Here is a 112,253-nt window from a genome sequence, read left to right as displayed (position 1 = left end):
CCCTTGTTATCGCTCTCGTGGCGTCCGTCGATCGGATCAAGGGCGGTTTCCATCCACTCGTCGACCGCATCGTCCGAGAAGCCGCCGTCGATCTCGTCGACTGCTGCAGCACCGAGCAACCCAGCGGAGGCGGTGGCGTGTTCGGCGTCAGCGATCTTCCAGTACCGGCCGCGGTGCTCAACCAGTCCGCGCCGCTCGAGGCGCTTGAGTGTCGGCCCGACACTTCCTTGAGGCACGTCGACCGCATCAACGATCTCACGCTGGCGAAACGCCTTATCGGCGTTCTCGAGGAGGTGCCGATAGATCATTCCCTGCGTCGTGTCGGCCGCGAGGTCGATGACCGGGCTATCTTCGTTGATCGTCCGGAATTCGTCCTCTGTGATCGGCATTGTGTATCAGTTTGTATCGCACTGTATTAGTCCTTATCGGTGACTGCGACGCTGATACTGTGGTGGTCAGAATGTGCTGTGAGCAGGGTTGAGATACCGGAGGCTTTAGTCGTAAAATCCAGCGCTGACTCCCGTTCTGGCCGATTCCTTGGCAGAAGAATTACAACCGTGTTTCTGACTGCTGTCACCGACTCAGTCGCCGATCCAGTCAGCGAAACTCCCTTCCAGCAGCGTCTCGCGCTGGCGGCGCACGTACGCTCGTTGCATGGTTTCGATCGCCGTTTCCAGGTCTGCGCCGTCGTCGACCGCCGAACGAACCTGATCGTGCTTCCAGCGGGCCGGTGTCAGTTGCTGGCGCACACGTCGGCGCAACGGGTAGAGATACTTCGCAGCCTGCTCCTCGGTCAGACCACGACTCGTCAGTCCGTCCTCGGCGTGGGCCAGCAGGTCCTCGTAGAGCGCCAGCGTGTCCGTCGTCTCCTTGCCGTCGTTGGTGATCCAGACGATATCTGCCTCGAGGCCGCCGCGCATGGCCGCGTAGAAGTTCTCGCGGGCAGTCTGCCAGTCGAGTTCGTGGACAGGGTGTTCGAGCCGAACCAGGCTCTCGAGGAGGCCGGCGAACGCCGCGAGGAACGAGACGGAGTCCCGGACGGTCGGCTGGGCGGGAATCGGCCGGAACTCGATGCGCGCGTTCGCAGCCGAGCGCGTCGGCCCGCCGAACACGGGCCGAACCCACCGCCAGTAGGTGCCGTGCTTGCGCCGGAAGTGGGGGAACTGGTCGTCGAATCGCTCGCCCGCCTCGACGGGCATCGGAACCATCGTATCGTCGGTGGCGATGCGATCGACGGCCTCCTCGACGGAGTCGAGATCCTGCGGGAACCGAACCTTCCCCTCGCCCGTGTTCGGGTCGTTCAGCACGGTTTCGAAGACGCTGATCCGGTGCTCCATCCAGCCGTCCGCGAGCACGTCCTCGGCCGTCGCGTCGTCGTAGAGGTCGGCGGGGAAGAACGGCGAGTTCACCCCGAGCGCGAGCAATGGGGCGGCGGTCCGGACGGCGTAGTTGAAGTACGTCGGCAGATCGGGCGCGTGGGCCACCTGATAGTGGGGCTGAATCGACGTGATCAGACTCTCGGGCATGACCGTATCGGCCTGCAAGGAGACGTTCGGTGCCTCGATTCGCATGCCGGCCACGTCGGCCTGGTCCGTGTTGGCCATCGCGTGATAGCGCGCCGAGTCGCTCATGTTCGTCGCGACGCGAACGGACCGCTCGCCGCCCTCCGCAGCCTCGTCCTCGACAGTGCGCTCGACGCTGTCGGTAAGGTACGTCGTCGCGTCCTCGCCCTCCGGCGGAATCGTCCAGAGCCCGTCGCTGACCAGTCGCATGCGCTCTGATTCGGTCACCTTCAGCGCCGTCTGCAGGCGCGCTTTGACCTCCGACTCCTGGGCCGCCAGCCCGTGGCCGTTCAGCGGCTGCGGACTCGTCGTCATCTCCGCATTGTGCAGGCCGAGTTCCTTCTCGAAACCGATCAACTCGAGTAGCCGCCGCGGCACTCGCCGCAGCGTGGCGTCGTCGTCCTTGATCGCGTAGAACTCGTACTCGAGTCCGACGATGGCCTGTGGGTTGTCGAAGACGCCGTCTTCGATCGCGTCCTTGATGACTTCGGCGTCGGCCTCGGCGTGCTCGCGGTAGCCGTCGGCGTCGACCGACAACACGTCTGTGACCCGCGCTGCGAGGTCCCCTGATGGCATACGTCGGTGTGGGTGCGCGACTGGTTTAAATGCACATCCTCGAAGTGATGGGAAGAGCCGAATTCCGTCTGCCTGCTCGTCGGTTGAGGGGTAGTCGACAGTGTCACGTCACCCGGTCTCAGAACCGTTTTAGCCTCCCCGGCGATAGACACCGCCGATGGAGTTCGCCACGTTCGCCGACCGCGCCGCCACGATCGAGGCTGAATCTGCGGATCTCGAGATCGTTACCCACGTCCGCGACCTGCTCGCCGAGGCCGGCGACGACCTCCCGATCGTCGCCCGGTTCGTCCAGGGCCGGGTCTTTCCCGCCTGGGACTCGACCACGCTCGATATCGGGCCGAACACCTGCTACGAGGCCATCGCCCGCGCGGCGGGAACGAACGTCGACGCAAACGACGTGGAGGAGCGCCTCGCCGAGCGCGGCGAAATCGGTGCGGTGGCGGCGAGCTACGACTTCGGCGGCCAGCAGGGGTTGGGTGCGTTCATAGGCGGCGGTGGCAGTGGCGCTGGCGACGACAATGACGACCGAGACGACCACAACAACGGCGGCAACGGCAACAACGGCACTGGCGACCTCACCGTCAGCGAAATAAACGACACCCTCACCGACCTCGCGGCCGCCGAAGGCTCGGGCAGCCAGGACCGGAAGGTCGACCTCCTCTTCGGGCTGTTCAACCGCTGCTCGAGCGACGAAGCGCGCTACCTCGCCCGCCTCGTCCTCTCGGAGATGCGCATCGGCGTCGGCGAGGGCACCGTTCGGGACGCCATCGCCGAAGCTTTCGACGTTCCCCAGGAGACGGTCGAACGCGCACTACAGGTCTCGAACGACTACGGCCAGGTCGCCGAAACCGCCCGCGAGGACGGTGTCAGCGGACTCGACGAAATCGAACTCGAGATCGGCCGCCCAGTCCAGGCCATGCTCGCACAGGCGGGGACGGTTACGGATGCACTCGAGGAGTGGGACGAGGCTGCGGTCGAGTGGAAGTACGACGGGGCGCGAATTCAGTTGCACTACGATCCAGCAGGCCCCGGCAACCCAGACGGCGACAGCAACGGCGAGACGCACGTTTTCTCCCGGAACATGGAGGAGGTCACCGACGCACTCCCGGAGGTCGTCGAGTTCGCCGACGAACACCTCGATGGCCCCGCGATCCTGGACGGCGAGGTCGTCGCGATCGACGACGATGGCAGCCCCCTCCCGTTCCAGGAGGTGCTCAAGCGCTTCCGGCGCAAGCACGACGTGGCGAAGGCCCGCGAAAACGTCTCTGTTCGCCCGGTTTTCTTCGACTGTCTGCACGCCGACGGCGACGACCTCCTCGAGGAGCCACTGGTCGAACGACACGACCAACTCGAGTCGGTGCTCGCGCAGGACTCGGACTCCGAGCAAGCGCCAACGGACATTGAGGGCTTCTCACTGCTATGGGTCACCGACGACCCCGACGAAATCGAGGCCGTCGACGCGGATGCACTCGAGGCGGGCCACGAGGGAATCATGCTCAAGAACCCCGATTCGGCGTACTCGCCGGGCCGGCGCGGAAAGAACTGGCAGAAGCGTAAACCGGACGTGGAGACGCTCGACTGCGTCGTCACCGGCGCGGAGTGGGGCGAGGGCCGTCGAGCGACGTTCCTCGGGACGTTCGAACTCTCGGTTCGTGACGGCGACGACCTGGAGACGGTCGGCAAGGTCGCGACGGGGATCACGGACGAGAAGCTCGAAGAGTTGACGGAGTTGCTGGAGCCACACATCGTCGCGGAGGATGGAACGGCAGTCGAACTCGAGCCGGCCGTCGTTTTCGAGGTCGGCTACGAGGAGATCCAGACGTCGCCGACGTACTCGTCGGGCTATGCGCTTCGATTCCCCCGATTCCTGGGTGTGCGATACGACAAGGATACTGCGGGAGCGGAGACGCTCGAGCGGCTCGAGACGCTCAGAGACGAGTGACGTCTGGGTGGCGCTACCGCCGAAGCGCCAGCGACGCGAGACCGGCGACGAGTAGCGCGCCAAAGAAGAAAATGATACCCGGTTCTCCCGCATCGAAGACGAGCCAGGTGAGTAGCCCCTGCGTTTCGTTTACGCTGCTCGTGTGACTCGCCGGATCGATCCCGGTCGAATCGGTTCCGGTCGGTGAGAACAGGCTGTAGACGCCCCACTGAACGAACAGCGCGCCAGCACCGAGAACCGCGAGTCCGGCGACGACTTCGGAGAGCGACCGCTCGAGTTGCGAGCGTGTCTCTTCCTCCCCGACGAAGACGAGCGGATCGCTCGCCGGACCGTAGACGACCATCTCGTTCCCCTTCTCCGAGTACCGCTGACCGACGGGTTCGATGAGCGCCGCCGACTCGAGAACCGAGATGTGATGCGAGACGTTCTGAACGGAGGTGTCGACGCTAGCCGCCAACTCTGATGCCGTCGCCGGTTCCTCGAACAGGCTGCGGTACACGTTTCGACGCGTCTCACTCGAGAACACATCGAAGAGTTCGTCGGCCTCGTCGTCGTCCACGTCGACAATTCTGAGGGAGGCGTCCGCAGTTGCCGATGTGGAAGGGAGAATATTCGTTAGTGTCGACATTAGTTCTCGAGTCGGGCCTACACCAGGACATAGCTTACTATACGTTAAACGGCGATTTGAGCGATACACTCTCACGGTCCGAACGGGATGAATGTTACCTGGCGTCTTCCTCGTTCTCGACTGCAACTGTCGCCTCGAATGTGTCATCGACGGCCGCGACGGCTGCACGGGGATCGACTTGCCCACGCCCACTCTCCGTATCAACGCCGTCGGTCGGCTCGGCGGTCGATGCGAGCGTCCGGCGCACGTCTTCCGGACTGAGTTCGGGGCCTGCATCGACGACGAGCGCTGCGACCCCGCCGACGTACGCGGCAGAAGCAGATGTTCCGTCAAAGGTGGGATCAGCGCCCGTTGGATGGCTGTCCGGGGCGACGACATCAACACCGAGTCGTCCGTCGGTAGTCGGACCGCGGGAACTGTACGGTGCGACCTCGTCTGCCCCCTCATTGATCGCACCCACAGAGAGCACATCGGGCGCGGCGGCAGGTGCAGCGATACTGCCACTCGACCGCCCGTCCGCTAGCGAATGCGTTGACGACGTGACCCGAATGCGGGTATTAGTAGTAATTTCTGTGTCCGCTCCCGGGCCGCGAACTGCAAGCCCGTAGGTATCGTCATCGAGTTGTGCCGTCAATCGTTCGCCCGGAACATCGCCGTACTCGCGGGGCAAGGACTGGGCAACGCGTGTCGTGCTCCCGTCGTCTTCGAGTCGGTAGAGTTCGAGCTGATATGTTTCGTCTGGATCGTCCCAGGAGAGGTGGAACTCTGCGTGCCCGTTTGGTCCCCGTACCTCGTTGAGCGGTCCACCCTCAAAGCCGCGCGCGCCGCTTTCGTCGGGTGAGTACGTCCCCGTCCAGTGACCGGTCCCGAGATTGCCCGCTGGTGCGACGACGACACTCTGCTCGGTTGCCGCAGCCGTCGCCCGCGCGAGTTTCGAGCTCCCATCGCCGAGTGTCCCCGCGTCCGCGACCGGCGCGACGATCACGTCGACGTCGCGATCGACCAGCCACTCGAGTCCGTCCTCGTAGTCCTCAGGGGTTTCGAACGTGGCCAGATGCAGATCAGCGTCCGGCGCGATGCGAGCGATCGTCGCAGCGACTGCGGTGCCGTGACTCCCACCGCTGCTGTCGTCGACGGCGATATCGTCTCCGAATCCGGCCGCGGCGACAACCCGATCCTCGAGTAGCGGGTACTCGCGATCGAAGCCGGTCACGTCGAGGACGCCGACAGACACGTTCTCCCCGGTCGTTCCGGCGGTGTGAATCGGTTCGATCGTTTCGTCGACATCGATCGTTCCCGCAGTGGGTCCGTTCGAGGTGGGCGCTCCGTCGCCGACGGCGAGAGCGAGATAGCCGAGACCGCCGGCGAACGCGGAGACGAGGAGGAGTACACACAGGACAACCACTACTTCAGTTCGATCCATCAATGATGTCGGTAGAGTGTAAGCCATCGACTACTAGCAACCAGCCGACCGGACGAGAGGCAAGTGAAGATCGTCATCCAGTGGCTCGTTTGGTCTTCGTTGACCGTATTTTCTGTCAGCCACTATTTAATGTCACGGTACCAAATTGTCGGCCAAAACAGGGCCAGAAACGAGGAGGCGTACTCACGACTACATCTTGCGTGCTTGAGACGCGAGTTACGTCTCTCGAAGCGATCCTGAACGGCCGATACCGAGCATGACGCTAATACCGACGACCGAAAGCACCGTCCCAACAGCAAGGAGGCCAAGTCCCCAGGTGGAGACGCCAGCAAACAGTGCGTCGTCCGCATCGGTGCCGTCGGCGAGTTCGGTTTCGTCGTGCTCGACGGATCCGTTCTCGTCAGCCCCGTCGGTTGCACCCGGTTCGACGATGGTTCCCGAAACCGATGCGTTCACTGCGGGGTCGGCGGCCGATTCCGCATCGACGGTGAACGCTGTGTCAGGCTCGACGTAATCGAAGTCGACGCTCAGTTCGAACGTTCCGTGCTCGTCAACCTCGACTTCCTCTTGAATGAAGAATGTCCCGCTGGAGACCAGCTGTACATCGATGTGTTCGCCAGCGTCGAGGTCAGACTCACCGGTGATTTGCTGATCGAAAGCCGCCTCGAGTTCGAGTTCGTCACCGTCGTGAACGATGACGATGCCGTTGCTTTCGGTCTGGCTATCGTCCTCATCCCCAGCGTCATCGTCGTCGTCGCTATCGTCGTCGCGAGGATCGACACCGTCGACCCAGAACGTCGTTGAGACTCTCGTCAGGTTGTTGTGTTCAGCCGTCACATCGATCCGGTTCGTCTCTGGAAGCGTCGTCAGATCGACTGTCGTCTCGAACTGACCGTCCTCGTCGACGACGACCTCCTCTTCGAGCAGGAAGGATTCGTCATCGCTCGTCTCGAAGCGGATCTCGAACGAGTCACCCGAGTCGAACCCAGTCGTTCCCGCGATCGTGTGTGACGGGTCATCGTCCAGTTCCGACCAGTCCAACTCGAGTCCGTCGTGGAACTCAATGCTTGGCGCTACGGTGAGAGTATCCATGACAATTGATGAATCAGTCATGATATGTACAGAGTAGTCACCGCCGGGAAGTTCGTCACCGACATCGTTCGAATGAACGGTAACGTCGTGTACCTCACCATCGGTTACCGTGAAGTACTCGTCTGGGTCGTCAGCACCGACGGCTCCAGTATCGAGTTCGATCGTGACATCGTCGTCGTCACCCTCGAGTGTCGCTTCGAGAGAGAAGCTGTTGTCGGGTGAACTGATTTGGAAGTCGAACTGGCCACCACTGGTGTTGACAACCTCGAACTCGACAGTTTCCGGTGGCTCGACTTCTGACGGCAGGTCGTCGAAGTCGATGTGGCCGTTGTTGTCGGTGCTTGTCGATGTACCGTCGGCCGCAACGGGGGCCGCAAGCACGACGGTACTGAGCGCGACGGCGAGCGCCGCGAGCACCGCGAGGCGGGAATAATTCGCCCGAAGGGCGTTCGATACCATCTGGAGGGAATCGTCAGGCATCACCAGCACAGAAGCACCCACTGATAGTGAAAGTCAGGATAACTACAATGTCGTTTTAACGTATGCAGCTGGTGCCTTGGTTCCAACTGAACGACACGGAAAGATGACCCTCACGTCCGAAAACATACAATCGTTCTTTGAGCTAGCTGAGGGAATTTATACACGACCGTTGTAGGTGTGCGTATGACTCAGTACACCCGACGCGACGCCCTCGTCGCGACGGGAACCGTAAGTACACTCGCCGTCGCCGGCTGTCTGAGCGACGATGACGCAGATGAGCCGAACGGTTCCACCGGCACCCAGGCAGACGGAACAAACGTTAATTCGCACGTCGAGACGGTCGAAACGTTTCAACTCGGTGGATCACTTTCCCGACCGGAGTGGATCCAGATTGACGACCGAACCGGACTCGTCTCCGTCGCCGAGTCCCCACAGGATATCGCGTGGTTAGTCGATGATCCGGAACGCGTCGATGGGCTTAGAGCATGGCTGTCGGAAACTGACTTCGACGACGCGGTCGTGCTGTGCGCTCAGACCGTTGGACCGAACACCTGCGTCAACGAACTCGCCGTTTCGGATGTCGCAGTTACTGACGATGTGCTGGAGAACGAGTCCGAGCCCCAGACAGCCATCACCGCCAGCATCCACGCAGTCGACACGAGCGAGGAGCGCGAGGCCTGTGGTGAGATGATCACCTATCCTGCCGCGCTCGTTCGGATCACCGGCGACGACCTCCCCTCGGTGGCTACCGTCGCGATCACGGACGGCTGGGGCGAAACGAGCGAGGTCGACACTACCAGCGGACTGCTCGACTCGGCTGAGTTACCCGGCTTCGTCCAGCCGACTCACGATCCGCAGCCAGCCGGTGTACTCGAGTGCCCCGACGATGAGGTTGACCGGCATCCGAGCAGTGACGACGATGATGTCGTATGGGGTGACAGCGACGACGAGTCCGGTGTCCCGCAACTCGCGCTGCGGGTCGAGAATCCGCAGTTCGATGTGGGTGATGATAGTGGGGGTAGTGTGGGTCGTGGTGGTAATGATAGGGAAGCTGAGGGTGACGACGCCGCAGCCGCACTCGAGTTCGAACGCGGTGACGAGGTTCACGTTCGGCTCTGGAACGTTTCCTCCGAGACGGTGATGACGGGGAACGCAGCGAAGTACAATTTCGAGAAGTTGACGAACGATGGCTGGCAGGATGTTCGTGTCGGATCCGACGACGTGGCGTTCACGTATACCGACGAAGGGGTGTTGCATCCGCCGGGAGAGGCGTTCGAGTGGACGTTCGAACTCACTGAAGACGGGATTCTCGAGGGCTACATCCACGAAGACCGACTGACAGTCTGTCCCGAACTCAGCGCTGGCCGGTATCGATTTTCCTACTGGGGGACTGCCGGACGGAGGACGATCGCGGTCGGGTTCGATCTCGTCGAGTGAACAGGTGCTGGCTCCCATGACGGACGACCAGCGACGAACAGCGCCCCGCACTACGATATGGCGACGGTAGGTGAGCACGCTTAAGAGCCACGGCGAACAGGCTTCGCGTATGCAACCGCGCGATCTGTCCGATCACGTCGCCTACGAGGCGGGTCGGGGCATCGAGGAAGTCGCCCGCGAACTCGGGCGCGACCCCTCGGAATTTGTCAAACTCGCCTCGAACGAGAACCCGCACGGACCCTCGCCGGCCGCCGTCGAGACTATCCGCGAGGCCGCCTCGAGTGTCAGTTCGTATCCGAAATCCACACACACAGACCTTACCGAAGCCGTCGCCAACCACTGGGATGTCTCACCCGCACAGGTCTGGCTGGCAAACGGCGGTGACGGGGCGCTTGATTACCTCTCACGGGCCGTCATCGAACCCGGCGACGAGGTGCTCGTTCCGACGCCCGGCTTCGCCTACTACGGCATGAGCGCCCGCTTTCACCACGGCGAGGTCAGCGAGTACAGCCTCAACCGCGAGGATGGATTCGCCCAGACCGCAGCAGCCGTCCTCGAGGACTACGGCGGTGAACGGATCGTCTATCTCACCAGCCCGCATAACCCGTCGGGGTCGACGATCGATCTCGCCGAAATCGAGCGGCTCGCCGAGGAAACCGACGAGGAAACGCTCGTCGTTGTCGACGAGGCCTACGGCGAGTTCGCCGATGTCGACAGCGCCATCGCGCTCATCGAGGGCCGGGACGGCTTCGACGCGCGCGACGATATCGCCGTCTTGCGAACGTTCTCGAAGGCCTACGGCCTCGCCGGGCTCCGACTCGGCTACGCCGTAGTCCCCGACGAGTGGGCGGGCGCCTACACGCGCGTGAACACCCCGTTTGCCGCGAGCGAACTCGCCTGCCGAGCCGGGCTGGCCGCCTTCGGCGACGACGAACACGTCGAGCGTACCGTCGAGACGGCACGCAAGTCCCGCACGGCCATGCGCGAGGAGATTGACGCGCACGTCTGGGAGAGCGAGGGGAACTTCGCTCTCGCAGCTGTGGGCGACGCCTCGGCGGTAGCAGACGCGATGCAGGAACGCGGGGTCATCGTCCGCGACTGTACGAGCTTCGGGCTGCCAGGCTGCATCCGCATCACCTGCGGCACCGAGGCTGAAACCGAGCGGGCGATCGAGACGCTCAACGAGGTGCTCGCGGACCTCGGCCTGGACCCCGATTCCGGTTCCAATCCCGAGTCTGATTCCGATTCCGCAGCCGCCCGCGAACGCGAGGTGTCCGACACGTGAGAATCGCCGTCACCGGAACCCCTGGAACGGGGAAGACGACCGTGACAGAACTGCTGGCTGATCGGCTCGCCGGGGAGGCTGAAATCGACAGTGAAGATGGGACCGAGGACGGCGGAGTCAGCGACCTCGGTGAGGTTGAAGTCGTCCACCTCAACGACGTACTCGCCGAGGAGGGGCTCTACACCGAGGTCGACCCCGACCGCGAGAGCAAGGTCGCCGACCTGGACGGGCTATCCGAGTGGCTCGACGACCGCGACGCCGACACTCTCGTCGTCGACTCCCACCTCGCCCACCACTTCGACGCCGACCGCGTCGCCGTCCTCCGGTGTGCCCCCGACGACCTTGCGGATCGACTCCGCGAACGCGGCGAAACCGAAGGGAAAGCGGCTGAGAACGCCGAGAGCGAGGCCCTCGACGTAATCCTCTCGGAAGCCGTCGACCAGCACGGACTCGAGTCCGTCTACGAAATCGATACGACCGACCGCGAGCCGGCGGCCGTCGCGGACGAACTCGCAGCCGTCGTCGCGGGCGAGCGCGAGCCGAGCGCTGGCGAGGTCGACTTCATGGGGTACCTCACATGACACTCGACAAGTTCAGACCGTACATCTCGCGCTTTCTGGACCCGTTCGTCAAAGGGTTCGATCGCGTCGGGATGACGCCCGACGGCGTGAGTGTTGTCGCGTTCGGGATGGCGATCCTGGCTGCTGCGGCGTTCTTCCTCGGCGGGCGAGCAGCGCCCGTCTGGTACGCCGCTGCCGCCGCACTAGTCTTCCTGAACGGCTGGCTCGACATCGTTGACGGCGCGCTCGCGCGTGAACAGGAGGTTGCATCGGCGGGCGGCGACCTGCTCGACCACGTGCTCGATCGATACGCCGACATCATCATCATCGCCGGACTGGCGGCCGGCATCGGCGATTATCTGCTCGGCTTCCTCGCTGTCACGGGCGTCGTGATGACCTCCTATCTCGGGACGCAAGCCCAGGCCGTTGGCCTCGACCGAGTGTACGGCGGTCTCGTCGGTCGAGCGGACCGGCTGGCCATCATCGGCGTCGTCGGCTTCCTCGCCTACCCAGTCTCGGGCGAAGTCGCCGGCCTGACGCTGATCGGCTGGCTGCTGGTCTTCCTCGCCGTCGTCGGCCACCTGACGGCGCTCCAGCGCTTTTTCTACTCCTGGACGGCACTCGAGTAGCACGACTCGAGTACCCGGCATCGGGCTGTGGGTGCGACTGTCTTCGGCGCAGCAACGCGCCGCATGGTTTATGACTCGCCGCGATATAGGTTCGTCCATGGTTCAGTGCGAGATGTGTGGCGCCGAGACGTCGTCTCCGAAGACCATCAAGGTCGAGGGCGCGAAGTTAGACGTGTGTTCGAACTGTACCGACTTCGGTACCGAAGTCAGACAGACTTCGAGTTCGAGCACGTCCACCAAGTACTCGACCGGCTCCTCGTCCTCGAGTTCCGGCGGCCAGTCGGCCGGCTCGGGCGGGACGAGTGGCTCGTCGTCGAGTTCTAGCTCCAGTTCGAGTTCCCAACGTCGGTCAGACATGTTCGACGATATGGACCAGCTCGCACCCGATTACGACGATCTCGTGCGATCCGCACGCGAAGACAAGGGTCTCAGCCAGTCCGATCTGGCCAACGAGCTCAACGAGAAGTCGAGTCTCATCCGGAAGATCGAGCGCGGTGATACGCTGCCGAGCGACCGCGTCCAGACGAAACTCGAGCGCTTCCTCGAGATCAACCTGAACGCAGAAGGAAGCTCGGGCGACGACTCCGAGTGGTCCGGCGGCTCCTCGTCGGGCAGTTACACACTCGGTGACGTCGTCAAGCGCAAGGACTGAGCGCAGTTCGTGTCGACGTGAGCTGATAGCAACGGGAGACGTACCCAATTGCGATGCGGGCGCGTTGTCTATGCCACTCGAGTGCGAGCCGCTGTCTGCCCCCGTATCCCACGTGGCGGTCGTGGCGCGACGTGGCGTGCTGACTCGCAAGCTATTTCTTCCGCGGGACGGGCCTCTCTCCTATAGCGATGTTCGTCCTCGTCAACCTGAAGACGTATCCGTGTGATCCAGTCGCCGTCGCGGAGGCCGTCCGCGATGTCAACGAGACCACCGACGCGCGCCTCGCCGTCGCGCCGCAGGCAGCACACCTCGAGCGCGTCGCCGACACCGGCGCAGAGACCTGGGCACAGCACGTCGATCCGATCGAACACGGGAGCAACACCGGCCACACGCTCGCCGAGTCGGTCGCCGACGCGGGTGCCGTCGGGACCCTGATCAATCACTCCGAACAGCGCCTGAAGCTCGCCGATATCGACGGCTCGGTGCAGGCAGCGGAGCGTGCCGGGCTCGAGACGGTCATCTGTGCGAACAACCCGGCTCAGATCGGCGCGGCCGCGGCCCTCGGGCCGGATGCCGTCGCCGTCGAACCGCCGGAACTCATCGGGACGGGAACGCCGGTCAGCCAGGCCGACCCGGATATCGTCGAGGACGCGGTAGAAGCAGCTGAGAGTGTCGACGACGACGTGGCCGTACTCTGCGGTGCGGGTATCAGCACCGGTGACGACGTGGTCGCTGCCGGTGACCTCGGCTCCGAGGGTGTCCTGCTCGCAAGCGGCGTCGCGAAGGCCGACGATCCGATGGCTGCACTCGAGGATCTGGTCGACCCGCTCTGAGCGGGCTTTCGCTCGGTCGTTCCCGCGGTTTTCCACCACGGGTGTCCACAATGCCGGCACAGTACACACCCGACCAAACACCTTTTCTCACAACACGACAACACGTCTCGTATGAGTGACGAGCGGCCCGTGGCTGTCGCACTCGAGAACCGGCTCATGAGCCACGGCATCTACGTGACGGCGTTCGAACAGGGGGACAGAGATGGGGATGGGAATGGGAATGAGGATGGGAACGGAGACGCGAACGTGGACGAAAACCAAAACGGACACGAGACAACCGGCGACGAGCAGCCCGCTCCGATCGTACTCGAGTACGAAACCGTCTCGGAGGCGCCGGGTGTGACGAGCAACGAGGTCGGTGCGGTGCTTCGGTCGCTGCTGGCGGTCGCCGAGGAGCGCGAGTGGCAGCCGGGACGACTCGAGGCCACGTCGCTGACGACCGATGGAGACCGACGGGGAAGCTGGCACGTCGAAGCTGCGTGGTTCGAGGGGCTCTCAAACGAGCTCTCGCAGGTGGAGTTCTCACAGCGGGTGCTGGAGACGATTTCGCAGGCATAGCGTCTGGAACGGCCGCTGTGTGCACCTGTCGAGAGTAGGTACCTTAATAATAGCTCACGAACCATCATCTCGACGAGAGAGTATGTCCGGAGAACAGGTCTTCGTCTCGCACGCACCAGGTGATCTCGAACTCGTTCAGGACCTGTTCTCGACGGTGAAGAACTTCCCCTTTGGCGTCCACATCGTGCTCGAGGAGGTCGAATCGGGCGGGTCACGGGCGCGTCTCGAGGGACGGCTGGCGAACAGCGACGTTGTTGTCGCGGTGCTCACCGAGCGAGCGACGACGAGCCAGTGGATCAATCAGGAGGTCGGCTACGCGCTCGCGAAGGGCATTCCCGTGTTACCGCTGTACGACGACGAGCGCCGCCGTGGCGGCTTCATTAGCGACGTCGAGGGCGTCGTCATCGACCGCGAGAACCCCTCGGTGACGATTTTCAACCTGCTGTGCCGACTGCGAAGCGAACTCGCCCCGCTTGGTGCGCTTTCGGTGCCGAACTGGTACGTCCGGTTCCCGTGTACCGTGCCGAACTGCGATCAGCCGGTGACACTCGAGATCGAGCGCAATCAGACGAAGCTCTGGAAGCTCCACCAGCACGGCCAGGCACTGTCGGCGGACTGTCGAAACTGTGGCTCGCGCTATTATTTCGATCCGGGAACGATCGGGTATCTTCGTCGGGAGGACGACAGTGCTGAGACGAGCGCGCGCTGATCGCTTGCCCACAGCGACACTACCCAGCGAGGCTTTAGTTTGGGACGCCATACGCCGGGTACTCGAGTCGGTATGCACGTCTTACGCTGGTCCGGTGACACCGCTTGATCTCGCCTGCGTGGTGAAGGGGTCCGATAACAAAGCCGCTCCCGTTCGTTCGAAGGGACGTGCGAGGACGCCCTCGCACGGAGACGCTTCGTCCGTTGGGACGACATGCGGCAACTCGGCGATGCCAGTCGCCGGGTTCCTCCTCCCCTGTCACTTCGTGTGATTGTTTTGCGCAGTCGCTTCATGGACGTGACCAGCCACCCTCGTCACTAAAATCGGGACATCAATAGGGACACAGCCCTGAGCAGCGCGTATGGACACTGCAGTGCAGGCGGATGAGCACACGTCAGCCTTCGATCGCGAAACGCTGCTCGTCGGCACCGTCGACATCGCGCTGTTGACAGCGTTAATTCTGTACGGTCAGTTCTCTCACGGGCTGGTCGACGGCGTTCCTGCCTTGCTCGAGGCGCTGGCACCGTTCCTGCTCGGTTGGATCGCGATGGCGGCACTGTCGGGGCTGTACACCCGCAACAGCACGGCGTCGGTGATCGGAACGGTGCGACTGACGGCGCTGACCTGGATCGCAGCGGCCAATATCGGACTCTCGCTTCGCGTCTCCCCGTACCTCGACGGGGCTGCTGCCTGGCCGTTCGGCCTCGTCATCACCGGCTTCGGGCTGGTTGCCCTCGTCGGCTGGCGTATCGGGTACACCACAATCGCCCGGCGGTAACGCTTCGGCTACCCACCATATCTGTCTCCAGACATATCACCATCTAAAAAGACGATAGTGGGGCTGACAGCGGTATCATATTCTGGATGGTCTCCCGCAATTACAAAATGACTACTGTCAACATTTGACATAGTGTTTCCCTCGTGCGGTTTTTCGACTCAAGTCCGCGGTTCGACGTTCCATCGGTGAATCTCTCTCCCATCCCATGATTATTCTTATCCAAATCAACCCATCGATAAGCAACTCATAAGTTATGGCTATCCACCACCCAAAATACGGATTAGAAATGAGTCCAATATCAGGCGATTATGGGAAACACTTATATACACATTTCACGTACTATTGGATAGATTATGACTGGATATTACGACATTGTTCTTGGCCTTATCCCAGTCGCACTGCTTGGAATCACCGCAGCCCTGACGTTCGTTGGCGTCTCGCTGACCGCAGCCGTCCCGATCGGCGCGTTCACCGCGATGGGGATCATCGGCCATGCGATGTTCGTCAATACACCCGCTGACGCCTCCGACGAGGCCCGTTCCGCCAAGCCACCGCTCAACGCGGACTAGTCGTTTCACTCCAGTCACTTTCTCTCCCCTCTCCCCACCTCCTTCTCCCTCTCTCCCTTCCGTTCTCTCCTCGAGTTACAGTCGCTCTCGACCACCGCCGTTGTCCCACACTGTGAGTCGTCAGTCTCACCCGTAGCTAGCCACAGGTGGCAACAGCGGACGGACAACGGCTACTACTCCCTCCGAACGGACGTTCTGGCAAAGACGAGACGCTGCTCCCAAGGAAGCCGTTACGCGGTCGGTCGAACCTTGAACCCGTACCGTGTCACACCCTCCTGCGTGTAGATCCGCCGAATCGTCGTCTCGATTTCGTCGTCCACTGCGAAGGCGTCGGGTGCGGCGTCGGTCCCCATCGCCGGGAGGCTCACGGTCTCATCCCCGGCCTCCGTCCCCGCACTGTCCGCAACCGGGAGTTCGACGATCGCCGCCGCGTAATCTCCTGCCTGTGACTGCTGTGGGGCGAACTCCGGCGGCGCACCGCCCTGTGAAATCGTCGTCACAGCCTCGATCCGACCCCTGTTCGCGAGGGTGACTGTCTCGTACTCGACGAGCGATCCACAGTCATCACACGCACCCTCCGGCGGGAACGCGAGCGCACCACACTCGGGACAGCGCCCCGCCTCGAGTCGGTACCGCTGTGGAATCGACCGCCGCCACGACGGAACGCTGACGTACGCACCGCCTCCAGATGGTGGTCCCGCGGTGACGACACCGCGCTGGCGGAGGTACTCGGCGTACGAGAGCGTCTGTTCGTCGTCTTCACCGTTCGTATCTGTGTTCGCGTCCAGATCGATCTGTGTCGGAACGCTCCCATCGGACTCGAGTACCAGCGCGTCAGCACCGGCCCCACTACCGAACGAGACTGCCAGAATCGATTCGTGACCGTCCGCAAGCGCGCTGGCGAGCGAGACCGGGACGCTCGCAGCACCGAGGTCGCCAAGCTTGTGAACGGTTGCAGCGGCCTGGATCTCGTCGGTGCCGACACCAGCTGCGCCGGCGGCACGGTAGGGGAGTTTCCCGTTCGGTGCCTGGATAGCGGCGGCCGCTGGCTCGAGGTCGTCGCTGGAGTCGGACTCGAGTGCAGCCACAGCGCCGCCGATGGTTTCGGTGAACGCCTGGCGGTCGTACTGGGTGACGCCGAGGCCCTGAGTCTCTTCCTCACCGGTGTTCCGGAAGCGGGTGCCGGGGTAGGGGAGGGAGTACTCGGCGCGGTCGGCGATGTCGGCTGGACCGCTTGCTTCGAGGACGAACGCAGCGCCAGCCGCGCCGGCGGCGTGGTCGAGTTCGCTGTCCGGTTCGCCACGCGGTGCGTCGGCAGCGACGACGAGTCCCGTCGTGGTCTCATCGGTGTCGACGGCGTCAATGCCGGCCCAGAGCGCGCGTGTACCGGCTCGGGTGCTGCCGGTGAAGACGTGACGGGTGGTCGCCTCGTTGACGGCGAGCATCGCGCCCAGACGGGCTGTCAGATCCTCCTCTGCGACCGGTGGGCGAGAGGATGCGAAGCCGAGCCAGTCGATGGCGTCGCCTGTGAGATCCGCTGCCTCGAGTGCGCGCGTCGCGGCCTCGTAGCCCATCGTGAGCGCGTCCTCGTCGGCTGCGGGGACGGCCTTCTCGGAGATACCAGACGCCTGGAAGTGACCCCAGGCATCTGCGAAGGCTTCGGCCGTGATCCGGAACCGTGGTGCGTACGCGCCGACTGCGGTGATGGCGGCCATCAGGCGCTCACCTCCGTTTCCTTCTCAAATACGTGAATCACGGATGCACCGCCGCTACCGCCGACGTTGTGGGTGAGCCCACGAGTGGGGTTCTCGACCTGTCGCTCGCCGGCCTTGCCCGAGAGCTGTTTGAACGCTTCGACGACCTGGCCGGCACCGGTTGCGCCGATCGGGTGGCCCTTCGACTTGAGGCCGCCCGACGTGTTGACCGGGAGCTCACCGCCGAGTTCGGTCGCACCGGACTCGATGAACTGACCTGCCTCACCCTTCTCACAGAAGCCGAGATCCTCGTAGGCCAGCAGTTCGGCGATCGCAAAGCAGTCGTGAACCTCCGCGAAGTCCAGGTCCTCGGGGCTGATGTCGGCCATCTCGTAGGCCGTCTCGGCGGCGTGCTGGCTCGCTGGGACGCCCGTGTAGGAGTCACGCTGGAACAGTCCGACGCTGTCGCTGCCGGCACCGACGCCGGCGACGCGGATCGGATCGTCCGTATAGTCGTCGACGACGTCCTCGCTGACGATTAGCGCGCAGGCCGCGCCGTCAGAAGTTGGACAGCAGTGATAGAGATTGAGCGGATCCGCGACGACGGGTGCCGACTGGGCGTCCTCGAGTGAACACTCGAATCCCAACTGGGCGTGCGGGTTCTTCGCGCCATTGGCGTGGTTCTTCACGGCGACGCGTGAGAGCTGTTCGCGCGTGGTGCCGTACTCCTCCATGTGGGCGCTTGCCATCTGAGCGTAGACGCCCGAGAAGGTGGTGCCGGAGAGGCGCTCCCACTCGGTTTCACCGGAAACGCCGAGCCAGTACTTCGTCGCGTCCGAGCTCATGTCCGTCATAATCTCGAAGCCGCCCGCGAGAGCGACGTCGGCCATGCCGGACTTGACCGCCTGGACGGCCTGGCGGGTTGCAAACCCACTCGCTGCGCAAGCGTTTTCGACGCGCGTGCACGGTACGCCATCGAGCCCGACGTGTTCGGTTACTGCCGGCCCCGAGAGGCCGAGCTGGCGACCACCGACGCCGAGCGTGCCGATGAAGGCTTCGTCGACGTCGTCCGTCTCGAGTCCGTTCGGAACACTCTCGACTGCGTCTTCGAACGCCGTTCGGAACAACGACCGGTAGCTCTCGGATGGAAACGCCCCGTAGGCCGACTGTCCCGCACCGACGAGGTAGACATCTCGCATACTCGTGAACGGAGTGCCCGGTATGAAATAGATTTCGTCAACGATTCGCATGGTGACAGTACTGACACGTCTCGCGGCGATTTCCCGGTGGCTGTCGCGGTGCTCGGGACGGGGCGTGTCGGCCTGCACCGGTGAACTGTGGCTGTCGATTCGACCGTCTGTACGCCCACTGTACCGATCCGTACCGACACCGTACGGACTTTCTCGTTGTTCTCTTGTGACGTACCGATACCGTACGGCACCATACTAGCACCATATCAGCACCATATCAGCATATACCAGCCCCATACCACAGCTCACCGACACCACCCGACTCGAGTACCCCCAGTCAACGAGCCATTGGGTCGCGAGACGGTCACGGATGGGTCTCCGTACCGTCACTGGGTTCAAACGGCTGTTTCTCGTACTGAGTGACGACATGTCACGCGCGGCCGATCTCGTCTCGGTTCTCGAGTCCGCCTCCTCGCTCGTCGTCGTCTGTCACGACAATCCGGACCCCGACTGCCTGGCCAGCGCGCTCGCACTCGAGACGATTGCTGACGAACACGACGTTGCAGAGGTGGTGATCACGTACGGCGGCGAGATTTCACACCAGCAGAATCGAGCGTTCGTCAACATGCTCGCCCTCACTGTCGTTCCACTCGAGGACGTAGCGTTTGAGGAGTTCGACTGTCTCGCGTTCGTCGATCACACGAGCGGGCAGAACACGTCGCTCGATGCGGCCCTCGAACCGGATATTGTCGTCGACCACCACCCTAACGGCGGTGGTGACGCCGAGTTCGCCGATATTCGGACCGAGTACGGTGCGACGGCGACCATCTTCGTCGAGTATCTCGAGGAGCTAGCTGTCGAGTTGACGAGTCGACTCGCCTCGGCACTGTTGTTTGCACTCCACCGCGAGCGCCTGGACTTCGTTCGCGAGCCGACGCGACGGGAGTACGAGGCTGCGCTCGCGGTCTATCCCGACGCCGAACTCGAGGTGCTCGAACAGCTCTACGGAAGCGCGTTCTCGCCGGGAACGCTCGACGCGATCGGCCGGGCGATCGATACCCGTGAGCGTCGGGGTTCCTCGCTGGTCGCGAACGTCGGGAAAACTGGCGAGACGGACGCACTACCACAGGCGGCGGACTACCTGCTCAATCTCGAGGGAGTCGATACGGTACTCGTCTACGGCATCGTCGGTGACGCGATCCGAATCAGTGGCCGGTCGATCGACCCGCGGATCAACATGGGTGAGACACTCGACGACGGGTTCGGCGACCTGGGATCGGCGGGCGGCCATCACGATATGGCGGGCGGCTACATCGAACTCGGTATTTTTGCAGACGACGCAGGCGACGCCGAACAGCTTCTGGACTTCGTCAGTGGCCGGATCTCGAGTCGTTTCTTCGAGGCGCTGAATCTGGACGACTGACGGCAAGCGGCGGCGGACTCGGTCGGCCAGATGACTGGACCTCATGCATCCGTTGTAAGGCCCTCATGCGGCCTGTTGTACGGTCCTCAGGCGGTCGGTTGTAGTTCTTTGCCGGTGATCGTTGCCCCGTGGGAGCGACGGAGCGACGGAGCAACGGAGCAATCACCGGTAAAACGCACCAACGGCCCGTCTCAGTCGATATCGATCCGATGGGACTCGCTGTCCGGCTCACGCTTTGGCAGCCGGATCGTCAGAATCCCGTTGTTGATCGTCGCGTCGACACCGTCTGGATCGACGGCGGCCGGAAGCGTGACCTTGCGGCTAAACGACTGAACCTCGCGTTCCCGGCGGATGTAGACGCCACGATCCTCCTCGCCATCGTGGCCCTCAGCGCGCTCGCGTTCGCCCTCGATGGTGAGTAACTCACCAGCCAGTCGAATGTCGAGGTCGTCGGCTTCGTAGCCGGGCACGTCGACGGTGACGACGAACTCGTCGTCCTCGTCTGCGATGTCGAGGCTGGTCGACCCGCTTCCGACATTCGTCGAAAGATCGAGCCGCCGCTGGCTTTGGTCCTCAATACTCTGTTCCCAGGATCGGGCGGCTGTCTCGAGCTGGCGGTTGAGTTTGTCGAGCAGTTCCTCGATGCCGTCGAAGGGACTCGATCTGTCTGCCATAGTCACCATATCGTACGCTATCGACGCCGAAAAAGGCCACTTCAGGTCTGTCTGACCGTCAGTGACGACAACGTGTTGTGACATGATAGCTTCAGTCATGGAGGGAAGACGGGGGGGACTCGAGTTCGGAGTCGATACAGTACCAGCGACTGCACCACCAATAGCCACAGTAACAGGACAGCAGCGATCACACAGACCGGTACCGGCGACAGCATCGCCTACCGAAACGGCAAAAGGCGACACGGTCCCGGCAGCACCCTCGGGTGGTGGGGGAGTTTTGAGGCTGCTCGGCGTAGGACCGTCTCCATGACGCGCGCACTATTCGTCGTTAGCGAGGAAGGCTACTGGGGAGAAGAATGCGTCGAGCCACTCGAGACGCTCTCGGATGCGGGCGTCGAGATCACGGTCGCGACGCCGTCGGGCGGGCCACCGGAACTCGACGAGACGTCGGTAGATCCGGACGAGGTCGGCGAGGAGACCGCCGAGCACGTCCGCGAGGTTCACGAGAACGACGAGCGGCTCAACGACCCGATTCCGACGGCCGAGGCCGACGCGAGCGAGTACGACACCGTCGTCTTCCCCGGTGGCCACGGCACCGAGTGGGACGTCAATCAGGACAGCGACGCACGCCGACTCCTTCGGGACGCGGTCGAGGGCGAGGGGAAGGCGCTGGTCGTCTGTCACGCCGTCGGCCTGCTCGCGTTCGCCCGTGACAGCGACGGCGGCTTCATCGTCGGGGGCCGCGACGTGACCGGCTTCCCGAACGAGTGGGAAGAGGAGATCGTCGACGAGAACGACGTCATGCCGACCGGGCGCAAGCTACCCTACTGGGTCGAAGACGAGGTCGAGGCCGCCGGTGGCAACTGGGACGCCGAACTCGATCAGGACACGAGCGTCACCGTGGATGGCGATCTCCTCACCGCTCGTGGACCCGAGTCCTCGAGTGCGGCGGCGGAGACGCTGCTCGACGAGCTTGGAGTGTCGGCAACGGAAGCGGAAGAGTAAGCAGAAGAGGAAGAGAAAGTGGAAGAGAACAGCAACCGTTCGTTTTGGTGGCTACGCTGTGTTATCGCCGGAGCATGTCGATCGCTCGTTCGATGGTTCGGACGAACGAAAGCGTCGGCGTTCCGGGCAGGTAGACGGGGACATCCCCGTCGTCGGTCGGGACGTTCGTAATCGGATCTCTGCGTTCCATACGAGTAGTACGCACCGCACGTATTTACGCATTCGGAACTATTCTTTCTCTATCCAAAAGTAACAATCGTTATTGAGTAACTAGGGCACGGTATTCTCTCACCAGGCACCGGATCTCACACACCGGTATCGTCGTTTGATCCGGTTTACGCCGGAAATTCGGCTAGACCACGAGAATAGTACGTTCTGATCACACTCACATCGTCAATGAGAAGGTGCTTGAGGGCGGATCTGCTCACAGCTACTGATGAGGCGTCGGAGTGCGCTCGCCGCGGTGACAACGCTCGCAGGCACAGCCATCGCAGGTGTCGTGAGTCGCCCCGGCGGCAACGATCGACTGCTTGCAGCGGCGCGGGAAGGCAGCGACGACGTCACGACTGAGACGACACAACTGCTTCCCGAGACCGTCCACGAGACGACGCTGTACGAACTCACGGCACCCGACCCGGGGCCGACGGTGATGGTCTTCGGTGGCATCCACGGCGACGAACGCAACGGTATCGAGGCCGCCCACGACGCCACTGAATGGGGGCCGGATGCTGGCCAACTCGTCGTCGTCCCCGAAACCGACCGCGTCGCGGTCGAAAACGACGAACGCGGCGGAATCGACGGCGACCTGAACCGCCACTTCCCGGCCGGCGAGGAGCCAACCAGCGACCTCGCACGCGGCATCTGGGACGCCGTCGAACGGTACGATCCCGACGTCGTTCTCGACCTCCACCGCTCGCTGGGAATCTACGGTTTCCACCGGGAGTACGTCGGCCAGGCGCTCTTTCACTCCGCAGACGCCCACGCCCACGGCCGCGCCATCGCCGACGCGCTCACCGCGGACGCCATCCCCTGGTACCTGCCGTTCCACCGCTTTACCCCGCAGGAGAGCACCGCCGGCGGCCCGCTCCTCTTTCAGAAGGCCGCCGCCGAACTCGACGCGACCGCCTATCTCTTCGAGACGACCGCGTTCCTCCTCAACCACGCGACCATGACCGAACAGTCCCGGCTCGTGACCGCCCACGTCCTCGCGGCGCACGGGGGACTCGAGTACGACACGGGAATCGGTGTGGCGGGTACCGGGGAGCCAGAACAGGAGTCCGAAACGGAACCAGACGGAGGGACAAGCGCATGAGCGGAGACTCTCCTGGACCGGAGTCGGGGAGAGGATCGGAGCCGTCGATCGGGCACGCAGGCGGACTCGAGATTGGACGCCGAGCGCTCACGAGTCCGGCGACGGTCGCGACTGCAATCGTGCTGATCGTGCCGTTCGCACTGGGGTGGCTTCGGACGGAACTGTTCTCACCGCTGGCGCTGCCGGGGTACGTCATCTACAGTATCGGGACGGCGATCGGCAACGCCATCGCGCCGCGGTTCGAGTTCTGGGTGTACTGGGTGCCGTTCGTCGGGGGCTGTTACGGTATTGCGGTCGGCGTCGGCACCGTGTACGAGTGGGTTCGCGCTCGTCGCGATGCTGGCGACGACGGAACGGAAGCAAACCGCTCACACAGTCCACCCGGTAACTCGGACGACTGAGGTGGACAGCGTCGTTGCGAGTGACTCGTCGAGGGTGAAACGGTACCCGGGCGGCGACCAGACGGCAACGCAACCACCTTGCGCGAACACGACAGTACTCGAGAGGGCGGTGAATCAGTCCCTTTTTACGCGACGGCGGGGAACTGCGACTATGAGCTTCGAGAAAGACGACACCGTTGTCCTGACGGACAAGCACAGCGATTTCAACGGCGAAGTCGGGACGGTTACCCAGACGATGGAATCGATGTTCGGCGACGTAACGTACACCGTGAGCTTCGAGGACGGGCAGGAGACGGGCATTCCGGAAGAGGATCTCGAGGCGGCTGACGATGTCGAGGGCGCAGACGACGAAGACAGCGAAGACGAAAACTAACGACAGCGACACTCACGCCCGTACTCACACCCACAACGACCGAGACCCTACCCCACACCGGCCTCCCAACGCCCCACCGGCAACGCCACCCACGTGAGAGTTCGGCGGCCGCATACGATACCACAGATGCCACAGATTCCGCTTCACTACGTCGACATTCGAACGTTCTGCTACGCCACAGAGGACGAAAAACGCGTCGAGGAGGCCCTTCGGACCTTCCTCCCCGAGGAGTTCGAGATCGACCGCGTCGAAAGCGAGGGCCACTACGGCGACCGCATCCTCGTCCTCTCGGCCCGTGTCGAGAACGCAGACGACGTTCGCCACGTGCTCTCGCGACTCACCGACCTCGAGTCGTTCGACACGCTGCTCGATGAACTCGACGACCGCGTAACCGAGAACACCGAACTCTTCCTCAGCCTGGACAAACAGGCCGCCTTCGAGGAGACGATTCGCGTCGGCGACGGCATCATGCTCCGTGCGAAGGTCGAGGCCTACCCCGCGAAAAAAGAACAGGCACTCGAGAACGCTCGCGAGGTACTCGAGCGACTCCGGAATCGGGAGTCCGATTCCGACGCTGCTGCAGAGCGCGACGACTCGTGAGGCGTCGCCGTTTCTGACCGCGCCGAGTTCTGACGCGTCGTCGCTTACTCGCTCTGACTTTTGACGTACCGCCGTTCCTGGCCGCATCTACTTCTGACTGATCGCCGTTCCTGACCGCGCCGACTCACTCGCAGTCCGCTCCGGGTCGAAGGGTTCTGATACGAACCATCGCCGGGTCCTGACCCGACCCTGGCCCCGGTCTCGGACTCGAACTCGGACACGACTCTGACCACACTACGACAGACCACACTACGACAGACCACTATCACCCGTACCCATACTCTTATCATCGTGATACACATCGGTTGAGAGCAACCCGTCGCGACGACGCTCTCGTTCGAAACTCGATGTCGCGACCCACGATGACGATGCCGAACAGCCACGCTCGGCTGTCCCAGGTCGACGACCCCATCCGTCACTACGGCCGGGATACGTCCACCCCGGACATCGAACCACGGCCCCACGGTTGCTTCCCACCATCCACCATGGACAACACGGACGCGGATCGCTCGGAGACGCTCGACGAACTGCTTACACTCTGTGCACACAGACACTGCCGCGGCGTCCTCACATACTTCAGGCACACGTCAGAAACGACCGTCTCGCTTGCAACTCTCATCGACTCGCTGCTGGCTTCGTCTCCCCACCAGGAACCAGCGACCTCACCCGCTCTCGACCGATCCAACCTCGCGTTACACCTCCACCACTCGACGCTGCCACGCCTCTCGGAGGCAGGGGTACTCGAGTACGATTCGAGATCGAATACGGTTCGGTATCACGGCCACCGCGAACTCGAGCGACTCGTGGCGGCGATTTCGGAACGGTAACTCGTACTGATCGGGACAGATCCCGCCGCGTGCAGTGAGGGTTGTGGGTGAGAGCAGCCCGTCGCTCGTCGCGGTGACCGGTTCGCTGAATCGAGTGTACAGGCGACCAGAGGGTACAGAGACAACGAATGCGGGGGTAGACTTACTATCCTACAGGTGTTCGATACCGTATGATGGAGACACCGGATGGAGGTGGCGTCCAGGACCGGTGGGATCAGTTGCTACAACTGCTGGCAGCGCGGCCACGTCGACAACTCATCAGTTCCCTGCTCGATGCACCCGCTGATCAGCGCCTACCACTGCCGTCGGCAGCAGTGTCGTCACCGCAGGCGGAAGCGGGTGACCACGACCGAATCGCAATCGAACTCCGACACCAGCATCTTCCCGCACTGGCGAGCGTCGAGTATATCCGCTGGGAGCGAGACCCGTTCTGTGTTCGCCGCGGTCCGCGGTTTGACGAGCCCGCGGCGGTGATCCGGGTTCTCCAGGAGTCGGCTGGTCAGTTCCCGGACACATTAGCGCGGGATGGACTCGTTGAGGCGCATGAATCGTCGTAACGATATCATCTATGAGGTCGTCGCAGCGCTCGCTGCCGCAGATGGGTCCGATCCGGGTTCGCTGGGATACACGCTGGCGGATTACGTCGACCCGACGATAATCGAGCGTCTCGTTGCGAGTAACACCGCGTCGGAACTATCGTTTCAGGTTCCGGGCCACGAGGTGACGGTAACCGCCGACGCCGAGGTGTTCATCGACGGCGTCGAGTACGGCACAGGTCGGCGATCACCGGTGTCGACCAGCGACTGGACCGTCGGTGGAGAGCAGGAGACGCCGGACCAACTGCAGCTACAGCGGTTTTTCACGAACCTTCCCTGTACGGTGTATCAGTCGCGCAACGAGGAGGGGTGGCCGATCGAGTTCATCAGCGGCAACTGCCACGAGTTGACCGGGTACGAGCCAAACGCGTTCATCATCGGTGGCATCAACTTCGGGTTCGACCTCATCCACCCTGACGATTGCGAGCGGGTCGATGCGGCGGTCGACCAATCGATCGAGAACGAAACGCCGTTTTCGGTTATGTACCGACTCCAGACGGCAAACAGTACCGAAAAGTGGGTTCTCGAGATCGGAATGCCGCTGTTCGACGGGACGGAACCGCTCTCGATCGTGGGTGCAATCGTCGATCTCTCCGATGTAGGCCCGGAGCAAGCACAGTCAGTGCCATCGCCGGGACAGGTAAATCCGAGCCAATAACTCACGACTGGTTGTCTCCCTGTGCACTTCACGGAACAGTGTCGAAGGGGCGGTGTCCGTTGTGGCAGGTCTGTGGCAGCCGTGTAGATGAATTGCCTACTGACTTACTCGTCCGGACTGATCTGAACGGTTGTTTCGGCCGTTAGCCCCTTCTCCTCGGCGTCGGGGACGTTGATCTGGACGCTGATCGTGTGTTCGCCGGTCTCAGCCGCTTCCCACTCGTTGTCAGATACCTTGAACAGCTGGCGCCACACCTTTCGGAACCGCTTTCGCTCGCCGCGCTGAAAGGTGAAATCGCCGCTCTCGTCCGGTGGATCATAGCGCGCAACGTGTGTCGCCTCCGTGATGCCGTCGATATCCCAGGTCCACAACAGCGGTGACGCCGTCGACAGCGTGATCGGAACCGGGAGCGAGTTGCGCATTATAACGGTGAACGGTATCGGTTCGTCCTCCGAAAACGTCGTTTTGGGCGTGACGATGTCGACCGAAATCGCCCGCTGGCGGAGGCCTTTCGGAACGAAGAGATTGCTCAGCGTCGACGAGTTTACGGAGCGAAAGGACTGAACCGTCGTCGACGACTCTCGCTCGTGTGGGGTAAACGGCTTCTCGTCGCGCTCGATGGCGTCCGACTCGTAGATCCGACGCATAGCCGTCGGGAGGTGCTGACTCGCCTAAAACGTTCGGGTGCGGTCAGTCGCCAGCACCGCTAGGACCTGATCCGATCCGATCGGTTAGCAGTGGTCTTTGGGCCGAGGCAATTTTCCGCGAGACGGTCACCCCTCGTGAGTCGACCCTAGTGTGTAGAACCGTTCATTGTTGGACATACTTTTAATCAATCGTTGGACAATTCAACGCAATACAATACTAATCCCCCAATTATCACTCGCTCAACCGTGCCATTATAATACATGATCAAAACCTATTTATGGCCTCACTTAGATGGACAGGTTGTAGTGTTGGCAAATGCGATGTGGTCACTCTCCCCAATGATAGCTGGGTCCGTCGATGAGCTTTGTCGACGCCGAAGCCGGGAAGCGACCATATCCAACGTAATGGTGGTTTAAATACAATGTCGAAATCAACGAAATCACGAAGTTCGAGTCTTGATCGCCGTCGATTGCTGCAGGGTATCGCAGCTGCCGGTGCAATCGGTGTTGCCGGTTGTATGGGCAATGGTGACGATGAGGAAGACGAGATCCTCGACGTTAGCGCAGCGTTAGAGCGAAACGAAGTCAACCTCGACGAGATACAGGAGGGCGGCAGACTTGAGTTCGCGATTCCACGAAACAGTATCTCCGACTACGACCAATCACAGAGTACCGCCGCTGAGGACTCGGTGGTGTTCGAGGCGGTCTACGACGGGCTGACGACGGTCGACAGCGAAGGAGAATACCTGCCGTGGATGGCCGCAGAACACGAGGCCGAGGAAGCAAACGATGTCTCCGTCACGGACTACGAGGACTATATGGTCGAGATGGAAGCCGACGACGCAGACGACGGCTTCCCGTTCTTCGATCTGGAAGACGACAACAATCTCGTCCTCATGCAACACCCTGACGACTTGCCGGCTGAGGAGGGCGACACAGTTCGAGTGTTGACCCGGGAGGAAGCCGGCGACGCCGTCGCTGACGGCGTCTACGGAACCAGAGTCGAGGGGCGTCTGCACGAAGGCATCGAGTTCCACAACGGCGACGAACTGACGGCCGAAGACATCGTCCGATCCTACGACAGATACGTCGGCTCTGACAACGAGGGTCAGATGTTCGACACGTTCATGTACGCAGAAGCCCTCGACGGCGACGACGGCTACACGTACGCGCTGTACTCGCAGGAGCCTGACGCCGCAGCGTTCGTGGAGATGAACCCGTACGTCTTCCCAGCCGAGCACGCCGACGTTCCGGCGGGAGAACTCGACCCGCGGGACGACGAGGATCTGGTCCCAATCGGTACTGGTCCGTACCAGGTCGAAGAGTTCGAAGAGGGATCGCAGCTCCTCCTCTCTCGGAACGAAAACTACTGGGTCGAAGACGTCGGTCTCGAGAATATCCCGTGGTGGGATGGCCCCGACGAGTTCCCCGAGAGCCCGGTCATCGACGAGATCAATATCCGATTCGTCGACGAGTCCGTCCAGCGGAGTGCTGCACTCGAGGACGGCGATGTCGACATCGCCTACGAACTGCCGTCTGACGCACGAAACAGTTTCTACGAGTCGGATGACTACGTCGTCTCCGCGACGGAAGCCTTCGGCTTCAAGTTTATGCAGTTCCCGGTCGAGGAGACCGACACCGGCGGCGCATTCGCCGAACGAGAGATCCGTCAGGCGGTCAGCGCGCTGATTCCGCGCCAGCAGATCGTCGACCTCATCGAACAGGGCTGGGGTGACCCGGCACGGGTTCCGTTCCCGGCACCCGCCGCAGATCTTGCAACGACCGAAGACGACTACGAGGACTTGTTCGACGAGGAGTGGGCCTATCCGGTCGAACCGGATGTCGAACAGGCCGAACAGCTCATCGAAGAGTCGAGCCTGGAGGCACCGGTCGAGATCACTATTCAAACGAACGCCGACGACGACGAGCGGATCGACAAGATGCAACTCGCCGTCGACCAGTTGAACCAGAGCGGTCTCTTCGAGGCCGAACTCGAGACACCGGCGGCACTCGGTGACTGGACGCCCGAACTCTACACTGACGGCGCTCGTCACGAGGCTGCAGAAAACAACGCGGCGGCCGTGATCGGTCTCGCCGGTACGCCGGAGCCACACGGGTTCCCGGAAACGATTCACGATCCGGACAACTGGAACGGCTGTTGTAACTTCTTCTTCCCGGAAGGGGCACTGCCGGAGGACTTCGTCGACCTGCTCCGAAGCTGTCGCTTCGAAACGGACGTTGCTGAGGACGAAGACACTCGCAGAGAGCGGTACGACGAACTGTGGCCCGAACTGACTGATCTGTCGGCAAACACCATCGTCGACTACTCGCTGAACACTGGGACGGCTAGCAACGACGTAGTCGGATTCAACGTTCACCCACAGACACAGGCGATCTTGAGCTATGCGGTGTACGCCCCTGCTGACGAGCAGATCATGTACCTCGATCGCGACTAACCACCCGACTACCGTCACCCATTTCCACACGTACAAGGCATGAGTTTACAAAAATTCATTCTTAAACGGATACTGGCCTCAGTCCCGGTACTGTTCGGTGTTTCAGTCGTTACGTTCGCGCTTATGCACATCACACCGGGAGACATCGTAGACCAGTTGGTCGCGGCGAATCCCAACGTTCCATCACACGAGGCGGCTCGACTTCGACGCGAGTTCGGTCTCGACCAACCGGTCTGGGTGCAGTATCTCGATTGGATGCAGGGGGTATTGACAGGCGACTTCGGAGAGGTGTACTCGAGCAGCCGCGATGTCAGTGCCGTCGTGTTGGCTCGACTGCCCGAAACGATTGCACTTGGCCTGTTCGGCTGGGTGTTTGCAATTCTGATCGCGATCCCAGGCGGGATCTACGCCGCGGTCAACAAGGACCAGCTCGGTGACACCGTGAGCCGATTCGTCGCCCTTTCGGGCATCTCGATCCCGAACTTCTGGCTGGGACTGATGCTGATGGCGGTGTTCGCCGTTCAGCTGGATTGGTTCCCGACGCTCGACCCACAGACATCGTTGCTCTCTCCATCGATGCTCTGGTGGCTGATTCTGCCCGGTGTTACGATCGGGACGGCAGCCGCGGCAAACATGATGCGGATCATGCGTACCTCGATGGCCGAAGAGCTGAACAAAGAGTACGTAACCGCCGCGCGTGCAAAGGGACTCCCGGAGCGGACCGTTATCCTCAAACACGTGCTGCGGAACTCGCTCATCTCGGTCACGACGGTCGCCGCGTTCCTGACTGCGAGTATCGTCGCCGGTTCGGTCGTCGTCGAGACGGTGTTCGGATGGCCCGGTCTCGGACGAGAGCTTATCGATGCAGTCCACCTCAGGGAGATCAATCTCATTCTGGCGATCACCCTGTTTACCGGCTTCTTCATCGTGCTCGCAAACCTGCTCGCGGACATCGTCTACGCACTGCTCGACCCACGAATTAGAGACGAATACTGATCACAACTATGTCAACAGAAAGAGGACGAATACAGATTTCGGGCTTCGATACTGACGGTATCGAAGACCAGGACTCACTGGATGCCTGGAGCGAATCGGAGGCTGACGAGCTAGAGAGCCGGTGGCGAAAAATCGTGTCGAGCATCGTCCGGGATCGGCTCGCGTTAGGTGGCTTTGCGGTCGTTGCCGTGATGTCAATCGCTGCGTTGCTTTCACAGCCGATTTCGGTAGGCGGGTTCACGGTTCAGCCCTTTTCGATCGTCCCGTACGATCCGACGCAGACCGGGGTCGGCGCTCGATACGCCGCGCCGTCGCTGTCACATCCGATGGGGACCGACCGACTCGGGCGGGATCTGTTCTCTCGCGTCGTCACCGGCGGCCGTTACAGTATTTCGATCGGACTCATCGTTACCGCACTCGCGGCATCGTTCGGCGTGATCTACGGCAGCATTTCGGGCTACTTCGGTGGGCGTGTCGACGAAGTGCTCATGCGGATTCTCGACGTCGTCTTCGCGTTCCCCGGGCTCGTGCTGGCACTGATCCTCGTCGCCCTCTTCGGCGGCGGCTTCTGGCCGCTGGTCGGCGCGTTCGCGCTCGTCGGCTGGGCGACCTACGCCCGTATCATCCGCGGTGAGATCCTGAAGGTGAAACAAAACGAGTACGTGATGGCGGCGAAGGCCCTCGGTGCGCGAGACCGGTCGGTGATCTTCCGCCACGTGATCCCGAACGCCATCGCTCCAGTTATCGTGCAGGCGACACTCAGTATCGGGACCGTCGTCATCGGCGTTGCAGCGCTCGGCTTCCTCGGGCTCGGCTTCGACCCCGGAACACCCGAGTGGGGAACGATCCTCGACGCCGAATCTGATACGCTCGCGACGGGGGCTGGTGGCACGTGGGACTGGTGGGCAACCGTCTTCCCTGGCCTGATGATCTTCCTGTTCGTCATGTCGATGAACATCATCGGTGACGCAGTCAACGACGCACTCGATGCACAGGTCGACGACATCGGAGGTGGTGGATGATGGCACTGCTCGAAGTCAACGACCTGACGGTGTCGTTCTACACCCAGGAGGGTGTCGTCACCGCAGTTGATGACCTCTCCTACACCATCGAACGCGGTGAGAAGTTCGGCGTCGTCGGAGAGAGCGGTGCTGGAAAGAGCGTCACTGCCCTCTCGCTACTGCGACTCATCGAGAGTCCGGGCGAAATCGAGAGCGGCGAGATTCTGCTCGACGGTGACGACCTCCTGGAGATGACCACCGAAGAGATCCGCCAGATCCGGGGGAACCGGATCGGGATGATCTTCCAGGACGCACAAACCGCGCTCAACCCCGTCTACACGGTCGGCGAACAGATCTCCGAAGCGATCAGACACCACCTCGAGTACGACAGCGACGAGGCCAGAGAGCGCAGCATCGAACTGCTCGATCAGGTCGGTATCCCCGACGCCGAAAACCGGTACTCCGACTACCCACACGAGTTCTCCGGCGGGATGCAACAGCGTGCGGTGATCGCGATGGCGCTGTCCTGTGACCCCGACGTGCTGATCGCAGACGAGCCGACAACCGCACTCGACGTGACCACCGAGGCAAAGATCCTCGACCTACTCGAGGACCTCACCGATGAGTTCGATACGGCGATCCAACTCATCACCCACGACCTCGGCGTCGTCGCCGAACTCTGTGACCGCGTGATGGTCATGTACGCCGGCCAGGCCGTCGAAAAAGCACCGGTCGAGGAGTTGTACTACGATCCAAAACATCCCTACACCGTCGGGCTCATGAGTTCGATCCCACGCGTCGGGGACGACAGCGACCGGCTACGAACGATTCCGGGTGCAATGCCGGACCTGATCGACACACCGACCGGGTGTCGCTTCCACCCGCGCTGCCCGTACGCAGAGGAAGCCTGTACCCGGACAGAGCCCGACATGATCACCACCGGCAACGGAGCAAACGGCCCCCAACAGTCAGCGCGGTGTCTCGAGTACACCAACGATCTGCAACACGGACTTGGCTTCGACGTCACGATTGACGACGATCTGAGCGAGCGAGTACGAGGTGAGCGGCATGAGTAACCACGACGAGCCCATCCTCTGGACCGACGACCTGACGAAACACTACACGACGGAAGGCGGGTTCATCGATAACCTCCTCGGTCGAAAGCAGACCGTGAAAGCGGTCAACGATATCGACCTCGAACTGTACCCGGGCGAAACGCTCGGCGTCGTCGGTGAGAGCGGGTGCGGGAAGACGACGCTCGGCCGGGCGCTCTTGCGGCTCATCGAACCGACCGATGGGAGCGCCTACTACAGACAGCAACGAGACGACAGCCCGAACGCCGAGCGCGAAGCGATCGAGCTAACAGGGCTCTCGAGTAGTCGGCTACGTGACCTCCGAACGGACCTGCAGTACATCTTTCAGGATCCGTTCTCGAGTCTGAACCCGCGGCTTACCGTCGGCGATATCATCGGCGAACCGCTCGATATCCACGGTATCGCCGACGGCGAGGAACGCATCGATCGGGTGCACGAACTGCTCGACACCGTTGGTCTCAACCCGAGCCACGCTCACCGCTATCCACACGAGTTCTCCGGCGGCCAGCGCCAGCGTATCGGTATCGCCAGGGCGCTGGCGGTCGATCCGGAAGTGATCGTCTGTGACGAGCCGGTGTCGGCACTCGACGTGAGCGTGCAGGCCCAGATTCTCAACCTACTCGAGGATCTCCAGGAGGAGTTCGATCTGGCCTACATCTTTATCGCACACGACCTGAGCGTCGTCGAACACATCTCGGATCGGATCGCCGTGATGTACCTCGGCGAGTTCGCCGAGGTCGGGACGACCGAGGAGATTTTCGCCGAGCCACACCACCCCTACACCGAGGCGTTGCTCTCGGCGATTCCGGAGCCGGATCCGCTCTGGGAGGGTGACCAAATCTTCCTCGAGGGACAGGTCCCGTCGCCGATCGATCCGCCATCGGGCTGTCAGTTCCACACGCGGTGTCCCCGCGTGATCCCGCCGGCGGAGTTCGATCTCGAACAGCCCGAGTGGCGCTCGCTGTTGACGTTCAAGCTACAGGTACACGAGGCAGAAGAGGTAACACAGCTCCTGACGCTGACCAAATCGGACAAGGACATTCGCGAGGACCAATCGCGGCTCTCACACGAGCGATTAGACGGACTCGTTCGCGACGAGTTCGGTCTCCCACCCGAACTGTCGGATGCGACAGCCGAATCAGTGGTCACTGACGCGATTGCTGAACTCCGCGAGCGAGGACCAGAGGCGTGTGCAGCACTGCTCGAGAACGCGTTCGTCTCACCGTGTGAGTCGACAGTGCCGGACTACGTCGAGCACTCGCCGACACACGAAATCGCGTGTCTGTTGCACGACGACCGCTACGCTGAAGGGGCACTCGAGTCGACCCAGGCCAGCGACGAGTACAACGGGACCGTCGTTCAGGAGTAATCTCCCACACTCCGATCTTCAGCCGTCAGTTTTGGTGGTGTTTGCGTTCGAAGGTGACTGGTTCGTTTCAGTTTCAGTTTCGGTCGCTGTTTCGGCGTCGTCACCGTCGCTGCGTGCTTCAGTTTGCGGTGGGTTGGCCGCGATTCCTTTCATCGCCAGGTCGAGATCCGCACCGTCGTCGACTCCTGGCTCGCGGTCGTGGAACCGCCGTCGAAGCCGATCCGGGAGGTATCGGTTCGTGAGTTCGGGCGTCCCCGGAACGAGGTAGCCGCGGACGGCAATCAGACTGACAGCACACCAGAAGACGATGGCCCCAACAGCCAGTGCGACAACCGGTCCTGTCCCGACCCAGGCCAGTGTGGCCGCTGCGGCGCTGAGAAGAACTGCGAGGACGATGTTGACGGCAGTACACGGGAGACAGCGGTTTTCGCCGGTGTACTCGGGTTGGTGAAGACGGTCGATCGGCCCAGGAAACGCCATTGCTCACGAATTGTGGTTGAATCGACAAGAGTGTTGTTCACCTGGGAGTCTGGGAGTCTGGATGTCTGGGTCCCTGGCCACCCGATAACTGTCACACCAACGAGTCACAGTCACATCCCCGGAACCGAGTCCGGCGTGAACTCCAGGAATCGTCGCTCACAGTCGGTACACGAGACCGTTACGACTTCGACGTTGCTACAGCATGACTCGACCGTCTGGTCGCTGATCGAAATCGCTCCCGAACAGAACAGACACGCCTCCTGGAAGGACCGAAGCGATTGGAGGATACGGTAGCGCTGTCTGGAGGGAACAGCGTCCCACTCGTCGGTCACCTCACGGATGCTCTTGTCAACGGCGACGTCGAGCTGGACTGCCCCCTCGGAGGGCCAGCTTCGGACGGTGCTGCCTGTCTTGTAGGCGGGGTACGAGCGGTCGGCTTTGGAAACGTTATCGTCTGAAACAGCGAAGATGGCACCGATATCGGTTGGTTCGACACCGTCGGTCTGGAGCTCCTCGAGATACTTCTCGACGCGGTCGGTGAACGAAGGTGTAAACTGGAGTCCTTCCTCCTCGTCGGTCGGTTCGATCGCGTCGATCTCGAGGAGAAACGCTTCGGGATCGATCGCGTTCCGTCGACGCTCCTTGATACGCTCTGCCGCGGACCCTTCTGACATGCACTAACCGTGTGTTCGAGTTGTCAAAAACAGTTCGGTGTGTGACTCACTCACTCTCCTGTTGCCCCAGTCAGGTGCTGGTATCCCCGCTGTCGCTGGTGTCGTGCTCATGTCTGTGTTCGTACTCGTGCTCACGGTCGCGACCTGGGCCGTGGTTGTGATCTCGGTCCCGCTTGGTAATCCCAGGTGCGACGCGACACCCACAGGGGCCGGCGATAGCGTCGGTGGGGCCGATGACGGTGGTGCGGGTGACCGGGGTGTCACAGCGCGGGCACGGGGTTAACTCGAGTGCGGGGTCGCCAGTGGAACCAGTCGCAGACGCTGGCTCTGGATCACTGTCGTGGCTCATGCGGGGTGGCACCGCCGCGAGTTCGTGGCTCGGCAGGAGAGCGCTGCTGCTGGTTGTATTGGGCAATGCGTCAGTCGTGCGGGATGTTTATATCCCGTGAGAATGTACGCAATCATGGCTGCAAAGCCTCATCGGCTTGGAAGCCACGTTTCGGGTGTCTCTAGCACCCGGGACACTTTCGCGTCCAGTGATGGCTTCCGTTCTAATTGTTGACTGGTGATAACTTATATCTATCGACGAGGCCACAGAAATAGCGGTAGTCAACAATTCGAACACCCCTATATTCGTTCAATATATCGGTAAAACATATCCATAGTCGGGAAGAATACAGGGCTATGAAACGGCGATTGGTCCTCGCAACAGCCGGCGCGACACTGGTTGGCGGCTGTAGCTCTTACCTACGTGCCCCCAGCAACAGTGACGGCGAAACCGAACTGGAAGGCGTTGCACTCGAGTCCGGCGAACTCACAGACTGGACACAGCCCAGACGGGATGCACAGAATCGGGCGTACGTCGAGGAGGGCGATATTACCGATCGACCACAGGTCCGCCGAGAAATCGATCATCACGCGGATGGCCCGGATTTTCTCGGCCCGATTCTTACGGTCGATGGTGTCGCCATTTTCGTCGACAACGAAGCAGGGGGCATCGTCGGCTTCGACCTCGAGACGTTCGAGGAGGTGTGGACGCGCTCCATTGACTCCCCGCAGCACCTACTGAAACACATCACAGCCTCGAGTGAGGCAATCTTCGTAACTGCAGGCAACGAACTGTACCGGCGGCCGCTGGACGACGACGGAACACAGTGGGAAGCGGACGGGCTGCCAGTCTCGACACCGCCGGTGTACGCTGATGGGCTCGTACTCACTGGCCAGGAGTCCGGCACCGGACAGGTGGTCGCGACGAACGCGGTAACTGGCGAGACAGAGTGGAACATCCACGATGTAGACGTTTCGCCCGTCCAACCAGCCTGTACGGACGAGCTATGTGTTCACGTCGATCTGCATGGACAGTGTTCGGGATTCGAGCTCGAAACGGGCGATGAGCGCTGGTCGGCGGAGACCGACATGTCACCGTCCGGCCCACCGGTAATCGGCGACGGCATCCTCGTGAGCGGGGCGGCCGACGAACAGGGAGTCATCGAACGGCTTGATCCAGCAGATGGAGACACCATCGACAGCCACCGCTTCGACGAACCGATCGAACACGCACTCGCGTACGCCGAAGATAAAATATACGCTGTCGACGCGAGCGGCGTCCTCCACTGTCTCGACACCGAACTGGATACCCGGTGGACGTACGGCTCGGATATCGATTTCAACGCGGACGGCTGGGCCGAACGAAGTCCGATCGTCGTCGGCGAGACGGTCTGGTACGCTGGACCCGACCTCAACATCCACGGAGTCGACACCGCCACCGGCGAGCAGCGGTGGACGATCGACTTCTACCCGAGTTCGCCTGCACCGTTTGCCAGCGCCGGGTCCGCTTTGCTTCTGGCTCGCGGAGAGGGGCTTCAGATTCTTGCTCCGTAGCGACTGTGCAGTCGTGCCCACCGACTCAATCGAGCCGATTCGACCGGATTGTTGTACAAAATCGCCCGACTCCACAGTGACAGCCGCCCATCTAGAATTTTATTCGACTCGTGACGCTGGCTAGTAACGCTTAAAACAAAGTGCGCACAATACCCTCCACAATGGCGAGCAACAAGATTCTCGGAATCGACCTCGGTACGACGAACAGCGCGTTCGCCGTCATGGAAGGCGGCGATCCGGAGATTATCGTCAACGCCGAAGGCGAACGGACGACGCCCTCCGTCGTCGCGTTCACCGACGACGACGAGCGGCTCGTCGGCAAACCCGCGAAGAACCAGGCGATCCAGAACCCCGAAAAGACGATCGCTTCCATCAAGCGCCACATCGGCGACGACGACTACACCGTCGATATCGAGGGCGAAGAGTACACGCCCGAGGAAATCTCCGCGATGATCCTCCAGAAGATCAAGCGCGACGCGGAAGAGTACCTCGGCGACGAAGTAGAGAAGGCCGTCATCACCGTCCCCGCGTACTTCTCGGACCGACAGCGCCAGGCGACCAAGGACGCCGGCGAAATCGCCGGCTTCGAAGTCGAGCGCATCATCAACGAGCCGACGGCCGCCTCGATGGCCTACGGGCTCGACGACGACTCCGACCAGACCGTCCTCGTCTACGACCTTGGGGGCGGTACCTTCGACGTGTCCATCCTCGACCTCGGCGGCGGTGTCTACGAGGTCGTCGCGACCAACGGGGACAACGACCTCGGTGGTGACGACTGGGACGAGGCCATCATCGACTTCCTCGCCGAGGAGTTCGAGGCCGACCACGGCATTGACCTCCGCGAGGACCGTCAGGCCCTCCAGCGGCTCAAGGACGCCGCCGAGGAGGCCAAGATCGAACTCAGCAGCCGGAAAGAGACGGAGATCAACCTGCCGTTCATCACGGCCACCGACGACGGCCCGATCCACCTCGAAGAATCTCTCACGCGTGCGAAATTTGAATCGCTCACGCAGGACCTGATCGACCGCACCGTCGAGCCGACCGAGCAAGCGCTCGAAGACGCCGGCTACAGCAAGGACGACATCGACGAAGTGCTCCTCGTCGGCGGTTCGACCCGCATGCCACAGGTCGGCGAGAAGGTCGAGGAACTCACCGGCAAGGAACCCCAGAAGAACGTCAACCCCGACGAAGCCGTCGCACTCGGCGCGGCGATTCAGGGCGGCGTCCTCGGCGGCGAGGTCGACGACATCGTCCTGCTCGACGTGACCCCGCTCAGCCTCGGGATCGAGGTCAAGGGCGGCCTCTTCGAGCGCCTCATCGAGAAGAACACGACGATCCCGACCGAGGAGTCGAAGATCTTCACCACCGCCGCGGACAACCAGACGACGGTTCAGGTCCGTGTCTTCCAGGGTGAGCGCGAACTCGCCGAGAAGAACGAGATGCTCGGCGAGTTCCACCTGACCGGCATCCCGCCGGCACCCGCGGGCACCCCACAGATCGAAGTCACCTTCTCGATCGACGAGAACGGTATCGTCAACGTCTCTGCCGAGGACAAGGGCAGCGGCGAGTCCGAGGAGATCACCATCGAGGGCGGCGCTGGCCTCTCCGACGCCGAGATCGACGAGATGCAGCAGGAAGCCGAGAAGCACGCCGAAGAGGACGAGAAAAAGCGCCAGCGAATCGAAGCCCGCAACACCGCGGAAGCCACGATTCAGCGCGCCGAGACCCTCCTCGAGGAGAACGAGGAGGCAGTCGATGACGCCCTTCGCGGTGACATCGAGACCGCCATCGAGGACCTCGAGGCCACCATCGACGACGGCGAGGCGACCGCTGAGGATATCGAGGCCGCGACCGAGCACCTGAGCACCGAACTGCAGGAAATTGGCAAGCAGATGTACCAGGACGCCGGTGCAGCGGGCGCTGGCGGTGCTGGTGCAGCAGGCGGCGCAGGTGCAGGAGCGGGCGCAGCCGGCGCCGGCATGGGCGACATGGGCGGTATGGGCGGCGGCCCGAACCCAGGCCCAAGCGGCGCAGCCGGCGGCGACGACGAGGAGTTCGTCGACGCCGACTTCGAGGACGTCGACTTCGACGTCGACGAGGAAGACGACGAGCAGTAATCCCCCAACCGCTGCTCGCGCTGCTGACTTAGCAGCGCGGGAACACGGGAGTGAACAGCGATCCGTGTCGTACTCGAGTGTGTCTCGAGCAGCCGGCCACTCGAGTGACGGCTGTTTTTTGTTTTTAGCCGGCGGAGAATCACTGCTGTCTCCCAACGACCAGCACCTGGTGGCACCCACACCTGTGCTGTAACCACTGTGATCACGAGCGGTCCCTCTCATCAGCACCGTGCCGCGGGAACGGTCGTTTCAAGTGTCTCAACCGAGTATCGGTTCGACAACGAATGAGCGAGGACTTCTACGACGCACTCGGCGTGAGCCGCGATGCGTCCGCCGAGGAGATCAAACAGGCGTACCGGAAGAAGGCCACGGAGTACCATCCGGACGTCAGCGATGACCCGGACGCCGAGGAGAAGTTCAAGCGGATCCAGAAGGCAAAGCAGGTGCTCACCGACGAGGACAAGCGCGAGGCCTACGACCGCATGGGCCACGACCGCTACGAGCAGGCCGAAAAGCACGGCTACGACGCCAGCGAGGGCGGCATGGGCGGTGGGATGGGTGGCATGGGCGGCGACCCATTCGGCGGAATGGGTGGCGGCATGGGTGGTGGCGGCCTCGGCGATATCTTCGAGCAGGTTTTCGGCGGTGGCGGCGGCCGCGGCCGTGGTCGTCGCCGACCACAGAAGGGCCGCGACCTGCGCACGGAACTCGAGATCGATCTCGACGAAGCCTTCGAGGGCGTCGAGAAACAGTTCACCGTCGAGCGTCCCGAGGAGTGTGACGACTGCGGCGGCGAGGGTCACCCGCCCGACGCCGACTCCCGGACCTGTTCGGAGTGTCAGGGCCGAGGCCAGGTGACCCAGGTCCAGCAGACGCCGCTCGGTCGCGTCCAGCAGACGACGACGTGCCCGCAGTGTGAGGGCGAGGGAACGCTCTACTCCGAAACCTGTAGTTCCTGTCGCGGCGAGGGCTACGTCCGTAACGAGGCGACGCTCACCGTCGAGGTGCCAGCGGGCATTCAGGAGGGCCAAACCCTCCGGATGGAAGGCGAGGGTGCACCCAGCCCGGACGGCGGTCGTCACGGTGACCTGCTGATTGACATCGCGATCCGCGAACACGAGGAGTTCGAACGCGACGGCGACGACCTGCGCTACCGGCTACCGATCTCGTTCCCGCAGGCGACCTTCGGCGACACCGTCGAAGTGCCGACGCTCGACGGGGCCGTCGAGTTCGACATCCCGCGAGCGACTCAGAGCGGCGAAACCTTCCGTATCCGGGGCAAGGGGATGCCCCGTCTGCGCGGCCGAGGGCAGGGAGACCTCTTCGTGAAGGTCCAGGTCGTCACCCCCGATTCGCTCAACGAAGAACAGCGCGAGGCGCTCGAGGCGTTCGCCGAGGCCGGCGGCGACGAGATCGACATCAACGAGGGCTTCTTCGAGAAGATCAAGCGGGCGTTCTAAAGAGTACAGCGAGAGTTCCACGGGTTACCTGACCCGTGGGTGAATCGCGTACGCCCCTCGTCATAATCTGCGGTTTTATTACGGATGAGATAATTGAATTATATTGGAACTCACCGTTAACAACCTCTCAAAACCCACGCACTGAAACATGGTAAGACGTGGTGAGACTGGTGGTGTCGAGCCATCGTAAAGTGGCTGACCTTCACGGACACGAACGGCGTGTTTGGGTGTTACTGGTTCCACGCGACCGAACGGGAGCGCGAAGGGAATTAAAGATTCACACGCTTTACCGCCCGGTTCTGGGCGTGACGCGCCTCTGGGAACGCCACGGGTCACCTGACCCGTGGTACTTTACGCCTGTCACGCCAGCCGTCCGTTTCAGCGCGCTTTTTTCACCGCGGCACACAGGAACCAGTATGACCGCGCACGTCGCCACCGTCGACGAACTGTTCACCCGGGAGCGCCGCGACGAACGGACCGTCCTCGTCGACGCGACGGGCCGGGACTACGACGCCCACTGGCTCTGTACCTCGGCCTGGAAGGCCGGCAACTTCCTGCGTCACGCCGGCGTCCGCGAGGGTGTCACCGTCGGTGTCGCCGGCAACGGCCCGGTAGCCCTGCTCGCCTGCTTCGGCGCGACACTCCTCGGGGCCACAACCCGCCCAAACCCGCCAGCGGATCTTGCCGACGAGACCAACCTGCAGGCGATCGTCGCACCCGTCGACGAACTCGAGTCCGATCGCTACGAGCTTCCCCGTGGAACCAGCATGCTCGGCTACGGTGAGAAGCCGGAGACGCCGGGGATCAAGCACTTCGACGCCGGCCTCTGGAGTGAGAACCCCTCGTTCCCGCCGCAGTCGCTTTCACCCGAGACCGGCCTGCTCACCGACGGGAGCCACACCGTCTCGCACGCACGGGCACTCGAGTCCGCCCGGAATCTGATCGACGAGTACGAGATTGAGGCGGGTGACCGCGTTGTGGTTCGAGAGTCGCTCTCGGATGTCGAAGTTACGGTAGCAGGTGTGTTCGCGCCGCTGCTCGTGGGAGCAGTGACAGTGCTGGAGGGGGCCGCCGACACCGACACCGACGGAGACGAAGGCGAAGACGGAGACAGAGGTGAAGACGGAAACAGAGGTGAAGACGGAAACAGAGGTGAAGACGGGAACGAAGGCGATGTACGAGAACAGATCGAGATGGACGAACACGCCACCCTGTACACGATCTCGGACGCAACGGCAGGGGAGTCGGCAACCCAGATCGATCCAACGGAACTGTCGCTCTCGGATCGAACCAGCTGAGGCGGGTTCACGCCGTCCCCGTCGCCATTCCGTAGGAGAGGTGGGCACCGCTCTCGATGTAATGAACTCGACAGCGGTCGAACTCGAGTGCCGGCCGTGGTGGACACGTCGACGGGGACTCGAGTAGTACGCCTGCGAGCCGAGTGTCGGCGTTACGCACAGTCACTCGCCGAACACCGTCTCTGCTGACGACAAAATCGTTTATCGGCTGCTCCGTGGTCGGAGTAGCGTATGACTGATGTGATCATTGTCGGCGGCGGCCCCGCCGGCCTGAGTGCAGCACTGTTTACGGCGAAGAACGGTCTCGAGACCGCTGTCTTCGACACTGACAAGACGTGGATGCACAAGGCCCACCTGTTCAACTATCTCGGCGTCCGCAGCCTCGGCGGCGACGAGTACATGAAAATCGCCCGCGGACAGGTCGAGGATCGCGGTGCAGACATCCACCTCGGCGAGCCGGTCACGGCGGTCGAGTCGGCGGACGACGGCTTCCGTGTCGAGACGGAGGACGAGTCCTACGAGGCGACGTACGTCGTCCTCGCGACGGGTGCGGATCGGTCGCTCGCCGAGGACGCGGAACTGGATATCGCGTTCGACGACGAGGGGGCCATCGATGTCGATATCGATATGGAGACGAGCGTCGAGAACCTCTACGCAACCGGTGCGATGGTCCGCGCGGAGGAGTGGCAGGCCGTCATCGCGGCTGGGGACGGCGCATCGGCCGCGCTCAACATTCTAAGCAAGGAGAAAGGTGAACACTTCCACGACTTCGATACGCCCGCGGACGTGCCGGATCTCCGCTCGGAGTGAGGGTCGCGATACAGTTCTGAATTGGATTCGAATTATCGCAACAACCGCCGGGAACTGCTGCCTGCACGTTCGTGCGAGACGACTATCGACCTGCCTGACGCGTGCATGCGTATGGCGACAAAGATCACCGACCTCGAGACCCTGTTCATCCACAAACTCGCCCAGCAGTACTACGTCGAACAGGAACTCGTCGGCACACTCGATGAGATGGCGATCAACGCGACGAACGATCGACTGAGCGACAGCTTCGCGACTCACCGCAACGAAACCCGGACGCAGGTCGAGCGGATCGAGGACGTCTTCGCGGGGCTCGATCGACCGGCGGAGCCGGCAGACGACCCGGTTCTCGACGCACTCGAGCAGGAACGGCACAGCCTCGAAGACAGGATCGAAGACGACGACCTGCTGAACATGGTCTACCTGAACGCCGGGCTGATGACCGAACGCATCGAGATGACTGCCTACGAGGGACTCTCGACGATGGGCGAGCGACTCGAGTACCCCGACGACGTCATCGCGCCCCTGGAGTCGAATTACGACGAGGAGAAGTCGGCGTACCGGGAACTCAACACGATGCAGTCTGCCTCTGAGTTGAAGGCGCTGTGGGATCGGTTGTCGCCGTCGTCGTAGCGGCCGCCCTCGTCGCCGTCTCGTTCGTTTTTCGATACCGTCGATCACAACCACAATCACCGCGACCGTCGCCTACAAGAGACCGCACGAGAAACACTCGCACATCGTGCAACTCGAGTGCGTGTTCTTTGGCCCATTTCGGGACGCCGTCGGCGAGAAGACGATTCAGTACGAGACCGACGCCGAGACGGTCGGCGACCTGCTCCGGGCGTTCGAGGACGAGTACCCCGCGCTGTCGGGGGATCTGGTCGACGAGGACGCGGCGACGCTGGCCGGCGATACGGTTGTCACGATGGATAAGAAAAACGTGACTCATATCGACGGACTGGTAACTGAACTCCGCGAGGACGCCGTGATCCGCCTCGTTCCGTCAGTCTACGGGGGCTGAACGACACGATGGAGGGGAACGACCGCGACATCGCCGAGTTCACGATGCTCGGCCACGCGACGTTCCACATCTACGAGCTGACGATTCCGCTGTTCGTCGTGCTCTGGCTCGACGCGTTCGACGTGTCGCCTGCGGTTCTCGGAACGGTCGTCGCAGTCGGCTACGCCCTCATCGGTGTCGGCGCGCTCCCCAGTGGTATCCTCGCAGATCGGTACGGCTCGACGCGTCTCGTTGTCGTCTCGATGCTCGGCATGGGCGGCGGCTTCGCACTCATTAGCCTCGCCGCGAACGTCTGGCTGCTCGCCGCAGCACTCGTCATCTGGGGGGCCGCAGCCAGCCTGTACCACCCGGCTGGCCTCTCGCTGATCACCCGCGGTGCAGACATGCAGGGAACCGTGTTGGCCTACCACGGCGTCGCCGGCAACGTCGGCACCGCGCTCGGCCCGCTCGTCGCGGCCATCATGCTGACTGTCCTCGACTGGCGTGTCGTCGCCGCGCTGTTCGTCGTGCCCGCGCTCGTGGGCGTCGCCGCAGCGACCCGACTCGAGTTCGACGAGAGGGCGGCGATGGCTGAGACAGCTGCCGGCACAGGAACTGTCACGCAACCAGCGGCCGACGGCTCGGGCACTGGGTCCGGTATGAATCCAGACCACCAACCCGCTGTCGACACACCGTCGGCACCGCCAAAACAGTCGCTGCGAGAGCACGTCGCCGCGTTCGCAGCACAGTCCAGACTGCTGTTTACCGGAAGCTTCGTCCTCGTGTTCGCCATCGCGATGCTCGCGGGGACTTACTACCGGGGCGTCTTCACCTTCCTACCGGACGTGCTCGCCGGACTGGCGGTGTTCGAACCGGTCGAGATCGCCGGCGAGACGGTCAATCCGAGCCAGTACGCCTACGCCGGCTTACTGTTAATCGGTGCGGTCGGCCAGTACACGGGCGGCAAACTGAGCGATATCCGCTCGCCCGAGCGGGCGATCATCGTCGCGCTCGCCGCGCTGGTCGTCGTCTCGATACTGTTCCCGATCGGGGCCTCCGCCGGTCTGGCGGCGACGCTTGCGGTTTGTGCTGCGCTCGGCTTTTTCGTCTACATGGAAGCGCCGATTCACCAGGCGCTGATCGGCAAGTACGTCGCGGCGGATGTGCACGGTCTCTCGTTCGGCTACACCTACCTCGGCGTCTTCGGAATCGGTGCTGCGGGGGCCTCGATCGCCGGCATTGCGCTCACCTACGGCGGGATGGGCGTCCTGTTCGCGATTCTCGCGATTTTCCCGGCAGTCGCACTTGTGATTGCGATCTCGCTACTCGTATTGGCCTAATCGAAGAAACCGAGAAGCGCGTATCCAGCCAGCTCAGTCGTCCGAGGGAACCGCCGTCTCGCTTGAGGCGACTGCGTCCGTCGTCTCCGGCACCGTCCCGTCGTCGTTCCAGCCGCGAGCATCGTAGTACTCCGCGACCGCGTCCTCGAGATCCGGAATCTCGTAGGGGAGCACGTCGTCTGCGCGGTCGAGGCCGCGCTGGTTGTTGAAGTGGCGCTCGCGTTCGATCGTCCGCTTGCCGACCTCGAGGATGTCTTCGTAGTCGGCGTCGAACAGCGTCTCCAGACGCTCCTCGGTGACGTAATCGCCGCCGAAGGCGCAAACGATGCCCGTGTCGCGGAAGGCGTTGTGATTCTCCTGGTCGACCAGCACGTCGGCCTTGCCGAGGGTTCCCTCCGGGTCAAGTTCCCCGGCGTACTCGAGACTCAACATGCCGGCGTACATGTGGTCCGCGCCGCGGTTCGCGACGGCGTAGGACAGGCCCTGTCCGTGGAGGACGCGGCCGTCGTGGGCGGCGAACTCCATGCCCTTCACGGTGAGGTTCTCGACGCCGAGGTCGTCGTGACAGCGGGCGACCCCCTCCGCGAGCGTATCGCCGACGCCCTCGCGGCGGGCGATCTTCTCGGTGATCTCCTGGGCGAGTTCCGCGTTCCCGAACTCGTCTTCGCTCGCGAGGTAGGCCGCGACGGTGACGCCCGCGGAGATGGTGTCCATCCCGTAGTTGTCACAGAGTTCGTTCGCCTGCATCACGTCGACGATGTCGCCGACGCCGTGCATCGAGCCGAAGGCGTAGACGGTCTCGAACTCCGGGCCCTCCGTCTCGACGCCGCGCTCTTCGTCCCGCGTCGGCAGTTTGCAGGCGTAGGCGCAGGCCGAACAGGCTCCCTTCTTGTACTTCTTCTCCTCGACGGCATTACCGCCGATCTGGTCCGCGTCCTCGAACTCGTACCCCTCGAAGTACCGCGTCGGCAGCGAGAAGTTGTCGTTGATGAACTCCGTCCCGCCGGTGGTCCCCTGGCGGCGCATCCGGTCGTCCGAGGTGGCCGCCTCGCGGTGGATGTCCATCTCCGGTGGGTTCGGAATCTCGACGTCGACCTCGGGTGCTGCGTCGGCGTCACCCTCGAAGGTGACGCACTTGACGTTCTTCGAGCCGAGAACCGCGCCGAGACCGCCGCGGCCGAACGCCCGCGAGTCGAACGTCATCACCGACGCGAAGCGGACGAGGTTCTCGCCCGCCGGGCCGATGGCGATGCAGTGTTCGGGACCGAGGTCGTGGTGGGCGGCCATGTAGTCAGAGGTCTCCGGAACCGTCGCGCCCTCGAGTTCGGGTACTTCTTCGAACTCGACACCGCTATCGGTGACGTGGATTGCGAGCAGCTCGTCGCTCTCACCGATGACCTCGAAAACGCTGATACCGGCTTCGACGAAGTTGCGCGAGAGATAGCCGCCGGCGTTCGTCGAGACGAGCCCCTCCGTCAGCGGCGAGAGGCCGGTCATGTTCATCCGGCCCGTAAAGGACATCTGGGACTGCTGGAGCGGCCCCGTCGAGAGGTAGGCGCGGTTCTCGGGTCCGAACGGCTCCGCGTCGAACGGAATTCGCTCGTGTGCCAGTGCGGTCGCGGTCGCCCGCCCGCCGACTGTTTCGGCGAGCAGGTCGTCGATTTCGGCCTCGGTGGCCGTTCGCTCACCGACGTCGACGGTCAGCAGGGGCCCTTTCGCGTGAAGCATAGCCCACAGTTGTTCGGCCGGGGCCTTAGCTGTAGGCCACCGAGTCAGTTCGTCTGGGTACTCGAGTACAGACCGAGTCCAATTCGAGTCCACTCTCTCGTTTGGCCCCATTGAGAGGACACACCTGCCCATACAGGCCCTCGTTTCAGGCCGATTCGTGGCACAGAAGAAGACACGATGGCCACAGGGAAGACGACCTGGACGATTCCCGAGGGGTACATCCCTGAAGGGAGCAACGGTCCCGAACCCGAGATGCTGAGTCACGAATCCGTCTGCATTTTGAATACGAGTGATGAGGACGCCAGCATCGAAATCACGGTCTACTTCACTGACCGCGGACCAGTGGGACCGTTCGAGAAGACTATTCCCGCCGAACGGACCAAGCACCTGCGGTTCAATGAGTTCGAAGAGCCAGAGGAAATCCCGACGGGAACGCCGTTCGCCAGCGTGATCGAATCCGACGTGCCGGTCGTCTGCCAGCACACCCGGCTGGATTCACGACAGGCCGAGAACGCGCTGCTCTCGACGATCGCGTATCCGAGTGACTCGTAACGTCGGCTCTCCTGTGTCCCGAACGACGGTTGCACAACGCCGTCACTCATCACACAGTCACCTCGAGTGCCGAGCGATCAACACCCCGAAGAGACGAACGCCTCGACCGTCTCCTCCCGAACGTTGAGATTGACTTTCCCGCAATCGGACTCGACGTGGTCCGACAGCTCCAGCGTCTCGAGTGGCGATCCAGCCAGGCCGTACTCGAGTACGGACGCGCCGTGATCCTCGGGAAGGTCGTCCTCAATCACCGTCGATGGAACGATCCTGTCGTCGGTGTTTGCGTCGAGACTGGCGGTGTCTTCGTACGCGGTTTCGCTGCCGTCTGTGAGGCGCACTTCGACGCGGACCGGTTCGGCAGTGAAGTTGGCGACGGCCAACCGAGACAGGCGTGGGGACTGCTCTCGTGCCAGACAGCCGGAGACAGAAGCGAACAGTGGGAAACAGAGCGACGTGAGGAGGGCTCGCCGTTCCATACGCGGTAGTCTGTCACCGCGAGTATGAATTTGTTGATTTCACAATATAATTTTGGAGAAAATAGCGGCGAGGAACGGCAGGCAACAGTGGCAAACAGTGAGACGATCCGCGCACCTGCTTGCCGCCGCTTTTTGCCCGCCGCAGGTGGAGTGGCCGGCATGAACGACGACCGCTGGAGCGACCTCCGTACAGCGTGTACCGAACTCGAGTCCGGGGCCGTCCTCGAGACGCCGGTCTCCGAACGGCGATTCGATATCGTACGGTCCGCGGACGATCGGATCGTCGTCCGGTTCGGGGACAGCGGGGAGACGCACACCCTCTGGCGCGAGCAGTTCGACGTACTCACAGCGCAACTGGCGGACGGCGATCAGAACGGACTCGCTATCGAAACTCTGCAGCCGGGCGTCGAGCCCTACGCAGTGCTACTGACGCTCTCGGGAACGTACACAGTCACGGACGACACCATCCGTCGCGATGACGAGGCCGTGGCCGGTGAGAGTCCCTACCTCGTCTCCGCAGCCGAGGCGCGCACCCAGCCCGAACGCGTCCACGACGACGGACTGTTGCTCGCCGCATTGCTCGACGGACTCGAGAACGCGAACGAACCAGGGGTACTCGAGACGGATGCCCTCACAGACCTCTACGTCCTCGCCTCGGACGTCCAGCACGGCGCGGACCGGCTTCGTCAGTCGGCGCGGAACGCGCTACTCGACCGTCTCGGCCCGGACCAGGAGCTACACGGCCGGTACGGCACCGTTCGGCGGACGGTTCGCGAACGGCGGCGACCGATGGACGAGGAGGCGATTTTCGAGGCGCTCGACGAGCACGACGTGCCCCGCGAGTGGGTCCTCGGCGTCGACCCGGAGAAACTGGATCTCGTCATCTCGGTGACGGACCTCTCGGAATCTGAGGTGTACGAGACGGGCGAGAGCGTCTACGTCCAGAAGACGAGCGTCGACGAAGACGAGAAGTACTCGCGGCTGCAGGGACTCGTCGAGCGGATCGACGCGCTGGAGGGCGAGGAAGGAGAGGCACTGCGAAACGAACTCGACGAGATCGAATCGCGCCTCGAGGCGGCCCTGGCGAGCGGCTAGCGCCTCAGTCCTCTGCCGCGTGCTCGGCAGCGTCCGCAGGCTCGTTACCAGCCCGACGCTGAAGGAAGTCCGCGAGCAACTCGAACGTCCGTAGCTGCTGGCGCTGGTCGGTCGACGCGTGGCCCTCCTCCCCGAGTTCCTCGTACTCGACGTCGCCGCCGGGGCCGAACTCGTAGCCGAGGGACTCGAGTGCCTCGCGATAGCGCCGGGCCTGCGAGACGGGGACGCGGGTGTCGTTGACGCCGTGGACCATGAGCAGCGGCGCGGCGAGGTTCTCGGCGTGCGTGATCGGCGAGCGCTCCTCGTAGAGGGCCGGGTTCTCCTCGGGCGTGCCGAGGTACTTCTCCATGAGTTCGATCCGGTAGTGGGGCATCGTCGTCTCGTACTGCTCTTCGAGGTCCGTGAGGCCGATCCAGGCGATGCCAGCGTCGTACAGGTCAGGGTACTGCACCGTCTGCCAGTAGGCCGAGTAGCCGCCGTAGGAACCGCCGAAGACGACGACGCGGTCCTCGTCGAGCCAGTCGCGCGTTTCGAGGACGTGCTCGGCGGCCGTCGCCACGTCACCCTGCTCGGCACCGCCCCAGTCCTCGAGAAGTTCTTCGACGAACTCCCGGCCGCGGCCGGTCGAGCCGCGGTAGTTGACCTCGAGGACGGAAAAGCCCTGCATAACCAGCATCTGCGTGTAGAGGTTGAATCCCTTGGTGTCCCGGGCGCGCGGGCCGCCGTGGACTTTGACGAGCAGCGGCGACGGCCGCTCGCCGGAGTCGTACAGCAGCGCACCGATCTCGAGTTCGTCGGCTGGTTCGTGCTCGACTGCTTCGGCGGGCGTCTCCGGAACACCGTCGGACTGTACTGTGAGGTACTCCGCGTCGGCGAAGTCCTCAGGCGAGAAGGGACCGTACTCGGCCTCGAGGAGCGTCTCGTACTCGTCGGTTGCGAGGTCGTAGACGAGCAGTTCCGGCCGGCTCGTCGGACTCGTGTGCTGAAGCAGGAGGCGATTCTCGTCGATGGCGACATCGCTCGGTCCCATTCGGCCGACGGAGGTCATTCCCTCGGGAACGTCGAGTTCGCGGCTCTCGCCGGTTTCGATATCGTAGACGACAGGGATGGACTGGGCCGCGCGGTCGCGCAGTGCAAAGAAGCGATCGCCATCGGGGAGGAATCCAGTGGGGGACTCCTCGAAATCGCTGTCGCTGTACCAGGTGACGGCGTCGTCGGCTGCTGTCCGGGCGTCGGTGTCGCCAGCGTCGCTTTCGGTGTCGTCATCGGCCTCGAGCGCAACCTCGTCCAGCGCAGCGAGATCGACGACACCTGCGCGGCTGAGGTCCGTCGTATTGTCCGTGACCAGTAACCGCTCTCCGTCGGGTCCCCAGTCCATCGGTGCCGACTCCGCACCCACGTCGCCGAGCGACAGATTTCGCGGCTCGGAGCCGTCGGCGTTCGCGACGTAGACGTCGACGTTGTCGAAGTCGTCCGTCTCGTTCGTCGCGTAGGCGATCCGGTCCCCGTCCGGCGAGAACGACAGCGCGCCGACGGCGCGCTCGTAGTCGGTGAGTTTGGTCACCTCCTCGGTCGCGCAGTCGTACCGATACGCGTTCATCTGGCCGTCGCGGTTCGAGGTGAACAGCAGCGACTCCCCGTCGTCGCTCACGTCGTTCAGAACCGCCTGGCCGTCGATTTCGACGACGGATTCGACTTCTCCCGCTCGCGAGAGTGCGTAGATATCGTTCTGCTCGTCGCCGCCCTCGTCCTGGTGGAAGAACACGCGTTCTCCGTCCGCTCCCCAGCGGAGGAACCAGCGCGCGTTTCGCGGCACGTCGCCGTCGGACCACTGCTTGAGTGCCCCCGTCTCTGCGTCGAGCACGTGGAGTTCGTTGCGCCCCGTCTCGTCGTAGTAGAACGCGATCTCCGAGCCGTCGGGCGAGATGGTCGGATGCGCGATCGTCGGGAGCGATGCGAGGGACTCGAGTACGTCCGCTGTCTCGGTGTCGAGGTCGTCTGTCGTGGCCATTGGAGACGTGTCGCATGGCTATGGTATAGGTATTCGGGAAGGCGAACATCGGACGATCTTCGTGACGCCGGCGCTACTGCCCCGCAAACCCTTTTGGCCGTTCAGGCCGAATATCGAATCATGTACGTACGGGACGCGAAAAACCGGGAAGAGGTCTGGTTGCTCGACCACATCGAGTCGATGGGGCTCGACGAGACGGCGTTCCGGTCCCGTGACTACGTCATCGCGGTCGATGAGCAGTCGGGCGAGAAGGGTGGATTCGGTCGGATCCGTATCCATAGGGATGGCGGAAGCAGTGATGAGGGAGCGACTGGTGGCGACGACAGCGCTGACGACGCGGACGACCGACGAACCGACGTCTGTGAACTCACGAGCATCGGCGTCCTCGATAACTGGCGCGGCCAGGGTGTCGGCGCACACGTCATCGAACGACTCATCGAGTACGCCAGCGACGAGGGCTTCGACACCGTCTACTCGCTGACGAGCGAAGGTGAGTACCTCGCACAGTTTGGCTTCCGCCGAATCGAGGAATCGAAACTTCCCCCAGCGCTTCAGCGCCGGCTCGAGGCGAAGCGAGAGCAAACCGACCCCGACGCCGTCGCTCATGCACTCGAGATCGATCGGTTCCGGATGCCGGATCGTCTCAGGGAGGCGTTCAAACAGGCATCCGAGCGCGACGCGGAGGTGGCCGACGAGGACAGTCCCGAGGATTTCGGCATCGACACCGAATCGGCGACGTACAAGTACGATACCGGTCGCTAAGCGCTGTGTCCATCAGCGAGTCAGCGCGTCTCTCAGCACCCACCTGTGCCAATGACTACCGACGATCTCGACGCTCACGATGCCCGTGACTCGAGTTCATCCGACGAGCTAGCTGATCGGACGGCTGGTGATGGTAGTGATAGTGGTGGCGACGATGGTGATGACGATGAAGCCGAAACCCGCGTCTGGCTCGTCGAACGAACGTACGGCGACGACGAACTGAACCTAATAATCCTCGTGTACGCGACACCGGACGGTCGCTACTACCACCGTCGCGAACGCGCGCTCACGAGCTTTACAGGCCCGGAACGCGAGACGAAAGCGAGCCTGACCGTTTCGCGCAACGACCTCGGCACGGTCGACGACCGCGAGACGCGGGACCAGTACGCGACCGAGGCAACTCGAGTAGCGGCGCGTCACGATCCGGACGACGCGATTTGATCGCTTGATGGTGGGATACGTGGATGGTGGAATGCGGGGTCGCCTCCGATGGAGGGTGGTTGATCATCTCCGATGGCGGAGAGTCACCGGACGACCGCAGGACGTACTAGTGAGAGCCGGTGGCAACACGGGCACGTTCATCAACCTTCAAGCCCCGGCCGGTTGTCGGTATTCGTAATGTTCGACCCCGAGGAACTCGAGGAGATCCGTGCCGGTCGGGAGGACTGGCACGACGACGACGTCGAACCGGTCCTCGATCGGTTCGGTGAGCGCCAGGAGACGTTCACGACCGATACGGGTGGCCAGGAGGTCGACCGACTCTACACGCCGGACGATGTAGCGACTCTCGACTATCAGGAGGATCTGGGCTATCCCGGTGAGCCGCCGTACACGCGCGGGGTCTACTCCACCGGCTACCGGGGCCGCCTGTGGACCATGCGCCAGTACGCTGGCTTCTCGACGCCCGCAGATACGAACGAGCGCTACCACTACCTGCTCGATCAGGGTCAGACCGGGCTCTCGATGGCGTTCGACCTGCCGACGCAGATGGGGTACGACTCCGACGCCGACATGGCCGCCGGTGAGGTTGGGAAGGCTGGCGTCGCCATCGACTCGCTGGCGGACATGGAGATAGTCTTCGACGGCATCCCGTTAGACGAGGTTTCGACCTCGATGACGATCAACGCGCCCGCCTCGGTCCTGCTCGCGATGTACATTGCCGTGGGTGACCAGCAGGGCGTCGACCGCGCCGAGTTGCGCGGGACGATCCAGAACGACCTGCTGAAGGAGTACATCGCGCGCAATACCTACATCTACCCGCCCGAGCCGTCGATGCGGATCATCACGGACATCTTCGAGTTCTGTGCCGAGGAAACGCCGAAGTTCAACACCATCTCCATCTCGGGCTACCATATCCGCGAGGCCGGCTCCACGGCGGCACAGGAACTCGCCTTCACGCTGGGGAACGGCATCGAGTACGTCGAAGCCGCCATCGAGGCCGGACTCGATGTCGACGACTTCGCCCCGCAGCTTTCGTTCTTCTTCAACGGCCACAACAACATCTTCGAGGAGGTCGCCAAGTTCCGCGCGGCCCGTCGGATGTGGCACGACATCATGGACGAGCGCTTCGACCCGGACGATCCCAAGTCGAAACAGCTCAAGTTCCACACCCAGACCGCGGGCTCGATGCTCACCGCCCAGCAGATCGAGAACAACGTGGTCCGCGTGGCCTACCAGGCGCTCGCCGCCGTCCTCGGGGGCACCCAGAGCCTCCACACCAACGGCAAAGACGAGGCGCTTGCCCTCCCCACGGAGGAGTCCGTCCGCACCGCCCTGCGAACCCAGCAGATCCTCGCCCACGAGTCCGGCGCGGCCGACACCATCGACCCGCTCGCCGGCAGCTACTACGTCGAATCGCTCACCGACGACGTCGAGGAAGAGGCCTACGAGATCATAGAGGCGGTCGACAGCCGCGGCGGCATGCTCGAAGCGGTGGAGCAGCAATGGGTCCAGCGCCAGATCCAGGACACCGCCTTCGACCGCCAGAAGGAAATCGAGGACAAAGAGCGCATCATCGTCGGCGTCAACGAGTTCGAGGTCGACGAAGATCCCGAGATGGACGTTCAGGAGGTCACCGAGGAGGACGAACGACGCCAGGTCGAGAACGTCCAGGCCGTCCGCGACGACCGCGACGAGGCGGCCGTGGAGGACGCACTCGAGTCCCTCCGCGAGGCCGCCCGGGGCAACGAGAATCTCATGCCCCACATCATCGAGGCGGTGAAGACGTACGCGACGGTCGGCGAGATCTGTAACGTGTTGCGCGACGAGTTCGGGGAGTATCAGCCGGGGAGTGCGGTCTGAGCGGTCGGACGTCCGTTTCGCTTAGTTACAGCGATTCGGACGGAGCCGAATCTCCTTCCACTCGGTGACGAGAATCGCAAGGTGATCCTCGACGCGGTCGTTTCCAGCACACGTCAGTTCCCAGTACGTGTGAAACACGTCGTCGAGCAACTCAGGTGCCGGTTCCGGCTCGACGGTAACGAAGAACTCATCGCCATACCAGCCGGTGACGACCTCGTCCCGTTCGATTCGGCTCTCTTCGCCGTCGATCACGATTCGGTCCGTGAAGACGGGGTCCTCTCCGTAGTCGGGCGCGATTTCAATCTCGAGGTCTATTTCGTCGGGATAACTACTGGCGATAGAGAGACCCGGACTGACGCGCCTGACGTACGAGAGACAGCCTGCAGTCGCACCGGTGAGCCCGGTCGCGCCGAGGAGGAAGCGTCGTCGTGACGGGGACATACCACGACCATCCCGCGGTCGGTACATAGGCGTTGGTACTCGAGTACCATCCCGCGACAGCGCATCACGTCACAGCCCTGCTTGTCGGATGCGAGCGAGGCGAGTAGCGCGGGAACGCACAGTGAGAAAGTGAGAACGGACGGTGCACACCAAGCCGGGAGGAGATTGAAGACAGTTGCTGATGACGCCAGACGCATGGGCCCCGAACATCCAACCGAGACAATTCGCGCAGGCGGCGCCGAAATCCCCGTCCTCGGCTTCGGCACCGCACGGATGACCGGCGAGGAGTGCCAGCGAGCCGTCGACGCCGCACTCGACGCTGGCTACCGGCACATCGACACCGCACAGATGTACGACAACGAGGCAGCCGTCGGCGCGGCAATCGAGGAAAGCGGGGTCGACCGCAACGACATCTTCGTCGTCACCAAGGTCCACCCCGACAACGCCGCACCCGCGGACGTCCACGAGACGACGCGGGCGAGTCTCGACCGACTCGGCCTCGACGCCGTCGACCTGCTCTTACTTCACGCACCGAGCGACGAGGCACCGCTGTCGGCAACGCTCGGCGCGATGAACGAGCTCCAGGACGAGGGCGTCGTCGACCACATCGGCGTCAGCAACTTTTCGGTGGGGCAACTCGAGTCCGCTCGTGAACACTCGGAGACACCGATCGTGACGAATCAGGTGAAGTACCACCCGTATCATCACCAGGGGGAGTTGCTGGAGTACTGCGTCGACCACGACATCTGTCTGACTGCGTACAGCCCGCTCGCGGAGGGTGCGGTGCCGGGTGACGACCGGCTCGCGGCGGTCGGCGAGCCCTACGGCAAGTCGGCCGCACAGGTTGCCTTGCGGTGGCTGGTCCAGCAGCCGGCCGTCGCAGCGATTCCGAAGGCGGCGAGTCACGAGCACATCGCAGCCAACGCGGCTATTTTCGACTTCGAGCTCTCCGAGGACGACATGGAAGCGGTGACCGACGTTGGCGACGGCGTCTGGTCACAGCTGGCGACGGCGCTCGGACTTCACTGAGCTGTCGGGTGCGACGAGCGCGAGCGACACGTCACGGCGAGAGATTCACCCGAACCCCCGCTATATTTGCCGTTGCCGGCCGACCACTCCGCGTATGCACTTCGAACACGCCGGCATCGCAACCGAGAACGCGCGCGAACTCGCCGACCTGTATACCGACCTCTTCGGCATCGAAAACGTCCACGAGGAGGAGTTCGACGGCATGCGAATCATCTTCCTCGACTGTGGGAACGGCTACTTCGAACTCCTCGAGCCGTTCGAGGACGGCACTATCGCTCAGTACCTCGAACAAAACGGGCCGGGTATCCACCATCTCGCGCTCCGGACCGACGACATCGAGGGGGCACTCGAGACGGCCCGCGAACACGACGTGCGCCTGATCGACGAGGAGCCGCGGCCGGGTGCGTGGGGGCATACGGTGGCGTTCCTGCATCCGTCGGATACTGGTGGTATTTTGCTGGAGCTCGTCGAGCACTAAGGCTGTCCTGCTGGCAGTGTGTTTGGCTGTCCTGCTGTCCTGCTGGCAGTGTGTCTGGCTGACCGTCAGTGTGTAGTAGATCACTGTGTCTGTGTGCGGCTCTGGGGTGCTGTCGCTCCGAAGGGATTGTCGGGATCACAGCAGACAGTCGTCACTCAGTAGGTAACGTCCGAAAAAGTCGAAATACGCCGCGGTCAGCCGTATTACAGTCGGGTGACGTTGGTTGCTCGTGGGCCCTTGTCGGCCTGCTCGATGTCAAACTCGAGCTCCTGTCCCTCTTCGAGGTCCGGGCCGCCAACGTCTTCCATGTGGAAGAACACGTCGTCGTCCGCATCCTCAGTTTCGATGAATCCGTAGCCGCCTGTGTCGTTAAAGAAATCGACAGTTCCTTTCGCCATTGCTTTTCAAGAGATGCGCGTCACACTGATAAGCGTTCCGTAAGGCACGGCGTCCCCATCTGTTGGCCTGACCGATCAGATAGAACAGCAATCGCCAGCCTAGGCGCCTCAACGGCCCGCACACGCCACCTCTACGGATCAGTGTGTACGCGGGCCCGTGTTGTGCCTGTAAAGTGCCGGTGAGACACACCCTCGAACGACAGCCGCGTGACTCTCGTCTAGCGGACAGAATAAGTTCTCGAAACCTACATAAGATGGAGACTTCAATATACGTGAACGATGGGAAGGAAACCTCCACGCGGACTGTCCCTCCAACGGTTCGCGGCACTTGTGATGGCAGTTGTACTGATTACCTCGGCCGTGGCTGGCACGGCCGTTGCCGGCTCTGAGACGGGTATCGACCAGGCAGACCCGGCAGACGAGGTGTTCGTCACCGACGACGGTGACGCCGTCCTCCTTTACGAGGACGACGCTGACGACGACTTCGACGGCAGCGCCGAGTTTGGTCTCGACGCGAGCGAATCGGTCGTCTACGCGCTCATCTCCGACGACATCGAAGAGGACATCGACGCGGCGTTCTCGTTCGCCCTCGGTGAGGACGGCATGGAATCCGACGGCTCGTTCGCCGCCGACCGTCCGGACGCGATCAACGACTTCTCGATGAACGTCGACGGCGAACAGACCGAGGAGACGAACGAACTCGATGCGGATCTCGAACTCGTTCTCGACACCCAGGAGTTCCCCGAAGCGGACTTCGTCCAGTCGGCAACCTCCTCCGGTGAGATGGTCTCGAGTGCAGACGAGTTCGCCATGGAAGGCGACCTCAGCGTCTCGCACATCATGCCCGCCGAGGGTCCCGAGACTGGCCTCGACCTGACGATCACCGAGACTGACGGCAGTTACGCAGTCGACGTCAGTCAGCAGGACACCCTCCAGCCGTTCGAGGTTGACCAGTGGGAGACTGAAGCCGACGCGAAGGCAGCGCTCGAAGCCGAGTACGGCGCAATCGCACAGGAACTCGGCGGCGACGCAACGGTCACCATCCACGACCACGAGTTCGAGGCCGACACGACCGGTGGCGGCTACATCGACATCGAGTACACGATCGAACTCGAGAACGTCAAAGACGGACTCGAGCAGCTGATCGCGGACGAACTCACGAACGACCCCGAACTCGACATCAGCCAGTCCGACGCCGAAGCGGTCGCGGCTGACATCCTCGCCGCCGAACTCGACGCGTTCGAGTTCTCCTACACCGTCGGTGAGAACACGGTCGACGCGGAGTGGGACATCGCGTTCAGTAACTTCGAGACGACCGCAATGGCAGTCCTCGATCTCGCCGAAGCGGTCGACGAGATGGACGAGGAGTTCGATGACGAGTTCGACGACTACGCAGAGATGTACGAGGCACAGGTCGAGGCGGACCTCACGCAGACTTCGACCTGGGACCTCCGATACGAAGGCACCGGCGCGAACGAAGCGACGCTCACCTTCGACTACGCCTCCGACGCAGAGAACTGGGATGCGTACACGGACGAACTCGCAGAGCGCGATATCGACTCGCCTGAGTACGTCATCGACGCCACGGCGACGACTGACGACGACGAGATCAGCGTCGAGATGGCACTCGAGTTCACGCAGGAGGAGTTCCTCGAGACCGCGATCAGCGCGATGGTGCAGGACCTCCAGAACGATCCGATGATGGATGACGAGGCGGTTGCGCTCGCAACGGCGTTCGAAGAGGCGGAACTCGAACTCGCGAAGTTCGACCTCGATATGGATGACGGCACGGTTACTGTGGAAGCCGGAGCGACGTTCGACGACATTAGCGCGTTCGAATCCCACCTCTCCGATGCGTACCACGGGCTCACCGTCGAGCATATCTACGCCGACACCGACGACGAAGCGGCGTACGTCTACGCGGCCGGAATGGTCGACACTGATGCAAGCGAGGATGACGTGCGTGAGCACGCGATCGTCGACGACGCGACGACCGTCCACATGCCCGGCGAGTGGGACGAAGAGCACCCACGACTCGACATGGGCCAGGTGACTGAGTTCCTCGGCACCGACGCGACGGATTCCGAGACGGAGTCTGACGACGACGGCCTGCCAGGCTTCGGTGTCGCCGCCGCGCTGGTCGCGATGCTCTCAGCACTGGGACTGGCTCGCTGGCACAACTAACGGTCCCGCTTTTCACGTTTTTTGGTGACCGCGAGCGACGCAACGGTGAGTTGGGACTCACATGCTCGCAACTGTAACAAATGCTTATCAGAATCGTTCGAGTAGGTGGCGTATGAGCCTGTTCGAGCGCCTCGGGGAGAGAGTTGAAGAGTTCAAACAGGAGGCCGAAGCCGCACGAGACGATACAGCGCCGTATCTGTGTCGGGACTGTGGCGAACGCTTCCATCAGGCACAGAAGACGTGTCCCGCGTGTGGAAGCGACCAGCTCGCGGTGCGAAAGGACGTGGCAGCGTCCGAGGAAGACAGTGCGTCCGAATCCGATTCAGAGGCCGAAGTCGAAGCCGATCCTGACACAGATCACAACGCTGACGCTGACGCTGCCTCTGCCTCTGACTCTGAAGGTGATTCCGAACCAGAACCCGAATCCGAACTGGATCCAGTGGCCGCGTCCGACTCCAACTCCGAATCAGACCCAGCGGACACAACACTCGAGGAGTCCGACGATCCGGCAGCACTGATTACTGAGGCTGAATCCGAGGAGGCAGAACGGACCGACGACGGAGGGCAACAGTAGGTTCCGATTCAGACCGCTTATCCGAAGTTCTCGATCAGCGCCTCGTCCGAATCGCCGCCCGCCTCTTCGATCGTCTCAGAGACGAGTGTCACGAACTCCGCGAAGCCGAAGGCATAGATCTGTCCTTCGTTCGAATGTGCCTCGATGGCAGCCGCCAACTCCTCGTCCGCGCCATCCTCGACGATTGTGACTGGCGCGCCGTCCTCCTCGAGTACCTCCAGTCGCTCGCGGTGGGCGGGCGCGTCGTCCTGATAGATGACGACGGCGTCCTGATCCGCCGCGTGGGCGGCTTCGGCGATCGAAATCGCAGGACCGACACCAGGTCCGCCGGCGACGGCGACGACGTCCTGCTCGCCCTCGTAGGTGATGTTGCCGAACGGGCCGTCGATGTGGATCGTCGCGCCGGACTCGAGATCGGCGAGCCACGGCGAGAGGTCGCCGTCGGGATCGATACCGACGGTGATCTCGAAGGTGTCGCCGACCGACGGCGAGGAGAGCGTGTAGTGGCGGGCGAGTTCCTCGTCGACGCCGTCGGGTTCGGCGCGGACGAGCACGAACTGGCCGGGGAGCGCGTCGAATTCATCGGGCGTTTCCAACTCGAGTGCAACGGTATCTGGTCCAACCTCACGTACCGATTCGACAGTGACTGGCGTGCCTTCCATACCGGGACGTTCGGCCGGCCGTCGAAAAGGCGTTCCGTTCCAACTCTGGAGTCGCCAAACACCGACCAAACGTACAGATTTGCCCACCCCTCGAACGGCCGGATTATGCTTTCAGAAGCCTTTTTATTGGCTGGCAGCAAGGTTCGCCTTAACATGGCTGAGGACCTCAACTGGGCGGTCGGAGGCGAGGCTGGCGATGGCATCGACTCCACTGGGAAGATCTTCGCCCAGGCGTTATCCCGAGCCGGACGGCATGTATTCACGTCGAAAGACTTCGCGTCGCGAATCCGCGGCGGCTACACAGCTTACAAGATTCGCACGTCGGTCGACAACATCCAGAGCGTCGTCGACCGCCTCGACATTCTCGTCGCGCTCACCCAGCGCACTATCGACGAGAATCTCGACGAACTCCACGAGGGGAGTGCAATCATCTACGACGGCGAACGCTCCTGGGAAGCCGATATCCCCGAGGAGATGTCCGCCGTCGACGTCCCTCTGAAATCCCTCGCCGAGGACGCCGGTGGCGCAATCATGCGCAACATCGTCGCACTCGGTGCCGCGTGTGAGATTACCGGCTTCGACGTCGAGTATCTCGACGAAGCACTCGAGAAGCGCTTCGGTGGAAAGGGCTCGAAGATCGTCGAGAACAACAAGGAAGCTGCCCGTCTGGGTCAGGAATACGTCCAGGAGAACTACGATCTCGATCTCGACTACAATCTCGAAACGACTGACAACGACTACGTCCTGCTCAACGGCAACGAAGCGATCGGGATGGGGGCAATCGCTGCTGGCTGTCGCTTCTACGCTGGCTACCCGATCACGCCCGCGACGTCTATCATGGAGTACCTGACGGGCCGTATCGAGGAGTACGGCGGGCACGTCGTGCAAGCCGAGGACGAACTCTCGGCGATCAATATGGCCCTCGGCGGGGCACGCGCCGGTGCGCGAGCGATGACCGCAACCTCCGGTGCCGGGATCGACCTGATGACCGAGACGTTCGGTCTGGTCGCAACGAGCGAGACGCCGCTCGTCATCACCGACGTCCAGCGCTCTGGCCCCTCGACCGGGATGCCGACCAAGCAAGAACAGGGCGACCTCAACATGGCCCTCTACGGTGGTCACGGCGAGATTCCACGCTTCGTCGTCACCCCGACGTCGATCGACGAGTGTTTCTGGAAGACGATCGAGGCGTTCAACCTGGCCGAGAAGTACCAGACGCCGGTCTTCCTGGTCTCCGACCTCGCGATGTCGGTCACCGAGCAGACCTTCGAGCCAGACGCGTTCGACATGGACGACGTCGAGATCGACCGTGGCAAACTCGTCGACGAAGACGAGGTCGACGAGTGGCTCGACTCGCAGGGCCGCTTCCGCGCCCACGCCAACACCGAGGACGGTGTCAGCCCCCGCGCGATCCCGGGGACGGCCGACGGTGCACACATGTCGACCGGACTCGAGCACAACGAACTCGGTCGCCGAACCGAAGAGCAGGACGTCCGCGTCCAGCAAGTCGACAAGCGAAACCGCAAGGTCGAGACCGCAAAGGAACAGGAAGAGTGGGACTACCGCGAATTCGGCGACGAAGACGCCGACAACCTCATCATCTCGTGGGGTTCGAACGAAGGTGCCCTCGTCGAAGCACTCGACTATCTCGAGGACGAGGGTGTTGACGTGCGCGTCATCTCGGTGCCGTACATCTTCCCACGACCCGACCTGAGCGACGAGATCGCCGCCGCCGAGGAGACGATCGTTGTCGAGTGTAACGCCACCGGACAGTTCGCCGACGTGATCGAACACGACGTGCTCGAACGCGTCAAGCGCATCAACAAGTACACGGGCGTTCGCTTCAAGGCGGACGAACTCGCCGAGGAAATTACCGAAAAACTCTCCCAGGAGGTTCCAGCATAATGAGCTCTCAATCCGACGTTCGATTCACTGACTTCAAGTCCGATAAGCAGCCAACCTGGTGTCCCGGATGCGGTGACTTCGGGACGATGAACGGCATGATGAAAGCCCTCGCCGAGACCGGCAACGACCCCGACAACACGTTCGTGGTCGCCGGGATCGGCTGTTCCGGCAAGATCGGGACCTACATGCACAGCTACGCGCTGCACGGGGTCCACGGCCGCGCACTGCCGGTCGCGACCGGCGTCAAGATGGCGCGCCCGGACATCGAAGTGATGGCCGCCGGCGGTGACGGTGACGGCTACTCGATCGGTGCCGGTCACTTCGTCCACGCCGTTCGCCGGAACGTCGACATGTCCTACGTCGTCATGGACAACCGCATCTACGGCCTGACGAAGGGCCAGGCCTCCCCGACCTCGCGCTCTGACTTCGAGACCTCGACGACGCCGGAGGGACCACAGCAGCCGCCGGTCAACCCGCTCGCGCTCGCACTCGCCTCGGGTGCGACCTTCATCGCGCAGTCCTTTGCCTCGGACGCGCTGCGCCACCAGGAGATCATCCAGGAGGCCATCGAGCACGACGGCTTCGGCTTCGTCAACGTCTTCAGTCCGTGCGTCACGTTCAACGACGTCGACACCTACGACTACTTCCGCGACTCGCTGGTCGACCTGCAGGAAGACGAAGACCACGACCGCCACGACTACGAGGACGCCAAGGAAGTCATCCTCGACGGCGACAAGGAGTATCAGGGAGTCATGTACCAGGACGAAAACTCGGTGCCGTACCACGAACAGCACGGCGTCACCGAGGACATGTCCGAGATTCCGGACGGCGCTCCTGAGGACGCGATGGACCTCGTTCGCGAGTTCTACTAACTGCGACTGCGGTCACAGGCATCCGCCATCCGCCTCACGGCGGTTGCCGTGTATTATTCACGCCACTCACTTGTCTTGTTTCATCACAGTTTGCGTTATTATCGTAATCAGCCGTTGGTGAGACGATTCCAGTATGAGTTACAAATGAGTATGACCAAAAGTCGGAAAAGAAACAACTAATCCGGAGGGGGACGCATGACTGCGTTCATGGCGCCTGATGAGAATCCTACCGTAGAGGACGCATACGATAAATTAGCACAAACCTACAAGACGCAAGAGGAGGACCCGTACTGCGCGGACCTAGAATTTCCTGCGATGACGGAACTCATCCCGAACGTCGAGGGCAAACGAGTGCTCGATGCGGGTTGTGGACACGGTCGATACGCAGCGTGGTTGATCGAGAGGGGAGCGGAGGTCCTTGCCGTTGATGAGAACAGTAACATGCTCGAACAGGCGAGAGAACGAATCGGCGACCGAGCAGAAATTCGCCAGGCTGATATCACGGACCCCCTCGAGTTCGCCGATGACGGTGCGTTCGACGGTGTCATTTGCGGCCTTTCGCTTCATTACGTCGAAGACTGGCGAGAGGCCTTCACGGAGTTCGCTCGTATCCTCCGGCCGGGTGGCTTTCTCGTTTTTTCGGCGCAACATCCTGTTGATGAGTACATCGCGTTCGAGGCTGAGAACTACTTCGAAATCGAACAAGAGCGGATGACGTGGTCGGCTTCCGGAGCAGACGTCGATGTTCCCTTCTATCGCCGGCCTTTTGCTGAGGTTATCAACCCACTCATCGAAACGGGGTTCCAACTGGACGAACTGGTCGAACCGAAGCCGAGAGCGACGTTCAAAGAGAAGAACCCCGAGTCCTACGAAAAACGACTAACATACCCAACATTCCTGTGTATCCGAGCATCAAAACTCGAGAAGTAACGACGTGTGGCGCCGAATCAATTGAGACGATGCTGACTGCTCACATCGGTCTCATCTTAGTCATGTGCGTTCCGACACTCCTACCCACCCACAAACAACTCAGACCGGGTGCTCGACTGACTCGAGTAGCTCCTCGATATTCGCCGACTCCTCGGCCAGCATTTCGGGGTGCGTTCCCAGGAGGACGAGCAGGTCGTCCTCGTTGACGAACGAGGTCAGTGTCAGTTCGATCTCGATCTCCTCGCCGTCGAACGTGGACTGCCCGACGAACGTATCCACGTCGCGGCCGTCGCCGAGAATCTCCAGCCCGAACGACTCCCGGTGCTCGATGTCCTCGATCTGGCCCGCCTCGCTGTCGACCTCCTCGAGGAGGCGCTCGACAAGGTCGTGGTTTCCGAGATCCTCGAGCGGGTTGAACGACCGCCCCAGAATCTCGACCGCCGGCATCGAAAGCGCCGTGAACAGCGCGGCTTCTTCCTCACCGACGGGAGCGAGGTCGACATCTTTCACGTACGACGACTGCCAGAAGCCGGCCTTGATCTCGCGCTCGATTCCCGCACCGACGTCGACGGACTCCTCGAGTGCCTGCTCCTCCACGGACTCCTCAGCGTAGCCGGTCTCCTCGAGTGCGTCGTCGTGGGGGGCGACTCTGTCGGCGCTGAACTCGAGTGGGCCGTTGCCGAGCGCGAAGTCGAGACAGCCGGCGGTCAGTGCGAGCGAGGCGGTGGCACCTGCGGCGAGTAGCGAACGCCGTGAGGTGGTACTCGTCGATTCCGTTCGTACTGACGCCGCTGTCATGTCATGAGCGCGCGTAGAATCGCGAGCCACGTCCCCACTGGAGGTGTGACTGTCACGATTCGGTGACGAATCAGCCATCATCACAGTGTTCGAAACCAACACCATAGTCGTTGTGGTCCGGTCTGAGGGTCTGACTCACCGTTCAGTCGGTGTTTCGAATGATTCAGAGAAATGTCTGATGGAAGCCGGTACTGGCTCTGGTCAGAAGACGGCCATCGTGTGTGAGCGAGAGACACATCAAGAGTTATCGGGATTGCCCGCACCCATGTAGGTATGACCGAGTTTGCAACCCGGGTCGAGGACGTGTCGATCAGTGGCATCCGCGAAGTGTTCGAGGCCGCGGGCGAGGACGCGATCAACCTCGGCATCGGCCAGCCGGACTTCCCGACGCCGGGCCACGCCCGCCGGGCGGCGATCGAGGCCATCGAATCGGGCCAGGTGGACGCCTACACGTCGAACAAGGGCATCCGCCAGCTTCGGGAAGCCATCGCGACGAAGTACGACCGCGACTACGGCATCGAGGTCGACCCCGAACACGCGATCGCTACCTCGGGCGGCAGTGAAGCGCTCCACCTCGCGCTCGAGGCCCACGTCGATCCGGGTCAGGAGGTCATCTTCCCCGACCCCGGCTTCGTCTCTTACGACGCGCTGACGCGGTTCGCCGGCGGCACGCCGAAGCCGCTCTCGCTGCGCGAGGATCTCACCCTCGATCCGGCGGCCGTCGAGGAGGCCATCACCGACGAGACGGCGGCGTTCATCGTCAACAGCCCGTCGAACCCGACCGGGGCGGTCCAGAGCGAAGCCGACATGCGCGAGTTCGCGCGGATCGCCGACGAACACGACGTGCTCTGTATTTCCGACGAGGTCTACGAACACATCGTCTTCGAGGGCGAGCACCACTCGCCGCTGAAGTTCGCCGAGACGGACAACGTGATCGTCGTCAGCGCCTGCTCGAAGACGTACTCGATGACCGGTTGGCGACTCGGCTGGCTCGTCGGCTCCGGCGACCGCATCGAACGCATGGTTCGAGTCCACCAGTACGCCCAGGCCTGCGCCTCCGCACCGGCGCAGTTCGCCGCTGAGGCGGCGCTGACAGGCCCGCAGGACCCAGTGGATGAGATGGTCGCCGCGTTCGAGGAACGGCGTGACATCGTCGTCGACGGCCTCGTGGACGCCGGTCTCGAGGTTCCGACGCCGTCGGGTGCGTTCTACGCCATGCCGAAGGTTCCCGAGGGCTGGTGTGAGGAGCTACTAGACCGCGGTGTCGTTGTCGTGCCCGGCGACGCCTTCGGCGCGAACGGTGCCGGCTACGCCCGCCTCTCGTACGCGACCGGCATGGAAGACCTGAAGGAGGCACTCGAGATCATGGACGACGTGACGACCGCAGTGCAGTAGCGACACGCCCGCTGCCGTTCGGTTCGGTCCACTTTTCGAGAGTATATAAGCAATCCAACTGTGCAGTACGAACGGCCATCGACGGCTGGCCCGTCCGTGCTACTGATGGCCACCGACACTGACAGTCACTCGAGTAGCGCAGCAACCAGATGGGATGTCCGCGTGCCCACGGCCGGACTCGACGAGCGACTGGGGCTCGTTCTCGGTGCGAGCGCGCTCGTCGTGGTGTGTACATCGATGCTGATCGCGACCGCCCTCGCGCTGGGTATGTCAGGTGGGCCGGCCGCTGAACCGTCCCCGGGTCTGATCTACGGCGCGAGCGCGGTCGGCTTGCTTGCGGGGGTGGGCCTCTGCTGGTGGCGGTTCGACGAGTCCGAACGGCGGGCGGCGTTCCCGCTCTCGCGACCCAGTCGGACCGAACTCGGCTGGACGTTCGTCTTCCTTCCGCTCGGCATCGGCGGCTTTCTCGCCGGCGAGCAGGTCGCGGCGCTGCTCGGCTTCGACCTCCCCGCGTTCTACGCGTACGATCTGACTGATCCCGCGACCGCACTGGGTGTCGTCCTTGGTGCCGTTCTCGTCGCACCGCTCGCCGAAGAACTGCTCTTTCGGGGTGCGCTCGTCGGCGCGGTACTCGAGTCCCGTCGCTCCGTCGTGTTCGCTGGAGCAGTGTCGGTCGGCCTCTTCGCGGGTTACCACGTGTTTGCACTTGGCGTCGCGGGCGTCTTCGCCATCGCAGGCTGGGCGATTTTCCCGACGATTCTTCGCTTCCGGTTCGACAATCTTGCAGGGGCGTGGCTGTTGCACCTGCTCAATAATCTGTACGCTTACGTCGTGATCGCTGTCCTCGCGAGCTGAGGGGCTGTTAAGATGGTGTCGGCTGTCGCCCTGCTATCGTCGACCGCTCGGTAGCGCTACGACAGCACCGACTGCATCACCGCTCGCTCCGCGCGTCGAAGCAGGTCCGAGGCCGTACTCTCGGTACAGTCGAGTGCCGCCGCGATATCGGCGAGACTCCCCTCGCGCGGAATCTCGTAGTAGCCACAGTCGACGGCCTGCCGGAGCGCTCGGTACTGTCTGGCGGTCAGTTGGTCCGTAACCCGCGGCCCGCGGCCACGGTAGTCACCGATCTCCTCGATTTCGACGGTGACTGTCGACGAGAGGTCGTCGACGACCTCGCGAAGCGCCTCGAACTCGCCGAGCAGCGTCAGCCGAACGACGCCGTCTTCGACAACGACGGGCGGCACGTGGATGAAGTCGTGGCTGAAGAAGGCGGCCCACCACGACTGGTCGGCGTCGGGCGAGTCCTCCTGTACGTACGCGTAGAACCGCTCGTCGTCGACCGGTTTGAGTTCGTAGCCGACGATTTCCGGTGCCGACTCGAGTGCCGCCTCGTACACTGTCCGGTCGCCGACGACGAACAGGAGCTGGTTGAGCACGTCGTTCCAGCTCATTCGCCAGTTGAGCAGTTCCTCCCGGACGATAGCGTCTTCGGCGGCGATCCGCGCGTCGAACGAGCGGGTGTCTGTGGGAGCTGTTTCGTTGCCGTCGCTGGCTTCGCTTTCGTTGTCTCCTTCATCAGCAACCTCCTCGCCCCAGTCGTCTCCAGCAACGGTCACTTCGACGAATCGCATCTGCTCTGACTGCGCGTGCGCGGCGAATAAAACTCCGGGTCCGGACCACCGCAGCTCCCGTCAGCGCTGGCGCTCCAGAAACGCCTCGAGTTCCGCTCGGATCGTGTCGGGGGAGTCGTACTCGAGTACCCGGACGCTGTCGTTGCCGCGGATCATGGCCGAGAGCTCGTGGGGCGAGTCCGGGCGGTAGAGACAGCAGATCGGTTTCTCGAAGGCAACGGCGCGACCGAGTTCGTAGCCGACGCCGAGACTGGGAGTGGTGACTTCGGCGACGACCACGTCGGCCTGACGCAGCCATTCGAGGTCCTGTTCGTAGATGTCGGTGTCGGTGAGATCGGCTTGCGCTTCGGTCGCTTCGACATCGTCGGTCCCGACGTGTTCGGTGAGGACGGTGCCGTGAGACTCCAGCAGTGCAATGAGTTCGCGATAGAGGGCGGCGTCGTCGCGGCCGCCGCGGATGGAGCCGGCGAAGTAGATGTCCATGGCGGCGTGGTTCCGACCAGTGGGCAATCAACGTTCGGATTGGCGTCTATAGTAACAACTGCAACTACAGTGCGCCGGTGACGGCCTCCATCGTCGTCACCTTGTCCTCCTCGGAGACGCCCCTGACAAAGCCGACGCGGACCGCGTCGACGCCGTCGATGTCGGCGTACGCTTCGACCCACTCGCGGACCTCCTCGGGGGTGCCCGCGGGTGCGAGATCGTCGAGTACGTCGTCTGGGAGCGCTGCGGCCATCGCGTCCGTGTCGCGGTCCTCCCAGGCGGCTCGGATCTCGCTTACGACATCTTCGTAGCCCTGTTCGGCGACGGAATCGCCGTAATAGGGGCCGTACGCCCCGAGCATGAACGCCGTCGTGCTGCGGGCGAGTTCTCGTGCCCGCTCGCGGTCCTCGGAGGCGACCCCGCGGACGATCGGTGCAACACGGAGGTCGTCGAGACTCTTCCCCGTGTCCGCGAGTTCCGCGCCGCGCTCTAGGTCTTCGAGACGGTCGCGCAGGCCGTCCGCGGTGAACAGCTGCGGTGCCCAGCCGTCGCCGAAGCGACCGGCCATCTCGGTTGCCTTCGGGCCGAGGGTAGCGACGTCGATCGCCGGTGGCGTGTCGGGAACGTCGCGCTCGTAGTCGAGTCCGGGAATGTCGAAGATGTCGCCCTCGTAGGCGGTCGAGCCGGTCTCGAAGACGTTGCGGATGATCTCGATGGTCTCTCGAGTACGACGCAGCGGGCGGTCGAACTCGGCCCCGTGCCAGCGCTCGGTGATCGCAGGTGAGCTCGGTCCGATCCCGAGGCGGAAGCGACCGTCGGAGGCGTCGTGGAGCGTGAGCGCCGTCTGGGCGAGCATCGCGGGCGAACGCCCGTACGGCGAGACCACGTCGTTCGAGAGGCCGAGCTCGTCCGTGCGGTCCGCTGCGAGCGTCAACGGCGGGACGATGTTCCAACCCGTCGTCTCGCCCGTCGTGATCCGGTCGAAGCCGAGTTCTTCGGCCTGGACGGCGCGGTCGGCCACGTCCTGCGGGCGCTCGTAGTCGTTGAGCCCGATCAGGAGGTCCAGTTCGGCGTTCATGCTCTCACTTTCGGACACGGTACTTTCCTCTGCGCTCGTCGCTCGGTCGGTTCTGTCGGCTCGTGTGGCACGAGTACGCTCATCACCATCTACCGCGTGACCGATTGGCATAAAATTCAGCGTTCCCGACAGGGTCGCCGCGGCTCTCCGTAAGCGCCACCGCGGAAGAAACGTTGATACGGCTCGTCACTAATGCGAGCGTATGACTCACGACTGTTCGTTTCTCTCGGACCTCCCTCTCGCTGACGACCAGGTTTCGTTCGCGACGGGACGACGAGAGACCCACGCAGCCGACTGGGGCGCACAGCAGACCGACGAGGGCGTCGTTCCAGACGCGGTCGTCTGGGTGGAGGAGACCGCAGACGTGGCTGCCGTACTCGAGTCGGCCACCGAACACGGCGTCCCGGTCACACCCTACGCGGCAGGGACGGGGCTCGAGGGCAACGCCGTTCCGGCCGAGGGTGGTATCAGCCTCGATCTGACGCGAATGGACGACGTGATCGACTACCGGCCGGACGACTTCCAGATCGACGTCGGGCCGGGGATCATCGGCGACGCGGTCGACGAACACGTCGCGGGCGACGGCCTCTGGTTCCCGCCGCTGCCCTCCTCGGGCGACATCTCGACGATCGGCGGCATGATCGCGACCGACGCGAGCGGCATGCAGACCGTCAAGTACGGTGAAGTAGCCGACTGGGTGCTCGCACTCGAGGCCGTCCTCGCCGACGGCACCGTGATCCGGACCGGCTCGCGGGCGAGCAAGACCTCGAGCGGCTACAACCTCACCGACCTGCTCGTCGGCAGCGAGGGTACCCTGGCCGTCATCACCGAGGCAACACTCGAGTTGGCCGGCCGGCCACAGCAGATCCGCGGGGGGCGAGCGATCTTCGATAGCCTTGACGACGCGGCCGAAGCCATTTTCGACGCGATTCGGACGGACGTCGACGTGGCGCGGATCGAACTCGTCGACGAGTTGAGCGCCCACATGGCGAACGAGTACCTCGGCTCGGAGTTACCCGACGCGCCGATGGTCTTTCTCGAGTTCCACGCGAATCACGGCATCGAGGAGGAGATCGACCTCTGTCGGACGATCTTCGAGGACCACGACGTGGCGCAGTTCGAGCTGAGTTCGGACGACGCGGAGATGGCCGAACTCTGGAAGGTGCGCCGGGAGTTGGCCTACGCGGAGGCGAACTACGATCCGGAGCTGACGCCGATCCATCCGGGTGACGTGACGGTGCCGATCAGTTCCTATCCCGAAATCGTCCGCGAAGCCAAGCGGATCGCGGGAGAGACGGACCTCCTGATTCCGTGCTTCGGCCACGCGGGCGACGGGAATCTCCACTACACCGTCCTCGTCGACCCCGAGGATCCCGAGTTTGTCGAACGTGGGGAGGAGGCGTACCGGGAACTCGTGGAACTCGCGCTGGACATGGGTGGTACGGCGACCGGTGAGCACGGTATCGGCCAGGGCAAGCAGGCGTATCTCGAGCCCGAGCACGGAGCTGGTGGGGTAGACGCAATGCGTCGGGTCAAGCGAGCACTCGATCCGACGGGAACGCTGAACCCGGCCAAGATTTTCCCAGCGGAGAGCGACGAGGACGCGGGTCGGTAGGCGTTGCTGGAGGCCACACCTGCTCGCGGTGAAACCAGGAGACGGAGCACTCAAGACACTCTCACCCGTAGGCCAGCGCAGTGAGTCAGGACGCCATCACGGTACTGTTCGGCGATCCGTTCGCCGTCATGAACACGATCGGCCTCGTCGCGTTCGCCCTCGTCGGCTCGTCGAAGGCGATCCGCGAGGAGTTCGACGTGTTTGGGATCGCGATTGTCGGCCTGGCGATGGCGTTCGCCGGTGGCGTCACTCGCGACCTGCTCGTCACGCGCGTGCCGCTGGCGCTCCAGTCACCGATCGAAATCAGTCTGGGACTGCTCGGCGTTGGGCTGGCCATCGGACTGAGTGTCGTTCTATCGTCTCCCGAACAGCATCCAATCACAATCGTCTCCGACGCGATCGGGCTGGCCGCCTTCGCGACGACTGGCGCGATCGTCGCGACAGAGGTCGGCGTGTCCGCCTTCGGCGTCGTCGCGATCGCAACGATCAACGCCGTCGGCGGCGGCGCGTTCGCGGATATCCTCCTCGATCGCGCCCCGTTCATCCTCTTCGAGGACTTCTACGCGAGCTGTGCGGTTCTGGGCGGCAGCGCCTACTGGCTCGTCGGAACGGTCGGCGGTGCCGAAGGGCTCGCCGCCGTAGTCTGTGCGGCAGTGACCGTCGTGACTCGGCTGGCTGCGGTGACGTACAGCTGGAGTCTTCCCACAGTCCACCATCTGGGGCGACAGCGCAACCGGTAACGCCCGGTCACGATATCACGACATCACACCACACCACAATACCACCACACCACGACACTACCACACCACCACACCACCACCACACCGCCACACCACACCACCACCGCAGTACTGACACAGACCGAAAGTGCCAGAAAGGGTGCCCACGTTGTCTCCACATCTCTCGCCGTTGTCCCGCCAGCGGCACGCTCATCACCTATGTCCACACAGATCAAAGACCCAGTCCACGGCTACATCGAACTCGACCAACCGCTGGTCGACCGCATCGTCGACACCCGCGCCTTCCAGCGCCTGCGCTACGTCCGCCAGCTCTCGGCAACCCACCTCGTCTACCCCGGCGCGAACCACACCCGCTTCGAGCACAGCCTCGGCGTCTACCACCTCGGACGCACCGTCTTCGAAAAACTCCGCGGACAGTCGTACTTCACCCGAAATACCGACGGCGACAGTCTGGACGAAATCCAGCGGACACTCGAGTGCGCCTGCCTGCTCCACGACGTCGGACACCCGCCGTTTTCCCATCTGGCGGAGCAGTTCCTCGATCGGGAGGAGCTGTACGGCCGGCTCGAGGACGCGGGACTCGTCGGTGCGTTTGCAGAGGCGGGGCTCGACGATGGAGCGATTCGAACGGCGAGTTCGCACGAACTGCTCGGCTGTCTCATCATCATCCAGGAGTTCGGCGAGGCGCTGCAGGCGCTCGGCGTGGATCCGTACGAGGTCTGTGGCTACGTGCTCGGCTACAGTCTCGTCTTCGAACGCGGCGGCCCCTGGCAGTACGGCCTCGGGGCGCAACTGCTGCACTCGCCGATCGACGTCGACCGGCTGGACTACATCACGCGGGACAACCGGATGACCGGCGCAGACGTGTTGAGCTTCGATACGAGTCGAATGGTCGACGCCTACACCGCCCACCCGGAGGAGGGGCTCGCGCTCTCGGAGAAGGCCCTGAGCACCATCGGGAACTATCTCGAGGGGCGGATCGCGCTGTACATGTGGGTCACCCAGCACCACAAGTCGGTGTACGCGAACGTGTTGCTCCGGGCGATGCTGGAGGAACTGGATTCGCTCACCGCGGTGCGGCCGGTGACGATCGACCAGGTGATCGGCGATGAAATCGACGACAACACGCTGATGGAGCGCCTCCGAAAGACGGCTCGCGAGCAGCCGGAGTCGACGCTCGCGGCGCTGTACGACCGCTTCCGAACGCGGCGGTTTCACAAAACCTGCTGGAAGCACCGGATCGCCTACGCGGACCGCGTGGATGCAGACCGGGAGGCGTTCGGCCAGTGGCTCGTCGGCAACGCGGACCGGCTCGAGGACCTGCTCGCGTCGGAGCTGGACGTGCCGACCCACGAGGTGTGGATCGAGCGCTCGTACGTGCCGGAGTACGAGCCGGGCGAGCTGCGGGATATTCCGATCGCCTACGGCGGGACAACCCGTTCGGTCGGTGACTGGGGACTGTACGGGGAGCGGGCGTTCGACACGCCGATTCCGTTCGTGTTCGTTCCCGACGGTGAGAAGAAGCGAGCGACGAAGACGCTCGTGGCGCAGTTTCACGCGGAGTACGGCGGCCGCTGAGTGGGAGTTCGCTCTCGCTCAGTCACTGCTCCTTTGCCAATCGTACGAACGATAGGACTGGCGTCGGAGTGTCGTTCGGTGTGGATCTGGCCTGGTTCGGTTCAGACCGTACTCGAGTTCGGCCTCTTCCCCAGACACACCTCGGAGTAGCAACTGGTGGTAGCTGTGACTGGCTCAGAGGGCGGCTGCGAAAATCTCCTCGAGAGCAGTCTGATCGACACGGCGCGGGTTCCCGACGAGTAATCGTTCGATGTCGGTCGTCTTCTCGGCCAGGCGCGAGATGTCGTCTTCCGTTACTCCGAGTTCCGAGAGCCCGTCGGGAAGGCCGATATCGGAACCGAGCGCTTCGACGGCAGCCCCGGCCTGGTCGGCAGCGCTCCGGTCACTCATCCCGTCGGTGTTCTCACCGAGCAGTTCGGCGATATGTGCGTAGCGGCCGAACGCACTCGAGGCGTTGTGGCGCATCACGTGTGGGAGCAAGACGGCGACGGTGACGCCGTGCGGCGTGTGATTCTCCCCGGCGACGGGGTACGCCATCGCGTGAGTCGCCCCGAGACCTGCGTTGGTGAACGCGATGCCGGCGAGGAGACTGCCGAGCGACAGCGCCCGTCGCGCCTCCACGTCGGCACCGTTGTCGACCGCCCGGCGCAGGTTCTGTCCGATCAGATCGATCGCTTTCTCGGCGTAGAGGTCGGTCACTGGCGTCCGGCCGCCGTAATCGGGCCGCTGCGAAGCACTGTCGGGTTCGGCTTTTGCGTCGTAGCGCCGCGTCGTGTAGGCCTCAATCGCGTGTGTAAGTGCATCCATTCCCGAGGCCGCGGTGATCGCCGGCGGGAGTGAGACGGTCACCAGCGGATCGACGATTGCTAGCTCCGGGTAGAGCTGCTGACTCGAGATGCCGACCTTCAGTTTCCGGTCCGGGAGCGAGACGACAGCCGCCGGCGAACTCTCGGAACCGGTTCCCGCGGTCGTCGGAACGGCAACGACGACCGTCTCGGACTCGGGAACTGGTTCGCCCTCACCGATTGGTGGGGCAACGTACTCGAGTACGTCCTGCTCCGAGCCGGCGAGTGCACCGGCCGCTTTCGCGACGTCGATTGAGCTTCCGCCACCAAGCCCGATCACGGCATCGGGATCGTGGCTGGCAACGGCCGCTCTCGCGGCTCGGTAGACGTCGGCGTCGGGGTCGGGCTCGACGCCATCGAAGACGGTGACTGTGATTGTGTCGGGCACCGACTCGAGTGCGTCGTCGACGATACCGGCGTCTCGGAGCGCCGTGTCGGTGACGACGACGAGGCTGTCGATCGCTCTCGCTTCCAGTTCGGCACCAAGTTCGTCGAGCGCTCCCGTGCCGAATTTGATCCGGTCTGTGATCGAAAATTCCCAGACTGACTCGGGTGTGTGCATAGGCAGTGAATATCACGCATCCAGTTAATCGTGTGGCAAACGGGTGATCGTCCCGTGTGGATGTAGCGGTGTCTACCGGCGTGCTGTGCGGTGGGTCGGGAGTAAAGTGTGGTGTAGTGTAGTGCACTCCCACGAACAACGCGGCAGTGAGTGGCGATGATGATGGTGATAGCGATGGCGATAACAGTCAGAGCGGGACAGCCAGGTGTCGCCACCCCGATACTGCCGACATCGATACTGCCACACAGACAGCACGTCGCCACCGACCCACCTCAGCACTCACGCCCACACCCACCCAGTGGTTCGCCGCAACTCGAGTCCGATTCGACTCGACTTGACTCGACTCAAATCAAGTTAGTCTGCACAAATCGACCCGACTCGAGTTACCCGACGTTGAATCGTACCAGATCAGGTCGAACTGTGATCGGTGTCAGAGCCAGAATCGGACTGCGAGCCTTCTCGAGTGTTGCGTCGCCGGGCTCGGGCTCGGCGAGCGAAGCCGGGAGAGACCTGACAGCCGCAGGGGCCGGCGATGGCTTCGGTGGGGCTGGTCATACTGGTTCGCGTGACGGGGTGGTCACAGCGGGGGCAGTTGGGCAGCGAGGTGGTGTCTGGGTCAGGGGTGTAGTCGGGGTCGAGGCCGAGGGTGGCTCTGAAATCGCGAGTGGTGTTACGTTGGTTGCTGGTGGCTGGTGAGTTGTCGGTAGCTGTGTCGGCTGTGGCGTCAGCGTTGCCGGCCCCGTCGCTGTTGTTGACTGTGTCGCCGTTGCTGGCTTCGCCATCGTCGTTGGCGTCGCCGGTAGCCGGGTCGCCGTTGGTGGTGGCTGTCTCGGAGGTGGAAACAGCGTCGGCGTCCTGATCACCAGCAGTCTCAGGCTCGGCGACTGAATCGTCGTCACTCACGGTGATCAGCTCCGAGTGAGTGTGAGAATCGCGGTCCAGCGGGTAGTTGAGTGCTTCGCGTCGGATGTCGTGCGGGACGTTTATATCCCGGTCGGCTGTATGGAATCATGGCTACAAGCCGGAGCGGCTTGGAAGCCACGTCTCGGGTGTGCCAGCACCCGGGGCACTTTCGTACCCACGTTGTGGCTTCCGTTCTAATTGTTGACTTGTAGTGACTTATAACTACCGCTAGTTTGAGGGAAAGAGGACGTATACCGGTTTCAGTTTACTTACTCGATATCAGGTTGATTCTTTCTATTATAGGTTAGATAAATAACTATTGAGCTTAAGAAACTGGTTGACCTGGCTTTACTCGCTCTGAATTCACATCTGTGTATCTCTTAGAAGGATTGGTTATGCTTTTTCTTTGGCAAGGTCTATTGAAAACTCACAATATTGATGGTCGGTTTTCGCCTGATTATAAATAGTAGCCCTCATACCACTTTCCATATTCCGGATACCCATTAAGATAATTGACTTCCGAACATCATTGCTTGTCCTAGGATATCTATCAAATATGGCTTTTATGTCAATTGCCTCTCCATGTTCACCCAAATAGGATATAATGTAATTTTTTATCTCTCTGATTTCATAATCTCTATTCAGCAATTCTCTCATACCTCCTATTATTTCCTTGCTCCTGATACCTGCTTGAAAGATCCAACGAACAATAGCAAACTCATGATACTCATAGGGTACATCTCCCGACAGGATCATCTCCATCATTTTCCCAGCCAGGCTTTCCTTATTGTCGAGGTTGGAGAAATATTTATCAAGAATTCTCCTAATGTCTGGTCCTCCGTTTTCTATCCTTTTCATGCAGTATGGGACTGCATAGTAACTGTTGAGATAACCCATTCTCCTAATTAGGAATCTAAAGAGAGTGCCATCTACTGACTCCTTATCCTGTATGTGCTTATCAAAAGCTTTCTCTACAACCTTGGCTTTTTCGTCATCACTTAGTTTGGAATATGAAACAACACCCCCATCCGTATATGGTAATTTCACCTCTGTTTTCACATCATCAACGGTAACACCCCCCGTTTTCCTTTTCTTCTCTTTTATTTCCTTCCGTTTTTGTTCTTTCTCACGTTCAATTCGGTCACCAACCTTCTTATTTATCTCAGAGATCACATCTTTTGGGTTTTTGAATTCTTCTAATGCTTCTTCAGATGAGAGAACCCTTGTTTTCTTTCTATTCAAATACAAACCGCTTTCACGATAGATCTTTATCAAATATCTTAGTGAGTTGATGGCTTCTTCTTTGTCTTCACAAAACAGGATCAAATCATCACTGTACCGAACATGGTGTATTCCTTTAGATTTTAGCCCACGGTCAATACTGTCAAAATATAACTCAGAAAGTACGTTCGAGGGGTAATATCCTTGTGGTAGTCCACGCGATTTGGGGCGATGCCATCGACGTAGACAGTTTCTTAATAGAGATCTAATATTGTCGTTATCATAGATTGTTCGTATTTTCGAATCTAATAATCTATGATCAATATTTTCAAAATATGAATTTACATCTGTTAGAACTACATAATCATATTCTTCCGCTAACTTTCGTGTTTTCTTATTATACTTCTTCCACGACTGAACAGGTTTTTCCATCCATTTTGTACCATCAATGTCATCTAATAATATTCGAGAATATCTACAATCATTGCTAGACCACTTAATCCTCTTCCTTATGTCATCGTACATATCAATCACAATTGCAGAATATAGAGTGGCATCTTTAATTTCCAAGTACCTTCCAGGCCGTATATTCCAATTCCTTTTTGGAACATTTATGACACGTGCATCTGACGGAAAGTACCCATCCTCAATAGAGTAATATAAACTCCGTATAAAATCCTGTTTATTTTCATCATTATCTATTATATCAGTTATGTGTGGGTTGTTGACAAACACCTTCTGGTTGTCATCAATATTCCTTTTACTCTTATCCCAGGCAAGTTCGAGATTTAAACTCTCAGATAATCTCATATGTTCGGTCGTGATCCAATTCTATTAATTGTTGTTGATGCGGCACATAGGAACGGTCCACAATCTATCTTGGATTTCAAATAGGCTCATTTAAAACCAGCATCGAATAATATATTTTAATCTGAATAGCTATTAAATAAGAGTGTCATCGATAAATAGATGCCTATAAGAGGTCGAGATTCTCAACTTGTGCACGGATATTAAACGGTCATCTCTCAGTCGTGTACCAGCACGTCTAGCACGTCCGGCCCCTCGCGCTCCATCGCCGCCGACACCGCGTCCTCGATCTCGTCGGGCGTCTCCACGAGTTCTGCCCGCGCCCCGTGGCTCTGTGCGTTCTGGACGATATCCACCGGCGGCTCGAAGTCCATCCCGACGAAGTCGTACTCCCCCTCTTCGCCGCCGAGCAGCCCCAGCGTGTTGTCCTTGAGAATCCGGTAGTTGCGGTTGTCCGAGACCACTACCGTCAGATCGAGGTCGTGTCTCGCCGCGCTGTAGATCGAGTGCGGGTAGTAGAGGTACGAGCCGTCGCCGATGAAGCCCACGACCTCCCGCGGCTCATCGCGCTGGCCCTCCGCCACAGCGGCTCCGACGGCCGCAGGCAGCCCGTAGCCCAGGCCGCCGCCCTTGTTCGAGATGTACTGCTCCGGCGCGAGCTCCCAGCGGGTCAGCATGGCGTACTTCGAGGTCACCCCCTCGTCGACGATGTAGGCGTCGCCGGCCGCCCGCTCTAGCTCGTCGACCAGTTCGGCCTTCGACGCCCGCGGGTCGTCCTCCGCGTCGCCGTCGCCCATCTGAGCCATCTTGGCGTCGACCATCTCCTTCACTGCAGCGACCGTCTCGAGTCGCTCCGTAACGGTCTCATCAGAAACCTTCGACGAGACGCGCTCGTCGAGTTCCTGCAGCGCCAGCCCGGGATCGCCGATAACCGCCGCGTCCGCTGTCTGGTTCTTCCCGAGCTGCCAGGCGTCGTCACCGACGTGGATGCACGTCGTCTCCGGATCGACCAGCGTCTCCTCGTAGCGCGTCAGCGTCGTGTTCGTCGAACAGCCCACGAACGCGATCGTGTCCGTATCCATCAGCATCGACGCCAGACTGTCGTTCGGCGGGATGTAGGACACCCACTGCTCGTGATCCGTCGGGAAGTCGACCTCGCAGGCCAGAATTTCGCCGTGGACGCGCGCCCCGGTCGTCTCCGCGAGGTCGACCGCCGCCGCAACCGCATCCGACCCCGAGCGCGCAACGTGATCGCCGACGACCAGCACCGGGTCGTCCGCCTCGGCCAGCAACTCGGCGGCGTGCTCGAGTTGCGCCGGGTCGCCGCTCCCGCCGTTCGGAATCGGCCCCAGCCGTTCCGGCTCGGCGTCCGTCTCGGCGAGCATCACGTCGAGTGGCAGCCCGAGGAAGACGGGGCCGGTCGGCGGCGTCATCGCGACGCGGAACGCCCGCCGGAGCATCGTCGGCAGCGCTTCTACGTCAAGCACCTCGTCGGACCACTTGCAGAACTGGTCGGCCATCTCGGTCAGGTCGCCCGACAGAATCGGCTCCTCGTGGCGGAAGTCCGTGCTGTGGTTGCCCGCCGTCACGACCAGCGGCGCGCCGGTGATGCTCGCGGCATAGAGGTTCCCCAGCCCGTGGGCCAGCCCGGGCGCGATATGCAGGTTCACCACGCCAACCGGCAGGATAGACTCGTCATGATGGGAATGGTATCGCCGCGTCTGGGCGTAGCCGCCGGCCATTCCCACAGCGACGTCCTCGTGCAATCCGAGGATGTACTCGAGTTCGCTCTGACTGACGGCGTCCATGAGCGGGAGTTCGGTCGTGCCGGGGTTGCCAAAGAGGTAGTCGACGCCGTACTGCTCGAGGGCGTCGACGAAGAGATCGGAACCGGTGTAGTCGGCTGTGTCTGTCATGGTCGCTCGTGGTACGGGACGACACATCAAACTGTGTGTTCCGGTTGTTCCGGCCTCGCGGTGCCGCACATTGCAGTTGACGATTCCGACAGTGCAGACCAGTCGATCTATCGCTACTTTCCAGTCTCCCCATCCTGCCTGCCCATCCTCCGTCGTTCTACGCAGCCAATGTAGCTCATCCCACGCGTGCGCTCACAGCCTGTGACGCCGGGCCGGGTATTATAGGACCGTTCGGTGTCCCTTTTGCCATGGCCCTCGCGAGACGCGGCGCTGGCACTGAGGCGACGACGCGGGCGTACCTGTCGCAGGTGCATCCGGTGTTTATGCTGCCGCCGCTGGCTGCGTCCCTGTTCGGTGCGCTGCTCGCGACGACCGTGAACCCGGTGCTCGCAGCGATCCACGTCGTCGCGATGTTCGCCGCAGTCTACACGGCCCACATCAAGGACGGCTACGTCGATTTCTACGTTCGTGACGAGGACGACGATCACCCGCTCACCGAGCAGGGCTGTCGACTCGGCCTCGTTTTCTCGACCGCGGTTTTTGCACTCTGCTGTCTCTTGCTGGCGCTGCTGGTCAACTGGGTCGCCGTCGCCCTGACGCTGCCGACGTGGCTCATCGCCTACCATCACGCGCCCCAGTTGGATATGAATCCGGTGACTGCGACGACGGGCTACCCGCTCGGCATCGCGCTGTCGTTGCTCGGCGGCTTCTACGTCCAGACGACGACGATTGCGGCCGTGCCGCTCGGCTTTGCGCTCGTCTTTCTCCTGTTGCTCTCGGGGATCAAGGTGATCGACGACGCGCAGGACTACGACTACGATCGGTCGATCGAGAAACGGACCGTCGCGGTGACCGTCGGCCCCCATCGGGCGTACACGGTCGCCTACGGGTTGATGGCGATAGCATTACTCGTCGTCACCGGCTTCGTCATCGGACAGCAATTTCCACCGACGGCGTTGCTCGCGGCGCTCGCGTTCGCTGTGGTCGCCATAATCGCCGTGCGAGCACCGCCAGATCTCGCGACGATGTTGCTCATTCGCGGCTCGTACGTCTTTCTGGCGGTGTTAGTCGCCGCTGTCTGGTTCGAACCGCTCGCCGGCCTCATCTGACGCTTAGATGTAGTCGGCGAGCATCGCGAGCCACAGAATCCACGAAACCACGTTCGCCAATCCGAAGGCTGCGAGGAGAAGCCCAAACCAGCGTCGGTTCATTACATCGGTCAGTTGGTAGCCGCTGTAGGCCGTGATCAGCCCGAGAATCGGAACGACGATCGAAACGATTGCAGACCCGATCGCTCCCCAGAGGTGAACCGCGCTCTCTTCTCTCGCTCGTCCAAGGTCTTCTCGCAGCGTTGGTCGTTGTGTTTCCATCCTTTCGGGCAAGGGTAGCAGCCGCGCAGCCTTAAGCTGACTGATTAGTCAGTCAGGATGGGCGCGTTGTACTGTCTGCCAACAACCCGGGAACGGGAAATGGCGGATTCGAGTACCGATAAGACCACGGCGTATATGTAGAACGTCTGAATACGTCGTGAATGTGTCACCTATAACCATCGCCAACGCCGTACTCGTCCTCCTGCTGGTGTTCGTTCCGACGTTCTGGTTCGCATCTCGCCGCGCGTTGCGCTCGTCGACTCCGACATGCTGGCTCCGACGACTGCTCGTCGCACTGTGGGGCGTCGCCGGGCTCACGTACGCCGTCCTGTTCACGCTTGGCCACGGGCTGTTCGTACGAACGACACTCGCAGCGATAACGCCAATCTCAGACAGTTCACTCGCCGCCGAGTTCGTCGTCCAGCTTACAGCTGCGTTCATTACTGCGACCGTGACGCTCGCCGTCTACGCGACGCTCGTGCCGGCGATCCGAGACATCCAGGAAATCGACCTCCCGATGAGAACCGCGCTTCGAAGCCTCGGTCGGTACGCCCTCGCGCTCAGCGTCCTGTTCGCGACCGTGTTCGCCCTCCTCATCCGGGCGCTCGCCGAGGGCGGCCCCGCGATCTACTGGCTGCTCCTGCTCGGGGCGATGATCGCGCTCGCACTCGCCAACCCGGTACTGGCCCGCGTCTTTCGAGACACCCGCGAACCGACATCGGCCGAGCGTGAGCGTCTCCGCGAACGGTGTGCCCACAGCGGCCTCTCGGTCTCGTCCATCGTGATCCTCGACGACATGCCCGAGGTGGCAGGAATCCACGTCTACGGCGTCCCCGGCCGCCGACAGCTATTCGTCACCGAACGCGTGCTGGAGGCGTTCGACGACGAGACACTCGAGGCTATCTTCGCGGTTCACGCCGGCAAGCTACGGGCTCACTACCGCGGCTACACAGTGTACTCGCTACTCGGTTATCTCGCACTCGGCGTCGGTGTGTTACTCTTCGGCTCCGGGACGCTCGTTACCATCTTTATCGCCTTCGTCGCGGTGCTCGCCCTGCCCACGCTCTGGGCCGCCCGTCGGGCGTTCTACCGCGCTGACGACTACGCCGCAGCTGTGGTCGGGCGGGACGAACTCGTCCGCGCACTCGAGTACGCCGCCGACGAACAGAACCTCGAACTCGTCGACGGCGGTCGCTGGGTCGTGTTCAAGAGTCGGCCGCCGCTCGGGCGTCGGCTTGCGCGGTTGCGGGAGAAGAGTGCGAGAAGTGAGGAAATCGCGTCTACTCCGGGCTAACTGCGTCTAGATGTAGCCGAACTCGTAGGCAGCACCCATGAGGCCGAAGATGGTGACGGCGACGAGGCTAATCACGTAGTAGACGACCCACGTACGGGACGGCTGGAACTGCTCGGGCAGGTTCTCCTTGACGACGTACCAGTTCGCCGGGTAGAACAGGATCTCGGTGACCGCCAGAATCGCCGAAATCCAGATGAGGAACGTGACCGGAACGGCACCGAGCGTGAGCACGATCCCGCAGCTCACAGCGACGATGCCGACCACGACGAGCTTTCGAATCCGCTCGCTGTCGAGGTCGTCACGCTCGAGTGCCATCGGGAGCACGTCGCCCGTCGCACGGGCCGCGCCGTCGAGGAGGGTGATGACGGTCGAGTACAGCGCGGCGAACGCGCCAAGGATCATCGCGTAGTAAGACCATTCGCCGAAGGACTGGCTCAGGATGTTCCCGATCGTGACGGCGAGATCGGCGTCCTCGGGCGGGTTCGGGTAGAGGACGTTCGAGGCGAGGATCACCATCGCGACGATCAGCGCGAAGCTGAACGCGTAGCCGATGTTGAAGTCACGACGACCGGTCTGGATCCACGCGCGGATGTAGTCGTGGTAGCGCTCGTCGTTCGGGTCGAGGTCACGGTCTCGGAGTTCGCCCGCACCCTCGCCCTTGGCCATGCTCCAGCTCCCGATGAGGACGCTAGTACTGAAGCCGGTCGGCGCGAAGCCGGCCGCCGCGGCGAACAGGCCGATGAACAGCGGTCCGGTGATGTCCGGTGCGGTGAACGTCGTCGCGGCGACGACCTCACCCGACGGTGGGCCGACGAGCACGCCGAGAACGATGAGGAATCCCAGCGCGACCGTGAAGCCGATCAGGATCTTCTCGAGGAGGCTGTAGCGCGTCAGCAAGACGAGCACGCCCGCGAAGCCGACGAAGAGGACGAACGACTGCTGGAACGACAGCGGTGTCATCGCTTGGACGAACGAGGCGGTGCTCATCCCGACTGCGGCGGTGATACCGGTGTACATGACGGTAAACACGCCGACAGTGAACCACTGCATCCAGTTCTTCGGCCCTGGCAACTGGTCGTAGGCCTCGACCGGGTTGCCGCCGACGCCGTAGTTGTACCGGATACCCAGCTCCCAGCCGCCGTACTTCGCGAGGTAGATGATCGCGAACATCCAGATGGCAAAGAGGCCGAACGTCCCGCCGAGCGTCGGTGCGAGGACGATGTGGCTGCCGCCAATGCTGATCAGCGCCCAGAGCATCGACGGACCGAAGTGATCCGTGAAGAAGTCCCGCCAGTTGCGCGAGGGATAGGACAGTTCGTCCGCGTCGAACTCGGCTCCAGAGCCAGAACCAGGACCCGTCCCCGGTCCAGTCTCAGTACTCACACCACCCACCACGCGTCATACTCCGGTGTTGCTGTGCCGTGTCTGGTGTCACCGCCACTCACCCCACAATGTACGATTGTCAATGCCCATCATAGGTTCTCGTCGGAGAATTCGCGACTCGTTACTTATAGGTACGGATCTGTCCCCGAATGTACAGAAGTGGCTACTACTTTGCGTCGAGGACGACCGGAACCCCACGGGACGCAACGTCGACGACGAACGCCTCCGCGTCGGCCGCGATCGCGTCGAACGTGTCGTAGTGCACCGGCAGGACCAGATCCGGTTCGAGTCGCTCGGCGAGCGCCGCAGCCTCGTGGCGATCCATCGTGGTGCCGCCACCGATCGGCGGCAAGAAGAGATCGACGACGAGGTCGTCGTGCGCCGCCAACGCGTCGGTATCGCCCGGCCAGAAGACCGTCACGCCGTCGACAGTGACGAGAAAGCCACACCCCTCGCCCTCGGGGTGATAGGGCTGACCCTGTTCGTCCGTGTGTGGTCCCGCTGGCTCGTTGTACGCCGGCGTCGTCGAGAGATCGAGCGGCCCCAGAATGAACGACTCGTTCGCCCGCACGCGCTCGACCTCGTAGGGCAGCGCTTCCGGCTGCTCGTCGGTCCACTCGAGTGCCCCTGCGTCGACGGACTCGTGGACGATGACGATCGCATCCTCGTGGGCGACGCGGCGAATCGAGTCGGGATCGTAGTGGTCGCCGTGGGAGACGAGGACGAGGTCGCCGTCTCTCGGCTCGCTGTCGAGGTCGCCGTAGTGTTCGGGGCCCGGATCGGTGTAGATCACGGTTCCCGTCTGTCCCTCGAGGCGAACGGTCGCGAGGCCGAGCCAGTCGACAGCAAGTGCGCCGAAGTGAACGGTCATAGCCGATCATTTACGCGGACCGTCGAAAAGTATTCGTCTGTGTAACTCCTCCCTACGTCGGCCCGTGACTCACCGTTGGCGTCACTGTGAACGGATACAGATGTTCGACAGGTAGCTGTCGTTTACACGCTAGCTGACCACGGTTGACAGACATGATTAATGAGTATATATCCGAAACGCATATAAACAGAAACCCGATTAGTTTATAAACTGGACGAAACATTTATATGGCTTACGGCCTAACTCTATGTTAGCCGAGGCGACCGGGTTTCTTCTGGTTACCCCACCCGGGAGCCCCGAGTAACCAACCCGATACACCATGACTGATACAAACATTCGAACCTACTCGAACGAGCGTACCGAGGAGCGAACACGAACCGAGGAGGAGGAGACGGCCCGCTCCGAGGAGCGCGAGCAGTGCCCGGAGTGTGGTGGTCGGCTCATCTCGGACGACGAACACGCAGAGACGGTCTGTCAGGACTGTGGCCTTGTCGTCGAAGAGGACGAGATCGACCGCGGCCCCGAGTGGCGCGCATTCGACGCCGCCGAGAAGGACCAGAAGTCCCGCGTCGGTGCCCCGACGACGAACATGATGCACGACCAGGGGCTCTCGACGAACATCGGCTGGCAGGACAAGGACGCCTACGGCAAGTCCCTCTCCAGCCGCCAGCGCCAGAAGATGCAGCGGCTTCGCACCTGGAACGAGCGCTTCCGCACTCGCGACTCCAAGGAGCGCAACCTGAAGCAGGCCCTCGGTGAAATCGACCGGATGGCCTCCGCGCTCGGTCTCCCCGAGAACGTCCGCGAAACCGCGTCGGTCATCTACCGCCGCGCACTCGAGGAGGATCTGCTCCCAGGACGATCCATCGAGGGCGTCGCGACGTCGTCGCTGTACGCGTCGGCCCGTCAGGCCGGCACGCCGCGCAGCCTCGACGAGATTTCGGCCGTCAGCCGCGTCGACAAGATGGAGCTCACCCGCACGTACCGCTACATCATCCGTGAACTCGGCCTCGAGGTCAAGCCCGCCGATCCGGAACACTACGTTCCCCGGTTCGTCAGCGACCTCGATCTCTCGGACGAGACCGAACGGATGGCCCGCGAACTGCTCGAGTCGGCTCGACAGGAGGGCGTCCACAGCGGCAAGTCGCCGGTCGGCCTCGCCGCAGCAGGGGTCTACGCGGCCGCGCTGTTGACCAACGAGAAGGTAACCCAGAACGAGGTCAGCGAGGTTGCGAGCATCTCCGAGGTCACGATCCGCAACCGCTACAAGGAACTGCTCGAAGCCTCCGACACGGCTGCACCAGCTTAAACAACGTACATCTGCTGTGACACTGGCGCTATCGGCGCGTTGCTTTCTGTCGATCTCACTTCTCGCGTGTAACTGCCCCGTTCTGTTCACTGTCCGTCCACACCCGCTGAGCGATGGCCACACTACGTTCCCGACTCCTGATGTCGACGAGCAGAACGTGTTCTGTCGCAGGTTCTCTCCGATCGCGCTTCTATAGCGATCTTGCTCTGTCCTCTCACATTCTGTTCTGTCTTTCCACGTCCGACTCGAGTGCACCGCTGTGAGACAGCCGCGATAACCTTTTTCACACATGGTGTGTAATAGCGTGCCATGGACGAGACGACCGTGCAACTGTTGTGTCCTGAGTGTGCGAAAGATTGGCAGCGCTCTCCCGGAACTCTTCCATCGTCGACGGAAATGTTTCACTGTCCCAACTGTCATGCCTCCCGACGCACGGCCGAGTTCATGCGAACCGACCGCGATCTCCAGAATCTCAAGCAGCTAGGCTGACACCGAATTTAGGCAACACCTGAACGCGGTATGGGCCGCTTCAGGCCCGTTCAACCGCGAATCGAGACGAATTCAGCCGTTCACACGACCGAGACAATACGTCCTTGTGAACTGTTTCACCCGGCTAGCAGCCGTTTTCGATCAGTTTTTCTACCGGATTTTCACACACGTTTCGTCTGTTCCCATGGTAACGCGACTCAAGATAATAATATAACCCTGCAGTGGATAGGAGTGCATGGTTATGAAGAAACAGGAGCTCATTCACCTTCACGGCCTTCTTGCGGAGGTATCGAACCAGTGTGCAGAGTGGGACAACTGTCAGATTGACCTCGACGAATACGAATCCCTTGGTATTCGACCGACATCAATTCACAAATCGAAAACCGATCACAAGGCCGCTGTTTTTGCACTCGCTGGCGGAATCACGATGAACATGCGCGAGGGCGAGCAGGAAGCCGTCGCCGCTACCGCAGACTAAGTCGCACGGAGTCTCCTTCGGTACACAAGCATGCTACTGGCGAGACTGGACTCCGGGCCAATTGCCCTCCGCTGGTGTGAGACTCGAGTTCCCGCCTATGTCGTGTGGCGGTCTCTAATGAGACCTTGTGATGCCGATTATGGGCATACGTGTCGAGATTGGCTGCTCTCGATCTCTCGGCCGTCGTGTTCTCGTCGCTCCTGTTTGAACTCGGCTGAACGAACAGTCAGCCGGTGAGAGCCGAGTGCGACTTCTACAGAGTGCCCACTCAACGCCTGTACGCTGATTGCAGGATCTTTCCGAACACTCACTTCTGCTAGCCGGAGGGACAGAAAAGTGCCCTAAACTGTGGTCGACTGTCGCGATAGGGGATGCTTACCGTGTCCTGTGGGAAACAAACACCGAACCTGTTCGGGACGGGCCTTCGGTGTTCCTCGCGCTAACACGGCCAGCAGCCACTGGTGACACAGACCCCGTCAGCAACGGTCGATCAGGGACACCGACGACAGGCTCATCGAGGTGTCTGCTGTCAGCCTCGATCGAAAAGTTGCCGGATCCGCTGTCGTCGCCCGGCGGCTCGGATCACTCGACTAGATCTTCGAACTCGGGGAGAATCTCTTCGTCCGTCTGCTCGTCCGTCCCGTCGTTGGCTCGCCTGTTTTCGCCACCGTCGTCTTCGTTGCTTTCGTTGCTTTCGTCGCCTTCATCGCCACTGCCCGTACTCGACGAGTCCGATTCCGACGCCGGCTCTGTGTCCGTTTCCGAACGGTCCTCGCCACTTCCGTCCGTGTCGTCACCGTCGGTCGCAGTATCGTCAGTGCCAGCATTCGCCGTCTCGTCTGTCGCCTCCTTGTCGCCTTCGTCATCTGCGGCGTCATCGTCGTCCTCGTCTTCGATAACTTCCACCTCCTCGACCTCGAGTGGAATGTTCTCGAGTCGCTGTCCGATCTCCTTGCGGGCGATCCGGGAGGCGTGCTCCTCGCGCTCGACGTTGAAGACGGTCATCTCGAGTTCGAGTGCGACGAGCGCCTCGTCGGCTGCGATGAACGCAGGTGGTAACTCCTCACCTGACGGGGACGTCCGTTCGCCCATGTTGATCTCGACGTAGTTTAAGTCAGGGTTCAGCATCTCGCCCGTCTTCGAGATGGCGATGCGAATCGCCTCGTCTTCTGTCTCGACGTCGAATACCGGCACTGCAGCTTCGACGACAACCCTGCAGTTCATACACACACATTGTATCGCCTGCAGTATGAAGGTTCGCCCCGGTAACACACAGCGCGAGGCGGCCTGCGGTGGGCTGAGCCACCAGTCCGAAAGGCCCAAGCCGACGCCCCCGTAGGACTCACCGAATGGAAACGGGGACGATCCGCCTCGAGGACCTCTCCGGCGGACTCGATCTGTATCGGACGCTCGAAAGCGGTCAGACCTACCTCTGGCGGCGCGCAGACGGCGAAATGTACAGCGGGACGCCCGCCCCCCGCGAGTGGTACGTCACCGTCGTCGACGGCGAGGTGATCCGCGCGCGGACAGTCGATGGGGTACTCGAGTGGCAGTCTACGACGGACGCTGAGTCGACCGTCCGTCGCCTCCTTCGGCTGGACGACGATCTGGAGGCGATCGTCGACGCCGCACCCGACGATCCGCTGTTAGACGAGGCCTACGAGGCTCACCGCGGGATGCGCCTCGTCACGGACCCGGCCTTTGGGACGCTCATCTCGTTCATCTGCTCGGCACAGATGCGCGTCAGCCGCATCCACTCGATGGTCTCGACGCTCGCACGGGAGTACGGTGACGAGGTCTTCCTGAACGGCGACACCTACCACGCCTTCCCGACACCAGCCCAGCTCGCGAGCGCAACCGAAGCCGAACTCCGCGACCTTGGCCTCGGCTACCGCGCCCCCTACGTCGTCCGCACCGCCGAGATGGTCGCCGGCGGCGAGGCCCACCCCGACGACGCGCGGGCACTCGAGTACGAAGCCGCCCGCGAGCACCTGTGTCAGTTCGTCGGCGTCGGCGACAAGGTGGCCGACTGCGTGTTGCTCTTTGCACTCGAGTTCGACGAGGCGGTGCCCCTCGATACGTGGCTCAAGACGGCGATCGAGGAGCACTATCCTCACTGTGACTGCGGTTCGTACACCGAAACGTCGCGAGCGCTCCGCGAGGAGTTCGGCGGCGAGTACGCGGGCTATGCACAGACGTACGTCTTCCACGAACTCAGAACGAACAGATGAAGGCCTAACACCAGAGAAAACAGCGGATTATCATTCTGAGAGGGGCGGTGGTAAGAGTACACTACATACAGCGATACCTTCGACTAACGGAGGTGTGCCAGCATGGTAGCTGGCCGCCGCGAGGCCAGCGGTGTTTCGATCGACGCCACCTACCAGTCGATCACCGAGCGCCCCGAGCTCGAGAAACAGGCTGAACAGGTCGAGTACGCGACCGATCCCGAGGATGTCGGCGAGGAACGAACCGAGAACGTTCCGGTCCCTGACGAACCTGAGACGGTCGAACGTCCCGATGTCGATGGCCAGACGACGCTTGAGGACTGGGGGTGGTCTCAGTGACGACCGGCTACGTGGTCAATCTCGATAACGGCCACAACGGCTACTGCTTCGAGAGCCTGGTCGGTGTCACGTACTGCGGCAAGACCTTCAACCCCGAGAGCGTCGACCGCGACCTCTATGCGGTCGGTCGGGACTCCGATCACCCGCACAATACACTCTGCTTTGACTGCTCGAAAGCGGACTCTCGCAAAGTCCGCGGCGCTGTCCGAGGTGAGACGGCGTGAGTCCTGGCATCGACTGGGAGTCGATCTTCTGGGAGACACGTGGCTTCCTCGGCCTCGAGGACGACGAGCCCATTTCACGAACGGAACTCCTCGAGACGGCAAAGGCCAATGGCTGGAGTGAAAGCGAATTCCGCCAAGCGCTGAGTGGAACCGATGCTGTCGAGTTCGCGAATGGAGTCGGCAGCGGCCTGCAGTTCGTCGGCACCAACGATACCGTCGAGACGGACGATGGTCCCTCTACAGGCGATATCGACGGCGATTCTACCGACGACCGGTCGTCTTCGTCCACCTCGAGTGACGATCTCGAGCGTGTTGACCTTGAACTCTCCTCGAGCAGCGAGGGGTATCCGACGAGCCTTCGCGAAGACGGGCAGCGCTGGCTGCTCTGGCAGTACCGCGACGACCGGAAGATCCCGCGAAACCCACGCTGGGGACACTCCGAAGACGACGAGGCGACGGCGCGTGAGTGGTCACTCGCCGGTGCGAAAGACCCTCGAGCGTGGTTCGAATTCAGTGGTGCGGAGCGCTGGACCGACCACGATGAGTTGCTTGGACTCGCGTACTACCTCGTCGCTCCCGATCGCGACGACTGGGATGATGATGAGAAGTACGACTGGGTTGACGTCGACGAAGACGTCCCCAACACGCGCCACGTCGGACTCGCCGACTTCGATAACATCCGCGATCCGGACACTGGCGAGATTGCGCCGAAAGCCGTCCCATGGCTCGAGCGATTCGGAGTCACCTTCTGTGAGTGGTCACCTTCCGGAACTGGTGCACACGCACTTGGGTCGTTCACACTCCCAGAGGACGCGAAGGAACTCCACATCGACGTTTCCGACGACGAGTGGCCCGACGCGGAGATCGAAGTCTACCCCGGACGGCGCTACACGACGGTCACCGGTGACAAGATCCCCGGTTCCGCCGACGACATTGAGGACGTCCAGGTAGTGATCGATGCGCTCGTCGACGAACATCCCGACGCCGTCGAGGAAGAGAGTTCGAGTGATGGTGTTCACCACGACTACACACCAGCGAAGTCTCGAAAGGAACTCGCCGGCATCGAGATCACGCACGACTACGACGATGTTATTGACGCGGTGAATCAGCTCAAGCCGAGCGACCTCCCGCTTTCGTCGACGTACGTTGCCGACGAGAACAACGACTTCGAGTCGTGGGATCCCGGTTACCGCAACTCGAGCAGCGGACGGTCGCTGAAACACGTCGGAGACGGCCAGTTCATCGACATGAAAAAGATGCACACCGCCTTTGGTGTGCTCCGGCTGTTCGCCGCCGAACAGAACATCATCTCCGACCCGTGGGATGACCTTAAAAAGAGCAAGTTCCGGGATGCTGTCGAACGGGCACGAAACGCTGGTGCGCCAATCCCGAAATACGAGCCCCCCAGCGACGGATCAGGCGACGGCCGTGCTGTCTCGGCGCTCCCGATTGGACTCCTCGACGCCCTCGAGCCGGATGAACGCCGGCGCTACGCCAAAAAGCGTGGTCTCGAGTGGCCGTCGACGGACGACGCTCGCGAAGAGTTGTTCGAGACGATTGCCGACGTGATCCGGAACGAAGACGAGCGGATCGTCGATGCCCCGACATCGCTCGGCAAGTCCTACACAATCGCGTCGACGCGCTGGGGCGCTCGCGAAGACATCACTGGTGACCGGCCGGTCGTCCACCTGCTCGAAACACGCGACGCTCGCGACGAGGCCGTCGACGTCGCCGAAGAACACGGCGGGAAGTATCACGTCCTGCTCGGTCGCCATGAAGCCTGCCCGGTCTGCGCCGGCGAGCACGACGACGAGATCACGATCAACGGTGACCCCGCCAGCGACTGGCTCGATGCCCAGTGCGAAGGTAAGGGAATGCCGTTCAGCGCTGCGCATCGCTACCTCGAAGAGCACAACGACCAGGGTGTGGAACTCCCCTGCGGCGGTGATCGGTGTACGGCGATCACGCAGTGGGAGAAGTATCGCGAGGGACCCGACGGGGAACTCGACTACTGGCCGCTCGTCATCGCGACGCACAACTTTGCGTTCGCACCCGGGCTTCGCTCGCACAACAACGTCGTTGTCGACGAAGAGCCCAGCTACGAACAGGACGATCTCTCGACGAGCCGTATTCGCGACGCCATCGGCGCGTACCTTCGCGAGATCGACGCCCCTGTCACGACCTGGGAAGCCTTCATCCAACTCTCGCTCCACGACGACTACCAGGGCGACGCCGCTCGAGAGCGCGATGCTCTCGAGGATGTCCTCTGGACCGAGCCCGATCGGGACTGGTACTTCGAGTGTCCGGATGCACACACACTCGCACCAGCGCTCGCGAGAGCGATCTTCCGTGCCGAAGACCGGGCCAACGGTCGCCGATTCGGGAAGACCGGCCACGAACCGCCGCGGCTCGAGGCCGGTGTTCGCGATGACGACGACTGGAACCGCGAGTGGGTCTCTGTCGTCCTCGACGAGAACAACGATGTCCAGACTGTTCGCACGGTTCCGGACTTCGGCGCTGCGCGATCTGTTGTTGGCCTCGACGCACACCCCGCAGTGCCGCTCTGGCAAGCCAACACCGTCCCGTGGATCAAGACCACCGACGTCCTCGAATCCGAAGCACGGCAACTGTGGCGGCGCTACGAGCGCGGGCTTCGCGTCGTCCAGGTTGGTGACGCAACCCGACCGCTATCGGGTGACAAGGCGCTCGAGTGGCTCAACGAGGACAAACTCGAGGTGCTGCTCGACCAGCTCGTCGACGAGTACGGCACCCAGTTCCGGACGGCGATCACGACGGGGCAGGTGGAGGATCGACTCGAGGAGCTGATGGAGGAGGCCGGCTGCCACCGCCCTGAGTTGATGCACTTCGGCGAGGAGAAGTCACGGAACGACTTCGAACACGAACGCGTCGGTCTCGTCAACGGCTGCATGGATCCCGGCGACGACTACGTCCTGGACCTGCTCGCAGAGCTCGATCTCGAGGCTGAAGTCGAGACCGCTGTCGACGACGCCGGTGAAGAGTATCGTGCCCGCGGCCGTGGCTTCGAGGGCGCGGACGCCGATACCGCTCAAGAGATCCTCGCGAGCGTTCGCGAGAACCACATCGCTCAGGCCGCCGGTCGCTACGCTCGCGACCCGACCGATCCCGATGTCACTGCGACGGTATTCGTTCGAACGGATGCGATGCCCGCTGGCTTCGCCGACGTCCAGACGCCCGGTGTCGAGTGGGTTTACTCTGACCTCCAGGAGGCGATCGTCGACGAACTTCGTTCGAGTCATCGCTCGCGAACAGCGCGGGAGCTCGCCGACGCCGTCGACTGTTCGAAAGAGCACGTCCGGCAGACACTCGAGCGACTCGTCAACGTCGACGCTGTCCAGGCTGCTGAAGGGCTGGGATCGAACGGTGCGACGCTGTATTCCGAGTCTGGACTACCACACACAGGCGTTGCTGACATTCAGGAATCGCCAACTGACACCTACGTAGACTCTAGTAGGTGGGCGTTGGCGATTCGCGACCCGACTACCCCGGACAACGGTGATCTAGGACCTCAAGACGGCTCGAGTAATCAGCCGGCTGATGTTTGGGACTGGGAAGCCGGTCCTGATCCGAGTGACTGACGCCCGAAACCGGCGTCTCGACCCCGCGCTCGCCCGCTTACGACCAGCCGCGGCACTCTCCACGAAACAAAGCCCATGAGCCTCCCCGAACACACCGCCGATGTCGACGACCTGCCATGGAGTGCGAAGCATGTCCTGTGGATCCTCGAGGACGTCGGCGGATCGATCCGTCGGGACGAGCTCCAAGAGGAAACCGAGATGCCACGCCGAACATTGGATCGGGCACTCACTCGACTCGAGGACGCCGACATCGTTCGTCGCGATCGCGATGGTGACGACGACCTCCGTTTTGTTCGAGTCGAAATCACTGAAAGATCCTGAGCAGTTCAAAACCAAGCCTCTCAGACAAACGTGCGCCAGATCGGCGCACGCGCGTACCCTTATCAACTCACCCTACCTTCTCGAAAGCAACACAATCGCTACAGGGGCGTCGAGTTGACGACCGCCGACGTCGTCGACGATGATCACGTCCGCCCTGTAGCGATGCTTTTCTCCAGCCATGTCAACAACGGAATCACCGAGCGGAGACGACCACGTCTCCCCACAGCGGGCGTTCGACCGTATCGTCTGGCAGAACAGTCGGTGCTGTAACGGCTGCTTCGAGCTCGTCAAAGAGATCGAGGAAGCCACCTTCAGCGGTGGCGTCGATGATCACGACGTCCAGGAGCACCACCGGACGCCGGCCGCGACCCTCGAGCCGGACGACCGAATCCTCTCCGACGTCAACGGGGCGGCCGGGTCAACCACTCGAGGAGATCCCGGCGACGCCCAGTCGCGCCCCGGCCCGCAGCGGACGTCCATCGCTCGGACGACCTGCCGCAGCTGCTCGCGGATCGGCTGCTGGGCTGACGACGACACGCTGTCGAAGGTCCAGGCGCTGCGGCTGACGACGCCACTCGCGAATCGCCTTGAGGAGGCCGGCCTCGAGTTCGACCGGTACACACTCCGGGAGTTCGTCCGGATCGCAAAAGGGTTGGACAAGTACGCCGGCTACGACACCGAAATCTTCCGGTGTGCGGTGAAGATGGCAATGTGGAGGGTCTGAGCGATGCTCGAGATTCTCCAGCGCGTTCCGTTCGGCCTCTGGAAGGCGGCCAAGCGGTGGTTTCGTGACAACTACGCGACCGCCGAGTGGCCTGATCACCACGCCACGATCACGCTCGCGATGGACGTCGACGTCCTCGAGGAACAGCTCCGACGCCACCACTTCGAGGACGCCAGCGGTTGGTCGCTCAAGTACGAAGGCGAGGTCCTCAACATGCGCCGCCCCAGCGGTGTTGCAAGTGGACGCCCCGTCGAGGACCATCTTCGCGTCCGTCCCGTCGACGGCGACCTCGAGATCAATACTCACGTCGAGGCGAATCGGTGGGAAACGAAGACGGATCACGTGCACGAGGAGGGGTTGATCTGGCTCGACGAACACGAGCTCCGAGTCCTCCTCGAGGGCTGTGGGATCGACGTCGAGCATCTGGAGACGTGAGAGATGCCATGGCAACGTCACAACCCCCACCAACGATATTCGAATCAATCGCCGACTGTAACGCTCGTCTCGACTGCATCCTCCGGAGCCGATACGGAATGAACGTCCAAACCTACAAAGCGATCAAGGCGACGACGCAACTCGTCGGCGTCGTCGCGATGGTTTTCGCTATGGAATCAGGCATGGACGCCGGGACGGCTGGCCTGATCATCGGCGCAATCGTGCTCGGTCCCGAGGCGATCGAGGCGATCCTTCTGGATGCGGAGGCTGACGGCAACCGCGAGGAGTAACAGATGGGATATACTGCCACCTGCGACGGCTGCGATTCGACATGTCGTCCAGCGCCGGCGCTGCTCTGTCAGTTCTCCCCAGAGTTCTTTCGGACATCGTCGCTCGGCGGACACCTTGCGGACATGGGCTTCGACGAGGGTGACACCGTGACGCTCTGCGGAGAATGCACGTTGGGGGTGCTCGAGTAATGGACGAACGCCAACCGGGCCGAGACCTCTACTGGCGTGATCGTGATGGCTCGAGTTATCGCTGTCCCGGATGCGGTCGCCCTCGCGAGGCCGTCGACGGGATCGAACTCCACCATCGAGATCGCCGCCGGCACAACAACGATCCGAACAACCTGATCGGGTTCTGTCGGGACTGCCACCAGGAGGGCCAGCACGGGAACCGACGTCTCCCCTCGCGCCTCGAGGCGCCGTCCCCCTACGGTGTCGACGAACCGAGTCCATCGGTTGGAGGGCCGAGCCCATGAATCAGCTACCGACCATCGACGACGTCGACGAAGACGAGCTGATCGGTGAGGACCTCGAGAACGTTCCGAAGATCTCGGCGGATTCGAAGTGTCGAGCGAAAAAGACGGAGGGTCCCACGGACGAGAAAGTGTTCGCAGGATACTGCCGCGCTCGAGCAGGGAAGGGGACCGATGCCGGTCCTGGTGACGGTCGCCGATGCAAGACCCACGGCGGCGACAACTCTGGCGACAAGGGCCAGGGTGGGACTGAGGGTAACGACAACGCAGTCGATCACGGTGGCTACCGGAAGCATTTCACGCGTCATCTGACCGACGGGGAGCAGGAGGCATTCGACGAGGCCAGACGCGCGCTCGGCGATCCGAAAGACGCGAAGCAGGTGGCCCAGACCGCGGCAGGGCTTTGCTTGATTCAGTTCGACCGGACCGGTGACGAACGGTTCATGCGCCGTTACGAATCGATCTGCGACAAAGCGGGGATCTTCCCGAACGAGGAGATCGACGTCAACCACGGTGGGTCGATCGATCTCTGGAAGAGTTCAGCTGAGGGAGATAGCGAATGAGCACCACGACACCCGACTACGTTCGGGAGCATCTTCCCGAGAACTACACCGGACCCGAGAAGTACTGGCGGGCGGCCGAGGACTGGTTCGGGATCACGCTCTCCCCCGAGCAGCGGGAGATCCTCGAGCACGTCGCCGAGCATCAGTACACGCACCTCGAGGGTGGCAACGGTTTCGGGAAGACATTCGGTATCGTCGCACTCTCCCTGACGTTCAACCGCCGCCACTACCCCTCGAGCGTCGTCGTGACGTCTGGAACGTACGGAAAGCTCAAGCGGACGTTCTGCGCCGACGCCGAGGAACTCCACGAGTCGTCGCCGTTCAACGAGCAGACGCCCTACTGGCCGGCGGCGACCTGGAAGTGGTCGCCGAATCCCCACATCGACGTCGACGGTGAACCGACATGGCAGTTCGAAGTGATCAGTCCCGAAGATCCCGGCGAACTCGAGGGTGTCCACAACGATCACGTCCTAGTGATCGTCGACGAGGCCGACAAGAAAGACGTCGACCTGGACACGTTGGACTCGATGGACTCGCTGATCTCCGACGACAACGACCGCATGGTCGTCATCTCGAACCCGCCCGAAGACGAGACCAACGCGGTCGCGAACATGGGTGAGGTCGGGATCGAGGCCGAGAAACTGCAGTACTCGACGTTCGACTCGCACAATGTTCAGACGGAGGTCGGCCGTCGCGATGGCGAGTGGATCGCCGGCCTAACCGGGCTCAACAAGCTGAAAAAGAAGTGGGAGGCACTCAATGGCGAGTCGTGGCCCGGCTACGACGAGGCTCGAGCGATGTCCACCCGCGGAACCGAGTCGTTCCGAAAGGATCTCTCCTCGCGATGGTACCGGCGCTTCGCCGGGATCATGCCACCGGCCGGGGCTGCACAGAACCGGCCGTTCGATCTCGACCTCGTCAAAGCAGGTTACGTCGAGAACGAACGCGATCTCGACGCCGGCGCTCGCCGCGGCACCGGGATCGACGTCGCCCGCAGCGGCGATCGCACCGTCCAGATCGACGAGCGCGGTGGCTGCCTCACCGTCGAGTACTCCGAACCAGGCACCGACCACACGGTTCAGTTCAACCGGATCTGGGCGAATCTTGACGAGGAACCGGACGCGCAGATCTCCGGCGACGCTGTCGGCGAGGGGTCGAAAGGCCTCGACGACACGGCGAAACGCTACCCTGATGTCGACCGGTTCAAGGCCGACGCCGTCGCCGCCCAGTCCGACGAGTACAAGAACCGGTGGACGGAGGGGTTGTGCGAGCTCGGCAAGTGGCTCGAGCGTGGCGGGGAGTTCGCCGATACCCGCCTCCGCAACGAGCTGAAGATCGCCGCTCGGGAGATCACGCTCTCCGAGCGATACATCAAGAGCCGGGGGGAGCAGGTCTACGTCGCCGACTCGAAGGACGTCGTCAAAGAGCGACTCGGGCACTCGCCGGACCACCTCGACGCGGCCGTGATGGCGATCCTCGCCGCGGAGGGGCTGATCCCCGAAGAGGAGGACGGCAAACTCGACTCGCTGCCCTGGAGGTCCTAACTTTTCATGACAGACAACACATCCGACGGCGACGTCTCGAGCACCAGCGACGAGTCCGGCGTGACGGCCAACGCTGAGCAGACGGTTCAAGCGTCGACGGCGATGCGTGCCCAGATCGCTGCTCTTGTGAGCGACTCCAACTTCCAGGAGCGCGATATCTACGAGACGTTCGACTGGAAGCGCCGCCCTCGAGTCGAGCAGTACTACGCACTCTACCGAACGCATCCCTTCGCCGGCCCGATCGTCGACCGTCCCGCGTTCACGACGTGGCGAGACACCCCGGCCGTCGTCGACGACCCCGACAACGAGACCGACTTCGAGCAGGATGTCGACCGACTCTTCCAGAATCTCAACCTGGACTCGACGTTCGAGCGCGTCGACCGGCTTGCCGGCATCGGGCGCTACGGGCTGACGGTGTTCGTGACGACCGACGCGCTCGACGAGGACGGCACCGTCGACGCCGATCGCCTCGCCCAACCGATCGATCCGATGCAGTTCACCGCGGACGGTCTGGACAACGTCGTTCAGATCAGGCAGTTCTCCGAGGTCTCCGTCGACGGGATCGAGTGGGGCACCGAAGAACACGCCGGCGAAGGGCGCTGGGGGCTCCCAGTTCAGTACTCGATCGACTTCGCGAGCGAGGGCGATCGCGACGTTTCCCAATCCGAGCGCGTCTGGGACGTCCACCACTCGAGGACGGTCGCTGTCCCTGCCGGCCGTCGGCTTGATCACGACTTCTTCGCGCCGCCGCGCCTCGAGGGGACGTTCAACATCCTGCGTGACATCCTCAAGACGCTGGGATCGGTCGCCGAAATGGCCTATCGCGGTGCCGACAAAGGCCTCGCCGTCGAGTACGACCCTGAGAAGGTCAACGTCACGAACGACGACTTCTGGGAACAGAACGACGAAGAGATGCAGGAGTGGAACCAGGGGCTGAAACCACTCTTCGAGTCCGTCGGGACCGTCAAGGAACTCGGCGGCCGGATCGCCGACGTCTCGAACATCTTCGAGCCGCAACTCTCGGCGCTCGCGACCGATACCGGCATCCCGAAACGCGTCTTCGAGGGTGATCCCGCGGGTGCACTCGCTTCTGCAGAGGAAGACACACAGGCCTACTTCGGGCTGATCAAAGAGCGCCGGACCGAGTACGGCGACCCGCTGATCGCGACGCCACACGTCCAGTGGTTCGTCGACAACGGCTTGATCGCCTCGCCGATCGGTGGCACGTTCGGCTGGGAATGGGACGCACTCCGCGTGCTCTCCGAGAAGGAACAGGCCGAACTCGAGAAGACTCGCTTCGAAGCGCTGGGCCAGGTCAGCCAAGACCCGATCACGGACTTCGGCCACCAGGTCGTGATGGACTACGCTCGGACTGGTGACCTCCCTGAGGACGTCGACGGCGTCGAGGACATGGTCGGTGAGCTCGAGGCGGACTCCGAGGCAGCGGCGAACGCTCGGTCGGTTGAGGAGATAACGGCCAACTACGGGGGCGATGAGTGATGCCGTTCACCGACGACGGCGAGTACTACTGGATCAGTCCCGGTGGCTACGTGTATCACGGCTGCCCGATGGTGCCACTTTCCCTGGCAGGTGATTGCGATGAGTGACCTCTGTGGATTGGTAAACAAAACCCACGCACAACTCCTGTCTCGGATGCTCGAGGAGGCAGATGGGTGGTCCGATGACGACATGCCTGACGAGGTCCTTCTGCTTGCATCACAGGCCGGTGTTAACGAGCCGACGCTTCGCCGGGCCGTCGAACTGACTGACACATTGGAGGTGGCCGACGATGAGTAGCTGTTCTCACGCTCACGCGACGGCCAACGAGTACGCGATCGAAGATCGCGGCCGCGCGGATCCCACGCAGACGACCACTGACCAAAGAGCGCTCAGTCGCTGGATTCGCGGCCGGATCGGCGAGGTCGACGCTGCGATCCGCGAGAAGATCCTCGAGGATGACGCCTTCGGGATGGACGACAACGCGTTTTCGGAGTGGTCTGGGCTCTCCGACGCTGAGAAGGCTCGCCGCTTCGACGACTGGCTCGAACGACAGATCGAGTCGACAATACTCACGTCTGAGTTCGAGGACAAAGCCGAACGACATCTCGAACACGCTGTCGAGCGGGGCGCGACCGACGCCCATCGCGAACTCCGTGATGCCGGCGTCGATATCGGCGATCCTGACGAGACGCTCGCCCAGGACAACGTCCAGGAGGCGATCGGCCTCGGTGTGATCGCGCTGGCCGGCCGCGTCCGCTCGGAGATGGACGACTTCCGAGGTGACGCTCGGGAGATCATCACCGACGGCGGCTTGGAGGTCTCTCGAACGCAGCTGGCATCGGACATCGTCGAGCGCGGCCAGGTCTACAAGTCCGAGGTCACGGCCGACACCGCAGCGGAGGTCGTCAACCAGTACAACACGACGGGCCAGCTCTCGAGTTACGAGCGGGTCCCGGACGAGGTCGAAGTCGAGCTCAATGTCGAGCCCGAGTTCCGAACGGCACAAGACGACCGCGTCTGCGAGCAGTGCCAGGAACTCGCCCAGCGAGACTGGACACTTGAGGACGCCCAGGACTTCCACATCCCGCGGGATACGCATCCCCACTGCCGGTGCCGGTGGGAAGTGACCGACGTCCGCACCCTGGAGGATCTGTAAGCATGACGAGATACATCACCGCAAACGGCGAAGACGTTGAGATCGTCGAGGAGACCCGCAACGGCGACCGGTACTACGTCGCCACGGGCGTCCCCATCGTCAAGCCGATGGACCTCGCGACGGGTTACGTCCCCCGCGAGTGGATCGCCGCCAGTACTGAGATGGAGAACACGCACGGTGGCACGGGTTGGGACGGCACGACGCCGACAGTCAACCACCCGCGCAACCGCTCCGAGTTTTCTTGGCACGACCCTGACCGGCCGGAAGACGACATCGTCCTCGCTGCGAACGAAGATGTCCAGGAGACGCTTGGTGTCGGCACCGTCGAGAACGATCGCTTCGACGGCGAGTACGTCCGTGCTGACATCGCGATCAATGCAGACGAGGCTCGAGAGATGGGCGGCGAGGCGGCCGACATCGTCGATGACGTCGAAGCCGGCCGCGGCCTCGAGGTTTCCTCACAGTACCTTCACGCCGAGCTTCCGCCAGGCGAGTACGATGGATCCTACCGAGAGGACGCGAAGGCGATTGCCGCGCCGGACTCGGTTGCGCTGATCCCCAATGGTCGAGGCGTCTGTTCGGTCGTGGATGGCTGTGGGATCGCGCCTGGCGTGGCCGCGAACGTAGCCGACTACCCCGATGTCGGTGCGATTTCCGCCGGCACCGATGACCCCGTAAGCCCCCAGACTGGGCAGGGCGAGGGCCAGCGGACGATGGACAACGGATCACAGATGGCCGGCGTCCGACAGCTCTTCAGCGGCATCGCGTCGCTGGTGGGCTCGGCCGCTGGCCCGACGGACGGGACGACGAAGTCGCAGACTGCGGACACACCGGACGATGACCCCCGCGGCGGTGACGGGGAGGCTGGCGAACAGAACTCTAACGAACCGGCGGAATCCGGCGCGGACACTACTGGTAACTCAACTATGAAAGACGACAAGCGAGAGGAGCTGATTCGCTTCATCACTGCCAACAGCGAGCTCAACGAGGACTCGCTCGAGCACATGGGCGATACTTGTCTCAAGAACACGCACGAGATGGTCGTCGCGAACGCTGCCAACGACGGCTCCGACGGACCGGACGCTGACGGTGGCGATGACGACGATGGTACAGACGACGATGATGTCTCCGATGCCGATGGTGGCGACGGCGAGGGTGACGGCGTCGACAATACCGATGACGGCCTCGACGCCGTCATGAACCGACTCGATGACCTCGAAGACCGGATGGTCACCGAGGACTCGATCGATCAACACGTCGAGACCGCAGCCAACCAGCTCGAGGCCGAAGAACGCGCCAAGAAGATCGTCGCGAACTCCGACGAGTACGACGAGGACGACGTCGACTGGATCGCCGGGCTCCCCGAGAAGGAACTCGAGCGCAAGGAACGCGGCGCGACCCAGTCCGGCGGTCTCCCGGCGGCAGGATCGCCCAGCTTCGGCGCAACGGGCAACGAGGACAGCGTCGACGGCGATGACATGCCGGATCTGGAGGTGAACTAAGATGTCCCGCTCCACCAAGATCGGCAGCCGGCGCGAACTCGGCTCGGCGATCCAACGAACCTACCGTCTCGCAGAGGGCGAGACCGTCACACCGGGCGAACTTCTCGAGATCCAGGGCGTCGACGACGACGGCGTCCCGCTCGTCGGCTCACAGACGGCCGCCGGCGAGAACGTCTCCGTCCGGATCGCACAGGAAAAGAAGACTGGGAGCAGCGACGGTCGCGAACAGCCCAAGGACATCGACTACACTGAGGCTGGTGACGAGGTTCGTGCGTACGTCCTCCGACCCGGTGAGGGCGACGAGAACGGTGTCTCCGACGGCACCGTCAGCGAGGGCGACCACGTCGTCTCGGCGGGAGACGGCACGTTCGCCGCTCACGTCGACGAAGATGAGGGCGCAAAGCTCGCGATCGCACTCGAGGATACCGCTGAGGCCGGTGACCGCTTCGAATACGAGGTGATCTAAGATGGTAGCAGCAGGTATCGCGGCGAACCGAACCGTCCCCGACAGCGACAGCGATGGGCTGACTGGCCTCCAGAAGCGCATCCTCTTCGAGAACCGGGAAGAGCAGAAGAGCCGACTCCAGCAGCGGATGTACCAGAAGTCCCTCCAGGCAGCCAAGCAGGAGTACGGCCCGGAGGGCGTCGAGCAGCAGAAGGCACTCTGGCAGGCCGCAGCGAACGGCCTCCAGAAGGGCTACCGGAAGGGCGCGATGGGTGGCATCTCTGCGAACGCCCAGCGCCTCGACTACGACGAGTGGGAAGATCGGGATGACCTCCAGGTCACCGAGGCCCGCATCGCGAAGACAGCCGTCGAGGACCTGATCGACGCCGGCCTTGACCGTGACGTCTCGCCGGCGCGCCTGGTCAGTCTCTACCAGGTCCGCTCGGACGCCTACGAATCCGAGCGTGGCATGAACCTCCGGTCGCAGGGCAACGACGACCAGCCGGTCAAGTTCCGTGAGGGCGTCGCGCTGCCCTACGACTACGTCGACTGGGAGATCGACGAACGCGAGCTCATGAACTCGCAGAACTTCGGCGAGGATGCCGAGGCCGAAGGTGCGGAAGAGGCCGGCGAGCAACTCGCCGACTCGATGGAGGATCTCGTCTTCCGCGGCTGGAACACCGAACTCGAGATCCAGGGTGGCCTCTACTCCGTCGACGGCTACCTCACGACCGACTACAAGCTTGAGGAGAGTGGCTTCGGTCCGTGGTCCGAAGCGTCGAACGTCGTCGAGACCGTCCAGGATCTGCAGGGAGAGCTCAACGCTCAAACCGAGGACCGCAACCGCGGCTACAACGCACAGCAGGAGGGCGTCTGGCTGTACTACCCGACCGCGCAGTGGGGCAACCTCACGCTCCAGCCCGATCCGCAGGGCGACGGCAACATGAACCTCCTGCAGCGCCTACAGCAGGACTTCCCGTGGATCGACTTCCGGATGTCCGGCGCGCTCGATCCCGACCAGTGCGTGATGGTCGTACAGAACTCCGATGTCGTCGACCTCGCAGACGGGCAGGCACCGACGACGATGTCCGGCGAGATCGACATGGGACTGGCGACGAAGTACAAGCACCTCGGGATGCGCGTTCCTCGCATCAAGGCGACGTACGACGAGATCTACGGCATCGCCGTCGGTACCGGCATCGACGGGTGATCACTCGTGACGACACACCGCTGGACGTCGTCGACGCGACTGAAGCGTCACGACACTGGCGAGACGATCGCGCCGGGTGAGGAGTTCGAACCGACCGACTCGGAACTCCGCGCGTACGGCAACCAGATCGAACGCGTCGAAGAAAACACCGAACCAGCCGAGTTGACCGAACGCGAACGGGAGGTCGCCGGACACTTCGGCGAAGATCCCGACCCCGAGACGTCCGCGGATGAAGACGGCTCGGTCGCGTTCGACAAGGACGCCTGGTTCGAAGACCATGACGGCTACCAGGACCGCATCGAGACGGTCGAGTCTGGTGTCGTCGACGATGTCCTCGACAAGATCAAAGCGACCGAGCGCTCGGAGAAGGTGATCGACGCTGTCGAAGTACGCCACGACGAACTTGACGATGAGTAACGGCAACGGCTTCGACGACTCCGAGCACCGAACCACCGTCGAGGACGTTCGCCAGGAACTCGAGGCCGAGGAGCTCCCCATCCCCGAACTGACCGATACACAAGTCGGCACGGTCGGGATCGTCCCTGCGGCGCTGGTCGTCGACGAGGATCTCGAAGCGACCGGGATGTCTAATGACCGTCTCGAACTCCTCGAGCGCTACCTCGCGGCACACTTTGTTCTCTCCTCGGGCGTTGACGAACTCCGACAGGCAGACAGCGAGTCCCGATCGGACGGCTCGTCGACCTCGTTCGCGGGCGACCGCGACTATGCGGACTATCGGTCGACGTCGGCCGGACAGAAGGCGGTCGCACTCGACGAGAGTGGCACGCTCGCGAACGCGAACAAACCGCCTGCAGTGATCCGAACGCCAGACGCTCGCGGTCCAACCCGGTAACGACTATGTCTCGACTCCGACCAACGCACCGACTGACTGCCGAGAGATTCGGCTCCATCGAGTGCGGTAGCGACGGCGACTGTCCGGAGGGAACGACCTGTGAGGATGGCGTCTGCGTCGACGGCTACGGCCAGCCCGTCGAAGACGACTACACCGTCGTTGAGGACCGTCCTGTCCGGTATCACGCCAACGGCACGGAACTCACGCGCTCGGAGTCAGGCACCGACGTCGTCGACAACCCGGCGATCGAGGGACGGGCCGACCTGCTGAGTGATCTGCAGGCAGGAGACACCGTCACGCTCGAACCGATCGCAGAGGGGTACCAGACCTACGACAACCTCGAGATCGTCGGCTCTCCGCTGCCCGCGTACGGGCGGCGGTCGCGACCGACTGCAACGCACGTCGAACTGGAGACCGCCTAAGATGCACGCCGAATTCGAGTGGACGTCCGATGTGACGCCCGCGACACAGGTCGAGTGGTTCCGTTCGATGGAGCCACGCCTCGAAAGCGCGATGGAGCAGTACGCTGCCGTCGCCGGTGTTGAGGTCCTCGGCACGATCACCGAGAACGCCCCGAAAGACACCGGGCTGCTGTCGGCTACGATGGATGTCGAGGTCGAGCAGGTCGACGAGTCGACAGTCATCATCATGTGGGGCAACGACGAGGCCGAGTACGCCGGGATTGTCGAATTCACGCAGCCGTTTCTCGCTCCCTCACTTCGAGAGGAACGCGGAACGATCCGTGACGCACTCGAGGCGATCCACGAAGAGGTGATGGAGCAGTGAGCGACCATCGGCCGCGAATCCGTGAACTCCGCGGAGAGATCCTCACTCGGCTTGCGACCAACGACCAGCTGACCGACCTCCTTGAGGCCGTCGACGGGATCGATGATGGTGGCGACGTGATCGTGCCGGCATTCGTCTCGCGGGCCTGGCACGAAGACGACGGCGCACCGGATCCACCCGACGTCGTCGTCCACGTGATGGTCCGAACCGAGACCGAAGAGCCGCGAAACCTGCGAACGGAGGCCAGCTTCAACGTCCAGATCGGCTTCGAGTACCGGCCATCGATCGGCCGGTCACAGCTGACGACGTGGCCCGACGACGTCCTCGACGCGATCGCCGCGGTCGGCAACGACCGCGTCGCCGGCTGGTACTGGGATGGCGAAACCGGTGGGACCGATCCAACATTCGACGATACGATCAACCGGTTTGTCGCCGGGAAGACGTTCGAGATTCGGCGTATCGCCTGATAACTACTACAACAACATCACATATGGCAACCGACATCACCAGCGATCTGGAAGTCGAGGGCTCACAGGTCCTCGTCTTCCATGCAGACGAAAGTGGAACAGATCCCGAGTACACCGGGCTCGCGCTCGCAGATAAAGACGACCTCTCCATCCCGATCGACGAGGATGACGAGGACTTCAACCCCGGCGCTACGCGCAGAACGCGCCGCTACCGGACGAACAACACCGTCGATGCGGAGGTCTCGTCGGCGATCGCAACCGACCTCAGCGGTCTCGAGAAGATCGGGGTCGCCGTTGAGGATGAGAACGGAATGGCGATCACGTTCAAGACCGAGGATCGCCGCATCGGCTACGGCAACGACGAGTGGGTCGGAATGGCCTACTTCAAGGACGACGTCCTCAAGCGGCTGAAAGCCGGCGACGAAATCGATCTCCTCGAGGACAGCGAACTCTGCCACCGGCTTGACGACCTCGAACTCACCAGCCCCGAGATCGATCCCAGTGAGACGCCGCCGCAGGTGTCTTGGACGTGGTGGGTCGAGGGTGATCCGATCTACATCGACTACTACCCCGACAACGGAGATGAGTGATCATGGGGGCAACGCTCGCGAACGCCAGCGCCGTCGCTGACTCGGTCGAGCAACGCGACGAGCAGGAAGCCGAACGTCGCGAAGAACTCCAAGAGATTGGCTCACTCCAGCAGCGCCTCGAGCGCCAGCTGGCCGAGGAATCGATCGAGGTTCCGATCGGCAAGGAGACAATGCCGTTCCGCCCGTTCAATCGCGAGGCCTCGCAGTTCGCGACGCTCTGCCGCGAGCACCTCGAGAACATCGACGAGGAGAACGTCGAGGAGGAGTTCGACGAGGCACTCGACCGGATCTACGCGACCGCTGCCGAGTACAGTAAACCTGAGTTCGCCGATGTCGACTGGTGGGAGCGACACTTCTCGGTCGCACGCATGATCGCAATCCTCGATCTCGTCAACCACGAGGGTCGGTCACTCACGGTGAACGAGACAAAAAAGTAGCACAGTCCCCGGTCGGCCAAGAGATCGGGGAGATCTGCAATCTCCAGAACTGGACGCTCGAGGATTGGGCGCGGCTCGACGAGCAGGAGCAGCGCTGGTGGCAGTTTTGGTACCGAAAACAATGCGAGAAACTCGAGCAGAGACGCCAACGGACGAGTGAGCGATACGCATGACATTTGAACATCTGACCAGTCGGATGGCGCTCGACGCGAGCAGCTACGTCTCCGAAGCCGACGACGCAGCCGATGCCAGCGAGGACGTCGCGGGATCGACCGATACGATGTCTGATTCACTGCTCAACGTCGAACCTGCCGGTGTCGCGGCCGGTGGTGCGCTGGCCGGCCTCGGAACGGCTGCGCAAGGCATCCTCGACGACACGCGAGAAACGCGAGAGAGCCTCGACCGGACGGCTGAAACAATGGGGATGACGAGCGATGAGACCCGCGACCTCGCGACGAGCATGTCTGATGCGACATCGCCACTCGAGGATGTCACACAGTCGATGGACAACCTCTCGGGCATGGTCGACACGCCCGAGCGGATGGAAGAGGTTGCGACAGCTGCTGACAACGTCGGCGACGCGACCGACTCGAGTGCCTCGTCCATCACCGAGAACCTCGCCCCCTCGATCAACGCACTTGACGGCGATCTCGATGCGCTTGTCGAAGAGCAGGACGCGTTCACGCTCGCTGCCCGCGAGACGAACATGTCCATCGAGGACATCGGAAGCACACTCTCGAGGCTTGACTTCGGCGAACTCGAGGAGATGGGGCTGCAGTCCTCGGAGGTCGCGGGCCTGATGTCGCAGTTCGCGGACGAAACTGGCTATTCTGGCCAACAGCTCGAATCGAACTTTAATCAGGCAGTCGACGCTGCAGACGGTAATCTCGAAGCGCTGCAGGAAGAGCTTGGCCTCGGCGAAGACGCGGTCGACGATTGGAATGCGCAAGTCGAAGATGCTGAAGGTATCACCGACGATCACGCTGCTGCCGTCTCCGATAACGTCTCGACGATGGACCGTCTCCGGGCGCGGTTCGATGACGCCCGACTGGCTGCCTCAGGTTACCTCGGTCCGCTGGATGCGATCGCTCCGGCAGCACAGGCAGCTGGTATCGGCCTGATGACGATGTCGACGGTCAACGTCTCTGCGGTTGCTCCATCGTTCGCGACCGTCTCCGCTGCGGCCCTGCCGGTCACTGCAGCAGTCCTCGGTATCGCCGCAGCCAGTGCGTTGCTCTACGCGGCCTGGGAGCGCGATATCGGTGGCATCCAGGAACGGACCGAGACGGGTGTCGAGATGATCATGGGCGGACTCGAGACGCTCGCCGACGGGATCGAGTGGGTGATCGACACCGCCGATTACATCCTCACAGATTGGAGTCCGGGCGACACGCTTTCGGACAAGCGCGATGCGATGCTCGGTCCGGTCGACGATGTCCGCGACGCAATCCCGAGCGGTCTCGGCGAAGCGCGAGAGATGGCATCGAACACCCTCGACCGCTGGAATCCTGGCAACATCATCAGTGACAAGCGCGACGAGATGATGGACGCGCTCCCGTCGGTCAGTGACTTCACCGACCGCGGCGAGGATGTTGTCGACGGTTTTGTTGGCGGTGTCCGGGACAAAATCCCGGACGTTCGCGGCGCGCTTGACGACATGACTGGCGCAGCCGGCGAGTACCTCCCCAGTTCGGACGCCGACCGTGGCCGGTTTAGCGAACTCACTGCCGCTGGGGCGGCCGTCCCCGAGACGATGGCCAGCAGTATGGTCGATAACGCCGGTGCGTTGCAATCTGGGATGGATGAAACGACGTCTGCGTCCAACGGATCTGGGGGATCGGGCGGTGGTATCTCCGCAAGTGCGCTACGCGATGCGCTTGAGGGGATGTCGCTCGAACTCTCCGGCCCGCTCGAGATTGAGGGCGACGTCGCAACGCTGGACGATGTCGAAGCCCGCCTCCGAACTGACGCCCGCCGGAATCGGGGTGGGCGATAGATGACCGATGTCCCGTGGTTTATCGACGGGATCCCCGTCGACTGGATCGAAGGACAACCGACCTACGCCCGTGGCGGCGAGCAGACGCTCGAAGTCGTCATCCGCGGCGACTGGGAGTGGGGCAGTGACGTCGGCGGTCAATGGGGAGATGAGGGCACCCTCTGGGGCGAGACCAACGGCGGCTCGTGGGGCGACGAAGACCTCACCGGCCGCGTCACCCGCTACGAACGACTCCGAGACTACCTCGAGTACGCCGGTGAAGGCTCGAGCTACCAGCTGATCGGCAACGCAATCGCGGTCCACGAAAACCCACTCGAGGAGTGGCCGGTCGAGAGCCATATCGTACCGCTCGAGCCGGGTGAGACCATCCACTACAACCCCGGCATGTGGGCGCTCATCACCGGCGGCGAGGATGAGACGGTCAACGTCGGCAAGGACAGCGTCTTTCAGATCGACTTTGAGATAACCATGCTCAGCAAGTTACACGAATACGAAACGCGCGAGGAATTGCTCGACGGGTTGAGCCCCGTCGGAATCCAGTACCCGGAGGAAACCAATGACTGAACGCTTCACCATTGAACTCGGCGATGCAACGCACGCCGTTGATTACAACCAGTTGACCGCGCTGTTGCATGGCTACGGCCACGTCGACGGCCTCGAGGTCAGCGTCGGCGACGGGATGGAACTCGAGATTGACTCCGGCGAAGCGTTCGTCGCCGGCGCGACGGTCGATGTCGACGCGCAGACCGTGGAGTTGGATATCGGAAAGGAACTCCCGCGGAAGGACGTCATCTACGTCGACGGCGACGGAGTGGTCCAGGTCGCGCAAGGCACCGAGAACGAAGCGATTGGCGGCGAAGGGCGGCGGGCCCGAATGCCCGCGCCGGTGGCGTTGGTCGCGGTGCCCGGGGCGCCGATCGCTGAGGTCTGGGTCGATCAGTACACGACATCGCTCGAAGACGGCGATGTGACCGATCGGCGGCTGACCTCCGAGTTAGACGTCCATACGCTGTCGGTTGTCTCGGCGGCGTTCGAGGAGGCGTCGGTGGCGAGTGCGCCCGAGAGCGATACGGATGTCGCTCGGAAGGCCGAGATCGATGCGCTCGAGGACGCGCTCGGCAGTCACATCGAGACGTCGGAAACACACGGTGCAGACGGGGCCATCCAAGGCAAGAACGATGTATCACAGGCGATTAATGATCACGCCTCAGAGTCGGCCGCTCATCACGACGAGGACCACGCTGAGCGACATCACGCCGGTGGTCCGGACACACTGGAGGCGGTCGACCTGTCGGCGTCAGATGGCGACGATGGGCAAGTCCTGGAAGTGTCTGGAGATGGTATAGGCTATGGATCGCCAGGAGATGTTACCGAGGAGACTGTCGAAGAGATAGCGCTATCTGCGTATTTCATTCGGGGTGTGTAAAATGAATCCAAATATCCAAATACCGACAGAGACAGTCAGTGTATCAATCGGCGGAGAAGAATCAACTACGGTGCCCAGTGGAGAAGTGTGGCGGGTGACGCTACTGGGGAGGACCGGTGATATGGTGTTGAATGGTGAGACATCCGGGCAGGAGGACGATACGGGTGCGCAGACTGTTTTTACAGGTGGCGATGTGATTGAAAATGATGGATTCACTACCGGCCAACATATTTACTTGGGAGGGTGGAAATTTGACGAGGGGGTTGGGAACACAGCAATCAGCGAGACGCTGACTGATAGTGAGAGTGTCACAGTCCCTGCCGGCGAGGTATGGCGGGTGACGCTAATCGGGTCTACCGACGATTTAGAGATTGACGGTGAATCGGTGGGGAGAGGCTCTACTGGTCACGGGGCAGAGGTGGTATTTGGAGACGGTGTTGAGATCGGTGTCGATGATACGAATTCCTACCTGCATCTCGGTGGGTTTGTGGTGAGCGAGTGAGAGTGATGTACGATCGAGAATCAAACGCGGGTCAGAAGGTCGAATGGAACCCGTCAGATGGAGACATTGCACTGCAAGCGATGCATCTCACGCCAGAGACAGGAGTTCCGGAGCACTTCGAGTTGCCAGAGGATGCAAACGTCCCTGTTGAGACTGACGTAGCCCGACGAGTCCGCGAGTGCTACCACTGGCTGGGGTATATCAACGTTCATAGCGACGACAATCTAGAGGAGTACGACGACCGTGATGCCGTTAAAGACCGGTACGAGGAACTGAAAGCGAAAAACGAAGACGGGGAATAGATGCCATCCTACCTGCTCATTCTCGAGACCGAGGAGCCGCTGGATACGCCCCTCGGCGAGACTGACCACCTCGCGATCCAGGCCGTCGATCCGATCAATATCGAGCCCCGTCACACTGCAGTTGGCCTCTGGTCAGTTGATACGGCCGGCGTGACCGACGAGCAAGCCCAGGCGATTGAGCAGTTCGCGCAGGCGAAGGCAAAGACGAAGATCTACGTCTCCGACGAGCACTACGGCCACGAGGACCTCGCGCTCGCTCCAGGCCCCCTCCATAACACGTCCTATACCGAGAACACGGGAGAGCTCTCCCTCGAGGGTGAGGACGCCGGCTACTACCTTATGGTCGGTAGCAGCGACGTCCACTACCAGAACATAAGCGTACCAGACGCCCTCTACGACTACTGGTCCCGCGTCGATGGTTTCGAAGCGCAAGTCGACGATGCCGAGCCGCGAATCATCGCGGAGGACGTGGTCGTCCAGTCTCCAACCGATGCCGAGCACTTCGACGACCTATTCGTAGTCGTTGGTGGGTACGACCTCGAGGACGACGATACGGAGATAGATCTCCAGAACCTCCCGATCGAGCTCACAGAGAAGGGAATTAAGCATCTCCCCACCTGCCAGCACGCGGATCTCTCGGGAGACGATACCGACGATCGCTATTCAGGTGGCGAGGCAGCAGCAGTAAATACGAACGCGTCGTTCTCGTTGTCCTATTCAATACCGAACGAACACATCGGATTTGCTGTCCGAGAAGGGGTCTGGGCCGGAGGGACCCACACGTTCCGAGTGGAATTTGACGGAACAGAGATCGTCGAGTGGAGTCTCTCAGAGAATACGGAACCGCAGTGGGCCGACTACAGCTCCCTCGTCGCATCGAACTATTCTGGCGACTTCGACGGAGGCGGCGTCGTCTTTCAGGAAACGAGTTCTGACGGGGACAGCGATTACGTCATTGACGACGTCGTGGTCTACGACCAGCGGTTCCACGACATCGCGAACTTCAGCAGCGAGGTCCACGAGCCAGGCGGCTACTTCAACTACCCTCGCGAGTACGCGCCGATCGAGCTCGAGACCGGGGCGATCGACGCCGGAAGCCACGTGGACTCGGGCAAACTCACCGTCTCGATGAGCGGCATGAGCAGGGATCAGCGCATCCAGATCAGTTTCGACGGCGAGACCTGGCTGCCAGCTGACGGCAGTGAAAACAACACCACCTCGATCGCCGTCGCGAACGACAACGTCGCGACGACGACCGTTCAGGGCCGGGTCCGGTTGTCCCCCCACGAACCGGATGGACTGCAGGATGCGACGCCACGCTACGGCTACGCCGGCCAGGACGTGACCGACTGGATCCTCAAGGTCGACCTCTCGAGCCTCGGAGTGATCGAAGACGACCGCTTCGAGGACAACGATCTTGCGAACCTGCAAGAACTCCACTCACGCGGAGACTATCGGTTCACATTGATTCCATCGGAGGACGGGCCGATACAGGTGCGGTCGTACCAGCGCGGCACGTGGGAACTTGAGGCCGACTGGCACGCGATCGATCGGGACCGGAATGTGACGACAGAGAACTACTGGAACGCGGTCACGATCAAAGGCCCCCGTGATGAGGAGACCGGTGAGCGGCCGGTGACAACGCGGGGGGATGCCGACGAAATCGACCGCGTGAACGAGCGCCTCGAGTACACAGACATCCGGAACGATCTCGAGACTGAGGCTGACCGGGCGACCGTCGCGACCCAGAAGTTGCTCGAGGCCGTTGACCAGGCAGAGATCACAGGCACGATTGAGGCCGCGCCGACGCTGATCTTGCCCGGACCCCGCTACTACGTCGACACGTGGGATGCATGGGTCGACCTCGAGGAACTGCGGTATTCAGATCAGTTCGGCGGCGGCAACGCACTGCTGGACTTCGACAGTCGAGCGATGCTCGTCGATCGGCTTGGATCCACGCAGCGTGATCTCACTCGAGAGAAGCGATAACGCTTTTCTCTATTTCCGACTTCTTTTGCGAGCGCTACAGCTGTCGCTGGTTGGTGTAGCGGTCGAAAGAAAATCAAGGTGCGGCAA

The 112,253-nt window shown here is 62.3% G+C and carries 118 protein-coding genes (1 of these 118 running past the window's edge); 86 read left to right on the top strand and 32 right to left on the bottom strand.

Going from position 1 to position 112,253, the window contains the following annotated elements:
* Nucleotides 1-389 carry the 5' portion of a winged helix-turn-helix domain-containing protein gene (locus BBD46_RS22940; protein WP_071402398.1) on the bottom strand. It extends 7 nt beyond the left edge of the window, so only the first 389 of its 396 coding nucleotides appear in the window; its start codon is at nt 387-389; its stop codon lies off the left edge, out of view.
* A 192-nt stretch (nt 390-581) separates the two neighbouring features.
* Complete coding sequence (locus BBD46_RS14410) at nt 582-2,138, bottom strand: hypothetical protein (RefSeq protein WP_071402397.1); 1,557 nt, start codon at nt 2,136-2,138, stop codon at nt 582-584.
* A gap of 157 nt (nt 2,139-2,295) precedes the next feature.
* Between BBD46_RS14410 and ligA the strand changes: the two genes are divergently transcribed.
* Entirely contained in the window at nt 2,296-4,080 is a 1,785-nt protein-coding gene (gene ligA, locus BBD46_RS14405) for an ATP-dependent DNA ligase LigA (RefSeq protein ID WP_071402396.1), read from the top strand.
* A gap of 13 nt (nt 4,081-4,093) precedes the next feature.
* Here the strand turns inward: ligA and BBD46_RS14400 are convergent, their stop codons facing one another.
* The 3 genes from BBD46_RS14400 to BBD46_RS14390 form a co-directional block, all read right to left on the bottom strand.
* Nucleotides 4,094-4,708 carry an ArsR/SmtB family transcription factor gene (locus tag BBD46_RS14400; RefSeq protein ID WP_071402395.1) on the bottom strand — a complete coding sequence of 205 codons (615 nt, stop codon included), beginning with the start codon at nt 4,706-4,708 and terminating at the stop codon, nt 4,094-4,096.
* 94 nt (nt 4,709-4,802) lie between these two features.
* The gene (locus tag BBD46_RS14395) at nt 4,803-6,131 is read right to left on the bottom strand and encodes a S8 family peptidase (protein WP_071402394.1); all 1,329 of its coding nucleotides are present in this window, start codon (nt 6,129-6,131) and stop codon (nt 4,803-4,805) included.
* A gap of 216 nt (nt 6,132-6,347) precedes the next feature.
* On the bottom strand, nt 6,348-7,703 hold the full coding sequence (locus tag BBD46_RS14390; protein WP_071402393.1) for a BGTF surface domain-containing protein: 1,356 nt from the start codon (nt 7,701-7,703) through the stop codon (nt 6,348-6,350).
* Between the two features lie 183 nt (nt 7,704-7,886).
* On the opposite strand from BBD46_RS14390, the gene BBD46_RS14385 reads away from it, so the two are divergent.
* The 10 genes from BBD46_RS14385 to BBD46_RS14335 all read left to right on the top strand — a co-directional run bounded on the left by BBD46_RS14385 (nt 7,887) and on the right by BBD46_RS14335 (nt 15,713).
* The gene (locus BBD46_RS14385) at nt 7,887-9,140 is read left to right on the top strand and encodes a hypothetical protein (protein WP_071402392.1); all 1,254 of its coding nucleotides are present in this window, start codon (nt 7,887-7,889) and stop codon (nt 9,138-9,140) included.
* A gap of 109 nt (nt 9,141-9,249) precedes the next feature.
* Nucleotides 9,250-10,425, top strand: coding sequence for a histidinol-phosphate transaminase (gene hisC, locus BBD46_RS14380; protein ID WP_071402391.1), 1,176 nt, complete (start codon nt 9,250-9,252; stop codon nt 10,423-10,425).
* Complete coding sequence (locus tag BBD46_RS14375; RefSeq protein ID WP_071402390.1) at nt 10,422-11,006, top strand: adenylate kinase family protein; 585 nt, start codon at nt 10,422-10,424, stop codon at nt 11,004-11,006. Before hisC ends, BBD46_RS14375 begins: the two co-directional genes overlap by 4 nt.
* A complete protein-coding gene (locus BBD46_RS14370; protein WP_071402389.1) occupies nt 11,003-11,614 on the top strand; it encodes a CDP-alcohol phosphatidyltransferase family protein in 612 nt (203 codons plus the stop codon). The genes BBD46_RS14375 and BBD46_RS14370 overlap by 4 nt, the downstream gene beginning before the upstream one ends.
* Nucleotides 11,615-11,711: 97 nt before the next feature.
* Nucleotides 11,712-12,266 (top strand): multiprotein bridging factor aMBF1, encoded by a 555-nt coding sequence (locus BBD46_RS21695; RefSeq protein WP_084777766.1) that lies wholly within the window; start codon nt 11,712-11,714, stop codon nt 12,264-12,266.
* Nucleotides 12,267-12,454: 188 nt separating this feature from the next.
* Nucleotides 12,455-13,099 carry a triose-phosphate isomerase gene (gene tpiA / locus BBD46_RS14355; RefSeq protein WP_071402386.1) on the top strand — a complete coding sequence of 215 codons (645 nt, stop codon included), beginning with the start codon at nt 12,455-12,457 and terminating at the stop codon, nt 13,097-13,099.
* Between the two features lie 111 nt (nt 13,100-13,210).
* Complete coding sequence (locus BBD46_RS14350; protein WP_071402385.1) at nt 13,211-13,657, top strand: hypothetical protein; 447 nt, start codon at nt 13,211-13,213, stop codon at nt 13,655-13,657.
* 82 nt (nt 13,658-13,739) lie between these two features.
* The gene (locus BBD46_RS14345) at nt 13,740-14,366 is read left to right on the top strand and encodes a toll/interleukin-1 receptor domain-containing protein (protein WP_071402384.1); all 627 of its coding nucleotides are present in this window, start codon (nt 13,740-13,742) and stop codon (nt 14,364-14,366) included.
* A gap of 361 nt (nt 14,367-14,727) precedes the next feature.
* Nucleotides 14,728-15,144 (top strand): DUF3054 domain-containing protein, encoded by a 417-nt coding sequence (locus BBD46_RS14340; RefSeq protein ID WP_071402383.1) that lies wholly within the window; start codon nt 14,728-14,730, stop codon nt 15,142-15,144.
* Between the two features lie 353 nt (nt 15,145-15,497).
* Complete coding sequence (locus tag BBD46_RS14335) at nt 15,498-15,713, top strand: hypothetical protein (RefSeq protein ID WP_004216336.1); 216 nt, start codon at nt 15,498-15,500, stop codon at nt 15,711-15,713.
* 230 nt (nt 15,714-15,943) lie between these two features.
* Here the strand turns inward: BBD46_RS14335 and BBD46_RS14330 are convergent, their stop codons facing one another.
* Nucleotides 15,944-17,428, bottom strand: a complete 1,485-nt coding sequence (locus BBD46_RS14330) for a zinc ribbon domain-containing protein (RefSeq protein ID WP_071402382.1) — start codon at nt 17,426-17,428, stop codon at nt 15,944-15,946.
* A complete protein-coding gene (locus tag BBD46_RS14325) occupies nt 17,428-18,606 on the bottom strand; it encodes a thiolase domain-containing protein (protein ID WP_071402420.1) in 1,179 nt (392 codons plus the stop codon). Before BBD46_RS14325 ends, BBD46_RS14330 begins: the two co-directional genes overlap by 1 nt.
* A 361-nt stretch (nt 18,607-18,967) precedes the next feature.
* On the opposite strand from BBD46_RS14325, the gene BBD46_RS14320 reads away from it, so the two are divergent.
* Nucleotides 18,968-20,020, top strand: coding sequence for a DHH family phosphoesterase (locus BBD46_RS14320; RefSeq protein ID WP_071402381.1), 1,053 nt, complete (start codon nt 18,968-18,970; stop codon nt 20,018-20,020).
* 191 nt (nt 20,021-20,211) lie between these two features.
* Here BBD46_RS14320 and BBD46_RS14315 read toward each other — a convergent pair whose 3' ends face one another.
* Complete coding sequence (locus BBD46_RS14315; RefSeq protein WP_071402380.1) at nt 20,212-20,694, bottom strand: Hsp20/alpha crystallin family protein; 483 nt, start codon at nt 20,692-20,694, stop codon at nt 20,212-20,214.
* Nucleotides 20,695-21,000: 306 nt separating this feature from the next.
* Here BBD46_RS14315 and BBD46_RS14310 point away from each other — a divergent pair, with 306 nt between their 5' ends.
* Nucleotides 21,001-21,699 carry a type 1 glutamine amidotransferase domain-containing protein gene (locus BBD46_RS14310; protein ID WP_071402379.1) on the top strand — a complete coding sequence of 233 codons (699 nt, stop codon included), beginning with the start codon at nt 21,001-21,003 and terminating at the stop codon, nt 21,697-21,699.
* Between the two features lie 61 nt (nt 21,700-21,760).
* On the opposite strand, the gene BBD46_RS23360 is transcribed toward BBD46_RS14310, so the two are convergent.
* Nucleotides 21,761-21,889: a hypothetical protein gene (locus tag BBD46_RS23360; protein WP_006651847.1), complete on the bottom strand. Its 129-nt coding sequence runs from the start codon at nt 21,887-21,889 to the stop codon at nt 21,761-21,763.
* Nucleotides 21,890-22,135: 246 nt separating this feature from the next.
* Here BBD46_RS23360 and BBD46_RS14305 point away from each other — a divergent pair, with 246 nt between their 5' ends.
* From BBD46_RS14305 to BBD46_RS14275, 7 genes are all read left to right on the top strand, one after another.
* Nucleotides 22,136-23,011, top strand: coding sequence for a succinylglutamate desuccinylase/aspartoacylase family protein (locus BBD46_RS14305; RefSeq protein ID WP_071402378.1), 876 nt, complete (start codon nt 22,136-22,138; stop codon nt 23,009-23,011).
* Complete coding sequence (locus BBD46_RS14300; protein ID WP_171908211.1) at nt 23,008-23,412, top strand: hypothetical protein; 405 nt, start codon at nt 23,008-23,010, stop codon at nt 23,410-23,412. The genes BBD46_RS14305 and BBD46_RS14300 overlap by 4 nt, the downstream gene beginning before the upstream one ends.
* Nucleotides 23,413-23,563: 151 nt before the next feature.
* A complete protein-coding gene (locus BBD46_RS14295; RefSeq protein ID WP_071402377.1) occupies nt 23,564-23,785 on the top strand; it encodes a DUF1918 domain-containing protein in 222 nt (73 codons plus the stop codon).
* A gap of 126 nt (nt 23,786-23,911) precedes the next feature.
* A complete protein-coding gene (locus tag BBD46_RS14290; RefSeq protein ID WP_006651843.1) occupies nt 23,912-24,385 on the top strand; it encodes an RNA-binding protein in 474 nt (157 codons plus the stop codon).
* Nucleotides 24,386-24,747: 362 nt separating this feature from the next.
* A complete protein-coding gene (locus BBD46_RS14285) occupies nt 24,748-25,212 on the top strand; it encodes a DUF7344 domain-containing protein (protein WP_139173616.1) in 465 nt (154 codons plus the stop codon).
* Between the two features lie 170 nt (nt 25,213-25,382).
* Nucleotides 25,383-25,769 carry a hypothetical protein gene (locus tag BBD46_RS14280; RefSeq protein ID WP_343124135.1) on the top strand — a complete coding sequence of 129 codons (387 nt, stop codon included), beginning with the start codon at nt 25,383-25,385 and terminating at the stop codon, nt 25,767-25,769.
* Nucleotides 25,756-26,466 (top strand): PAS domain-containing protein, encoded by a 711-nt coding sequence (locus BBD46_RS14275; protein ID WP_071402374.1) that lies wholly within the window; start codon nt 25,756-25,758, stop codon nt 26,464-26,466. Before BBD46_RS14280 ends, BBD46_RS14275 begins: the two co-directional genes overlap by 14 nt.
* A 104-nt stretch (nt 26,467-26,570) precedes the next feature.
* Here the strand turns inward: BBD46_RS14275 and BBD46_RS14270 are convergent, their stop codons facing one another.
* A complete protein-coding gene (locus tag BBD46_RS14270) occupies nt 26,571-27,113 on the bottom strand; it encodes a hypothetical protein (RefSeq protein ID WP_071402373.1) in 543 nt (180 codons plus the stop codon).
* 518 nt (nt 27,114-27,631) lie between these two features.
* Between BBD46_RS14270 and BBD46_RS14265 the strand changes: the two genes are divergently transcribed.
* Genes BBD46_RS14265 through BBD46_RS14245 form a run of 5 tightly spaced genes read left to right on the top strand, consistent with a single transcriptional unit; the run spans nt 27,632 to nt 34,029 of the window.
* On the top strand, nt 27,632-29,569 hold the full coding sequence (locus tag BBD46_RS14265) for an ABC transporter substrate-binding protein (RefSeq protein ID WP_071402372.1): 1,938 nt from the start codon (nt 27,632-27,634) through the stop codon (nt 29,567-29,569).
* 39 nt (nt 29,570-29,608) lie between these two features.
* Nucleotides 29,609-30,565 carry an ABC transporter permease gene (locus BBD46_RS14260; RefSeq protein WP_049912390.1) on the top strand — a complete coding sequence of 319 codons (957 nt, stop codon included), beginning with the start codon at nt 29,609-29,611 and terminating at the stop codon, nt 30,563-30,565.
* An 8-nt stretch (nt 30,566-30,573) separates the two neighbouring features.
* The gene (locus tag BBD46_RS14255; protein ID WP_071402371.1) at nt 30,574-31,587 is read left to right on the top strand and encodes an ABC transporter permease; all 1,014 of its coding nucleotides are present in this window, start codon (nt 30,574-30,576) and stop codon (nt 31,585-31,587) included.
* The gene (locus BBD46_RS14250; RefSeq protein WP_071402370.1) at nt 31,587-32,642 is read left to right on the top strand and encodes an ABC transporter ATP-binding protein; all 1,056 of its coding nucleotides are present in this window, start codon (nt 31,587-31,589) and stop codon (nt 32,640-32,642) included. Before BBD46_RS14255 ends, BBD46_RS14250 begins: the two co-directional genes overlap by 1 nt.
* The gene (locus tag BBD46_RS14245) at nt 32,635-34,029 is read left to right on the top strand and encodes an ABC transporter ATP-binding protein (protein ID WP_071402369.1); all 1,395 of its coding nucleotides are present in this window, start codon (nt 32,635-32,637) and stop codon (nt 34,027-34,029) included. Before BBD46_RS14250 ends, BBD46_RS14245 begins: the two co-directional genes overlap by 8 nt.
* A gap of 18 nt (nt 34,030-34,047) precedes the next feature.
* Here BBD46_RS14245 and BBD46_RS14240 read toward each other — a convergent pair whose 3' ends face one another.
* The 3 genes from BBD46_RS14240 to BBD46_RS14230 form a co-directional block, all read right to left on the bottom strand.
* Nucleotides 34,048-34,509, bottom strand: a complete 462-nt coding sequence (locus tag BBD46_RS14240; protein ID WP_071402368.1) for a hypothetical protein — start codon at nt 34,507-34,509, stop codon at nt 34,048-34,050.
* Nucleotides 34,510-34,619: 110 nt separating this feature from the next.
* Nucleotides 34,620-35,183, bottom strand: a complete 564-nt coding sequence (locus BBD46_RS14235) for a hypothetical protein (RefSeq protein WP_071402367.1) — start codon at nt 35,181-35,183, stop codon at nt 34,620-34,622.
* A 70-nt stretch (nt 35,184-35,253) separates the two neighbouring features.
* Nucleotides 35,254-35,532, bottom strand: coding sequence for a hypothetical protein (locus BBD46_RS14230; RefSeq protein ID WP_071402366.1), 279 nt, complete (start codon nt 35,530-35,532; stop codon nt 35,254-35,256).
* Between the two features lie 335 nt (nt 35,533-35,867).
* On the opposite strand from BBD46_RS14230, the gene BBD46_RS14225 reads away from it, so the two are divergent.
* From BBD46_RS14225 to BBD46_RS14210, 4 genes are all read left to right on the top strand, one after another.
* Complete coding sequence (locus BBD46_RS14225) at nt 35,868-37,064, top strand: PQQ-binding-like beta-propeller repeat protein (RefSeq protein WP_071402365.1); 1,197 nt, start codon at nt 35,868-35,870, stop codon at nt 37,062-37,064.
* A 161-nt stretch (nt 37,065-37,225) separates the two neighbouring features.
* Complete coding sequence (dnaK, locus tag BBD46_RS14220) at nt 37,226-39,181, top strand: molecular chaperone DnaK (RefSeq protein WP_071402364.1); 1,956 nt, start codon at nt 37,226-37,228, stop codon at nt 39,179-39,181.
* Between the two features lie 284 nt (nt 39,182-39,465).
* A complete protein-coding gene (gene dnaJ, locus BBD46_RS14215; RefSeq protein WP_071402363.1) occupies nt 39,466-40,641 on the top strand; it encodes a molecular chaperone DnaJ in 1,176 nt (391 codons plus the stop codon).
* A 416-nt stretch (nt 40,642-41,057) separates the two neighbouring features.
* Complete coding sequence (locus tag BBD46_RS14210; RefSeq protein WP_071402362.1) at nt 41,058-41,939, top strand: hypothetical protein; 882 nt, start codon at nt 41,058-41,060, stop codon at nt 41,937-41,939.
* Between the two features lie 7 nt (nt 41,940-41,946).
* Here the strand turns inward: BBD46_RS14210 and BBD46_RS22695 are convergent, their stop codons facing one another.
* Nucleotides 41,947-42,105 carry a hypothetical protein gene (locus BBD46_RS22695; protein ID WP_171908209.1) on the bottom strand — a complete coding sequence of 53 codons (159 nt, stop codon included), beginning with the start codon at nt 42,103-42,105 and terminating at the stop codon, nt 41,947-41,949.
* A 65-nt stretch (nt 42,106-42,170) separates the two neighbouring features.
* Between BBD46_RS22695 and BBD46_RS14205 the strand changes: the two genes are divergently transcribed.
* The 4 genes from BBD46_RS14205 to BBD46_RS14190 all read left to right on the top strand — a co-directional run bounded on the left by BBD46_RS14205 (nt 42,171) and on the right by BBD46_RS14190 (nt 45,086).
* On the top strand, nt 42,171-42,749 hold the full coding sequence (locus BBD46_RS14205; protein WP_071402361.1) for an FAD-dependent oxidoreductase: 579 nt from the start codon (nt 42,171-42,173) through the stop codon (nt 42,747-42,749).
* A 111-nt stretch (nt 42,750-42,860) separates the two neighbouring features.
* Nucleotides 42,861-43,379: a ferritin-like domain-containing protein gene (locus BBD46_RS14200; RefSeq protein ID WP_071402360.1), complete on the top strand. Its 519-nt coding sequence runs from the start codon at nt 42,861-42,863 to the stop codon at nt 43,377-43,379.
* A gap of 106 nt (nt 43,380-43,485) precedes the next feature.
* Nucleotides 43,486-43,767, top strand: a complete 282-nt coding sequence (locus BBD46_RS14195; RefSeq protein ID WP_071402359.1) for a MoaD/ThiS family protein — start codon at nt 43,486-43,488, stop codon at nt 43,765-43,767.
* 8 nt (nt 43,768-43,775) lie between these two features.
* Nucleotides 43,776-45,086 carry an MFS transporter gene (locus BBD46_RS14190; RefSeq protein WP_071402358.1) on the top strand — a complete coding sequence of 437 codons (1,311 nt, stop codon included), beginning with the start codon at nt 43,776-43,778 and terminating at the stop codon, nt 45,084-45,086.
* Between the two features lie 33 nt (nt 45,087-45,119).
* Here the strand turns inward: BBD46_RS14190 and BBD46_RS14185 are convergent, their stop codons facing one another.
* Nucleotides 45,120-46,814, bottom strand: a complete 1,695-nt coding sequence (locus tag BBD46_RS14185) for an aldehyde ferredoxin oxidoreductase C-terminal domain-containing protein (protein WP_071402357.1) — start codon at nt 46,812-46,814, stop codon at nt 45,120-45,122.
* Nucleotides 46,815-46,991: 177 nt separating this feature from the next.
* Here BBD46_RS14185 and BBD46_RS14180 point away from each other — a divergent pair, with 177 nt between their 5' ends.
* Nucleotides 46,992-47,366: a sensory rhodopsin transducer gene (locus tag BBD46_RS14180; protein ID WP_071402356.1), complete on the top strand. Its 375-nt coding sequence runs from the start codon at nt 46,992-46,994 to the stop codon at nt 47,364-47,366.
* 77 nt (nt 47,367-47,443) lie between these two features.
* On the opposite strand, the gene BBD46_RS14175 is transcribed toward BBD46_RS14180, so the two are convergent.
* Nucleotides 47,444-47,842 carry a hypothetical protein gene (locus BBD46_RS14175; protein ID WP_071402355.1) on the bottom strand — a complete coding sequence of 133 codons (399 nt, stop codon included), beginning with the start codon at nt 47,840-47,842 and terminating at the stop codon, nt 47,444-47,446.
* 159 nt (nt 47,843-48,001) lie between these two features.
* Between BBD46_RS14175 and BBD46_RS14170 the strand changes: the two genes are divergently transcribed.
* A complete protein-coding gene (locus BBD46_RS14170) occupies nt 48,002-48,937 on the top strand; it encodes a hypothetical protein (RefSeq protein WP_071402354.1) in 936 nt (311 codons plus the stop codon).
* Nucleotides 48,938-48,941: 4 nt separating this feature from the next.
* On the opposite strand, the gene BBD46_RS14165 is transcribed toward BBD46_RS14170, so the two are convergent.
* Nucleotides 48,942-50,948, bottom strand: coding sequence for a S9 family peptidase (locus BBD46_RS14165; protein WP_071402353.1), 2,007 nt, complete (start codon nt 50,946-50,948; stop codon nt 48,942-48,944).
* Nucleotides 50,949-51,068: 120 nt separating this feature from the next.
* Here BBD46_RS14165 and BBD46_RS14160 point away from each other — a divergent pair, with 120 nt between their 5' ends.
* From BBD46_RS14160 to BBD46_RS14150, 3 genes are all read left to right on the top strand, one after another.
* On the top strand, nt 51,069-51,710 hold the full coding sequence (locus tag BBD46_RS14160) for a GNAT family N-acetyltransferase (protein WP_071402352.1): 642 nt from the start codon (nt 51,069-51,071) through the stop codon (nt 51,708-51,710).
* A 51-nt stretch (nt 51,711-51,761) separates the two neighbouring features.
* Nucleotides 51,762-52,151, top strand: a complete 390-nt coding sequence (locus BBD46_RS14155) for a hypothetical protein (RefSeq protein WP_071402351.1) — start codon at nt 51,762-51,764, stop codon at nt 52,149-52,151.
* A gap of 177 nt (nt 52,152-52,328) precedes the next feature.
* Nucleotides 52,329-54,011 carry an acyl-CoA mutase large subunit family protein gene (locus BBD46_RS14150; protein ID WP_071402350.1) on the top strand — a complete coding sequence of 561 codons (1,683 nt, stop codon included), beginning with the start codon at nt 52,329-52,331 and terminating at the stop codon, nt 54,009-54,011.
* A 21-nt stretch (nt 54,012-54,032) separates the two neighbouring features.
* Here the strand turns inward: BBD46_RS14150 and BBD46_RS14145 are convergent, their stop codons facing one another.
* Complete coding sequence (locus BBD46_RS14145; protein WP_071402349.1) at nt 54,033-54,452, bottom strand: dihydrolipoamide acetyltransferase; 420 nt, start codon at nt 54,450-54,452, stop codon at nt 54,033-54,035.
* Between the two features lie 195 nt (nt 54,453-54,647).
* On the opposite strand from BBD46_RS14145, the gene BBD46_RS14140 reads away from it, so the two are divergent.
* Together BBD46_RS14140 and mce are read left to right on the top strand one after the other, a co-directional pair.
* Nucleotides 54,648-55,481 carry an aldo/keto reductase gene (locus BBD46_RS14140; protein WP_071402348.1) on the top strand — a complete coding sequence of 278 codons (834 nt, stop codon included), beginning with the start codon at nt 54,648-54,650 and terminating at the stop codon, nt 55,479-55,481.
* Nucleotides 55,482-55,575: 94 nt separating this feature from the next.
* A complete protein-coding gene (mce, locus tag BBD46_RS14135; protein WP_071402347.1) occupies nt 55,576-55,959 on the top strand; it encodes a methylmalonyl-CoA epimerase in 384 nt (127 codons plus the stop codon).
* A gap of 203 nt (nt 55,960-56,162) precedes the next feature.
* Here the strand turns inward: mce and BBD46_RS14130 are convergent, their stop codons facing one another.
* Complete coding sequence (locus tag BBD46_RS14130; RefSeq protein ID WP_004214151.1) at nt 56,163-56,357, bottom strand: cold-shock protein; 195 nt, start codon at nt 56,355-56,357, stop codon at nt 56,163-56,165.
* 333 nt (nt 56,358-56,690) lie between these two features.
* Here BBD46_RS14130 and BBD46_RS14125 point away from each other — a divergent pair, with 333 nt between their 5' ends.
* On the top strand, nt 56,691-58,541 hold the full coding sequence (locus BBD46_RS14125) for a PGF-CTERM sorting domain-containing protein (RefSeq protein ID WP_071402346.1): 1,851 nt from the start codon (nt 56,691-56,693) through the stop codon (nt 58,539-58,541).
* A gap of 112 nt (nt 58,542-58,653) precedes the next feature.
* A complete protein-coding gene (locus tag BBD46_RS14120; RefSeq protein WP_071402345.1) occupies nt 58,654-59,115 on the top strand; it encodes a hypothetical protein in 462 nt (153 codons plus the stop codon).
* A gap of 17 nt (nt 59,116-59,132) precedes the next feature.
* On the opposite strand, the gene BBD46_RS14115 is transcribed toward BBD46_RS14120, so the two are convergent.
* Entirely contained in the window at nt 59,133-59,777 is a 645-nt protein-coding gene (locus BBD46_RS14115) for a ferredoxin--NADP reductase (RefSeq protein ID WP_071402344.1), read from the bottom strand.
* 153 nt (nt 59,778-59,930) lie between these two features.
* Here BBD46_RS14115 and BBD46_RS14110 point away from each other — a divergent pair, with 153 nt between their 5' ends.
* From BBD46_RS14110 to BBD46_RS14100, 3 genes are all read left to right on the top strand, one after another.
* A complete protein-coding gene (locus BBD46_RS14110) occupies nt 59,931-61,682 on the top strand; it encodes a 2-oxoacid:acceptor oxidoreductase subunit alpha (RefSeq protein ID WP_071402343.1) in 1,752 nt (583 codons plus the stop codon).
* Nucleotides 61,682-62,554, top strand: a complete 873-nt coding sequence (locus BBD46_RS14105) for a 2-oxoacid:ferredoxin oxidoreductase subunit beta (RefSeq protein WP_071402342.1) — start codon at nt 61,682-61,684, stop codon at nt 62,552-62,554. The genes BBD46_RS14110 and BBD46_RS14105 overlap by 1 nt, the downstream gene beginning before the upstream one ends.
* A gap of 195 nt (nt 62,555-62,749) precedes the next feature.
* Complete coding sequence (locus tag BBD46_RS14100; protein ID WP_253184573.1) at nt 62,750-63,484, top strand: class I SAM-dependent methyltransferase; 735 nt, start codon at nt 62,750-62,752, stop codon at nt 63,482-63,484.
* Between the two features lie 99 nt (nt 63,485-63,583).
* On the opposite strand, the gene BBD46_RS14095 is transcribed toward BBD46_RS14100, so the two are convergent.
* Nucleotides 63,584-64,387, bottom strand: coding sequence for a DUF6517 family protein (locus BBD46_RS14095; protein WP_084777765.1), 804 nt, complete (start codon nt 64,385-64,387; stop codon nt 63,584-63,586).
* Nucleotides 64,388-64,555: 168 nt separating this feature from the next.
* On the opposite strand from BBD46_RS14095, the gene BBD46_RS14090 reads away from it, so the two are divergent.
* Both BBD46_RS14090 and BBD46_RS14085 read left to right on the top strand, forming a co-directional pair.
* Nucleotides 64,556-65,677, top strand: coding sequence for a pyridoxal phosphate-dependent aminotransferase (locus tag BBD46_RS14090; RefSeq protein ID WP_071402339.1), 1,122 nt, complete (start codon nt 64,556-64,558; stop codon nt 65,675-65,677).
* 105 nt (nt 65,678-65,782) lie between these two features.
* Nucleotides 65,783-66,532 carry a CPBP family intramembrane glutamic endopeptidase gene (locus BBD46_RS14085; RefSeq protein ID WP_253184572.1) on the top strand — a complete coding sequence of 250 codons (750 nt, stop codon included), beginning with the start codon at nt 65,783-65,785 and terminating at the stop codon, nt 66,530-66,532.
* Between the two features lie 56 nt (nt 66,533-66,588).
* Here BBD46_RS14085 and BBD46_RS14080 read toward each other — a convergent pair whose 3' ends face one another.
* The 3 genes from BBD46_RS14080 to BBD46_RS14070 all read right to left on the bottom strand — a co-directional run bounded on the left by BBD46_RS14080 (nt 66,589) and on the right by BBD46_RS14070 (nt 68,869).
* Nucleotides 66,589-67,308, bottom strand: coding sequence for a helix-turn-helix domain-containing protein (locus tag BBD46_RS14080; RefSeq protein WP_071402337.1), 720 nt, complete (start codon nt 67,306-67,308; stop codon nt 66,589-66,591).
* 60 nt (nt 67,309-67,368) lie between these two features.
* The gene (locus BBD46_RS14075; protein ID WP_071402336.1) at nt 67,369-67,791 is read right to left on the bottom strand and encodes a nucleoside 2-deoxyribosyltransferase; all 423 of its coding nucleotides are present in this window, start codon (nt 67,789-67,791) and stop codon (nt 67,369-67,371) included.
* A 64-nt stretch (nt 67,792-67,855) separates the two neighbouring features.
* Nucleotides 67,856-68,869, bottom strand: a complete 1,014-nt coding sequence (locus tag BBD46_RS14070) for a TIGR04024 family LLM class F420-dependent oxidoreductase (protein WP_071402418.1) — start codon at nt 68,867-68,869, stop codon at nt 67,856-67,858.
* A gap of 202 nt (nt 68,870-69,071) precedes the next feature.
* Here BBD46_RS14070 and BBD46_RS14065 point away from each other — a divergent pair, with 202 nt between their 5' ends.
* The 3 genes from BBD46_RS14065 (at nt 69,072) to BBD46_RS14055 (ending at nt 72,802) form a co-directional block, all read left to right on the top strand.
* Nucleotides 69,072-70,484, top strand: coding sequence for an FAD-binding oxidoreductase (locus BBD46_RS14065; RefSeq protein WP_071402335.1), 1,413 nt, complete (start codon nt 69,072-69,074; stop codon nt 70,482-70,484).
* A gap of 80 nt (nt 70,485-70,564) precedes the next feature.
* Nucleotides 70,565-71,224 (top strand): trimeric intracellular cation channel family protein, encoded by a 660-nt coding sequence (locus BBD46_RS14060; RefSeq protein WP_071402334.1) that lies wholly within the window; start codon nt 70,565-70,567, stop codon nt 71,222-71,224.
* A 198-nt stretch (nt 71,225-71,422) separates the two neighbouring features.
* On the top strand, nt 71,423-72,802 hold the full coding sequence (locus BBD46_RS14055; protein WP_071402333.1) for an HD domain-containing protein: 1,380 nt from the start codon (nt 71,423-71,425) through the stop codon (nt 72,800-72,802).
* Nucleotides 72,803-72,976: 174 nt separating this feature from the next.
* On the opposite strand, the gene BBD46_RS14050 is transcribed toward BBD46_RS14055, so the two are convergent.
* From BBD46_RS14050 to BBD46_RS14035, 4 genes are all read right to left on the bottom strand, one after another.
* Nucleotides 72,977-74,209: a hydroxyacid-oxoacid transhydrogenase gene (locus tag BBD46_RS14050; RefSeq protein ID WP_071402332.1), complete on the bottom strand. Its 1,233-nt coding sequence runs from the start codon at nt 74,207-74,209 to the stop codon at nt 72,977-72,979.
* A gap of 408 nt (nt 74,210-74,617) precedes the next feature.
* The gene (locus tag BBD46_RS14045; RefSeq protein ID WP_084777764.1) at nt 74,618-75,112 is read right to left on the bottom strand and encodes a hypothetical protein; all 495 of its coding nucleotides are present in this window, start codon (nt 75,110-75,112) and stop codon (nt 74,618-74,620) included.
* A 393-nt stretch (nt 75,113-75,505) separates the two neighbouring features.
* The gene (locus BBD46_RS21690; protein ID WP_084777763.1) at nt 75,506-77,143 is read right to left on the bottom strand and encodes an RNA-directed DNA polymerase; all 1,638 of its coding nucleotides are present in this window, start codon (nt 77,141-77,143) and stop codon (nt 75,506-75,508) included.
* A gap of 215 nt (nt 77,144-77,358) precedes the next feature.
* A complete protein-coding gene (locus BBD46_RS14035; protein WP_071402330.1) occupies nt 77,359-79,056 on the bottom strand; it encodes a thiamine pyrophosphate-binding protein in 1,698 nt (565 codons plus the stop codon).
* Nucleotides 79,057-79,304: 248 nt separating this feature from the next.
* On the opposite strand from BBD46_RS14035, the gene BBD46_RS14030 reads away from it, so the two are divergent.
* A complete protein-coding gene (locus BBD46_RS14030; protein ID WP_071402329.1) occupies nt 79,305-80,165 on the top strand; it encodes a UbiA family prenyltransferase in 861 nt (286 codons plus the stop codon).
* A 3-nt stretch (nt 80,166-80,168) separates the two neighbouring features.
* Here BBD46_RS14030 and BBD46_RS14025 read toward each other — a convergent pair whose 3' ends face one another.
* Nucleotides 80,169-80,426, bottom strand: coding sequence for a hypothetical protein (locus BBD46_RS14025; protein WP_071402328.1), 258 nt, complete (start codon nt 80,424-80,426; stop codon nt 80,169-80,171).
* 163 nt (nt 80,427-80,589) lie between these two features.
* Here BBD46_RS14025 and BBD46_RS14020 point away from each other — a divergent pair, with 163 nt between their 5' ends.
* Nucleotides 80,590-81,720 (top strand): M48 family metalloprotease, encoded by a 1,131-nt coding sequence (locus BBD46_RS14020; protein ID WP_071402327.1) that lies wholly within the window; start codon nt 80,590-80,592, stop codon nt 81,718-81,720.
* A 6-nt stretch (nt 81,721-81,726) separates the two neighbouring features.
* On the opposite strand, the gene BBD46_RS14015 is transcribed toward BBD46_RS14020, so the two are convergent.
* Both BBD46_RS14015 and BBD46_RS14010 read right to left on the bottom strand, forming a co-directional pair.
* Nucleotides 81,727-83,034, bottom strand: coding sequence for an Nramp family divalent metal transporter (locus tag BBD46_RS14015; protein WP_071402417.1), 1,308 nt, complete (start codon nt 83,032-83,034; stop codon nt 81,727-81,729).
* Between the two features lie 235 nt (nt 83,035-83,269).
* Nucleotides 83,270-83,974 (bottom strand): MBL fold metallo-hydrolase, encoded by a 705-nt coding sequence (locus BBD46_RS14010; protein ID WP_071402326.1) that lies wholly within the window; start codon nt 83,972-83,974, stop codon nt 83,270-83,272.
* 319 nt (nt 83,975-84,293) lie between these two features.
* Between BBD46_RS14010 and BBD46_RS14005 the strand changes: the two genes are divergently transcribed.
* From BBD46_RS14005 to BBD46_RS14000, 3 genes are all read left to right on the top strand, one after another.
* A complete protein-coding gene (locus BBD46_RS14005) occupies nt 84,294-85,283 on the top strand; it encodes a transcription initiation factor IIB (RefSeq protein WP_071402325.1) in 990 nt (329 codons plus the stop codon).
* A 309-nt stretch (nt 85,284-85,592) separates the two neighbouring features.
* On the top strand, nt 85,593-85,772 hold the full coding sequence (locus tag BBD46_RS23200) for a hypothetical protein (protein ID WP_083860380.1): 180 nt from the start codon (nt 85,593-85,595) through the stop codon (nt 85,770-85,772).
* A 241-nt stretch (nt 85,773-86,013) separates the two neighbouring features.
* Nucleotides 86,014-86,250 carry a UPF0058 family protein gene (locus tag BBD46_RS14000; protein ID WP_006651778.1) on the top strand — a complete coding sequence of 79 codons (237 nt, stop codon included), beginning with the start codon at nt 86,014-86,016 and terminating at the stop codon, nt 86,248-86,250.
* Between the two features lie 582 nt (nt 86,251-86,832).
* On the opposite strand, the gene BBD46_RS13995 is transcribed toward BBD46_RS14000, so the two are convergent.
* The gene (locus tag BBD46_RS13995; RefSeq protein WP_071402324.1) at nt 86,833-87,474 is read right to left on the bottom strand and encodes a DUF555 domain-containing protein; all 642 of its coding nucleotides are present in this window, start codon (nt 87,472-87,474) and stop codon (nt 86,833-86,835) included.
* Between the two features lie 125 nt (nt 87,475-87,599).
* Here BBD46_RS13995 and BBD46_RS13990 point away from each other — a divergent pair, with 125 nt between their 5' ends.
* The 31 genes from BBD46_RS13990 (at nt 87,600) to BBD46_RS13850 (ending at nt 112,166) form a co-directional block, all read left to right on the top strand.
* Nucleotides 87,600-88,481 (top strand): DNA-3-methyladenine glycosylase family protein, encoded by an 882-nt coding sequence (locus tag BBD46_RS13990; protein WP_071402323.1) that lies wholly within the window; start codon nt 87,600-87,602, stop codon nt 88,479-88,481.
* A 102-nt stretch (nt 88,482-88,583) separates the two neighbouring features.
* Nucleotides 88,584-88,817, top strand: coding sequence for a hypothetical protein (locus BBD46_RS13985; protein ID WP_071402322.1), 234 nt, complete (start codon nt 88,584-88,586; stop codon nt 88,815-88,817).
* Nucleotides 88,814-89,041 (top strand): hypothetical protein, encoded by a 228-nt coding sequence (locus BBD46_RS13980; RefSeq protein ID WP_071402321.1) that lies wholly within the window; start codon nt 88,814-88,816, stop codon nt 89,039-89,041. The genes BBD46_RS13985 and BBD46_RS13980 overlap by 4 nt, the downstream gene beginning before the upstream one ends.
* Nucleotides 89,038-92,658, top strand: a complete 3,621-nt coding sequence (locus BBD46_RS13975) for a hypothetical protein (protein ID WP_253184571.1) — start codon at nt 89,038-89,040, stop codon at nt 92,656-92,658. The genes BBD46_RS13980 and BBD46_RS13975 overlap by 4 nt, the downstream gene beginning before the upstream one ends.
* A 75-nt stretch (nt 92,659-92,733) precedes the next feature.
* Nucleotides 92,734-92,979 carry a MarR family transcriptional regulator gene (locus tag BBD46_RS13970; protein ID WP_071402320.1) on the top strand — a complete coding sequence of 82 codons (246 nt, stop codon included), beginning with the start codon at nt 92,734-92,736 and terminating at the stop codon, nt 92,977-92,979.
* Nucleotides 92,980-93,157: 178 nt separating this feature from the next.
* A complete protein-coding gene (locus BBD46_RS13965) occupies nt 93,158-93,703 on the top strand; it encodes a hypothetical protein (protein ID WP_071402319.1) in 546 nt (181 codons plus the stop codon).
* A gap of 3 nt (nt 93,704-93,706) precedes the next feature.
* On the top strand, nt 93,707-94,138 hold the full coding sequence (locus BBD46_RS13960; protein ID WP_071402318.1) for a hypothetical protein: 432 nt from the start codon (nt 93,707-93,709) through the stop codon (nt 94,136-94,138).
* Between the two features lie 98 nt (nt 94,139-94,236).
* Nucleotides 94,237-94,428 carry a hypothetical protein gene (locus BBD46_RS13955; protein ID WP_071402317.1) on the top strand — a complete coding sequence of 64 codons (192 nt, stop codon included), beginning with the start codon at nt 94,237-94,239 and terminating at the stop codon, nt 94,426-94,428.
* A 3-nt stretch (nt 94,429-94,431) separates the two neighbouring features.
* Nucleotides 94,432-94,617 carry a hypothetical protein gene (locus tag BBD46_RS21680; RefSeq protein WP_084777762.1) on the top strand — a complete coding sequence of 62 codons (186 nt, stop codon included), beginning with the start codon at nt 94,432-94,434 and terminating at the stop codon, nt 94,615-94,617.
* On the top strand, nt 94,617-94,901 hold the full coding sequence (locus BBD46_RS13950) for an HNH endonuclease (RefSeq protein WP_084777761.1): 285 nt from the start codon (nt 94,617-94,619) through the stop codon (nt 94,899-94,901). The genes BBD46_RS21680 and BBD46_RS13950 overlap by 1 nt, the downstream gene beginning before the upstream one ends.
* Complete coding sequence (locus BBD46_RS13945; RefSeq protein WP_071402315.1) at nt 94,898-95,461, top strand: hypothetical protein; 564 nt, start codon at nt 94,898-94,900, stop codon at nt 95,459-95,461. The genes BBD46_RS13950 and BBD46_RS13945 overlap by 4 nt, the downstream gene beginning before the upstream one ends.
* A complete protein-coding gene (locus tag BBD46_RS13940; RefSeq protein WP_071402314.1) occupies nt 95,458-97,005 on the top strand; it encodes a hypothetical protein in 1,548 nt (515 codons plus the stop codon). The genes BBD46_RS13945 and BBD46_RS13940 overlap by 4 nt, the downstream gene beginning before the upstream one ends.
* 6 nt (nt 97,006-97,011) lie before the next feature.
* Nucleotides 97,012-98,505, top strand: coding sequence for an anti-CBASS protein Acb1 family protein (locus tag BBD46_RS13935; RefSeq protein WP_071402313.1), 1,494 nt, complete (start codon nt 97,012-97,014; stop codon nt 98,503-98,505).
* A 99-nt stretch (nt 98,506-98,604) separates the two neighbouring features.
* The gene (locus tag BBD46_RS22250; protein WP_139173612.1) at nt 98,605-98,802 is read left to right on the top strand and encodes a hypothetical protein; all 198 of its coding nucleotides are present in this window, start codon (nt 98,605-98,607) and stop codon (nt 98,800-98,802) included.
* A complete protein-coding gene (locus BBD46_RS13930; protein WP_071402312.1) occupies nt 98,795-99,661 on the top strand; it encodes a PASTA domain-containing protein in 867 nt (288 codons plus the stop codon). Before BBD46_RS22250 ends, BBD46_RS13930 begins: the two co-directional genes overlap by 8 nt.
* Nucleotides 99,662-99,663: 2 nt before the next feature.
* Nucleotides 99,664-101,163 (top strand): hypothetical protein, encoded by a 1,500-nt coding sequence (locus BBD46_RS13925; RefSeq protein WP_071402311.1) that lies wholly within the window; start codon nt 99,664-99,666, stop codon nt 101,161-101,163.
* Nucleotide 101,164: 1 nt separating this feature from the next.
* Complete coding sequence (locus BBD46_RS13920; protein WP_071402310.1) at nt 101,165-101,629, top strand: hypothetical protein; 465 nt, start codon at nt 101,165-101,167, stop codon at nt 101,627-101,629.
* A gap of 1 nt (nt 101,630) precedes the next feature.
* Entirely contained in the window at nt 101,631-102,818 is a 1,188-nt protein-coding gene (locus tag BBD46_RS13915; protein ID WP_071402309.1) for a hypothetical protein, read from the top strand.
* A gap of 6 nt (nt 102,819-102,824) precedes the next feature.
* Nucleotides 102,825-103,235: a hypothetical protein gene (locus tag BBD46_RS13910; RefSeq protein ID WP_071402308.1), complete on the top strand. Its 411-nt coding sequence runs from the start codon at nt 102,825-102,827 to the stop codon at nt 103,233-103,235.
* The gene (locus tag BBD46_RS13905; protein WP_071402307.1) at nt 103,228-103,671 is read left to right on the top strand and encodes a hypothetical protein; all 444 of its coding nucleotides are present in this window, start codon (nt 103,228-103,230) and stop codon (nt 103,669-103,671) included. Before BBD46_RS13910 ends, BBD46_RS13905 begins: the two co-directional genes overlap by 8 nt.
* A gap of 5 nt (nt 103,672-103,676) precedes the next feature.
* Complete coding sequence (locus BBD46_RS13900) at nt 103,677-104,093, top strand: hypothetical protein (protein ID WP_071402306.1); 417 nt, start codon at nt 103,677-103,679, stop codon at nt 104,091-104,093.
* A gap of 1 nt (nt 104,094) precedes the next feature.
* Nucleotides 104,095-104,457, top strand: coding sequence for an HK97 gp10 family phage protein (locus BBD46_RS13895; RefSeq protein WP_071402305.1), 363 nt, complete (start codon nt 104,095-104,097; stop codon nt 104,455-104,457).
* Entirely contained in the window at nt 104,454-104,924 is a 471-nt protein-coding gene (locus tag BBD46_RS13890) for a hypothetical protein (protein WP_071402304.1), read from the top strand. Before BBD46_RS13895 ends, BBD46_RS13890 begins: the two co-directional genes overlap by 4 nt.
* Before the next feature lie 23 nt (nt 104,925-104,947).
* On the top strand, nt 104,948-105,514 hold the full coding sequence (locus BBD46_RS13885) for a hypothetical protein (protein WP_071402303.1): 567 nt from the start codon (nt 104,948-104,950) through the stop codon (nt 105,512-105,514).
* Between the two features lie 2 nt (nt 105,515-105,516).
* A complete protein-coding gene (locus tag BBD46_RS13880; protein WP_071402302.1) occupies nt 105,517-105,951 on the top strand; it encodes a hypothetical protein in 435 nt (144 codons plus the stop codon).
* A 169-nt stretch (nt 105,952-106,120) separates the two neighbouring features.
* Nucleotides 106,121-107,947: a phage tail tape measure protein gene (locus BBD46_RS13875; protein ID WP_139173610.1), complete on the top strand. Its 1,827-nt coding sequence runs from the start codon at nt 106,121-106,123 to the stop codon at nt 107,945-107,947.
* Nucleotides 107,948-108,511 (top strand): hypothetical protein, encoded by a 564-nt coding sequence (locus tag BBD46_RS13870; protein ID WP_071402300.1) that lies wholly within the window; start codon nt 107,948-107,950, stop codon nt 108,509-108,511.
* Complete coding sequence (locus BBD46_RS13865; protein ID WP_071402299.1) at nt 108,504-109,373, top strand: hypothetical protein; 870 nt, start codon at nt 108,504-108,506, stop codon at nt 109,371-109,373. Before BBD46_RS13870 ends, BBD46_RS13865 begins: the two co-directional genes overlap by 8 nt.
* A gap of 1 nt (nt 109,374) precedes the next feature.
* Nucleotides 109,375-109,875 carry a hypothetical protein gene (locus tag BBD46_RS13860; RefSeq protein ID WP_071402298.1) on the top strand — a complete coding sequence of 167 codons (501 nt, stop codon included), beginning with the start codon at nt 109,375-109,377 and terminating at the stop codon, nt 109,873-109,875.
* A 5-nt stretch (nt 109,876-109,880) separates the two neighbouring features.
* Nucleotides 109,881-110,177 carry a hypothetical protein gene (locus BBD46_RS13855; protein WP_071402297.1) on the top strand — a complete coding sequence of 99 codons (297 nt, stop codon included), beginning with the start codon at nt 109,881-109,883 and terminating at the stop codon, nt 110,175-110,177.
* Nucleotides 110,178-112,166 (top strand): hypothetical protein, encoded by a 1,989-nt coding sequence (locus BBD46_RS13850; protein ID WP_071402296.1) that lies wholly within the window; start codon nt 110,178-110,180, stop codon nt 112,164-112,166. It abuts the gene before it with no gap.
* The last annotated feature ends 87 nt before the right edge of the window (nt 112,167-112,253 follow it).

It is taken from the genome of Natrialba sp. SSL1, assembly GCF_001861355.1.
Classification (GTDB): Archaea; Halobacteriota; Halobacteria; order Halobacteriales; family Natrialbaceae; genus Natrialba.
This window is presented reverse-complemented; position numbering and strand designations above follow the sequence as displayed.

Excerpts from the sequence above, each read along its gene's own strand:
- BBD46_RS14410 (WP_071402397.1), bottom strand. The coding sequence starts at position 2,138 with ATGCCATCAGGGGACCTCGCAGCGCGGGTCACAGACGTGTTGTCGGTC.
- ligA (WP_071402396.1), top strand. The coding sequence starts at position 2,296 with ATGGAGTTCGCCACGTTCGCCGACCGCGCCGCCACGATCGAGGCTGAA.
- BBD46_RS14400 (WP_071402395.1), bottom strand. The coding sequence starts at position 4,708 with ATGTCGACACTAACGAATATTCTCCCTTCCACATCGGCAACTGCGGAC.
- BBD46_RS14395 (WP_071402394.1), bottom strand. The coding sequence starts at position 6,131 with ATGGATCGAACTGAAGTAGTGGTTGTCCTGTGTGTACTCCTCCTCGTC.
- BBD46_RS14390 (WP_071402393.1), bottom strand. The coding sequence starts at position 7,703 with ATGCCTGACGATTCCCTCCAGATGGTATCGAACGCCCTTCGGGCGAAT.
- BBD46_RS14385 (WP_071402392.1), top strand. The coding sequence starts at position 7,887 with ATGACTCAGTACACCCGACGCGACGCCCTCGTCGCGACGGGAACCGTA.
- hisC (WP_071402391.1), top strand. The coding sequence starts at position 9,250 with ATGCAACCGCGCGATCTGTCCGATCACGTCGCCTACGAGGCGGGTCGG.
- BBD46_RS14370 (WP_071402389.1), top strand. The coding sequence starts at position 11,003 with ATGACACTCGACAAGTTCAGACCGTACATCTCGCGCTTTCTGGACCCG.
- BBD46_RS21695 (WP_084777766.1), top strand. The coding sequence starts at position 11,712 with ATGGTTCAGTGCGAGATGTGTGGCGCCGAGACGTCGTCTCCGAAGACC.
- tpiA (WP_071402386.1), top strand. The coding sequence starts at position 12,455 with ATGTTCGTCCTCGTCAACCTGAAGACGTATCCGTGTGATCCAGTCGCC.
- BBD46_RS14350 (WP_071402385.1), top strand. The coding sequence starts at position 13,211 with ATGAGTGACGAGCGGCCCGTGGCTGTCGCACTCGAGAACCGGCTCATG.
- BBD46_RS14345 (WP_071402384.1), top strand. The coding sequence starts at position 13,740 with ATGTCCGGAGAACAGGTCTTCGTCTCGCACGCACCAGGTGATCTCGAA.
- BBD46_RS14340 (WP_071402383.1), top strand. The coding sequence starts at position 14,728 with ATGGACACTGCAGTGCAGGCGGATGAGCACACGTCAGCCTTCGATCGC.
- BBD46_RS14335 (WP_004216336.1), top strand. The coding sequence starts at position 15,498 with ATGACTGGATATTACGACATTGTTCTTGGCCTTATCCCAGTCGCACTG.
- BBD46_RS14330 (WP_071402382.1), bottom strand. The coding sequence starts at position 17,428 with ATGGCCGCCATCACCGCAGTCGGCGCGTACGCACCACGGTTCCGGATC.
- BBD46_RS14325 (WP_071402420.1), bottom strand. The coding sequence starts at position 18,606 with ATGCGAGATGTCTACCTCGTCGGTGCGGGACAGTCGGCCTACGGGGCG.
- BBD46_RS14320 (WP_071402381.1), top strand. The coding sequence starts at position 18,968 with ATGGGTCTCCGTACCGTCACTGGGTTCAAACGGCTGTTTCTCGTACTG.
- BBD46_RS14315 (WP_071402380.1), bottom strand. The coding sequence starts at position 20,694 with ATGGCAGACAGATCGAGTCCCTTCGACGGCATCGAGGAACTGCTCGAC.
- BBD46_RS14310 (WP_071402379.1), top strand. The coding sequence starts at position 21,001 with ATGACGCGCGCACTATTCGTCGTTAGCGAGGAAGGCTACTGGGGAGAA.
- BBD46_RS23360 (WP_006651847.1), bottom strand. The coding sequence starts at position 21,889 with ATGGAACGCAGAGATCCGATTACGAACGTCCCGACCGACGACGGGGAT.
- BBD46_RS14305 (WP_071402378.1), top strand. The coding sequence starts at position 22,136 with ATGAGGCGTCGGAGTGCGCTCGCCGCGGTGACAACGCTCGCAGGCACA.
- BBD46_RS14300 (WP_171908211.1), top strand. The coding sequence starts at position 23,008 with ATGAGCGGAGACTCTCCTGGACCGGAGTCGGGGAGAGGATCGGAGCCG.
- BBD46_RS14295 (WP_071402377.1), top strand. The coding sequence starts at position 23,564 with ATGAGCTTCGAGAAAGACGACACCGTTGTCCTGACGGACAAGCACAGC.
- BBD46_RS14290 (WP_006651843.1), top strand. The coding sequence starts at position 23,912 with ATGCCACAGATTCCGCTTCACTACGTCGACATTCGAACGTTCTGCTAC.
- BBD46_RS14285 (WP_139173616.1), top strand. The coding sequence starts at position 24,748 with ATGACGATGCCGAACAGCCACGCTCGGCTGTCCCAGGTCGACGACCCC.
- BBD46_RS14280 (WP_343124135.1), top strand. The coding sequence starts at position 25,383 with ATGATGGAGACACCGGATGGAGGTGGCGTCCAGGACCGGTGGGATCAG.
- BBD46_RS14275 (WP_071402374.1), top strand. The coding sequence starts at position 25,756 with ATGAATCGTCGTAACGATATCATCTATGAGGTCGTCGCAGCGCTCGCT.
- BBD46_RS14270 (WP_071402373.1), bottom strand. The coding sequence starts at position 27,113 with ATGCGTCGGATCTACGAGTCGGACGCCATCGAGCGCGACGAGAAGCCG.
- BBD46_RS14265 (WP_071402372.1), top strand. The coding sequence starts at position 27,632 with ATGGGCAATGGTGACGATGAGGAAGACGAGATCCTCGACGTTAGCGCA.
- BBD46_RS14260 (WP_049912390.1), top strand. The coding sequence starts at position 29,609 with ATGAGTTTACAAAAATTCATTCTTAAACGGATACTGGCCTCAGTCCCG.
- BBD46_RS14255 (WP_071402371.1), top strand. The coding sequence starts at position 30,574 with ATGTCAACAGAAAGAGGACGAATACAGATTTCGGGCTTCGATACTGAC.
- BBD46_RS14250 (WP_071402370.1), top strand. The coding sequence starts at position 31,587 with ATGGCACTGCTCGAAGTCAACGACCTGACGGTGTCGTTCTACACCCAG.
- BBD46_RS14245 (WP_071402369.1), top strand. The coding sequence starts at position 32,635 with ATGAGTAACCACGACGAGCCCATCCTCTGGACCGACGACCTGACGAAA.
- BBD46_RS14240 (WP_071402368.1), bottom strand. The coding sequence starts at position 34,509 with ATGGCGTTTCCTGGGCCGATCGACCGTCTTCACCAACCCGAGTACACC.
- BBD46_RS14235 (WP_071402367.1), bottom strand. The coding sequence starts at position 35,183 with ATGTCAGAAGGGTCCGCGGCAGAGCGTATCAAGGAGCGTCGACGGAAC.
- BBD46_RS14230 (WP_071402366.1), bottom strand. The coding sequence starts at position 35,532 with ATGAGCCACGACAGTGATCCAGAGCCAGCGTCTGCGACTGGTTCCACT.
- BBD46_RS14225 (WP_071402365.1), top strand. The coding sequence starts at position 35,868 with ATGAAACGGCGATTGGTCCTCGCAACAGCCGGCGCGACACTGGTTGGC.
- dnaK (WP_071402364.1), top strand. The coding sequence starts at position 37,226 with ATGGCGAGCAACAAGATTCTCGGAATCGACCTCGGTACGACGAACAGC.
- dnaJ (WP_071402363.1), top strand. The coding sequence starts at position 39,466 with ATGAGCGAGGACTTCTACGACGCACTCGGCGTGAGCCGCGATGCGTCC.
- BBD46_RS14210 (WP_071402362.1), top strand. The coding sequence starts at position 41,058 with ATGACCGCGCACGTCGCCACCGTCGACGAACTGTTCACCCGGGAGCGC.
- BBD46_RS14205 (WP_071402361.1), top strand. The coding sequence starts at position 42,171 with ATGACTGATGTGATCATTGTCGGCGGCGGCCCCGCCGGCCTGAGTGCA.
- BBD46_RS14200 (WP_071402360.1), top strand. The coding sequence starts at position 42,861 with ATGGCGACAAAGATCACCGACCTCGAGACCCTGTTCATCCACAAACTC.
- BBD46_RS14190 (WP_071402358.1), top strand. The coding sequence starts at position 43,776 with ATGGAGGGGAACGACCGCGACATCGCCGAGTTCACGATGCTCGGCCAC.
- BBD46_RS14185 (WP_071402357.1), bottom strand. The coding sequence starts at position 46,814 with ATGCTTCACGCGAAAGGGCCCCTGCTGACCGTCGACGTCGGTGAGCGA.
- BBD46_RS14180 (WP_071402356.1), top strand. The coding sequence starts at position 46,992 with ATGGCCACAGGGAAGACGACCTGGACGATTCCCGAGGGGTACATCCCT.
- BBD46_RS14175 (WP_071402355.1), bottom strand. The coding sequence starts at position 47,842 with ATGGAACGGCGAGCCCTCCTCACGTCGCTCTGTTTCCCACTGTTCGCT.
- BBD46_RS14170 (WP_071402354.1), top strand. The coding sequence starts at position 48,002 with ATGAACGACGACCGCTGGAGCGACCTCCGTACAGCGTGTACCGAACTC.
- BBD46_RS14165 (WP_071402353.1), bottom strand. The coding sequence starts at position 50,948 with ATGGCCACGACAGACGACCTCGACACCGAGACAGCGGACGTACTCGAG.
- BBD46_RS14160 (WP_071402352.1), top strand. The coding sequence starts at position 51,069 with ATGTACGTACGGGACGCGAAAAACCGGGAAGAGGTCTGGTTGCTCGAC.
- BBD46_RS14155 (WP_071402351.1), top strand. The coding sequence starts at position 51,762 with ATGACTACCGACGATCTCGACGCTCACGATGCCCGTGACTCGAGTTCA.
- BBD46_RS14150 (WP_071402350.1), top strand. The coding sequence starts at position 52,329 with ATGTTCGACCCCGAGGAACTCGAGGAGATCCGTGCCGGTCGGGAGGAC.
- BBD46_RS14145 (WP_071402349.1), bottom strand. The coding sequence starts at position 54,452 with ATGTCCCCGTCACGACGACGCTTCCTCCTCGGCGCGACCGGGCTCACC.
- BBD46_RS14140 (WP_071402348.1), top strand. The coding sequence starts at position 54,648 with ATGGGCCCCGAACATCCAACCGAGACAATTCGCGCAGGCGGCGCCGAA.
- mce (WP_071402347.1), top strand. The coding sequence starts at position 55,576 with ATGCACTTCGAACACGCCGGCATCGCAACCGAGAACGCGCGCGAACTC.
- BBD46_RS14130 (WP_004214151.1), bottom strand. The coding sequence starts at position 56,357 with ATGGCGAAAGGAACTGTCGATTTCTTTAACGACACAGGCGGCTACGGA.
- BBD46_RS14125 (WP_071402346.1), top strand. The coding sequence starts at position 56,691 with ATGGCAGTTGTACTGATTACCTCGGCCGTGGCTGGCACGGCCGTTGCC.
- BBD46_RS14120 (WP_071402345.1), top strand. The coding sequence starts at position 58,654 with ATGAGCCTGTTCGAGCGCCTCGGGGAGAGAGTTGAAGAGTTCAAACAG.
- BBD46_RS14115 (WP_071402344.1), bottom strand. The coding sequence starts at position 59,777 with ATGGAAGGCACGCCAGTCACTGTCGAATCGGTACGTGAGGTTGGACCA.
- BBD46_RS14110 (WP_071402343.1), top strand. The coding sequence starts at position 59,931 with ATGGCTGAGGACCTCAACTGGGCGGTCGGAGGCGAGGCTGGCGATGGC.
- BBD46_RS14105 (WP_071402342.1), top strand. The coding sequence starts at position 61,682 with ATGAGCTCTCAATCCGACGTTCGATTCACTGACTTCAAGTCCGATAAG.
- BBD46_RS14100 (WP_253184573.1), top strand. The coding sequence starts at position 62,750 with ATGACTGCGTTCATGGCGCCTGATGAGAATCCTACCGTAGAGGACGCA.
- BBD46_RS14095 (WP_084777765.1), bottom strand. The coding sequence starts at position 64,387 with ATGGTGTTGGTTTCGAACACTGTGATGATGGCTGATTCGTCACCGAAT.
- BBD46_RS14090 (WP_071402339.1), top strand. The coding sequence starts at position 64,556 with ATGACCGAGTTTGCAACCCGGGTCGAGGACGTGTCGATCAGTGGCATC.
- BBD46_RS14085 (WP_253184572.1), top strand. The coding sequence starts at position 65,783 with ATGGCCACCGACACTGACAGTCACTCGAGTAGCGCAGCAACCAGATGG.
- BBD46_RS14080 (WP_071402337.1), bottom strand. The coding sequence starts at position 67,308 with ATGCGATTCGTCGAAGTGACCGTTGCTGGAGACGACTGGGGCGAGGAG.
- BBD46_RS14075 (WP_071402336.1), bottom strand. The coding sequence starts at position 67,791 with ATGGACATCTACTTCGCCGGCTCCATCCGCGGCGGCCGCGACGACGCC.
- BBD46_RS14070 (WP_071402418.1), bottom strand. The coding sequence starts at position 68,869 with ATGAACGCCGAACTGGACCTCCTGATCGGGCTCAACGACTACGAGCGC.
- BBD46_RS14065 (WP_071402335.1), top strand. The coding sequence starts at position 69,072 with ATGACTCACGACTGTTCGTTTCTCTCGGACCTCCCTCTCGCTGACGAC.
- BBD46_RS14055 (WP_071402333.1), top strand. The coding sequence starts at position 71,423 with ATGTCCACACAGATCAAAGACCCAGTCCACGGCTACATCGAACTCGAC.
- BBD46_RS14050 (WP_071402332.1), bottom strand. The coding sequence starts at position 74,209 with ATGCACACACCCGAGTCAGTCTGGGAATTTTCGATCACAGACCGGATC.
- BBD46_RS21690 (WP_084777763.1), bottom strand. The coding sequence starts at position 77,143 with ATGAGATTATCTGAGAGTTTAAATCTCGAACTTGCCTGGGATAAGAGT.
- BBD46_RS14035 (WP_071402330.1), bottom strand. The coding sequence starts at position 79,056 with ATGACAGACACAGCCGACTACACCGGTTCCGATCTCTTCGTCGACGCC.
- BBD46_RS14030 (WP_071402329.1), top strand. The coding sequence starts at position 79,305 with ATGGCCCTCGCGAGACGCGGCGCTGGCACTGAGGCGACGACGCGGGCG.
- BBD46_RS14025 (WP_071402328.1), bottom strand. The coding sequence starts at position 80,426 with ATGGAAACACAACGACCAACGCTGCGAGAAGACCTTGGACGAGCGAGA.
- BBD46_RS14010 (WP_071402326.1), bottom strand. The coding sequence starts at position 83,974 with ATGACCGTTCACTTCGGCGCACTTGCTGTCGACTGGCTCGGCCTCGCG.
- BBD46_RS14005 (WP_071402325.1), top strand. The coding sequence starts at position 84,294 with ATGACTGATACAAACATTCGAACCTACTCGAACGAGCGTACCGAGGAG.
- BBD46_RS23200 (WP_083860380.1), top strand. The coding sequence starts at position 85,593 with ATGGACGAGACGACCGTGCAACTGTTGTGTCCTGAGTGTGCGAAAGAT.
- BBD46_RS14000 (WP_006651778.1), top strand. The coding sequence starts at position 86,014 with ATGAAGAAACAGGAGCTCATTCACCTTCACGGCCTTCTTGCGGAGGTA.
- BBD46_RS13995 (WP_071402324.1), bottom strand. The coding sequence starts at position 87,474 with ATGAACTGCAGGGTTGTCGTCGAAGCTGCAGTGCCGGTATTCGACGTC.
- BBD46_RS13990 (WP_071402323.1), top strand. The coding sequence starts at position 87,600 with ATGGAAACGGGGACGATCCGCCTCGAGGACCTCTCCGGCGGACTCGAT.
- BBD46_RS13985 (WP_071402322.1), top strand. The coding sequence starts at position 88,584 with ATGGTAGCTGGCCGCCGCGAGGCCAGCGGTGTTTCGATCGACGCCACC.
- BBD46_RS13970 (WP_071402320.1), top strand. The coding sequence starts at position 92,734 with ATGAGCCTCCCCGAACACACCGCCGATGTCGACGACCTGCCATGGAGT.
- BBD46_RS13965 (WP_071402319.1), top strand. The coding sequence starts at position 93,158 with ATGTCAACAACGGAATCACCGAGCGGAGACGACCACGTCTCCCCACAG.
- BBD46_RS13960 (WP_071402318.1), top strand. The coding sequence starts at position 93,707 with ATGCTCGAGATTCTCCAGCGCGTTCCGTTCGGCCTCTGGAAGGCGGCC.
- BBD46_RS13955 (WP_071402317.1), top strand. The coding sequence starts at position 94,237 with ATGAACGTCCAAACCTACAAAGCGATCAAGGCGACGACGCAACTCGTC.
- BBD46_RS21680 (WP_084777762.1), top strand. The coding sequence starts at position 94,432 with ATGGGATATACTGCCACCTGCGACGGCTGCGATTCGACATGTCGTCCA.
- BBD46_RS13950 (WP_084777761.1), top strand. The coding sequence starts at position 94,617 with ATGGACGAACGCCAACCGGGCCGAGACCTCTACTGGCGTGATCGTGAT.
- BBD46_RS13945 (WP_071402315.1), top strand. The coding sequence starts at position 94,898 with ATGAATCAGCTACCGACCATCGACGACGTCGACGAAGACGAGCTGATC.
- BBD46_RS13940 (WP_071402314.1), top strand. The coding sequence starts at position 95,458 with ATGAGCACCACGACACCCGACTACGTTCGGGAGCATCTTCCCGAGAAC.
- BBD46_RS13935 (WP_071402313.1), top strand. The coding sequence starts at position 97,012 with ATGACAGACAACACATCCGACGGCGACGTCTCGAGCACCAGCGACGAG.
- BBD46_RS22250 (WP_139173612.1), top strand. The coding sequence starts at position 98,605 with ATGAGTGACCTCTGTGGATTGGTAAACAAAACCCACGCACAACTCCTG.
- BBD46_RS13930 (WP_071402312.1), top strand. The coding sequence starts at position 98,795 with ATGAGTAGCTGTTCTCACGCTCACGCGACGGCCAACGAGTACGCGATC.
- BBD46_RS13925 (WP_071402311.1), top strand. The coding sequence starts at position 99,664 with ATGACGAGATACATCACCGCAAACGGCGAAGACGTTGAGATCGTCGAG.
- BBD46_RS13920 (WP_071402310.1), top strand. The coding sequence starts at position 101,165 with ATGTCCCGCTCCACCAAGATCGGCAGCCGGCGCGAACTCGGCTCGGCG.
- BBD46_RS13915 (WP_071402309.1), top strand. The coding sequence starts at position 101,631 with ATGGTAGCAGCAGGTATCGCGGCGAACCGAACCGTCCCCGACAGCGAC.
- BBD46_RS13905 (WP_071402307.1), top strand. The coding sequence starts at position 103,228 with ATGAGTAACGGCAACGGCTTCGACGACTCCGAGCACCGAACCACCGTC.
- BBD46_RS13900 (WP_071402306.1), top strand. The coding sequence starts at position 103,677 with ATGTCTCGACTCCGACCAACGCACCGACTGACTGCCGAGAGATTCGGC.
- BBD46_RS13895 (WP_071402305.1), top strand. The coding sequence starts at position 104,095 with ATGCACGCCGAATTCGAGTGGACGTCCGATGTGACGCCCGCGACACAG.
- BBD46_RS13885 (WP_071402303.1), top strand. The coding sequence starts at position 104,948 with ATGGCAACCGACATCACCAGCGATCTGGAAGTCGAGGGCTCACAGGTC.
- BBD46_RS13880 (WP_071402302.1), top strand. The coding sequence starts at position 105,517 with ATGGGGGCAACGCTCGCGAACGCCAGCGCCGTCGCTGACTCGGTCGAG.
- BBD46_RS13875 (WP_139173610.1), top strand. The coding sequence starts at position 106,121 with ATGACATTTGAACATCTGACCAGTCGGATGGCGCTCGACGCGAGCAGC.
- BBD46_RS13870 (WP_071402300.1), top strand. The coding sequence starts at position 107,948 with ATGACCGATGTCCCGTGGTTTATCGACGGGATCCCCGTCGACTGGATC.
- BBD46_RS13865 (WP_071402299.1), top strand. The coding sequence starts at position 108,504 with ATGACTGAACGCTTCACCATTGAACTCGGCGATGCAACGCACGCCGTT.
- BBD46_RS13860 (WP_071402298.1), top strand. The coding sequence starts at position 109,375 with ATGAATCCAAATATCCAAATACCGACAGAGACAGTCAGTGTATCAATC.
- BBD46_RS13855 (WP_071402297.1), top strand. The coding sequence starts at position 109,881 with ATGTACGATCGAGAATCAAACGCGGGTCAGAAGGTCGAATGGAACCCG.
- BBD46_RS13850 (WP_071402296.1), top strand. The coding sequence starts at position 110,178 with ATGCCATCCTACCTGCTCATTCTCGAGACCGAGGAGCCGCTGGATACG.